Origin of the sequence: Listeria sp. ILCC797 (genome assembly GCF_900186185.1) — a bacterium.
Lineage (GTDB): Bacteria > Bacillota > Bacilli > Lactobacillales > Listeriaceae > Listeria > Listeria goaensis.
This window is the reverse complement of sequence record NZ_FYBS01000011.1, coordinates 1-110,221: the sequence shown is the minus strand read 5'-3', so window position 1 is coordinate 110,221 and position 110,221 is coordinate 1. Positions and strand designations below refer to the sequence as shown.

Sequence of the window (110,221 nt, the reverse complement as noted above, 5' to 3'; positions counted from 1 at the left end):
TTGACTTTGCTAGCTTGTTTCTTACTTTTTTTGGAAACATCTTTTTGTTTCCTGTCCTATGAATTGATTGGTGAAACATCTGTTTCATCGCTTTTTCATCTTCGTTTTGTTCAGTTTTCAAAGGTCATAATTTGCCGCATTTTTGAAAAGCAACTGGCTTTTTGCGACTTTTAAATCATATCATCTAAACGCTTGCCTGTCAACATTTTTTTGAATTAATTTAATTTCAAAAACAATTGATTAGTAGCGCCGAAAACTAATATATCAATTTTAAATGAAGATGTCAACAAGTTTATGCATAAAAATGCGAGAAAATATTTTTTTCACCATTTCTAAGGCAAACTAGGCTTTAAAATCCCCTTTTCCGCATAAAAATTAATCATTTTATGCAAAACAAAAATCACCTATTTTTAAAATAGGTGATTTTATTTTTTATTTTTCGCTTTACATTCAGGACATAACCCATAAACTTCTAAACGATGTTTGTTAATTTCATACCCTGTAACATGGGAGGCAAAATGCTCGACTTCATCTAGACCTGGATAATGGAAATCAACAATCTTTCCACATTCATCGCATATAGCATGATAATGGTTAGAAGTAGAAAAATCAAATCGGCTTGAAGCGTCGCCATATGATAATTCCTTAATTAATCCTGCATCTCTAAATACGCGTAAGTTATTGTAGACTGTTGCAACACTCATATTTGGAAAATCACCTTCAAGTGCCTTGTATATTTCGTCGGCAGTTGGATGAATATGTGAATTAATTAAGAACTCAAGTATAGCATGACGTTGAGGAGTAATTCGTACTCCTGACTGTTTTAGAATATCTATTGACTCTTTTAAATGAGTGTTAGACACCGTCATGCACTCCTTCCTTTAAATGATAACTTTCTTATATTTTAACGGAAATGTTCATAAGCTGTCAATACAACGATTTAATATCCTCTATTTAAGTTGATTTCATTCTGCACGGTTTTGCCTGCTTTAAACTTCTCTAGACTATCAAGCCAGATTTCCATGCTGCGATTAATATATTGATCGGTATGTCCAGATACGTGTGGGGTCATTGTGACATTTGTAGCTGTCCAAATCGGGCTTTCAGTCGCCAGCGGTTCCTCGGGGTAGACGTCGAGATAGAAATGGCGAATGGTTTTTTCAGCGATGACTTTTTCTAAAATGGCGCTTTCTATAGCGTTTCCACGACCGATGTTGATGAATACGGCGCTCTTCGGCAAAATATGGAAGAAGTCTTCATCATAGACGCCTGTCGTTTCTTTTGTTTTTGGTAGCACAGAAACGAAATAGTCAGCGGCGCGAATTACTTGTTTTAAGTCACGCATGGCGAAAGTTTTGTCAAAACCTTCTACTGGGTGGCCGGTTGTATTTAGTCCTACCGTTTGCATGCCAAACATTTTGGCGAATTTTGCGATTTGTGAGCCGATTGCTCCTGCGCCAGCAACGACGATTTTCTTATTGCCGAGCTCAACGACAGGGTGGGAAAACGCCCACTCTTTCTTTTTTTGAGCTTCATAAAAGTGTTGTAATTGCTTCACGTCATGCAACAAATAGCTCAGCACAAATTCTGCCATCGGGACAGCGTGAATGCCGCGAACATTTGACACTAAAATATTTTTTTCTAGAATAGCTTGCTTAGGTAAGCCGTCAACGCCCGCAGAAAAGACCATAATCCACTTTAGTGCGCTAGCTGCTTCAATAATTTCTGCTGTGATGTCACCGCCATATGTCACGATGCAGTCCACTTCATTAAGTTCCTTAAAGTTCTTTATTTCTTTTTCGTAATAAAATATATCGTTTGGATATGCTTCTTGCTGTTTTACTTGCCAATCTTCCGGTATCGTTAGCGTATATAAGATTTTCAAACAGCCCAGCCCCCTTTCTACTCTTTTAGTTTATGCTTTTTTTGAAAAAACGGCAATTAAGTTGTTCTTTCATGTTGCTGTTTTAAATTATTTCGCATAAAATGGACTAGATAAGCGGGATTCCGCGAAATTCAAAGGAGATGTCTAGATGGATCATTCAAAATCAGATGCTATACATAAGGAAGCAAAAAAACATATTGTTGGCGGCGTTAATAGTCCAAGTCGTTCGTACAAGGGCGTTGGTGGCGGTGTGCCGATTACGATGGAGCGAGCAGAAGGGGCTTATTTTTATGATGTGGACGGGAATAAATATATTGATTACTTAGCGGCTTTTGGCCCCATTATTACCGGCCATGCACACCCACACATTACAAAGGCGATTACAAAGGCTGCAGAAACTGGGGTTTTATATGGTACGCCAACTGTGCATGAAATTACATTTGCGAAAATGTTAAAAGAAGCGATTCCTTCTATGGAAAAGGTGCGCTTTACCAATTCTGGTACGGAAGCTGTCATGACAACGGTTCGTGTTGCTCGCGCCTATACTGGCCGAGATAAGATTATTAAATTCGGCGGGTCTTATCACGGACACTTCGATCTCGTTTTGGTGGAAGCGGGTTCTGGACCTTCAACACTAGGCACGCCTGATTCTGCTGGTGTGACAGAAGCGACAGCCAAAGAAGTCATTACCGTTCCTTTTAACAACGTCGAAGCTTTTAAAGAAGCTCTTGATGTTTGGGGCGATCAGGTGGCAGCGGTGCTTGTGGAGCCGATTGTCGGGAATTTCGGGATTGTCGGGCCAGAACCAGGATTTTTGAAAAAAGTAAATGAGCTGACTCATGCGGCGGGTGCGCTCGTGATTTATGATGAAGTGATTACGGCATTTCGCTTTATGTACGGCGGGGCGCAAGATTTGCTCCAAGTGAAACCGGATTTGACAGCGCTTGGAAAAATTATTGGCGGCGGCTTGCCGATTGGGGCGTATGGCGGGCGCTTGGATATTATGGAAACTGTAGCACCGCTTGGTCCGGCTTATCAAGCTGGCACACACGCTGGAAATCCCGCTTCCATTCTATCTGGCATTGCCTGCCTAGAAGTTTTACAAGAAGAAGGACTTTATGATCGTTTTGAAAAATACGGATCTAAATTGAAAAATGGTATTTTAAATGCTGCTGCAAAACACGGCATTACAATTACGATTAACCAAATTGTTGGGGCGCTGACGGTATTTTTCACCGATAAAACTGTGCGGAACTATGCAGATGCTGAACAAACTGACGGCGAACAATTTAGTCGTTTCTTTAAACTTATGCGTGAGGAAGGTATCTTACTGGCGGCATCGAAATACGAGGCTTGGTTTATTACAACGGCCCATACTGAAGCAGATATCGACGACACAATTGCGGCAACAGAGCGTGTATTTGCCATTATGGCCTCCGAAAAATGATTTTTATGTTACAAAATGAAAAATATGGTTATAATAAAGGTATTAAAAGATAAAAATCGCCCATTAGAAAGGAATCACCTACCATGAAATTTGGAGCTAGAATATTAAAAACTGGTATTGCTATAAGTTTAGCTTTATTTATTGCCGAACTTTTCCAGTCCCCCTCTCCTTCGCTGGCAGGAATTTCCGCCATATTTGCGATTCAACCGTCCATTTACCGCTCGTACCGAACTATTTTAGAGCGCGCGCAAGGAAATGTGATTGGTGCCATCATTGCCATTGTTTTTGGTCTATACATTGGAAATGACTTCATTTTGATTGGCGTAGCTTCCGTTATTTGTGTGGCGCTACTTCTGCAATTAAAACTAGAAAATACGATTGGCCTTGCTCTTGTAACACTTGTTATTGTCATGGATTCACCCGGAAATGACTTCCTTGAAATCGCCTTAATTCGTTTTGGTACAATCATGCTAGGGCTTGTTGCAGCATTTATCGTCAACTTAATTTTCATTCCACCAAAATATGAAGTGGCTTTGTATCAGCAAATTTACAATACGAACAATGAGATTATTAAATGGATCCGCTTAAATTTACGCCATGCCGCTGATTTTCCTTTACTAAAAAAAGATATGAACTGGATGCAGAAACAAATTGGGCAAATTCGTAATCAATATGAGCTTTATAAAGAAGAAAGAACTTTTTTAAAGCGAAATTCTGTTTCTAAAGGGCGTAAAATTGCTATCTACCGGCAAATGATTCTCTGCTCACAAAAAGGCTATGAACTTTTAAAAATTCAAAATCGCTACGAAAATGATTATTTACAACTTAATCCTGAAAAACAAGAGGTCATCAGACAGCAAATTGACTTTTTAGTAGATAAACATGAACAACTTCTACTCACATACATTGACCGCGTTGCCGTTGATACAGACTACTTGGAAGACCATTTGGCGCAAGATCCGAAAGAATTAATGGATTTATTTTTAAATGAAATGAAATCGGATGACCCAGAAAACAACACAGATGAGTATCACTTAATGCGCATTATCGCTTGCGTTTTTGCCTATCAGGAAGCAATCGACTATTTAGAAAAACTCATTCATAGTTTTAAAATCCGCCATACGGATGAGAATAAAATTGATATTAGTGTGACGGAAGAGTAATGGATAAAAAGCATAAATCTAGTAACACTACCATTTAGGTAATGGACTTTACTAGATTTATGCTTATTTTTATCCGCTTTATTTTACTTGAAATCACATACTTATTAGCCATGTAAAGCGAACAAAAAGACGCCAAAAAAAAGACGTTGCCCAAACCTTATTAACAAACAGGTTTAGGCAAATGCGTCTTTTTTTCAACGGTATTCTTTGTACTTTTCATACCAAATATCAATATAGTCCTTCGAAAAAGGTCCTTTTTTATCCAAAATCCAGTGACTCAAAATATCTACGTTATTGCGTAAAATTCGGTCGATGGCATCAGGATATTTCATTTGGCGACGATGCTGCTCGTATTCACCTTCATCAAGTAAATGGAAACGTCCGTCAGGAAAAACTTTAATATCTAAGTCATAATCAATATACTTTAACGCTTCCTCATCGACCGCAAAAGGCGTTCCTAGATTACAATAATGGTACAGGCCATCTTCCCGTATCATTGAAATCACATTAAACCAATAATCGCTATGAAAATAGCAAATTGATGGCTCTCTCGTTACCCATTTTCGTCCGTCAGATTCCACGACAAGTGTATGATCATTTCCCCCGATAATAACATTTTCCGTTGCTTTTAGCACAACTGTTTTTTTCCAAGTACGATGAAGTTTACCGTTGTGTTTGTAGCTCTTAATCTGGATAATTTCTTTCTCTTTTGGCAAGTACATACACACTTTCCTACTTTCTTCATGTACTAGAAGCTGTTATTCACAAATCATTATAACATAACAAAACAACGCAAAAAACAATAAACTACGGAAAATCATCTTTTTTGATTAAAAAAGTAAAATCCGTGCAGAAAGTTCCATTTAAAGTGGGAAAATCATTTTTATTTGAGCTTATACGAGTAATGTCCGTCCACCATCAACCACAATCGTCTGCCCGCGAATCATATCTGCATGGCTGCTCGCAAGAAACATGACTGCGCTGACTAAATCTTGAAGCTCTACCATGCGCCCCGCCGGAGTCCTACTAATCGCATCTTCGATTAACTCCGCTTTATTCGGAAAATGTTCCAGCGCGTCCGTTTCAATCAAGCCGCCTGAAACCGTGTTAACTGCTATTCCGTAAGGCGCAAGCTCAACCGCCAAGTAACGCGTGAGCGATTCAACCGCCGCCTTAGAAACGCCAACAGTCGTATAATTATCCAAATAACGAATCGAACCAATTGAGCTTAACCCAATGATTTTCCCGCCGCCAGTTTCCTGCATCATCTTAGCCGCTTCTTGACTAGCGAACAAAAAGGCACGCGCATTAATATTCATCGTCCAGTCCCAGTGCGTTTGTTCAAGCTCCATCAGCGGTTTCAAGACGCCGCTAGCCGCATTGCTCACAAAAAGATCAAGTCGTCCAAACGTCGCTTTAATTTCAGCAAACATCGCGCGCGTTTTTTCAACATCGCCAATATTCGCACGGAAAAGCTCACATTTTCTGCCAAGTTTTTCAATTTCCGCCTGCACCTCTTCGGCTTTTTTACGACTCCGCGCAAAATTTACCGCCACATCATATCCTTCTTTTGCAAGCTGAATCGCGATTTCACGACCAAGCCCGCGACTACTTCCAGTCACTAAAGCTACTTTATTCATTCCAAATCCCCTTTTCTCTCAATAAAACTTTGCCACATTTTTTGGTATGGCACGGGAAACGCAAGCCGCTGCATCTCCTCTTCTGAAACAAATTTCACCTTGTCTTCTGGCTTACCGCCAGTAAGTTTAGCCGTCAAAACGTCCACTTCCCACACCAAATGCGAAAAAATATGCTTCACATGCGGTAGCGATTCTTGAAGTTCAACTTCTAAACCATATTTTTTTAGGAAAGCAAGTTTTACCATTTCACTATTGGCATTTGCTTTTACTTCCACAGTTGGAAACTGCCATAAATTGGCTAGCAGTCCTTCTGACGGGCGCTGTTCAACTAAAATGCGGTCATTTTGCCGGACAACAATTGCCAGCAGATGAATTTTTTTCGACTTCACTTTTTTTATTTTAACTGGATAGTCCAGTTCCTTCCCATTTTTGTGCGCTGAACAAAACGGTTGCAGTGGGCAAAGTAGGCACATTGGCTTTTTCGGTGTGCAAACTAACGCGCCAATTTCCATTAAGCCTTGGTTGAAAGACGCAGGATCAATTGGGTCAATTAAATCATACAGCACCGTTTCAAAAATCTTTCGCGTACTTGGTTTCATAATGTCCGCATCAATTTCGCATACGCGCGACATGACACGCATAACATTCCCATCAATTGCGGGTTCCGCTTTCTGATAGGCGATACTTAAAATTGCGCCGGCAGTATATGGGCCAACCCCTTTTAGACTTAAAATGTCCTTTAACGTGTCTGGCACTATTCCCTCATGTTCTTCAACAACTTGACGCATCGCCGCCTGCAAATTGCGGACACGTGAATAATAACCGAGCCCCTCCCAAATTTTAAGAATCGCATTTTCATCCGCATAAGCAAAGTCTTCCATCGTTTCAAATTGCGTCATAAATCGCGTGAAATAAGGGATAACCGTGTCCACCCGCGTTTGTTGTAGCATGATTTCTGACACCCAAATCCGGTACGGGTCAGTGTTCTCACGCCAGGGAAGTATCCGTTTATTGGCTAAGTACCAATCGATTAGAGCTTGTCTGAAAGCTTCAGTTTGTTTTTTATCAAAGTATGTATTTGTCATTCGTTCACCTAAATTTCTCATAAAATTCTAATGCTCCGCACTTTCGATGTGTAGTATAATGAAAACATGGGGATAGATTAATGGTTAAGCTTTTTCTATTATACAGAAGCTAGCTTTTTTTGAACAGCACTCTGCTTGTAAAGGCTTAGCTGACAGAGTAGTAATTACTCACCCACACACTTTAGTCGCAGGAAGATGCCGCTTGGTTTGTTAAGTGACTCTTTCTAACTTCTTGGAGGAGGAAAGCATTTGGACACAGGCACACATGTTGTTATGGGGATTGCACTTGGGGCTCTCGCAACAATTGACCCTGTAGTTGCAAGTAGTACTCATGCTACAATGGGTATCATGGCAGCAACAATTATTGGTTCTCAAATTCCTGATATTGACACTGTATTAAAACTTAAAAACAATGCGGATTATATTCGTAATCACCGGGGGATTACACATTCCCTTCCGATGCTCGCGATTTGGCCGCTCTTAATTTCAACTGTACTTTACTTTATTTTTCCGGCAGCAACATTTTTACACTTGCTCTTATGGAGCTTTATAGCAGTCGGGTTACACATTTTCGTCGATATTTTTAATGCATACGGGACGCAAGCGGTTCGACCATTTAAAGACACTTGGGTCGCATTTGGTTTCATCAACACATTTGATTGGTTTATTTTTGGATCACATGTCGTTGCGATTATCATCTGGCTACTCGGTGCTCCTGCTGGTCCAACATTCTTTACGCTTTACGGAATCCTCGCGCTTTATTATGTCGCACGCGCAGTTACACAGCACATGATTAAACATGCCGTCAAGAATTTAATTCCTGATGCCGAAGAAATCATCATCGCTTCAACGATTCATTTCTTCCAGTGGCGTGTCGCTGTGACAACGAAAGAACATTATTATGTGGGACGTGCTTTCAAACGAAACATTTCAGTTTATGAAAAGTTTGATCGCTTACCCGTTCCAAATAATGAAATCATTCGTTCTGCGAAACAAGATAAAAACTTGGCCGCTTTTGTCTCCTTTTCAAAAGTGTATAACTGGAGAATTGAAGAAAAGTTAGATGCCACGTATGTCACGTTTACGGATTTGAGATACCGTAGCAACGGGCACTATCCGTTTGTTGCTGTTGTTCGTCTAGACGATGATATGAATATCTTATCATCTTACACGGGCTGGATTTTCTCTGATGAAAAACTTCAGAAGAAACTCACCCCAGTAGCTGTGTAACTTTAACCTCATAAACAAACCCCAGCTGTTACAATAACAGCTGGGATTTTTATTTAAAATTTATTTACCAGTACTCCCAACACCACCAGCGCGTGACTCATTTGTCACATCGTCCACGTCAGCAACGAGATATTTTGTGAAAATACCTTGGGCAATTCGCTCACCTTGTTCAATTTTAACACTAGCTTCGCCAATGTTTCGCATCGCAATTCCAATGTTTCCGTCATTCGAAGGATTCCCGTAATAAGATGCATCAATGATTCCTGTGTTATTTGATAAATTAAGTCCGCGTTTAATTCCAATCGAGGAACGCACGTAAACACTTAACACCTCATCAGCTTGCATGTAGGTCTTCACGTCTGTCCAGAAAACGTGCTGGCTCCCCGGGTGTAGTGTCACTTCTTCATTGGAGAAAAAGTCATACCCAGCTGACCCTTTATCTGAGCGAACGGGCAGTGTAATCGTTTGATTCAAAAATACTCGATTAGCATCCTTTACAACTTCAAAACCTCTTATTTTCATTTAAACTCTCCTTTATTTTCTCGAACTCACATGATGAAGCACAGCTCCGTGGCGTTCAATTTGTTGTTTGACATATTCATAAGCATATTCAGGTCCGCGGTACGGATAACCTGCTTTCGCATAAGAACTTTCAAAATCCGACCAAAGCATTTCCACCCAAAAGAGCGCTTTTTCTTTGTCTAAACTCGGATTTTTCGCTTGAAGCAATTGTACGAGTTCTTCTACATATTCATTCAATCTTGCTCCACCTCTTCAAAATCAATTTCATTTTCGGCTAGATAAGTTTGTATTGTATCATATTGAAAGCCTTTTTGCATGAGTGACTGAATGGTTTTTTGTTTCGCCTTCTTCGGACCAAGTCGTTTATTTTTCCGCATCAGCTTTTCAAGCTCTGCACCGAGAATTGCTTCGTCACTATTTTCATCTAAATCCGCTGTTGCGACGGCTGCCGCTTCTTTTGCAAGCTCGACGGTATAGCCTTTTTGCATTAAATCGGTCACAATTTTTTGTGTTAAAATTTTACGTGATGTCCGCTTGCCGCGGCGCGCAATTTTTGCTGCTTCTTTATTCGCGTTTTCTAATTGCATATCACTTGTATAAAACGGAAGTGTTTCGGCAATGAGTTCGCGCGTGATGCCTTTTTCAATGAGTTCGCGTTCAATTTTACCTTTTCCTTTTGTTGTCGTTTTCATTTGCGTTCTAATATACAGTTTCGCGAACTCGGCGTCATCTAAATAGTTCATTTCCACCAATTTTTGAATGACACTCGAAATATGTGCTTCTGAAATTTCCTGTTTTTTCAAATAGTCACGCACTTCTTTTTCTGACCGAACGCGGTGCGCTAAAAATTGAATGGCTTTATTTAAGCCTTTACGGACTTCGTCTTCCTCGACGATTTTATCTATTAATTCATTGGTTAGCGGCATTTCTTTTTTTAGTTGAAATTTCACTAATACGGCTTCGTCTACACTGAATAAATAGTTTTCATCTACAAAAATGTTGTAACGTTCTTTGTTTTTTTGTTGGGCTTGAATCGCAGTTATTTTCATCAAAAAACCTCCTCTTCCATTGTATCACAGTTTTTATTTGAAGAAAGTGGGAATAGAACTAAGTAAAGAGGTGAGCCGATTATGAAAATTTTAATTGCCGGCGGAACTGGTTTCGTCGGGCGCCATTTAACGCATGACTTTGAAAAGACGATGGATGATATTTATATTTTGACGCGCGGCAACCAAGCCGATTATGCGAATGTCCATTTTATTAACTGGCTAACAGATGAAACCCCGCTTCCTGATTTAAAAGAACACGTTTTTGATGCGGTTATCAATTTAGCTGGTGTTAGTTTAGCCGACGGGCGCTACACGGAAGAACGAAAACGCGCCATTGTTTCGAGTCGCGTGGAAGCAACAGCCGCACTCCTAGCAATTGTTCGCAAAATGAATGTCCGACCAAAAGTATGGATTAATGCGAGCGCAATTGGCGTCTATCCTTCTTCTAAAACTGCCATTTATAGCGATTCCGAAGAAACACCTATGAGCCGTACCTTTTTAGCACGCACTGTTCACGAGTGGGAAGAAACGGCGATAAAAGCCGAACAATACGGCATTCGTGTTGCATTCGCCCGCTTTGGCCTCATTTTAGGAACAGACGGCGGTGCGTTTCCGATTTTCGAAAAAGCCTTCCGAAATTTCTTCGGTGGACGCTTCGGCAGCGGAAAACAATGGTATTCTTGGATCCACATTGACGACGTTATCTCTGCTATCCGCTTCATCATTCAAAAGGAAGAACTAGATGGCGCCATCAATTTGGTCGCTCCGCACCCCGTCCAAGAGAAAAAATTCGCCGAGCTACTTGGGAAGAAATTACATCGTCCGTACAAAACTCCCGTTCCTAAAAGAGCCATTAGACTCGCACTTGCGGATAAAGCTGCGATGATTTTAGATAGTCAACGCGTGTATCCAGATAAACTACTCGCCCATCATTTCGAGTTCACATTTAACACGCTAGAAGAAGCTTTGGACGATTTAATAAATGAAGAGGCGTAGCGCTTTGCTACGCCTCTTTATTATTCTTCGAACTCAGAAAGCGGGACTTCTAAAATTATTTGATTGTGGGATAATTGGCGTTTTTTCCCTACTAGAAGCATGAGTTGTAACATTGTAAAGGCAATGGAACTCCGTTTTCGGTAGGCGACAAATTTTTGCACCCAGACGTTGACGTATTTTGCCTTGTAGTTTCTAAGCCCTTTAAATCCGTAGAAACCTTGACTGTAGCGGTAAACAAGTCCCGCCATACGTTCGCCGAGAAACGCGTATTTGGATTCGCCGACATTGGCGAGTGGCGCCATCCCCATATTGAAAACTTGATAGCCATTTTCTTTCGCATCTTCAAACAAATTGATGAAGAGGAAATCCATAATACCTGATGGTGCCTCTTTGCCGTAGCGCATTAAATCAATCGAGGAAAGTTCATCGTTATAAGCAGGCATCATGGACGCAAAGGCGATGATTTTTCCAGCTTCATTTCTAGCAACCGCAACCCCCGCTTGTTCTAAATAATAGGTGTCGAAAAAGCCTAGAGAAAAACCTTTTTCCGTACGACCGTCTAGCCATTCATTGGATATTTTACGCAGCGTATTCCAAACATCAGAGCTAAACGGCGCTTCGAGAATCTCAAATTGATAGCCTTCGCGTTCAAATTTGTTCATTAAAGCGCGCTCCCCCTTTTTCTTTTTCCCAGAAAGAGAGAAGTTGGTGACATCAACGTAACCTTCCTCGCCTAGTTTAATAAAGTCAAAACCAATTTCGTGTAAGTATGGCAACATGTCCCCGCGGACTTCATAAAATACGGGGCGATAGCCGAACAAATCCGCTTTCTCAAGCAGTTCTAAAATGGCCGCATCACGCCGATTTGGATCCCCCGTAGGTTCGCCCATAATCACCATTTTATCGGCGATAATTCGGAAGCCAAAAAGGACGTCGCCATCTTGTGCCCAAAATAGCAATTTGTCGCGCAGAAACATGGTGTGGCTTACTTCATTGCCGCCCCACTTCTCTAAATGGGCGCGCACTTTTTCGGCTTCAAAAGGGCTGCCAAATTTTTCCTCGGATTGCGAGAAATAAATGTAGATGGCTACTAGGCAGATGACCGCGATGAGCATGCCGATGAAGCCGGTTACCCACACGTGTTCAGACGCAATTTCCAAGTATTCCGGAATTTGCTTTTTATGTTGGATGTTCGGCGAATTGTAAATACCGATGATAACATATCCGGCTAGGCAGGCAATAAAGATGACCGCATCCATGATGATTTTACTCCACGTGTACACAAATTTTTCACGGTAAAATTCTTTTCTCGCTAAATACACGCACAGCAAAATGATGCCAAGGAAAATCGCTTGTTTGATGGAAAATACACGCGCCAAGGTGTTGAAAATCGCGCAGCCTAGTATGATAATCGTTGTGATGTAGGCTTTTTTCGTTTTGCTTTCAATAGCTCGACCTAGGCCAAGCAGCAGAAAACCAAACGCGACGTTTGTAACCTGGGAGATGAACAGAAAACCAAAGGGCATGAGTTTATACAAAAATGGGACGTGGTAGATCGCAAATGGTGCAACAGAAGAAATAACGAGCAGTAAACCGCTGAAATAAACGAAAATAATAAGGAAACGATGCGCTAGTTTTTGTAAAAATAGAAAGGGTAAATTTTCTAAATAATCGTTAAATCGTTTGCCGGCTTTTTGTACGAAGAAAAATAAGCCTGCGATAAATGGGACAATGTAGTAAAAGATTCGGTAAAACAACAACCACACGAGTGCCAGTTCTTCTGAAACGCCTAGCTGCCCGAGGCCGTAAAGCATGACTAAATCAAATGTGCCGACACCGCCTGGAACCATTGAAATAATCCCAATAACAGAAGCGATGACGAAAAGTGGAAATACTTTCATCAAATCGACTGGTTCATTCATTAAAAAGCCAATGATGACAAAACAACCAAATGCAAAGCCCCATTCTAAAAGCGATGCAGAAATTAATGTCAACTCACGTTTTAGCGGCAAGTCTTCAAACAGCGACTTGCTTTTCCATTTGGTGACTGTAAATAAAATCGGAAAATAAAGTCCGCCGCCAAGAAGCCACGGCCAGTAGCTGATAAAATGATTCGCAAAATTTGGAATGGCCAGTGTTGTAAGGCCAATTAAACAGTAAATGGATAGTCCAGAAACTAAAAATAATGCTATTTTTGAAATCGCAAGTAAAATTTCTTTGTGTGATGCATTTTTCCCGTAAAAACTAGCGCGTAAAGAAGCGCCCAAAACGCCGCCAAAACCACCAATATTGGTGAATGTATTTGTAATCCAGCCTGAGGAGACAACGTGCATCGCTGAAAATTTCCCCGGTAAAAGTTTGACGATGACAAAATCATAAATAAGCATCGGCGTTACGGCAACTAGCCCGACAATGACCATAATAAAAATACTCTCCGGGCTTTGTGAAGTTAAATTTTGCTTGAGTGAGCTATAATCGACGGTCGTTAAAATGTTGATGACCTCGTAAATGACGAATAACATAATAAGAGAAACAAAGACGATTTTGACAATCTTACTATTTCTCTGGAAAAAATCATAGGCTTGTAGTAATTTTTCTTTCATTTCCATTCTCCTTCGCTTGTCAAAGAATTAACGCTTTCTTTTCCCAATTCGTTTTCGAAGCGTTGGTACGCTATACATCACAATAACGCCCAAACAACCACTTAAGGTGTTTAAAATCACATCGTCTATATCCGTTGAACGACCAGTTGGTAGCATAATACCATCAAAACCGGTAATCAGTGTTGTTTGTGCAAATTGAACGAGCTCAACCGTACAAGATGTAAGAAATACAACTAAAATGGCCATGCTTGCCCTTTTACAAATTTTAAAATAAAGTAAAAAGAAAGAAAGTGGTGCAAGAAGCAAAGCATTTCCTACAATTTGAATGATTGTCGGCATTGTCGGTAAAGTTTGTCTAACCGTATTTTCGATTGTTGTAAAAGGCTTGAGGTTAATCATATCCGTTTGAATGTAAAAATTCCCTGTGTAAGTACTGCTAACAAAATCCCCCAAAGCAATGTACATAACAAGATGGTGTAATACAAACACGTATAAAATAAAAACAATAAACCAAACAAAATCAATACTCGTCTTTAAAACAGCTTTTTTTGTTAAAATAAAAGTAATGATAAGTAAAAACAATCCATTTGCGGCTGAATTAATGAGCTCGGGTCTGCTCCCAAATTGGAGCGCTAGTGTAATCCCGTACCCGAGATATAAAATCGGAAGGCAAAGGACAAGATATTTTAAATTTCGTGCTTGCATTAAAAAGGTTCACGCCTTCCAAATTTTTTCTATACGTCTAGTGTAGCAGATAGGTCCCTTCTTGAAAAGCGTTCCCACGTATATTCTAGCTTACATTTTTGCAAGCCTAAAATTAATTAAAAAATCTAGTTGACCTTGACGTAACGTTAAGGTTTACAATATGAATACGGAGGTGGTTGGAATTGGAATACACAATTCAAAAGGTGGCGAAACTAGCTGGTGTAAGTGCACGTACACTACGCTATTATGACGAGATTGGGCTTTTAAAACCGGCAAGGCTCTCGACAAGTGGCTACCGAATATACGGGCAACGGGAGCTTGATTTGCTACAACAAATTTTGTTCTATCGTGAGATGGATCTGGCTCTTCCTGAAATTAAAGCGCTCGTCACGGACCCTACTTTTCAGCCAAAAGAGGCTCTAAAAAGTCACCGGCAGGAGCTCCTTCGTAAAAAAGAACGACTTGATGCGTTGATTCGAAATGTCGAGAAAACGCTTGAAAACATGGAAGGAATGGTGAACATGTCTGACAAAGAAAAATTTGAAGGATTTAAGAAAGATTTAATTGAAAAAAATGAAGCAAAGTACGGCGATGAAATTCGTGAAAAATACGGCGACGAAACGGTCGATGCGAGCAATGCGAAAATGATGAACCTTTCGGAAGATGATTTCGCGAAGATGGAGGCGTTAAATGACAAGCTATTTGACTTGTTGGAACGCGCAAAAACGGATGCGACCTTGCAGGAAGACATCTATTTGGCTCATAAAGAATGGCTCTCCTTCTCTTGGCCAGATTATTCGGAAGAAGCACACATTGGTCTTGTAAACATGTATGTGGACGACGATCGCTTTAAAGCTTACTATGACAACCGCGGTGGAGCTGGAACTGCCGAACGACTTCGCGATGCTGTCATGGCTTCACTTTAGGAAAAAATCCCACTTTCAGTTTGAAAGTGGGATTTTTGGTGTCTTAACGCTTTTTATGGTATCTTTTGTATAGTAAACTTTATGGAGGATTTTATATGGCAAAAAAATCAACGGATAAAAAACTGCTCATTAAAATTTCAGTGGCAGTTGTGCTCGGACTTTTAGCTTTTGATGCGATTATTATTTGGGCATTAATGCAGTAAATTTTAGGAGGAAAAATATGAAAAAGTGGTTGCTTATTATCCCCTTTTTATTTATTTTAGGTGGGATTCCATTTGCAAATCGAATTTACCCACTTATCTTTGGAATTCCATTTGTTTTAGCTTATATTGCGGCGGGTGTTATTCTGTCCTCTATCATTTTGTTTCTTTTGTATAAATGGGAACAAAACGGGGAGGATAATTTATCATGACGGCGCTTTTTATTATTTCGGCCTTTTTTATTTTAACGATTATTTTAGCAATTCGCGCGAAGCAAAAACAAAAAATGACACTTGAAAATTGGGCGGTCGGGAACCGAAGCTTTAATACTGTATTTGTCTTTCTTTTAACGGCGGGTGAAGTGTATACGACGTTCTCGTTTTTAGGTGGGAGCGGCTGGACGTATTCGAAGGGGATTTCAGCGGTTTATGTGATGGTTTACATTGCGCTTTCTTATGTTTCGTCTTATTTCTTACTTCCGCTTATTTGGTCTTATGCGCATGAGCATCGCCTTGTTTCACAGTCTGACTTTTTTGCTAAAAAATATGATAGCAAATGGCTTGGCGTTATCGTGGCTATCGTGGGCGTTATCGCGATTATTCCCATTATCGTCATTCAGCTAAAAGGGCTTGGCATCATAGTTTCGCTCACATCATATGGAAAAATCCCAATGAATGCTGCGATAATAATTGGAACGCTCGGCATCATTTTATATTCCGTTCTTTCAGGAATTCGCGGCGTTGCTTGGATTTCCGTTTTAAAAGATTTTATGATTTTATTTGTCATTGTGTTTATGGGAATTTATTTGCCACTTCACTATTTTGGCAGTTACGGCGAACTTTTCACACAAGTAGCTGCAATTAAGCCAGAACTGCTAACATTTCCAGAAACCACTTACACGGTAACTTGGTTTATTAGTACTGTTCTCTTTTATGTGCTCGGTTTTTATATGTGGCCGCAAGTTTTCGCGTCTACGTTTACCGCAAAAAACGCAAATACTTTCCGTAAAAATGCGATAATCAGCCCAATTTACACGCTCATGCTATTATTTGTCATTTTCATCGGATTTACAGCCGTCATTAAAGTGCCCGGCTTGCAAGGTGACGAAAGCGATCTTGCACTCATTCAGCTCGCCATTCAAAGCTTTAACCCGTTTTTCGTGGGTATCATTGGGGCGGCGGGCATGCTCACCGCACTTGTGCCGGGTTCGATGCTCTTAATGACAGCGAGTACCTTATTTTCTAAAAACATTGTCTTTGGGTTAAAAGGAAGCTACAACGAGGCGCGTGTCGCAAGGTTGTCCAAACTTTTCGTGCCGCTTCTTGGCGCCCTTTCTTGCGTGTTCGTTTTCCAAGGTGGCAATGCGCTTGCAGCGATTCTTCAAGTGGGCTACAGTCTCATTGTGCAGCTTTGTCCGGCGCTCTTTGCAAGTTTGATGAAGCGCAATCCAGTGACAACGGCCGGCGCCATTTCAGGAATTGCAACGGGGATTTTAATTACCATTTTTGTCAGCAATTACAGCATGACGCTTGCGACGATTTTCCCTGACTTGCCGCGCACAATTAGCGATATTAACATTGGCTTCCTGCCACTACTGACAAATATTCTCGTCACTTTTATAGTTAGCGCATTCACGAAAAAGGAGAATTTTCGGCATTAAAAAAAACTTGGCATGATTACCAAATTTTGACTACTTTTCCAAAAATATTTCTACGTTTGACCCAACCATTTACAAAGCCATGGTTATTCGAAATTTGAAATTCCATTTCATTATTGCGCGAACGCACGGCAGAAATCAGGTGCGTGTAGTAGTTCCCTTTTACTTTACAAAAAACGATTGTTTTCGGTTCTAATAAAGTGTGTTCATTCACGGGTTCTAAACTAACTGGCTGATTTGACTTAATGATGGGCAACATAGAATTACCCGCTTCTTTGTACTTCTCGATGAACTGGCCATTTTGAAGTAAGGAAGCGATGTAGCTTGCCTTGGACATAAATTCTCCCTCCTTTTCATGTCTAAATGCAACACATAGCCTACAGTTTGTAAACAAAAAAAGCTGATTCCGCGGGGGATCAGCTTTTTACTTTTTTCTTTTGATTTGATTTTAGCGACAGCTTCACGACACACTCCACGTGGCTTGTCATCGGGAACATGTCGACCGGCTGCAAATACCGAATGCGATAGCGTTTTTCGAATAAAGCTAAGTCGCGGGCTAACGTAGAAGGATTGCATGACACATAGACAAGTTGCTTCGGACGAGCGCTTAAAATGGCTTGCGTTAAACTTGCATCAAGTCCAGTTCGCGGCGGGTCAACAATGATTGCGTCAGGCGCGTAGCCTTCACTTCGCCAATTTTGGAAGACTTCTTCTGCCGTTCCAGTCACATAATGTGCGTTTGTAATTCCGTTTTTCACTGCATTGTTTTGCGCATCTAAAACGGCTTCACGGACCACGTCCATGCCGCGTACTTCTTGTACTTTTTTAGCGAGCGAAAGCCCAATTGTGCCCACACCGCAATACGCATCGACAATTTTTTCATCGCCAGTTAGCGTAAGCGCTTCTGAAACTTCCTCGTATAAACGATTCGTTTGCTTCGGATTGAGCTGGAAAAAGGCACGTGCCGATAAATCAAAATGAAGCTCTTTAAGCGCCTCTTCAATGCTTGCCTTTCCATCTAAAAGAAGCGTCTTATCTCCAAAAATTAGAGACGTCTTATCAGAATTGATGTTTTGCATGATTGATACAATTTCTGGGTGGCGCGCCTTAATTTCTGTTAGGATTTCTTGTTTTTTCGCAAATTTTTCGCTTGTCGTCACAAAAACAAGTTGCACCTCATCCGTTTCAACGCCCACGCGGACAACAATTGTGCGGATGAATCCTCGGCCGGTTGCTTCATCATACGCGGATATCCCGTATTTCGTAAGTAAATCGCGCACCGAATTCGTGATTTCAACCGTCCGCTCATCTTGTACGAGACAATCACTTGTTGGCACAAGTTCGTGTGAATCCGCACCAAAAAGACCTGTCACGATAGCGCCGTCTTGATTAGTTCGCGCTTGAAATTGGCTTTTATTGCGGTACCGGAACGGGTCTTCCATACCAATTGTATCGCGAATTTTCATTTTGTCGGTATTGAACGTTGTATGTTTCTTCAGCGCTTGAATTAAAATATCTTTTTTAAACTGTAGTTGCGCCGAATAGGATACGTGTTGCAACTGACAGCCCCCACATGCTTCGTATACGGGACAAGGCGCGACAACCCGATTGGGTGATGGTTTTCTGATTTTACGCACCACGGCTTCACTGTATTTTGGCGCTGTTTTAGTCACTTTTACGACGACCTCTTCATCCGTCAGTGCGCCTTTAACAAAAATAATAGTTCTTTTAAAATATCCGATTCCTTCGCCGTTAATTCCCATTTTTTTGATGGTGAGTGGGAATTCTTGTCCGACCTTGATTTGCGCTTCGCTCAACATGCTCTCCTCCATTCATTCTTTCTTATACTACCAAAAATTGCGAGTTTTGTCATGGCTGTTTTTAGCTAAAATTTGGTACAATAGCCATATCAGCCTTGGTTTTACTGAACGAAGGAGGCTTTTTGAAAGGATGGAAAAAAACGTGATTGTACTTGCTGGAATGATTGGCGCTGGTAAAAGCAGCTATACGGAGCTGATTGCAAAGGAACTTGGTTCAAAGGCATTTTATGAGAGTATTCAAGATAATCGCATTCTTGAAATGTTTTATAGCGACCCGAAACGCTGGGCTTTTGCGCTACAAATTTATTTTTTAAATACGCGTTTTCGTAGCATTAAACGCGCCCTTTTAGATCAAAATAATGTTTTAGATCGCAGCATTTATGAGGATGCGCTTTTCACGAAAATTAATTTTGAGGACGGGAATATTTCGGAGCCGGAAATGGATACGTATTTGGATTTACTGGACAACATGATGGAAGAGATTAGTACGCTTCCGAAAAAGTCGCCTGATCTGCTCATTTATTTGCGCGGAAGTTTAGAAACGGTTTTAAAACGCATTAAACTGCGCGGACGTCCTTATGAGCAAATTGAGCTTAATCCCGCCTTGCTGGACTATTACACCACCTTGAATGCGCGTTATGATGACTGGTTTGACGCTTACGATCATAGTGACACGCTTGTTGTCAACATTGACGAAATTGATATCCACAATGAAGCGGATGCGGTTTATTTTATGGACTTAATTCGCGCTAAGCTAAATGAAATTCGATCATAAAAAAAGGACTGGCGATAAAATCGCCAGTCCTTTTTAATTTATTTCGCCGACTGCTCTTCTCTGTTTTAAAATGAGAAGTGTCGCATTGATTTCGCCGCCAATCATTAAAATAATGCCTGTCAGATAAAACCATAACATTAAAATAATGATGACACCGATACTGCCGTATGTCGCTGAATAGTTGCCAAAATTATTGACGTAAAATGCAAAACCCATTGATGTAAGCGACCATCCGACTGTTGAAAAAAGCGCACCTGGTAAGATTTTAAACAAATGATTGCGCTTCGCTGGTGCAACCCAATATAAAAATGTAAAAACAACAAAAATAACAATGACTGTTACTAACCAGCGAATATTATTCCAGAAATCTATGACCTCAGGTGAAACATGCAGATGGTCAAAAACGAACAAGCCAATTTGTTGACCGAATACAAGTAAAATTAACGTGATTGCAACCGTTGCTAACATCGCGAGTGTAAAAACCATCGATACAAAACGCTTGATGAAATAATTACGTCTGTCGCTTACACTGTATGCTTTGTTAAGTGCTTTTGTGACAGCATTCATACCATTTGAAGCTGACCAAAGTGTCCCAATAATCCCAATCGATAGCAACCCACCATTTCGGTTTGAGAGCAACGAATCTAAATTGCTTTCTAAAAAGTTAATAATTTCTTTTGGAGCGAACTCTTGAATTAAATTAAAAACAGCATCTTTATCTATATTTAAATAGGCGAGTAATGTCGCCGCAATTAAAAGCATCGGAAAGATTGAAAAAAGCATATAATAGGCTAGCTGTGCGGCACTTCCAGAAACATCATTCTTTCCAAAACGCTCGATAATAATGCGGATAAAACGATATAGCGGGTGCCTCGTTAGCATTTTTAGCATAAAAAATTCCTCCTTCCAACCATTTTTTCTAGTCCTTTAAAATTCGCGCACCATGTTATTTTATGATAAAATGCTTTTTATTACGAATAAAAAGGGGCCAAACCGTATGAATTTAGAAAATCCCTCTCAAGAAAATGTGGATTTTATGTTAAAAGAGATTACTTCCAAACTAAAAATGGTAAACAGCGGTGTATTTGAAAATTTAAAACTCGAAAACATTCATTATGATAGATTGCTCGATTTATATACGTTAATTCACCGCAAAAAATTGATTAGCCCTAGGGAAATGCAATTATTTGCTGAAGAATTAAGCTTCATTCGTATTTAAGTAGTTTTCCGCAAAATCAACAAATTCTTTTAAATCGAATATTTTAGACGGGGCGAGCGCAATTTCTTTTTTGTGGCTCCCCTTTTCTTTTTCAAAAACTTCGCCGATTTTTAAGAACGCTTCGCTGTTGTAATTCTTTTCTTCAAACATTTGGATAACCCGCGCATTGTTTTTAAGCAGTGTCGCTCTATTCATTTTATTTGCGACTTTGTTTGAGCGTTCTTCTGCCAAATGAAGCGATGTGTTTGAATCATTATCAACACCGAACAAAACGATTTTACTACCTGTTATTTGATACAGCTTCCCTAAAGGAGAATTTTCCCCAAAACCATGTTCTAAAGAGTGATTTTCGAGGATTTCTGCCGCGTGTTTCCCCCAAGCTGTGAAGGAATAAAAGGGGTGATTGCTCCTTGACACTTCTGGAAGTGCTCGGAAAGTTTCTGCGATAACACCCATTTTATAGCTCGGTGTTCGGTTTGGATCAAAGACTGGCATTGTTTCTCTGATTTCTTCCCACCATTCTTTTGGTACTGGAGGGTTTTCCCAATTTTCCGGGTCGGACAAGCCTCCTGTTTGAGCAGGCATGACAATCGTTCCACTTTTCGTTATAACCGTTTGCAGTGCATCAATAAGTGTAATAGCACCGCCACAAATCCAGCCAGCTTGTGACATGGAGGCGTGAAAAATAATCGTGTCCCCTTCTTTTAAGCCGGCTTCTCTAAATTCAGTGAGCAAACGTTCTTTAGTGAATGGGACTTTTGTTCTTTGTATTGTAAGCTTCTCCCCCATTTTATCCCTTCTTTCTTAAAAAACTGCAACATGTGTATGTTGCAGTTTTGTCTTTAGTCGTTTTCACCTTGATAAGTCAAAATTTCTGGACCATTTTTTGTAATCGCAATCGTATGTTCATATTGCGCAGAAAGTGAGCCATCAACAGTTCGAGCTGTCCAGCCATTATCGTCCATTTTAGCACGCCAATCACCAATATTTACCATTGGTTCAATTGTAATTACCATGCCTTCTTTTAAGCGAGGTCCTTTACCGGGTTGTCCGTAATGTGGGACTTCTGGTTTTTCATGTAATGTTGGGCCAACACCGTGACCGATGAAATCACGTACGACACTTAACTTTTCGTTTTCGACATACGTTTGAATGGCATGACCGATGTCGCCAATTCGATTTCCGACTTGAGCTTGTTCAATTCCAAGATAAAGTGATTTGCGCGTTACTTCCATTAAATGCTTCACTTCGTCGCTCACTTCACCGACAGCATAAGTCCAAGCTGAATCTGCAAGCGCTCCGTGATAATTCACGACCATATCAACCGTCACTATATCGCCTTCTTTTAAAGGGGTTTTGCGCGGAAAACCATGGCAAATTTCATCATTAATGCTTGCACATGTCGCATACTCATATCCTTCAAAGCCTTTTTGTTCCGGAGTAGCTCCTTGGCTTTTTAAAAACTTTTCTGTAAACACTTCAATATCCCAAGTTGTAATGCCTGGTTGAATTAATTTTGCGATTTCTTGGTGTGTTGCAACTAAAATATCGCCAGCACGTTTCATTTCGTCAATTTCGCGGCGTGATTTAAGTGTGATCATTTCGTTTTTCATCCTCCCTAAAAAATTCCACTATTCTTTATTATAACCTTCTACTAGCATAAAATAAAGTATTCTATAAAAAAGGTTGCACAATTTTTTCGAACATTTATAATAGAGTTATTGGTGAAGACTTTATCAAGCTATCCATTTTTTTACATTATGAATAGCTGTTCACAAAATTCTTAGAAAATGGTGGTTAGAAGATGGCAAAAGTGATGATTGTTTATGCAAGTATGACTGGAAACACTCAAGAAATTGCGGACATCTTAGGTGAAGAATTAGAGAAATACGATATTGAAGTTGAAATCGAAGAGTGTATCAATGTTGAACCGGAAGATTTACTTGACTACGACGGAGCGCTTATCGGTGGTTACACGTATGACGACGGTCAACTTCCAGATGAATTTGTTGATTTTTATGAGGATATGGCTGATGTAGACTTTTCTGGAAAAGTTTGTGCATCGTTCGGGTCGGGCGATACATTTTATGATGAGTTCTGCTTAACAGTAGACCTTGTTGAAACCCGCTTAAAAGAACAAGGTGCGACAGTCCCTGTTGCTGGGCTAAAAGTAGATTTAGACCCTGACGAAGAGGACGTTGAGCGTGCAGAAGCTTATGCTAAAACATATGTGGACGTGCTTTTAGGCTAAGAAAATTATAGTTTTCTACAAAATAAAAGAACTAAGCCAGTGACTGGCTTAGTTCTTTTATTTAATCTTGATTTTGATTTTTAAATGATGGAATGAATACGAATAATGCTAAAATGATGCATAGCGCGCATGTAATGGGACGGATAAATAAAATCGACTGATAACCTGGTTCAATAAAAAAACCAACTAATGCAAGCATTCCCCAAGTAGCCACAGCGGTTAAGCTTAAATAACGGTTATTTTTCCCCACTAAGTATAAAATACTTGCCGTAACCATTAGGCTTGAACATATGTAACCAAATCGTCCCATTTCTTCTGCAGAAACACTAAAAATATTGACCAACACAACGTTTTGAGTATTTATCTGAAAAATAAAACCCGTAACAGCAACTGTAAATGACAATAACGCAATAAAAATTCTCATAAATTCCCCATCTTCTTTTTTTTAAATACATTATATCAATTTTTATGCAAAAAAAAATACGTTTTATAAAAAGTTCGAAATATTGTCAAATTTATTCTTATCGTTTGTTTTTTCTCCGATTATTCCTTATGATAATTGAAAAGGAGGAATCGAGATGGCCAATGATCAAGCAACACCTAAAAAAAACAGTACGAAGAAACCAGTTCCTGTTAAACTAATCGTTAGTGCAATTTTAGTTGTTTTTATTATTATTTTTGCAGCTGTGAATGCCGAAAAGGTTCGTGTAAACTTCATTTTCATGCATGTTGAAATGCCTTTAGTTCTCGTGATTTTATTTTCCACATTAATTGGTGCTTTAATCATGTTTGGTTTTAGTTATTTTAGAAAAAAATAATGAATTGACCTGTACAATATAAAAATGTGCAGGTTTTTTCTTGCTCAATCGTTGCTTTCCCAGTAATTTTAAGCTACTATTATCTTATCGAAAAAGATAGGTGTGATATATTGTGACAAAATTTAATGAAAAGTTAAACAAATACGCTGAACTAATCGTTAAAGTTGGTGTGAATGTTCAGCCAAATCAAAAAGTTGTGATTGCTTCTAGCATCGAATCGGCGCCTCTTACGCGTTTAATTACCAAGTATGCATTTGAAGCAGGTGCTTTAGATGTGATTGTAAATTGGAATGATGAAGCGGTAACACTTGAGCGCTATCACAGCGCCCCGCTGTCCGTTTTTGAAACAGCTCCTGAACATCGCGTGAAAGAACGAACTGAACTCGCTAAAGAAGGTGCTTGTTTTATTTCCATCGTATCAGAAAATCCTGATTTACTTAAAGACGTAGCAAGTGAAAAAATTTCTGCTAACCAAAAAACAATGGGAGAAGCACTTAGTGAATTCCGTGAACTCTCAATGGCGAATGTTGTAAGCTGGACTGTTGTGGCAGCTGCTTCTGCTGGCTGGGCAGAGAAAGTATTTCCTGACTTACCACTCGAAAAACAAGTTCCAACACTTTGGGAAACCATTTTTGAAACAACGCGCGTCAATACGGATAATCCCGTTGAAACTTGGAAAAACCACGATACTACTTTAAATGCTAAAGCAAATGAATTAAACGAAAAACAATTTAAAACATTACATTACACAGCTCCGGGAACTGACCTTTATATTGGTTTACCGGAAGACCACGTTTGGGTGGGTGCTGGTAGTTATAATGCAAAAGGGCATGAATTTATGGCAAATATGCCGACGGAAGAAGTTTTCTGTTGCGCGGAAAAAACGAGCGTGAAAGGTTACGTTTCTAGTACAAAACCGTTAAGTTACTCTGGAAACGTTATCGATAACTTTAAACTTACTTTTGAAGATGGTCGTATTGTAGGCGTTGAAGCTGAAAAAGGACAGGATATTTTACAAGATTTAGTGAATACAGATGAAGGCTCTCACTATTTAGGCGAAGTGGCGCTCGTTCCAGATCCGTCCCCGATTTCACAAAGCGGTATTTTATTCTACAACACGCTATTTGATGAAAATGCTTCAAACCATTTAGCAATCGGAAGCGCTTATGCGTTTAACATTAAAAACGGTGAAAACATGAGTCGTGAGGAACTTGACGCGCGCGGTGTTAACACGAGTTTAACGCATGTTGACTTTATGATTGGTTCAGATAAGATGAACATTGATGGCATCACGAAATCAGGTGAAACGATTCCTGTATTTCGTAATGGCGACTGGGCATTTTAAAATCCTTTGCGTATAACATATACCGCGTGAAAGCTCCCTCCTGCTTGCAATTTCGGGAGGGGCTTCTTTTATTTTAAACAGAGAAAGAAGGTATATGATGAGATTTTCTACATGGGATATTAATTTAAAAGTGCGCCTTTTTGGGGAGGCACTGCTTGATATTTCTTTTTGGACGGTGTTCCCTTTTTTGACTTTATATTTTTCAGAAGCGATTGGGCGGCAAACAACGAGCTTGCTCCTGATTGTTTCGCAACTTTTGGCCGTTATTACTGCGTTACTCGGTGGCTATTTCGCTGATGTTTACGGACGAAAACGGATGATGAGCATTTCCGTTGTTGGTGAAGGAATTGGTTTTTTAATCTTTGCCATTGGGGCACTTTCGTTTGTTGACTCACCGTACCTGAGCTTTTTTGGATTCACGATTGCGAGTATTTTTATGGCGTTTTATCAGCCGGCGAGCCAGGCGATGATTGCTGACGTTGTGAAGCCAGAACATCGTAGCCATGTTTATTCGGTTTTCTACATGATGATTAACATCGCCGTTGTGATTGGCCCAATTATTGGGGCGGTCGTCTTTAACAGCTTCACCGTTCAGACGCTACTCGCGATTACATTTTTTGATATTGTTCTTCTTTTTCTTTTGCAAAAATTTGGTCATGAAACGGCGCCGCTCGCGCTAAACCCAGTCTTAAGAAAGGAACAAGCGAGCAAAAATATTTTAACCGTTTTAATGGAGCAAATTAAAAATTACCAATTAATTTTCAAAGATAAAATATTTTTCCTCTACATTTTAGCTGGCGTCATTATTTCGCAATCTTTCATGCAACTTGACCTTCTATTCCCGCTTTATATTAAAGAAGTCATTGGCGCATCAAGCTTGTTTGGTATCCCGCTTAGCGGCGAAAAACTATTTGGCGTCGTCGTTTCCATCAACGGCTTTTGTGTTGCGTTACTCACTGTGTTTATGACACGCTGGATGACACGTTACAAGGAAAAATTTGTCTTTATGAATTCCTCGTTCTTATACGGCATCGCTATTATGTGTTTTGCCATTTCAACAGGCGCACTTGGTGCCATTTTCGCTATCATTTTATTTAGTTTTGCTGAACTGATGACTGTAGGTATACAGCAAAATTTCGTTTCCAAACTAGCACCGGAAGATAAGCGGGCGATGTATTTCTCGGCGGCGGGCCTTCGGTATACGCTCGGGAAAGTCATTGCTCCACTTGCCATTACGCTTGCGACATTCATTGGGTATTTTTATACTTTTGCGATTATTGCCAGTTTGGCGGTCATTAGTGGACTGATTTATTACGTTATGTACATTCAATATGAAAAAGCACATCATTAAACGTGTCGCGGCAATCGCATTTTAAACGATGGTCGCGACATGTTTTTTTATTACAGAGATTACGGTGAATTTACTTTCTTCAAAAAAAGAAAAGGTTCTGATTAACATTTCTTATCATGAAGCTAAATCTGGTGCTTAACGCGCGAAAAAGCTTTATACTGTTCCATAAGGCCTTTTGTGCCGAGTATTTTATTGTTAAAGAAAGTTAGGTGTTAAAATGTTTGGGAGTTCAACAATTGGGATTGATTTAGGTACGGCGAACATCCTCGTCTACAGCAAATCAAAAGGTATCATTTTAAACGAACCTTCTGTAGTAGCTTTAGACACACACACGAAACAAGTTTTAGCGATTGGAACAGAAGCTAAAAATATGATTGGAAAAACACCTGCGTCTATCGTGGCGATACGGCCAATGCGAGATGGAGTTATTGCAGATTTTGATATTACTAGCGGCCTTCTTCAGGAAATTATGCGACGGATTAACGCAGCAGGCGGAGGCTTTAAGAAACCAAAAGTAATCGTTTGTACGCCTACGGGAGCAACTTCCGTTGAACGTCGCGCGATTACCGATGCGGTTAGCAGCATGGGGGCGCGCTCTGTCGTTCTAATTGAGGAACCTGTAGCCGCCGCAATTGGAGCCGATCTTCCGGTTGACGAGCCACTGGCGAACACCATTGTCGACATTGGTGGTGGAACGACTGAAATTGCGATTATTTCTTATGGAGGGGTTGTATCTAGTACCTCGATTCGAACTGGCGGCGATCATATCGATGAAGAAATCATCGCGTACATTCGGAAAAATTATAACGTTTTAATTGGCGAATCCACAGCTGAACGCGTCAAAATGGAACTCGGCTACGCGCCTATCCCGCATGCGGAAAAAACAATGGAAGTTCGCGGACGCGATTTACTCACTGGTCTTCCGAAAGTGGTAGAAATTTCCTCGAATGAAATCCAACATGCGATTTCTGAACTATTAAATCGTGTTTTGGAAGCAATCCGCCTGACGCTTGAAAAATGCCCTGCGGAATTAAGTGGCGATATTGTTGACCGCGGCATTGTTTTAACTGGTGGCGGTGCCCTCATTCAAGGCTTACAAGAATGGCTTGTAAAACAAATTGATGTGCCAGTACATATGGCGCCAAGTCCGATGGAATCGGTTGCGATTGGCACAGGAAAATCACTGGAGTATATCGAAAAATTAGATAAGCTAGCTGGAAAATAAAAAAAGCGTGTGAACCTTGTTAAAATAAGGATCACGCGCTTTTTATTTCCTTGAAAAGTCGCTCTTAGTTTGATAAAATTAATTCGTTAGGCTTTTGTCCTGGTAGCTCAGTAGGATAGAGCGACAGCCTCCTAAGCTGTAGGTCGTGGGTTCGATTCCCTCTCAGGACATCTATAAAAAGAAACATAGGTAAGCAAAAATCCAGTAATAATTCCATCTTTCGAAATGGATTTCACTGGATTTTTGTTTATTTATATCCTAAACTCTTTTATTTTAAACAATTAAAGTTGTATAAATCATTCTACTAAAAAATGGTCGCTTCCGCGACCACTTTTTCTTAATCTTATTTCTCCACCAATCTAAAATGTTGCCACGGAAGAATATTTTCAAGCAAATAGCGTTCTTCTGGAACGACACGGGCCACGATATTTGTGTTGCCAGAGTTTTCCATATCGCGGAGAGCAATTTGCATTTCGCCTTTGTACCGCTCGTAGCCGTTGTTATCGATTGTCACATCACCTAAAGCAAGTTTTTCCGTATCATGAGCTGGGAAATCATGCGTTTTAAAGTTTACGCGCGTCATCGTTGAACGGATAACATAAGCGGAAACGTCGCCACGGTTGAAGTGTTTTTGCGTCAACACGATTTCTTTTTCAACAGCAGTTGTTCCTGGTAAAAATTCAACTGCGATTTGTAATTCGTTGCGGTTCAGTTCACCGAGTGCCTTTAGCTCCGCCTCAGATGCGAACATGTTCCCCACAATGACATCGTCAATTAAACCGGTATTCCACAAATCTTTCGCTTGAACAGTAATATCCACGCCGCGATGTTCCTCAAGCGTTGGAAGTCCCCCGTCTACAACGAACCACGGACCATATTCGCCGCTGTTTGAAGAAACAAAAGCAGCCGTTCTTAAGTTTAAATCTTTAAATTGCTTGCTCGTACGTAAGAAGTGCTCGCGTGAAAGCGCCGTGTAGCGTCTAGGATAAAAGTTATGGCAACCGATAATGTTTGCCACATTTGCTTTATAAGATAAAATATTTTCAACATAACGTGTACCGTTACTAATGTTTAATTCAATCATTAAATCGTTGTCATCAAAGCTCATTGCCGCTTCTTCCGCGCCCGAAAAACCTAAATCAAGGCGTAAACCAGATAAGCCGATTTCTTTAAAACGGTCAAGTTCTTGATAAGTAACATTAAGCGATTCAAAAACAGTCGGATCAACGTCGGCAATCACTTCATAACCGAGCTCATTCGCGCGTTTACAAATCGTTTCGAGTTTCGCGAATTCTTCTTTATCGTTTGCCGAAATTAAACATGTAAAAATACGACTGAAGCCATATTTTGCAGCAGTTTCAATATATTGTAGTGATTCTTCTAAGGCAACATGTTGCGGGAAAACCGAAATACCTAATTTTCTCATAGTCAAAAACCCTCTCTTCTCTTATTTCGTGCGATATAGTTCAACAATTTCTTTCGCTAAATCTTTAAACGTGATGGCATTCATCAAGTGGTCTTGTGCATGCACAAGTAAAAGCGACACTTCTGTTTTTTCACCACGAGCTTCTCCTTGGATTAAAGCCGTTTGCGAATGATGTGCTTCGAGTAAAGCTTCCTCCGCTAATTTGATTTGTTCGTCGGCTTTTTCAAAATCACCTTTTTTTGCTGCATCAATAGCGAGCATAGCATCGCTTTTTGCGTTGCCTCCAAAAACGATAAGTCCCATAATAGTTTGTTCTAATTCCATTTTATACACGTCCTTTTCTTTAATTATCCGCTTGCATCATTCGAAATGCTTGATCTAATACTTTGTTTCCATCCATGGTGCCAAAGTCTATGCTGTCAATAATCTCAACCGGTATTCCAAGTGGATCTAATTTTTTCTTTAAATTTTTAGCTAAAAAACGAACTTGCGGTGCGAGTAAAACGGCGTCCGTATTCTGGATATGTTTATGAACATCAGCCTCAGCAACAGCGAGTACTTCCGTTTCAATCCCGCGTTCAGAGCTTACCTCAGTCATTCTTTTTACAAGTAGGCTACTTGACATTCCTGCCGAACAAATGAGCATAATTTTTTTCATTTTGACCCTCCGAAATCGAAATTTAGCAACAAACTATTAGAATGCAAGTTTCATGCCAACTTCGTTATTTTCAAATGCCTACTGTATCCTCTTTTTCTTTTACACAAAATCAGTAGAAGTGTGTAGCTTTCTACACACTTCTGCATATTTTAGTCTGCCGCACCAATTCGATTCGCGAGCATCATTTGCGTGAGATAAGCAATTTCGGATTGCGGCACTGTAATATTATACTCGCGCTCCACATTTTCCATCATTTGCTGGGTGACTTGCATCTCAACTAAATGATTTTTCGCAAACTCATTAAAATCTGGGAACTCACGGTCAACAGCACCCAGGCGCATGCGTTCAATTAGGAATGCTAAATGTAAAATCATGCCGATGTCAACACCCGGTTCTAAAATTAAGTTAAGTTGAATTTGCAACTCGGAAATGATTTTCCGCAAGAAATAAACAAGCTCTTCCGCTGACTCGACAGCTGTTAAATTTCCGTTTAAAGAAGCAATTAATTTTTCATAAGGTACTTCGTCATTTAAAATTCGTTTGATAATGTCGATGCCGCCATCTGAAAAGACTTCAAGCGCACTGAAAAATGGAATATCACGATACTGGAATTCAACAGAACCCATAATTGCTAAAATATTGTATTCCTCCATCAACTGATCAATGCGCTCACGAAACGCCTCTTTGTGCAGAAATTGCAGAACAATAATTTCCACTTTCGTTTGGTCAATAAGCGGTTCCACACGAGCCCGAAGCTGTTCGGCAACGCCTTCTCCAGTGAAGCAAGTAAAAATAACAACATTTTTAGCAGGTTTCGCCCGTAAAATTTGTGCTTTATATTTGTTTTCAAACAATTGCTGACAACTTTGGTAGATGTCTTCAAGTCCCCTGCCAAGCGAAGCCTTTCGAATTGCCTCAAGCACAACCGGCGTGCTAGCCATAGTCACCGTTTTCGTCCGAATGCCGAGCTCTTCTGTCAGCATGTTCCCAAACGAAGCGAGCGAGCCCATATCTGAAAGAATTAGCACACCTTTTTGTGGATCTAACTTGACGACCAGTTTTTTAACTTTTTCATACATCGTCTTCACTTCCATCGAAAGCGGCATGTCGATTGCCGTACCACTTTCAATGCTTAAAAGTTCCTGCACCGTTTCCACCATGCTCGTTGCAGTCGAGCGGCCATGCATGAGGACTAAAACTTCCACTTGCGCTTCACTCACAAACATCGATTCAACCACTTCTGCTGTTAAAAACATCGTTAAGAAGCCAATTTCATCAAATGGGATTTCAATGCCTAGTTCCTGCTCAATTAAAGAAGAAATATCAATGGCAACTTGGAACTCCTTCGGATATTTTTTGCGAACATTGTTTAAATCGGGGTGAATAATATGTTTTTGTTCGCGAATCCGTTCAATTGTGCTTTGTAAATGAAGTGCAAAAGCAAAGCGCATCTTGTCATTATACTGCCGTTCTAGGCGGTTTGTCGCCACTTCATATACGCGCTCCGTAAGCCGCCAAATTTCTGGGACAATGATTTCCTTCGCCGTTTGTTGCGTCGGAAGTTGCACCATATAATCGTGGAAATATTGGTCCACGTCCACATAAAGTGCAGCCTCGAGCTCTGTCTGATTTTTCCCCTCTTTAATCAATTCGTCAGCACGATCTTGAATGGCCTGGTAGACATCATTTACGTTCGTATATTTGGCCGCACTTTCCTCGCTCGAATCGGCAAATTTAAAAATCGTTTTATTCACGTCAATAAGGCGATTAAGCTTTTCAGGCTCGTCTTTCATGTGCAGTAGACCTTTTTGAACATGGATGGGCAAATCGTCCTGTTCGATTAAAATGTAGTTTGTCGCCTTCGTTTTATAATGTAAGAACGCTTTCGCACACGCCAATTTTAAGTCACGTTGCAATTGTCCCACATTGGCGCTTGCATGATAAAGTAAAAAGGCGATTAGAGCTTGGCGATGTACGCGAATCGGCTGGTTTAACCGGCGCGCTTCCTGCTTCAAGAAAAATTCAATCAATTGATAGCGCTCTTCCAAATTGCGTTCTGAAAGTGCCGGTAGCGTAATCGTCATCGGAATCCGTCTAGTAAACGTTTCAAGGAGAAAATTATCTGGCGATTCCGTTGTCGCTCCAATAATTTGCACCTGTGCGGTATGCACTTTTGAACTTTCACCAAGCGGACGATACTCCCCCTTATCGATAAAAGTAAAGAGCATTTCCTGACCTTCTGGCGGCAAGCGATGAATTTCATCTAGGAAGAGAACACCTCCATCTGCTTTTGCTAACAAGCCCGAACGTGTTTCTTCTGCGCCTGTATATGCGCCTTTTATAACGCCAAAAATTTGACCAAATAAAAGCTGCGGATTTTGTGCGTAGTCGGCGCAGTTAAACGATACAAATGGAGCGGTTTTCGAAATCATGGTAGACTCTTTCGCAAAATGATACATACATTCCGCAAAAAGCGATTTCCCAGTACCCGTTTTCCCTAAAATAAGCGTATGAAGACCGTGCGGTGGATATAGAATCGCTGCTTTAGCTTGTTGAATACTAACCTTTAAACTGTCACTAGAACCAATTAAACGATCAAAAGCGCTTGTTTCATTCGAGGTAGCATCAACTTCACTTTCTATCTTTAAAGCTTGATAAAAAACTGGTTTCCCAGGTAGTTTTTCAATTTTGTTTTCTTTAAATAGGTCATTCAAGTACCTGCTGGCGTTAGCCCGGTCCATACCTAGCGCATTTGCTACATCTCCAGCTGAAACTTTTTGATTCATCGCATTTAAGTGTTGTAATACTTCATCTTTTCTACTCGACATGCCCTTCGCTCCTTTAAAAACTCATTCATCTTTATTATACTCGTTTTTGTAAGCGCCTTTCAAGTTGTTAAAAAAGACGTTTACTTTTTCTTCGGTGCTGCACCAGACATAAGTTTTCCTTTATAGAAACGAACAAGCTCTCCCGTTTGATTTATGCCTGTTAAATATTGCTTGAGCGTTCTTGTTTCTCTTTCATTGACGAAACTAATAACCGTTCCGGCTTTTCCCATTCGACCTGTTCGTCCCGAACGATGCACATATTCTTTTTCTGTTTTCGGAAGATCATAATGAATGACGTACGGGAGGTCTGGGATGTCTAGGCCGCGGGCTGCGACGTCGGTCACGATAAGGAAATTTAATTCCGCTTTTTTGAAGGCTTGCAATGTTTTTTTACGCACATCGCGGCGTATGTCGCCATGAATTCCAGCTGCCTTCACCCCGTCATACGCGAGTTTTTCTAACAGAATATCCATTCTCGGTTTATCGCGAACAAATACAAGCGCGCGCATGCCCGGAACGTGTTCGAGTCTACGTATGAGCGTGGCCTTATCGCGATTTTCGACTTCCATGTAAAGGTGGGTCACATTCTCATTCGCACGCTCAACTGGTGTCGCTTCAATGAACAGTGGTTTTTTTTCGGTTTGTCTAAAAAATTGTTCGGAATCATCTAGTTTCGTTGCCGAAACGAGGACCAGTTGTCTGTCGCGCATACTACTAGCTAAAATCTCCATGGTCGCTTTAAAATTTTCTGCCAGCAGCAATTGGTCGGCCTCATCAAGCGTAATCGTCTTGACTTCATGCATCTTAATTTTCTTTAGCTTGATGAGTTCGAGTGCGCGCCCAGGCGATGCCACAATGATTTGCGGTTTCTTTTTTAGTTTTTCAATTTGACGTTTGACGTTCGCCCCGCCGATAATCGGGAGCACAGTGATACCGTCTTTCACCCACGTTTTAATGGTATCTGAAATTTGCATGACAAGTTCATGGCTTGGGGCCAAAACGAGCCACTGCGTATGTGGTTTTGCTTCTATTTTTTCGAGAATTGGTAGCGTGTAGGCAACCGTTTTTCCGGTCCCGGTCGGAGAAATCGCAATCACATCGTCCCCGTTTTGAAGCGGCTCATAAATTGCGTTTTGAATATCTGTCGGTTCACCGTATGCATGTTCCAACCATTTTTCCTGCCAAATTTTTTGCATATTAAATCTCCTCTTTTTTCATTCATTAAGTAAGCTCATCATATCATAAAAAAAAAGGTAAAACCATATGGCTTTACCCTAGAGTGATGACAAATTGCAATCTGATTTCGTGCTGTACGTTTTGCTTGTCACCTTAATTTACCCGACTGAGCCGCCTCGAATGAGCGACGTGTAAATGATTTCGTTTTCAGTTTCTTCTTGTTGCAGCAATTTCACGAGCTTTTCAGCGGCGACAGCGCCCCATTTGTACTTGGAATAGTCGATGGTCGCTAGGCGCGGGTTTAGATAGGCGCCGACATCGCGGTTATCGAAGCCGATAATGCGAACATCGCGGCCAATGACAAAATTTTGTTTCGCGAAATAGCGGTACATTCCTATCGCCATGTTGTCGTTAAGCGAAAGCACCGAAACGGGATGCTTCCATTCGCGAACAATTTGGGCGGCGGCAAGCTCACCAGAAGCTTCTTCAAAATCGCCTTCGATGACGTGGACTTTTTCGCTATCAAAACGCGCCAGTTCCGTGAGAGCGGTGTCAAAACGGACGTTGCCGTCAAACGAATCTTTTGGTCCTTTGATGACATAAAAGTCGCCGCTAAACCCTTCTTTTAGGAAATCGACAGCGAGAGTGGCGCCTCCTTTGTTATCTAGCAAGACTTGGCGGATGTTAGGGTGCGTCAGTTCGCGGTCAAGCACAACCATTTTGTGGCCGCGATCAGCGTATTTTAAAATATCTTCCGTTTTAAACGTAGCATCCAATATGATGGCACCGTCAATCATTTTTTCCGGTAAAAAACGCTGCGATTTTTCCCCGCTGAGGGCAATAAGTTCATAATCTAATTTGCGCAGCGTTTCCGTGAGTCCATCAAGAAGTGGTCCGTAAAAAGCGCCGCCGTAGTTCGCCAAATAGGCGCCGATAATTTTTGTTTCGCGTGTTTTCAAAGTGCGTGCGGCCATGTTTGGAACATAGTTTAGCTCATTCGCAATGGCTAGAATGCGTTTCCGTGTCTTCTCCGTCACCTTCGAACTTCCGTTAAGCGCATAGGAAACGGTGGATATGGAAACGCCAGCTTGTTTTGCAATATCTTTAATTCCTACCAAATAAATCGCTTCCTTTTCGCTATTTTATTATATTATACACATTTTCTTAAATGCTGGTAAACAAAATTTCAAGCGCATGCTCCCCTTTTTCAAGTTCCGCTTTTGGGATAAAAAGAGCGCCCTCTCTGTATGGATTACGCAAAAGCTCACGCCGCGTTTCCCCTGCGAAAGTAATCCCTTTTTCCGTGCTCAACTTGAAAGTTAGATTTAGCGTGCGTCCAGAAAGTTCCATCGTCACTTTAAGGCCGTCTAAATCCCGCGGTAAAACAGGATCAAACTCAAAATGATTTGCCGTTTCGCGAATTCCTAAAACGGAGCGAATCAATTGGTTTAAGTAAATGCCAGGTCCGCTTGAATAAATGCGCCAGCCGCCTTTCACGGGAATACTTCCTTTTTCGACAGCAGCGAAATCATCTTGCGCGGCGTAGCGGTCAAGGAAAGCCGCATCTGAACTACTAAAGTACGTATTGCTTTGACGCGTAGCTGCGTTTGGTACAACTTCACTAATTTGAATTGGGTTAATCACATCTAGCATGTGCACTGCGCGACCGTCCCCAATTTTCGCAAGCGATTCAATATAGCGAATGTGTGCGTGAACGTATTGCAAACCGACCTCACGACCAAAGTTTGCTGCTTGCTCCGCCCGTTTAAAGTGCTTGCTCACACCACCCGCGTAATGCGCCGGTGCGCTCATCAGACGGACGCCATCAGGGTGGAGCAAATGCTCTTCGATAATATCAAAATTTTTCTTGCGCTGCTCATCGCTCACAAGTTCGGCGATGACGCTTCTTGTTAACGGAATTAGACGGTAATCAATTTTCGTTTCTCTATCTTGCGGATGAATCATAAATTCCGCTGTTTGTTCATCTTTCATATACACAAACCCAGGAATGACATCTGTAGTGCCAAGCATATAGTTGTTAAAATCACGCTTAATTGCATCCGCAAGCTCCGCATAATGTTTGCCCTCTGGCATTTCGTCCCCCAAATGCTGCATCACTTGGTACGTCAGCGCGACCGTCCAACTGGAAACCATCCGTTTTTTAAGTTCACTGTTTGCCGGCTGCAAAGTGTCGTCCCAGTCGCCGTCACCATAATTGGAAAGCGAAGTCCCTTTCATAAAGCGACTTTCAATTGTCGCAACAGCTTTTTCGATGTGTGCCTTTAAAGTTTCTTTCGAGTCGGTGTATCCTTTTGTTCTCGCCGAAATAAACGGAATGCTTTCTTCCAAAATCGTTTTATCCCCTGAAAGCGCCAGATAATCGCCGACCATTTTGAGCGGCCAAACGATGACGTCTCCGTGGCTTTCTTCTTGCTGAATGTCGACGTATTCATCGAACATAAACCACTGCGGCCAGTCACCCGTTTCGGCGTATTGATGCGAAAACACTTTCAAAATAAGTTTGCGAAGCACTTCTTTTTGTCCCGTTGCAAGGAAAAATTCAAATGGCCCTTGCGACACATCACGCGTCCCCCAAGCGGCGCCACTACCTTGTTCAAGACCGTGCGGCGAAGCATAGTGAATCAACATTTGGTGCGCATACCAGTAAGCCGTCAAATTGTACTTTTCAGCAAAAGTGGAGTCATGCGAAAGCTTGAACTGTCCAAGTAGCTTATCATAAAACTGCTCAAAATCCGCTTCTTTTTCGGCAAAAAAACGACCGTCTAACGTAGCTTGAACTTCAAAATGCGCGCTTTCCTTCTTCGAGTAGATAAAGCAATCTAAATCAGCCGTGTTAATCGCTGCATGCGCAATAAAACGCTCATCTGTTATTTCGTCAAAATTGCCGGAAATATGGTACGCCAAATTGGGATAGCGCACGTTGTTTTTTGGCTTGTAAATAAGCGTGCCGTCCGTTTCCGTCCGTGAAAACTCATTTTCGTATTCATTTGGCCCCATACTAACTTGATTCGTCATGATAAAATCATACGTTTTGTTTTGCTCAGAACGAATCGTAACAAGCACTTTTTTGCTCCCACTGGAAAGCTTTGTTTCCACTGTAAGTGTGTCATCAGCCAACAGATAAATCCATTTCGCGCGGTTCGTCTGCATCTCGAATACACTCGGCATCGTGAGCAGATGAAGCCCGTCAGTTTTGCGCAAATAAATTCGGAGTCCACTCGTTTGAAGCAAATTAAGCGCGTTTCGCTGATGCGAACTAAATTTATTCATGTTCGTGTTCCCAAGCGTCACATGCGTTTGGAATACGCCCGCCATATAAACCGTTGTCGCCAGTGTGTTTTCCGGCGAGAGCAAGTCAACTTGATCAAGCAAAATCGTGCCGTGCGCACGCTCCACCAGGCGTTCTTTTTCCTTTAAAACAACATGCGCTTTTTCTGGGGTAAAAAAACTTAGCGTCTTGTTTGCCGACTGCTCTTCAAACAGGCGTGCTGGATAGTGCGCCTGAAGCCATTTTGCAGATGCCGTTTCGCCTCTAATTTCTGCCGCATGCCCGTGTTGTCGCACCATTTTTTCGCCCAATTGAAAATCGCTTTCTTCCAAACTATCAAAAAGCGCGTTTAGTTTCGCGGTAGAAGTTACAGATGTAGTCGCTTCCATTTGATTTCGCGTGAGCAGCCCATAAAAACACGTTTTTTCCTTCCCTTGCAAAAGTTCCGTTTGTAAACCGACCAGCGCCATTTCATATTGCCATTTGCGATTTTTAAGTCCGTCGCCTAGAAGTCCTTCCGGCGCTTCACCAAGTTTAACGCCCGTCCCGTAAAAATCGAATCCGTCCGTCACAAACCGTGTAATTTTACTTAAAGCACCAAATTCAGCGCCCGGAAATTGATTCCCCGCTTGCGGCTGGTTTTGCCGCGTCAAAATAACCTTCCCACGCTCCGTATCAAGCACATTATAATCAAGGTACTGCGCCATATACGCCTCGTTCGTTCTAACAGCCGAAACATCAGCAAGCCCTAAATCCTGAATATAAATTAAATCATAACTTCCTTGAATATCCGCTGCCACCTCATAAAACCAACCATCTGCATGGATATGAAAAGTTACCAAATAGCTTCCAACAGGTAAAGTACCCGCATAGCTAACCGCACTCGCATGATAGGAAAACGTCGCGTCTTCATTTAATAGCGGATAACTTTTCCCGTCCGCCCGTAAGAAAATTTGTCCTAACCGCGTTTCAAGCGGGTTTTGCAATACTTGATTCACAAGCACCCCGTCATACAAAAGCGCATGCAAGTGCCCCGTTTCAAAAAATTTCGCCTCAAATTGACCTTTTCCAATTGTAATCATCTAACCACCCTAACCTCAAAACTTTTCACATCCACACTACTCGTTCCAATAAACACCCGGTGAAGCCCAGCTTCCTGCACCACAGTCAAATCCGGTAAATAAAACGAAAAATCTTCTTTTGTTAAAGCGAAAGAAAGTGTCGTTTTCTCACCCGGTTCTAGGCGCACTTTTTGAAACGCCTTAAGCTCTTTTAGCGGCCTGGAAACACTCGCTGTAATATCTTGCAGATATACTTGAATGACTTCGCTGCCGGCGCATTCGCCCGTATTTTGAACCGTCACTTTTACATGAAGCGTATCCGCTAGCGCGATTTCGTCCGCCACTTCCATTTCACTAAGCACAAAATTCGTATAGCTTAACCCAAAACCAAACGGAAACAGCGGTTCATTTGGAATATCCAAATACTGCGACAAATATTTCTCACCCGCGTTTTGCGCCGTTTTTGGGCGACCCGTGCGCAGCTCATTATAGAAAATTGGAATTTGTCCAGTTGTTTGCGGAATGGTCATCGATAGCTTCCCAGAAGGATTTACTTCTCCCGTCAGCAAATCAAAAATGGCATTTCCAGCTTCTGTTCCTGGAAAAAAGACATCTAAAACCGCTTCAGAATGGTCAACTAAATCGTGGATATCAAGCGGGCGACCGTTGAATAGAACCGTCACGACTGCCGAATTTGCCTTTGCAACACGTTTAGCGAGCTCATATTGCGCCTCCGGTAAGCGAATTGTCGCAAGACTTGCCGCCTCACCACTCCACTCGCTTTTTTCGCCAACACATAAAACGACGACGTCCGCATTTTTGGCTGCCGTTTCCGCTTCCTGCAACACGTTTTCCGAGATTTGCTCGTAGTCAGTGGACACAATTTCTGTGGCGCTGAATTTGCCCGAGAAGGCGTCCGCCATCGACACCGCATCTTTCTGTTCGCCGTACACAACCCAACCGCCCAAAACATCTTGACTATCCGCAAGCGGTCCAATCAACGCGATTTTTTGGTTGAAAGCAAGGGGTAAAATGTTTGCATTGTTTTTCAACAGCACGGCTGATTCATGCGCGACATTTCTTGCTACTTGGCGGTTCTCATCAGACAAAATATCTCCGCTACGCGAATCCCGTTTTAATCCCCGATAAGGATCTTTAAAGAGCCCTAGTTCCTCTTTTAATACGAGCATACGCATCACCGCTTCGTCTAATAACCCCTCCGAGACCTCGCCCGTTTCAACGAGCTCTTTTAGATTTGTAATAAAGCATTCCGTCATCATTTCAAGGTCAACACCCGCTAGGAGCGCGCCTTTTGCGGCTTCTTTCGTATCAGCTGCCGTCCCGTGATTAATAACTTCTTTCACTGCGCCCCAATCTGAAATCAGCACGCCTGAGAAACCAAGTTCTTGCCGTAAAACGTCTCGATTTAGCCATTTATTCATAGTCGCCGGAACGCCTTCTAGTATATTGAAAGACGTCATCACCATTTTCGCACCCGCTTCAAGCGCCGCCTGATAAGCTGGTAAATAATTTTGATAAAACTCGCGTTTACTCATATCAACTGTATGATATTCACGTCCTCCTTGCGGGGCTCCGTATGCCGCGAAATGTTTCACGCAAGCAGCTAAGCGCGTGTAATCTTCCTGCAAATTTCCGCCTTGGTATCCGCGAACCATCGCCGCACCTAAGCGACTATTCAAATGTGGATCTTCGCCTGTAGATTCCATGACACGTCCCCAGCGCGGGTCCCGAACTAAATCCACCATCGGAGAAAATGTCACATGATGCCCACTTGCTGTCGCTTCAAGTGCCGAAACTCGAGCCATTTCACTTGCCACCTCTTCACTAAAAGATGCGCCTAGTGCTAGCGGAATAGGAAAAATCGTTTTATGCCCATGAATGATGTCCGCCATAAAAACAAGCGGAATTCCTAAGCGATTTGTTTTCATATGTTCTTCCTGAATTTGTAACATATCTTTTTTCGAGCTCGACCCTAAAACCGAACCCGCATTTTGAATAATGCTTTCCGTCAAATTGAGCTCTTCCATCGGTCCAGTAATTTCGCCCTGCATTTCGGTTCCTTTGAAGAATATCGGTGAAAGTTGCATCATCTGACTAATTTTTTCATCAAGTGTCATTTTTCCAAGTAAATCTTCCAACTGATTCTTATCCATAACGGCCTCCTAAATTTCTTTTGAAATCGAAACGTTTCTATCTAAATATAACAACAGTATAAGCGCTTTCTTTTTTATAGTCAATCATTTTTATTGTTTCACAAGATTTTATCGTCGATTATCACTTTTCTTACTATTAAATGGGCGAAAACCGAATTTGATTAGCATGGCAAACGCAATATCAAAAAAACGTTATATAGAGCCATTTAAATACCTTTTTTGATTTTTTTAGAAAAAAATAGTTGAAACCGATTACATTTCATATTATAATAACCCTATCGAAACGTTTCTATAAAATTTCAAGTTTGTGAAAATGCGTCATAAAAAACGGAGGTAAAAATAATGAAGAAGAAAATGAGTATTGTTTTGTCTGTTTTAGTTTTATCCTTAAGTTTAGTGTTAGCAGCTTGTGGTTCAGGAAGTGGGAGTGAGTCTAGCGATAAAGATACTTTAACAGTATGGGCAATGGGTGATGAAGCAAAATCCCTGAAAGACTTAGCCAAAGACTTTACGAAAGAAAGTGGCATTGATGTCAAAGTACAAGTTATTCCTTGGGCAAATGCACATGACAAATTACTAACTGCTGTCGCATCAAAAGAAGGTCCAGATGTTCTGCAAATGGGAACGACTTGGATGCCTGAATTTGTAGAAGCTGGCGCTATTCAAGATATTTCGAAGGAAGTTAAAGCGAGTGAAAACATGAATCCCGACAAATTTTTCCCGGGTTCAGTAAAAACAACCGAATTTGACGGCAAATACTACGGTGTTCCGTGGTACGCAGAAACGCGCGTCTTATTCTACCGTACCGACTTACTTAAAAAAGTAGGCTACAACGAAGCCCCTAAAACATGGGATGAGCTTTCCGACGCTGCTTTAAAACTTTCTAAACGTGGCAAAGACATGTATGGCCTTAACGTTGACGCGAACGAACAAACACTAGGCTTTATGTTCGGTCGTCAAAACGGCTCTGAGCTTCTTACAGATGACAATACAAAACCCGTTTTTAATCAAAAAGAATTTGTAGATGCAGTGAAATATTTAGATTCCTTCGTAAAAAATGGTTCTGCTCCTGACACTGATTTAGGCATGGATGCTGCCCAAACATTTGGTGGAGACGGAATTGTACCGATGTTCATCAGTGGACCGTGGATGGTTAACACCATTAAAACAACGATTCCTGATATCGAAGGAAAATGGGCAACTGCTGTTCTTCCTAAAAAGGAAAATAACATCTCCAGCCTAGGTGGCGCGAACTTGACTGTCTTCAAATATTCTAAGAAACAAAAAGAAGCACTTAAATTTATGGAATTTATGAGCCAACCAGATATTCAGTTGAAATGGCTCAAAGACACAAACTCAATGCCAGCAAGTAAAGCAGCATGGGAAGATAAAACACTAAAAGAAGACCAATTCTATCAAGTGTTTGGTGAGCAAATGAAAGACGCTGAACCAATGCCACTTATTCCAGAATTTGAAGAAATTGCACAAACGTACCTCAAAAACTGGGAACAAATTTATCGCGGCGGTGCTGATCCACAAGAACAAATGGACTCATATAATCAGCAAGTCATCGATATACTCAAGAAATAAAATACCGCGGGGCGCACTTTGCCCCGTTTTTTCATAAGAAAGGAGCGCCATGAAACAGTTTTTAAATCGTCATACACCCTATTTCTTTATTTCGCCAGCGCTAATTTTACTTATTCTTTTTTCCCTTATACCGATTGTCGTCGCTTTTGTTATTAGCTTCACCGACATCAACTTAACGGGACTGGCGGACTTTTCGAAAATTAATTTTATCGGATTTGAAAACTATATCAATATTTTACAGGATCCGGTTTTCTTGAAATCCATTGGAAACACACTATTTTATGTTATTGTCGGTGTTCCACTTGTCATCGTTTGTTCGCTTGCTATTGCGATTATGATTAACTTTTCGCAAGCGAAGATTTTCCAATTTTTCCGCTTAATCTTTTACACACCTTCCATCACAAACGTTGTCGCGGTGGCCATTGTTTGGAGCTATTTATACAACCCGCAATTTGGGCTTTTTAACTACTTGCTGTCGCTCATTGACTTGCCGCCAGTTCCGTGGTTACAAGATCCTACGATTGCTAAAATCTCTTTAATTATTCTTGCTGTATGGCGGGCCATTGGTGTCAATATGATCATTTTTTTAGCGGCCCTGCAAGGTATTCCAAAAGAATACTACGAAGCAGCGCAACTAGATGGTGCCGGCAATTTCCAACAGCTCTTTAAAATTACCGTACCGCTTCTTAGTTTTGCGATTTTCTTTGTCAGTGTAACAACATTAATTGGCTGGTTGCAATTCTTCGAAGAGCCGTTTGTTATGACAAAAGGCGGGCCGCTAGACAGTACAAATTCAGTTGCCCTTTTCATCTACCAAAACGGTTTCCAATTTAGTAAATTCGGTTACGCGGCGGCTGGGTCATTTATTCTGTTTATCGCGATTATTATCGTGACTCTGATTCAATTCCGTTTACAAAGAAAAAATAATACGATGTAATTTGAGAGGAGAAAAAAATGAATCCATATACAGAGAAATCTCGCATGTCAAAACTAATTGTTATTCTTATTTTAACGATTGGCGGATTTTTTATGATTTTGCCGTTCATTTGGATGGTTCTCTCCTCCTTTAAAACGGATGCAGAAATTTTAAAAATTCCTCCAACCATTTGGCCTGAAACATTCACTTGGGAAAATTTCAAAATGTTGTTTGTTGAAATGAACTTCAGTGTGTATTTAAAAAATACACTTATTATCGTGCTATTCTCTTTCATTGGCCTATTTTTCAACGCAATGGCCGGCTATGGTTTTGCTAAATTTAAATTTAAAGGGAAAAACAAACTATTTTATTTAGTGTTAGCTACAATGATGATTCCCGGACAAGTAACTATGATTCCGGTCTACTTAATTTTAAATGCGATGGGACTCACCAATACAATGACAGGTATTATCCTCCCCGGCCTAGTTGGCGCCTTTGGGATTTTCCTATTCCGGCAATTTATGTCCACCATTTCCGATGACTTGCTTGAAGCGGCACGACTAGACGGAGCAAGTGAATTTTATATCTTTTGGCGAATTATCATCCCGATCTCGCGTCCAGTATTAGCTGTTCAAGGGATTTTGACATTTATCGCAGGCTGGAACTCATTCCTATGGCCACTCATTATTGCCAACGACGAGAAGTACTATACACTTTCCGTTGGCTTGCAACTACTAAAAGGGCAATATAGCAGTAATTACGCTTTGCAAATGGCAGGTTCTACCTTCATGGTTATCCCCGTTATCTTGATTTTCATGATGTTCCAGAAATATATTTTAAAAGGCTTCAATGTTTCAGGAATGAAATGATGAATTAAAAAGACAAAAAACGGTGCTACAATCCAAAAGTTAGAGCACATTTAATTAAATTTTTTGGCTGGTCTGAAGACAGTATTCTATCTGACTTCGGCCAGCCAATTTTAATTTGATATATTGATGATGATACAATCTTATTACTATAGAAACTTATTATGTTTTGGGATTAGCTTTCGTAAAATATAAATGTTGCAACCTCTAAAAAGATTTTCTACCCATTTTTTTGATTAAGTTAGAATTTACACCTTACATCGGCCTATAAAAAAAGCCGAGAGATAAGTTGTCTCTTCAGCTTTCCGTCCGTTTAGAACTCAAACAATTGCTAGGGATGGTCTTATAAATACTGCCACCCCTACTTCAGTTATATTATTTTTATCTTCGTAGCAAATGTTCACTACACAAAACTTTCCAATGAGCGCTTCAGGCTTCTTTTAATTTTTAGGAATGTATTTAAATAGCTGATAACTTTCTCTAGCTGTCAAAGCGAGATTCTTAGCTGCCACTTCTTTTTTCAAGGCCGAGTCTAAAGAAATCGGCTCTTGTTGAATTGAAAAAACGCCCAGAAGGAGTGCTTCCAAATCACCTAAGTTTGCGCTTCTCCTACCAGCAAGCCCAATCACTGGAATTGCATATTTCCGAGCAATTTCAGCAATTTTCATTGGTAATTTTCCTTGTGCGGATTGTTGATCTATACTGCCTTCTCCCGTATAGATTAAATCTGCTGTTTTTAGAGCAGCTTCTAAGTTGGTCATTGCTGCAATTAGATCAAATCCAGATTCGATTTTCCCACCAATACAGACCAGACTTCCTGCTATCCCCCCAGCCGCTCCTGTTCCTGCTAGCTCATTTAAATCTGTTCCTACTTGTTCAAAAATAAAGTTTGCCCAGTCTTTTGCCCGTGCATCTAGTCGCTTCACTTGCTCCAAACTTGCTCCTTTTTGTGGTGCAAACACATGTGCAAAACCAAGCTCACCTGAGAAAGGATTACTCACATCACTTCCAATGAAGATTTCAAGTTCTGCGAAGGTTTCTTTTAGCGCGTGTAAATCAATATCAAATTTCGCCTCTTGCAAAAGTAAGTTTCCTTCATGTTTATTTCCTTTTGTAAGAGCAGTAAGCAAGCCTAATCCGCCGTCTGATGTTGCTGTTCCGCCTAAAAAGATAACGATTTGCTTACAATTCCGTGCTTTGGCATCTAGAATCATTTCGCCAACACCAAAACTACTCCCTTGTTTTGTCGTTTCTTCGCTTGGTTTGATGGCTTCAATTCCGATAATCGATGCACTTTCGATGATAGCTGTTTTTTTATTTTTCCAAGTTGTGATGAGGTAGCTGACTTCTCTTGCCCGGTTCAGTGTATCTGTCGCTATCATCGTCACACTTTCCACGTGCTCTAGGCCATGTTTTAAGGCACTCATGCTCCCTTCACCGCCGTCTGAAACTTCATAAACTTGGATGTCTGTTGAAGCATCGATTTGATGAATTCCTTTTTGAATGGCTTCTCCAGCTTCTAAACTTGTTAGACTTCCTTTAAAGGAATCCACTGCGATTGCGATTTTCATTTTTCTTCAACCTCAATCCATGCAAATCCGTAAGCGTTAAGAGAGAGAGTATTTGTAACGAGAGCTTCGTTAATAATGTCAAATCCACTTACGCCTTCGATTGATACAGTTTCATTACTTACGTTTGTAAAAGCCAGAATACTCTTTTGTCCATCTCCAAGATTTCGTTTTAACGCAAAGATTTTTGCTCCATAATCTAACACACTTTGGCTCGCATAAGGGCTAAATTGCTCGTAGTTTTTTCGAGTTTTGATTAACTTAGAAATGCCGTTAAAAATCGTCTTGCGATAATGATTCGTTTCTAACTCGTTAAGCAAAACTTCTTTATCCAATTTTTCACGGTTGATACGCCGATTAATACCAGATTCATTCACACCTTTAAAATCATTTTTAGAACCAAAAAGAGAATGGTAGTAAATGGCTGGAACACCGACCATCGAGAGTAAAATATGATGTGCCGCTATCATTTTCTGAGTTGTCTGTTCATCATCTTCTCCCTCATTCCGTAATGCTTCTGAGTAATTAATGTTTAGCTCATAAACTGTCTCACTACCATCTAGATTCGATTTATAAGATACCTTTCCGCCATTTGCCAGCACTTTTTCGACTAAAAATCCACGTTCTTCTTCAGGTAAAATGCCTTCTGTTGGGCGCATTCCAATTCCGTCATGAGAGGCTAGAAAATTAAAATAGGTCGATGTACTTGAAACACGATCAATATTTTTAGCCCAACCGCTTAGAATTTCGCTGCTGTTTTTTGTAAAAGCATGTAAGACAAGCGGCGGAAGCGGAAACTGGTAAACCATCTGTGCTTCATTCCGTTTGTTGCCAAAGTAGCTGATATTTTCTTCATGCGGTACATTCGTTTCAGTGATGATTTGGGTGTTGGGTGCGAAATATTCCAACAAAATTCGCCAAAGCTGAATTAATTCGTGCGTTTCCGTTAAATGAATCGAGCTTGTTCCCGATTTTTTCCACAAAAAACCAATTGCATCCAGTCGAATGGAAGAAGCCCCTTCTCGTGCATAGGTTAAAATAACATCTGTCAGCCGCGCGAGCATTTTTCCGTCTTGAATGTTCACATCGACTTGGTCTTCGCTAAAGGTTGACCATGCTGAAACAGAACCATTTTTCCCTTCATAGGTATGGAAGAGTGGTGATGTCCGAGGCCTTACAACGTTTGAAACATCAAAATTAGGATTTTCTTTTATAAAGGCTTCTCGAAATTCTGGATCTTCTACTAAAAATCTTTTGAACCAGTCGCTTGATTTTGACATGTGATTTGCAACAAAATCAAACATTAACCGATAATCTTGTCCGAGATGATGAATATCCGACCAGTCTCCAAGTGAAGGATTGATTTGATAATAGTCGGTCACGGAAAATCCATCATCTGACGTATAAGGAAACATGGGGAGTAAATGTACATCCGAAATAGTTTCTCGCGCCACTTCATCAAGCGTTTCTTTAAGCGCAAGTAAAGGTGCCTTGCCTGCAGACTGAATACTATCACCGTAAGTAATCAAATAGACATTGTTTTCCCCGATAACTTCATGTTTAGGAAAGGAAAGTTGTTCAAATTTTTGAATGACGGGTTCAAGCTCCGCCATCACTGCATCTGCTTTTTCACGATATATTTGGTTTATTTTTTCTGAAATTGCTTGTTTGATTTCCAATTTATTCACCTACTTGATTCAAGACTAGACTTGCAAAATCTTTTCCGCCAATTTCTATTACGCTTTTATCCGCTTTTTCATCTAATGTGCAACTCTTGCGAAGTGTTTCTGGTAATATAATTGGTTTTTCTTGTGGATTAAATACCCGCAAAATGATTTGGTTGCTTTTTTCTGCTTTTTTCATACTACTTACAAAAATATCATTCGGCACGGTAAGCATGGTTTTTTCTACTGGTAAACCTTGTAAGTTTTCAGGTTGCGGTAATTCAAAACGATCTAGACGCTCTTCAAAGCTATTCAAATTTTGTAATTGATAGCTCAGTACATTACGAGAAACTTCTTCTGCGCTCCCATATAAATGAACGGGTTCTGGCTCTCCTGCCGTAAAACGGCAACTCAGTTCAAATATCCATTCACCTTGCATCTGAGCATCAGGCGTTTCCACCACTTTATTATTAATTCCAGACGCTCGCCCCGGCCGCCAAGCAAGGTCATCGCGTCCAAGTAGGCCAACACTTCTAAATAGAGTGATAAAAAGGTGTTGATTCGTTGCCTCATATTCTTTTAATCCTTTTGGATAAACCGCCAAGTGTCCTGCCTCATCTGGCGTTACAACCAAACGTTCAAGCGGATAAATTGCTTGCGGGGATTCCGCAAACCCAAGTTCTTTCCAATTTGATAAATAAGGGTTATTATTTTGACGTTCTAGCAAACTATAGCCTTGATCTGCGAAACTCATACCCGCTTTATTTTCACTGGCAAACCGCATTCGAATTCGGTGATCTTTAGTTTGATTATCAAGCTTGTGCGCTAAATGAATTAAATCAGAGTTCTTCGTGAGACGAATCGTTGTCTGGATTTTCATCTGTTCGGTTAATGCATTCGCCTGCTCAAGATTTTTTGCCACTGCCACTTCCGTTTCTACAACCATCTGACTTTCTTCTGCTGACTCTTTCACTTCGAGAATATGAAATCCGTTTGAAAAATTGGCTTCGTTTCCTTCGATAGGTGAAAAATCATAAGAATCCCCACCATCCGCGCAATTTTCAAAATCAAAAAAGTTTTTTCGAACCGTTCCATCTGCTCTTCTTAATTCAATTTGTCCGCCAGCAACACAAATCTCATAAAATTCATTACGGATACTTGTTGCTTCCGTTAACGCTAACACTTCAGCAGAGGTTTCATCAAGCTGCAGCTTACGATAGCCAAATCCTTCAAAATGGACTCTTGCTGTAATTTCCGTACGGTAATACCCCGGAAGTTCAACTTGCACTTCGCCGTCCGCCGTCACCTTCACCTGGGTTCCGCCAGAAATATATTCTTGTTTGCGAATCACTTGGTTTAAAATATTTCCTACAATATCTGTTAGTCGAACTTGCTTTGAGTGAGTAAACACAACGAAGTCCACTTGCTTTTCTACACTTTTAGGACTTAAATGAAATGCAAGTACACCCGATTCTTCTCCCAAGACAGCCCTGCTAATTTGCTTTTTCAAAATATTAATCTGATCGTCAATAATTCGTTCTACTTTAAATAAACGATTCATAATTTCCCGATTAGTTTCATCTGAGTTACACCCGCCAATCGAATCATGCGCATGCACGTCAAAAAGAAGTTTTAGACAATGATTAATCCAGTTTTGCGGATAATTTCCACCAAGATCCTTGCTAAGCACTGCCAAAGGTTCCAACTGTTGATACAGTTTTTCTTCTACTTTTGCGTTTAAAATTTTAATATCCACTCTTTGCGAACGTATTGTATTATGAATACGTGATTTTTGACAAGCAATTAGTTCCCCAGAAATTTCAGTAGCGTGCGGGCGCTCCCATGCTTTTTCCATAAAACTTTCATAATCTGACAAAATAAATTCATAATGCCAATCCCGTTTATTGAGTTCTTCAACCACTTGTGGGAAGTGTTTTCGAACAAAAACCTGATCTCCCCCAGCTGGTAGTAACAAAGGCACGTGCGCTGGATTCTTAGCTTCTAGCGCCTCTAAAATCGGAAGCAATGTTTTTTCTACATAGTCCTCTTCATTTGATAAGAATTTTCCCGGACCATATCCAAAAAAGAGATTATTGGTTTTAATCCCCTCTCCATTTGGTGCAATCCAGTTGAAATTTAAATCTTCGCTAACTTGTTCGTTATACACACCTCTTTGTAGCACGCTATAGGACAGGCCAAATCGTCTAAATATGCTTGGTAAATAAGCATTTTGCCCAAAAACATCTGGCAAATAACCAATATCCATCGAATGTCCCAGCGCTTCAGCTCCTAATTTTCCAATTAATAAATTACGAATGGTCGATTCGGTTTGAACAAGTAAAGTATCCCCTTGTGTGTACCAAGGGCCTACATGTAGCCTATTTTCTTGAACAAGTTTTTTGATACGCTGGCCATCTTCAGGCGTATATTTAAGATAATCCTCAACAACAGACATCTGTCCATCAAAGGTATATGTTTTAAATTCAGGTTGCCTCTCCAAAAAGTGCAACAACTGGGAAAGATTTTCACTTAATAATGTATTGGAATCTTCTATTGAAAAGTACCACTCACGATCCCAATGACTATGTGGTACAACAAAAACTTGCCTTTTCACGGATCAATCACCTATTCTAAATTTTTTATTTCTAAAGAGAATGGGACAAACAAATATTTGCCCCATTTCTGATTTTTACATATCAACTTTCTTACCTTTAGCTTCTTTGCGTTTAATAATCGCGTATCTTACAAAGATGTTTCCAAACGCTATTACAAGAACCCCTGCAAGCAAGCCAATTAAATAAGCTGGTAAATGCTCAACAAGTGGCCAGCCCCAAACTGCTGGGAGTGGTAGCCACTGCACTGCGCCTAAGGCAACTGCTGTACAGGAACCTACGATAGCCCCAATCACATTGATAGGAATCGTAATCAGCGGATTTCTTAGCATAAACGGAATTGCACCTTCTGAAATGGCTAGAAATCCTAGTAGGAATGAAGTGCCTCCAACAACACGTAGCTCTTGTGAATACACACGTCGTCCAACAACAAATCGATCGATCATCGTAGATAAGCCAAGTCCAAGTGGCGGAATGACAATTGCAAGTACACGGGCAGTTAGTGGAAAAATGCCATCTGCTGCTAAACCGATTGCAATTGCACCGGCTGCTTTATTGACTGGTCCACCTAAGTCGAATGCTGTTGCAGCTGCAATAACTGCTGATAGACCAATCTCTCCTGCCCCACTCATATTTGTAATCACATCGGCAATCCATTTATTTAAAGCTCCAAATACTGGATCCACGAAATACATATTGAGTACAAAGATGAAAAGTACCGATAAGCCTGGAACCAAGAACATTGGCTTCATAGCGCTTAAATTTTTACTTAATTTAATCTTGTTGTTTAAGAAACGAGAAAAGTAACCTGCCGCAATACCTAAGACTAATGCTCCTAAGAACCCACTTGGAATTCCGCCATCAATTCCCCAGAATGTGTAATGTAACCCGCCTGCAAAAAGTCCACCTGCAAAACCTGCTACTAAACCAAGGCGGTCTGCAATGGAATAAGCCGCAAACATTGCAAATACTGGATAAATAAATTTGAAGAGTAAGTTTCCGAATGCATCTAGATAATGCAAGAAGGTGACTAGACCACCCGTATCACGGTAAGCGGCTTCACCAATAACGGCTGGATCCATTCCAAGCGCTAAGCTCCAAACAAGTTTCGCAATTCCTAGCATTAACCCTGCGGCAACGAGAAGTGGAATCATGTATGAAATCCCTGTCATTACAGCCGTAATGATTTCATTTTTAATTCCTTTCTTTTCCGTGCCAGAATTAGTTGATATTTCTTCAACTGTCCCCTCTACAATTCCTTGGGGAGAATTCAAGGCTTGATTAATAATTTCTTCACTTCGTTTTAAAGGTTCCGCTACTTTCACTTGTACATAAGGCAGACCTGCAAAGCGTTCACGTTCTTTAACTTTTGTATCGACTGCAAAAATAATGCCTGAAGCTTTTTTCACCATTTCAGGCGTAATTTTATCTTCTAGACCGTTAGCACCTTGTTTTTCAACATGGATTTTAATGCCCATTTCAGTTGCTTTCTTCTCTAAAGTTTCAGCTGCCATATACGTATGCGCGATTCCTGTTGCACAAGAAGTAATGGCTAAAAGAAACTTATCCGAATTCACCTTTTCGGAAGTCTTTTCTTCTTTTTCTTCAGATAATAAAGCTACAATTTCTTCTGACGAGTTTGCTGCCTTGATTGCATTTAGATAATTTTCATCTACTAATCGACTGCTTAGCTCAGCCAACAATTTTAAATGTGTCGTTCCTGCTTCGCTCTCTGGAATGGCTAAAAGAAAGATTACATCTACTTTATTTTCAGGATTTAAAGATGGCCAAGCTCCCTTTTTCATTGGTTCATCAAGAGTCATGACTGCAAATCCAGCTTTGTTAACAGCTTTACTTTTTCCATGTGGAATAGCTAAACCATTTTCCATTCCAGTTTCGGAATGTTCTTCTCGTTTATATACATCGGCTAAAAATTCGTCAATGCTTGCGATGTATTCGTTTTCAAAAAGTAGCCGAGCGAGTTTCGACAACGCTTCTTCTCTTGTGGAAACGTGTTGCTTCGCAAGAACTAAATTCGGTGCTATTAGCGCTCCAATATTCATTTAACTTTCTCCTTTGCTCTTTTGATAAAAATAATATATCACTAAAATGCAAACATTTTCATTCAGAATTTGGATAATTATCCAGAATAGGTTACAATAGGGCTGTGAAACGAATCAGGAAGGGGAAGACAAATGGGTGTTTTAATGGCTTACTACGGAAATCATCTCGATGAATTGAGTGAATCTGAAAAGTCGGTTTTTTTTAACCTTGATAACCATCCAGAGCTTGTGAATCAGATGAATTTGACGGATTTAGCAAAACGAATTGCTTCTTCTAATTCTACAGTTATTCGATTAGCTCAGCGACTTGGCTTTCAAGGATATTCGCAGTTTAAATACGAAATTAATCAGCTGCTTGCGCAAATGGTACAAATTCAAGAGAAGGATTTAGTGGCGCAATATCATCGCTTTTTTGAGCAATCTTTGCAAACTTTAACTTTAGAATCGATTGACTATTTTGCAAAGCACATTTATGAAGCAGAAAGTCTGTTTATAGTCGGAGTAGGCTTAACCAAACCTCTTGCTGAATATATGAGTAAATACTTGTACCAACTGAATCGTCCTTCCATGTATATATATGAATCGCATATGCTTGATTTACTTCCACAACTTTGTAAGCGAAACGATTTGGTTATTTTTATCAGTATGAGCGGTGAAACGAGTAGTTTACTTGCCTCGGCTAAAAAAGTAAAACAAACTGGCTGTCCGATTCTTTCAATGACAAATGCAAAGAATAATTCACTAAATAATTTGGTGCTTAGTAGTATTAGTGCGGGAATTCCAACAAATGCTTTTCATAACTATGATATTACTTCACGCTCGTTTTTAATGATTCAAATCGATTTGATTCTTGAACTGTTTTTGAAAAAGTATGCAGATAATTAATCGACTATTCCATTCCCCCACTTTCCTATGTTCTTGCTCATCTTTATTCAATTATTGCTTATATTAAATTTTGAAATACACCTTGGCTTTCGGTGGATTTTTGGACTTTAGGAGTAATTTATCGTTTAAAAAGAATTTGTTTTTTTGAAAGTGTGTGGTATACTCGAAATAAGAAAAGGGATATGCGCTAACATATCCCCGCACAGAGCCATTAAAGATGGTGGCTGATTAGATGATATAAATAACCATCCTTTCGTCCAAAGAATTAGATGGTTATTTTTTTTGCTTATCGTTCGAGTCACGAACAGCTAATACTAACATTGCAAAAGCAATCATCAGCACTAGCGTTTCATACACCGACACAGTTAATCCTTTCCAGGAAGAAACCTCGAATAAACATCGGCCTCACCCCCTTGCTAGGGAATTTCAGCCACCATCTTTACTTCTCTGCTCATTTATCTTAACACGAATTGAGTCTCTTTTCTATCCCCTTTTATCTAGTAGAATATTGATTTTTGTGAGGTATCCATGTTTTTCAAAAGTTATAACTCTTCCAAAAAACTCTCATTGAGTTCATTTTCACTAGTATGCTATTAAAATATTATTTTCCCACGTAAAAAAGCGAAGGAGTCAAATCCTTCGCTTTTCTTATGGTAAGAATGTTTCGTCCATTAAATAAAAGTCAACCTCACGCGCAGCTTCTCTGCCTTCTGCAATGGCTGTCACAACGAGGCTTTGGCCGTATCTTGCGTCCCCACAAGCGAATACTGCTTCCTCACTCGTTCTGTAAAACCCTTTTGCGGCATCAATTGTGTGGCGCTTTGTTTGGCCCACATTAAAATTCGTGAAAATATCATCTGTAGCGCCAGCGAATCCAGCGGCAATTAGAACCATGTCGGCTTCAAAGAAACGTTCAGTACCTGGTATTTGTGTGTACTTATGATTCTCTACATCATGGTCCACTTGAACAGTGTGAAGACCAATTAGGTTTCCAGCGTCGTCTTTTTCAAACGCGACTGTGCTAATTAAATACTCGCGTGGATCAGCACCATAAACGGCTTCCGCTTCAGCGTGAGCGTAATCCATCTGGAAAATATGTGGGTATTCAGGCCACGGGTTTTTCCCGGTCCGCTGTTCCGGAAGCTTACCGCGGTGTCCGAATTGGTGGATGGAGGTTGCACCTTGCCGAAGGGCTGTCGCAACACAATCCGCACCGGTGTCACCACCGCCAATGATAATCACCTTTTTCCCCTGTGCAGAGAGGGTTTGAACGCCCTTGTTATCGAGATTGTCGCGAATGCTTTCGGTCAAGTACGGGACGGCCATGTGAATGCCTGCTGCTTCTCGTCCAGGGATTTCAACATCACGCGGCTTGCTTGCACCCGTTGCTAGGACGACGGCATCGAATTCAGCTTTTAAGTCCGTCATTGTGATGTCAACGCCGGCGTTGACGTTTGTCACAAATTCGACGCCTTCAGCGGCCATCAAATTGACACGGCGCATGACGGATTCTTTCTCGAGTTTCATCGTTGGGATGCCGTACATGAGCAAGCCGCCGATACGATCGCTTTTTTCATAAACCGTGACGAAGTGCCCCGCCTTGTTTAACTGATCAGCGCAAGCAAGACCAGCGGGACCAGAGCCGATGATGGCAATCCGTTTACCCGTCCTATTTTGCGGTGGCTCTGGCTGAATCCACCCTTCGGCAAATCCGCGGTCAATGATTTCCTTTTCAATCGATTTAATGCCGACCGCCGGTTCCGAAATCGCGACCGTACACGCCCCTTCGCACGGGGCTGGACAGACACGCCCAGTAAACTCTGGGAAATTGTTCGTCTTCATAAGCAACATGAGCGCTTCTTTCCAGTCGCCGCGGTAAACCGCATCGTTCCACTCAGGAATCAAATTGTTCAGCGGGCAACCCGATACGCCGTTTTTAATTTCCATGCCAACGCTACAAAACGGGACACCGCAGTCCATGCAACGCGCCGCTTGAATCGTTAAATCCTGTTCCGGCATCGGTAGATTATATTCATTCCAGTCGCGCGTCCGCGTTTTCGGATCGCGAACGGGCGCTTTAATCCGTTTATAGTCCATAAAACCAGTTGATTTTCCCAAATTCATCGCCTCCTTTACTGCGCCGTAACTTCCTCTTTATTTCCCGTCAGCTCATAAAATGCTGCCAGTTCAGCCGCCGCATGCGTTTCACCGCTCGCTTCAAGCTCTTCCATTCGCGTCAAAATCGCCTCATATTCATGCGGAATGACGTACACGAAATGCTCAAGTTCATTTTCAAATTGGTCTAAAATGGATTTCGCGAACTTGCTCCCTGTGTAGGCGACATGGCGAATCAGCATATCCTTCAAACGATTCGCCTCCCGCGCAGAAGACACGCTCCGCACCGAAACAAGTTCGTGGTTCGTCTTCAAATGAAAGGCTTCCTTGTCACGCGTATAAACGTACGCCACACCGCCTGACATTCCCGCTGCGAAATTGTCTCCCACTTCGCCTAGAATGGCTACGGCACCACCTGTCATATATTCACAGCCATTATCGCCGATGCCTTCTACAACGGCGGTCGCACCGCTATTTCGTACGGCAAATCTGGCGCCCGCTTTTCCTAACATATAAGCTTCTCCGCCTGTTGCGCCGTAAAGTGTGACGTTGCCGACGATGGCCGATTCGTGCGGATTTACGGGTGTCTTGTCATTTGGTGCGACGATGAGTTTCCCGCCTGACAGCCCTTTTCCGAAGTAATCGTTCGCATCGCCTATGATTCGAAGTGTCATACCATTTGGCGTAAAGGCACCAAAACTTTGACCTGCAGCACCGATAAACGTCAAATCAACGGTATCTTCCGGTAAGCCTTCTGCGCCAAATTTTTCGCTAATCATTGAACCCGAGATGGTGCCAATTGCGCGGTCAATGTTGCGCACAGGGAATGTCCCCGTCACTTTTTGCCCCGCTTCAAGTGCTGGCTGAATTTGCTGTACAATTTGACGGGCATCAAGCGTTTCTTCTAACTTATGATTTTGCGCCTTCGTGCAAATTTGCGTCTGTGTTTTGTAGAAGTCATCTGTATAAAGCAACTTGCTGAAGTCCAAATATTTCGCTTTCCAGTGCGCGTCTTTTCGTTCGTGGAGTGTGATATATTGTTTTTGGCCAATTAGTTCGTCCAGCGTGCGGAAACCTAGTTCCGCCATCATTTCACGCATTTCTTGAACGATAAACTGGAAGAAATTCACAACATAGTCGGCGGAACCGGCAAATTTTTTGCGCAGCTCTGGATTTTGTGTTGCGACGCCAACCGGGCAAGTATCCATGTGACAAACGCGCATCATGACGCAGCCGAGTGTCACGAGCGGTGCTGTCGCAAAACCATATTCTTCTGCGCCTAGTAATGCCGCGATGAGAACGTCTTTACCAGTCATCATTTTGCCGTCTGTTTCCAAGGTGACTTGATTTCTAAGGCCATTCAATAGGAGCGTTTGCTGTGTTTCCGCGAGACCAATTTCCCACGGTAAACCAGTGTGGCGAATGCTACTTCTGGCAGCAGCACCTGTTCCGCCTTCATAGCCGCTAACTAAAATGACATCGGCGTTTCCTTTTGCCACACCAGACGCGATTGTGCCCACGCCGGTTTTCGAAACGAGTTTCACATTAATACGCGCCTTTTGATTCGCATTTTTTAAGTCAAAAATAAGTTGGGATAAATCTTCAATTGAATAAATATCATGATGTGGTGGCGGGGAAATGAGGCCGACTCCAGTTGTTGAACCACGTGTTTTGGAAATCCACGGATACACTTTCTTCCCAGGCAAGTGTCCTCCTTCGCCTGGTTTCGCCCCCTGTGCCATTTTAATTTGCAACTCTTCCGCATTGACCAGGTAATGGCTTGTTACGCCAAACCGACCAGACGCCACTTGTTTAATCGCGCTTCGGCGCAAATCGCCGTTTGCATCGCGCACAAAACGCGCTGGATTTTCACCGCCCTCACCGCTATTGCTTTTGCCACCAAGGCGATTCATTGCTACAGCGAGCGCTTCGTGGGCTTCTTGGCTAATCGAACCGTAAGACATCGCACCCGTTTTAAACCGTTTAAAAATCGCTTCGGCTGGTTCAACTTCCTCGATAGGAACGGGCTTACGATCACTTTTTATATCAAACAAGCCACGTAGAAAAGCTTGATTTTGATTTTGCATTAAATCGGCGTATAGTTCGTAAGCTTCGCGGTCATTTTCGCGTGTCGCGCGTTGCAAGGAGTGAATCGCAAGCGGATTATAGACGTGATATTCGCCGTTTGAACGCCACTGGTATTCACCGCCTGAATCTAGCGTAAACGCCTGATAGCCAATATCGTGAAACGCTTGTCTATGGCGGAGCCACGCTTCTTTCGCAATAATATCAAGCGGGATGCCAGATAATACGCTTGCCGTCCCAGGGAAATATTTCTCTGTTACGTCAGTGCCAATGCCAATCGCTTCAAAAATTTGTGCCCCGCGGTAACTTTGCACAGTGGAAATCCCCATTTTCGACATCACTTTTAAAATTCCGTCTGTGAGCGCCTCCATGTATCTCGTTTCCGCTTCATCAAGCGTAAAACCTTTCATGCGACCTTGCTCAATTAAATCATGGAAAGCGTGCAGCGCAAGATACGGGAAAATCGCATCCGCACCATAGCCAATAAGTGTTGCGCATTGATGAACGTCACGCGCCTCGGCTGTTTTCACGATGAGGCTCGCTTTCGTCCGCAAACCTTTTTGAATCAAATGTTGATGCAAACCACTTACCGCAAGGAGTGACGGAATACCAATCCAATCGGCGTTCGTCCCTTCGTCCGTTAAAACAATGAGCTTGCTACCTGCTTGAATGGCTTCTTCTACTTGGGTAAAAAGAATGTTTAAGCGCGCATCTAGCGACTCGCATTCTTCTTGTTTGAACAGCATCGGTAAAATCGTCGTGGCTTCGCTAAATTTAGTTTGGTTTTTTAGGGCCGCATATTCCTTACGCGTCAAAATTGGCGTTTTCAAGCGGATTCGATTAGCGTTTTGTGCGCCAGGAGCTAAAATATTTCCTTCGTCGCCTAGAAGCGTCATCGTCGACACAACCGTTTCCTCGCGAAGTCCGTCGATCGGCGGATTCGTCACCTGCGCAAATAGTTGCTTGAAGTAATTAAACAAAAGTTGTGGTCGTTTCGAAAGCACTGCAAGCGGCGCGTCGTACCCCATTGCGCCCATCGGATCTTTTTTCTCCGTCACCATCGGAATTAAAATTTTGTTCAACTCGTCCTGCGTGTAGCCAAAAGCCTGCTCGAGTTTAAAACAAGCCGATTTTGTGAGCGGCACGAAATCCTCTTTTACATCTTTCGTGAGCTCGGAAATATCGGTTAGATTTTCAAGCCAGTCCGCATATGGTTCCGCCGATTCTAATGCCCCTTTAAGCTCGGCGTCCGGAATGATACGCCCTTGCTCCAAATCAATGAGCAGCATTTGGCCAGCGCCAACGGTTTCTTTTTTCACAACGTCCGCTTCATCAACTGGCACAACACCTGTTTCCGACGAATAAATGATTGTCCCGTCTTTCGTCAAATAATAACGAGCCGGACGCAAGCCGTTGCGATCTAAAATTGTCCCAATGACGCGGCCGTCCGTGAAGGAAATCGAAGTCGGTCCGTCCCACGGTTCCATGAGTGTCGCGTGATACTCATAAAACGCACGTTTTTCCTCCGACATATTTTTGTTTTTATCCCACGGCTCCGGAATGAGCATCATTGCCGCGTGCGGGAGCGCCCGCCCTGTTTGCACGAGGAATTCAAGCGCATTATCAAGCGTGGCCGAGTCGCTACCTGCTTCATCAATGATTGGCAAAACCTGACCGAGCTTTTTGCCAAAAAGTGGACTTTCTGCGCGTTTCTCACGAGCCTTCATCCAGTTCACATTGCCGCGTTGTGTGTTGATTTCACCGTTATGAATCAAGTAGCGGTAAGGATGCGCCCGCTCCCAGCTTGGAAATGTGTTCGTCGAAAAGCGCGAATGAACGAGCGCAAAAGCCGACGTGTATTCTTGGCTTGCGAGGTCCAAATAATACGCGCTAATCTGCTCTGGCAGTAACATCCCTTTATAAATCACTGTCCGAGTTGATAAACTCGGCACGTAAAAAGTCCCTTCTAAGTCAAGTGTCTTTGCAAAATTTTCAATTTGTTTCCGTATCAAATAAAGCGCGCGTTCAAATTCCTTTTCAGAACGTGCTTCTTCCTGTTCAATAAAAATCTGGTAAATTGCCGGCTCCGTCTGTTTCGCGCCCGCGCCAATTTTCGTTGCATCGGTTGGCACTTTTCGGTAGCCAAGAAACGTTTGCCCTTCTTCCGAAACAATTGCCGCAAACCGTTCCATCAGCTTTGTGCGTTCAAATTCATCTTGCGGAAAATTAATCATGCCCACCGCATATTTAAATTTTTCTGGAAGTGAAATGCCCTCTTCAGAACAAACTTTTCTAAAAAAAGCATCTGAAATTTCAAGTAAAATGCCAGCGCCATCACCCGTATCTCCGCCAACTTCACCACCGCGGTGTTTAAGCTGGCATAACATGTGAATCCCTTGCTCCACAATTTTATGCGAACTTTTATTTTGTACATTCGCCACAAAACCGATTCCACAAGCATCATGCTCATTTTCTGGATTATATAAACCATGTTTTTTTGGCAATCCTACATTTCTCATTCAAATTCCTCCTCCAGCATCCGCCTCTCTTTATTGACGGAATAAACTAAATTGATAGAAAATTCTCTCCCATCAAGTGACGTTTTGTGTAAGTTCTATTTTATCCCTTTTCATTTATCGAAACAATATATATAATAGAATAAAACAATCTCATTTTGAGAACGAAAGAAGTGTTTAACGTGGAACTACGCCAATTAAAATATTTTATGGAAGTCGCAAGAGTCGAACATATGACGCAAGCATCCGAAAATTTACACGTCGCCCAATCTGCCGTCAGTAGGCAGATTATTAAACTCGAAGATGAACTCGGCGTGGCGCTGTTTGAACGCGTCGGCCGAAATATGCGCCTTACAAATGTTGGGAGAGATTTTCTTGAACAAGCCAAGCGCGCCTTCAATGAACTCCAAAAAGCAGAATCCATTGTTACCGAGTATACCAACCCAACACTTGGAACCGTGCGCGTCGGGCTCCCTAACTCGCTCGCCACAAAAGTTTTACCCGCCGTCATTTCCAAGTTTCGGGAAAAATATCCCGACATTTCCTATCAATTTCTGGAAGGCTCAAACGCAGAACTCACAAACATGCTACACTCTGGCGACCTCGACTTCACGTTTTTGTCACCCGTCCCAGCTGAATCCGAATTTTTTCACACAACCCGCTTTTTTGATGAAAAATTAAAAGTAATCGTCCCAAAAACGCATCCGCTAAGCAGCGAGCAGACGTTAACGCTTCAAGACCTCGTCCAAGAAAAATTTATCCTTTATCCGAGCGACTTCGATTTATTCCAAATCGTCCAAAAGTCCGCCGAAAAAAAAGGTATTATGCTTGATATCGCCTTTCAAAGCACCGATTTCTACACAATTCAAGGCCTAGTCGGCGCTGGACTCGGCATTTCCATTCTCCCAGAAATGATTTTAGACGGTGCCATCTTCAAAGAAACCATCAGCATCCCTTTGCGCGACAAGGACTTACGCCGTTCAGTCGGCCTCATCACCACCAAAAAACGCAATTTATCTCCATCCGAACGACTATTTCACGATTTTATTTTAGAATTTTTCCAAAGCAAATAGATTTTTCGCATCAAAATAAAGAAGCATACATCCAAGTAACCATTCCATTTCAAACATGGTTGTTACTGAATTTATGCCTCTTTTTTTCGCACTCCTTTACACTTGGTTAAACGCATCGGGATAGCTAACTTCTCCGCTAAAATCAGTTAAGCCGCCCGGATACAATTCAAGCGCTAAAAAGTTTTCTTCCGGGACATCAAACGGTGCAGAAATCCCAAAATCAGCAGCTTTCTTAAAACCAAATTTAGGATAGTAAGACGCATGGCCGAGCACGATAATTCCCGGATATGCTTTGGCACGCGAAAGCCGAATGCCCTCCTCAATGAGCGCACTCCCGACCCCTTCGCCTTGAAATTCTGGCAACACCGAAACCGGTGCAAGACCAAGTAAAACGCGTGTTTCCCCTTCTCTTTCAAGAAAAATTTCACTAAGCAAGGCGTGACCGACAAGTTGTCCGTCTAACGTTTCAGCGACAAGTGAAAGGTCACAGACATACTGCTCCGTTTCACGAATTAAATCCACTAACTTAGCTTCATCTTCGCGACCAAAAGCGCGTTTATGAATCTCAAAAATTTCCCGATTTTCCTCCTGCGTTTCTATCCGTATGTTCATTTTATCTAACCTGCTTTTCCATTCGATATTTTTCAAGCCCAAGTATCGCTTGCTCGACTTTATCCGCAGTTATTTCACCCGGCATCATATGAATTGTTTCGCCCGCCTCTGTCGCACGAGTTGAAACAGCGCGTATATCGCTTTCAGAAAGCGACTCCGTCAACATATCGGCAAGTGAAGTCGGCAAACCAAGCGCCGTATAAAATGGCAGTAACCGTTCCAATTCATCAAAACGATTTTCAAGAACGAGTTGAACGAACACGCCGTACGCAACTTTATTCCCATGTAAGATAGAATGTGTTTCTGGAATCATTGTGAGTGCATCGTGAATTGAATGTGCGCCAGCCGTTCGGCCATAGCGGTCACCAAAGCCACCCACCATTCCAGCAACTAAAATATTCGTTTCAACCGTTTTAATAAACGCATCATTTAATTCGCCCGCTTCCATTGCAGCAATTGCCGAAACGCTAAGCTCTAACAGATTTTCCCGACATTTATTCGCTGCAAAGTAAGCAATTTCAACTTCAACCGGCAGATTTTCCAGCTGGGAAATGATGACATCCGCCTCGTACCATTTCGCAAGCGTATCACCAATTCCAGCAATCATTAGCGAGATTGGAGAATGCAAAATGATTTCCGGCTCAATTAAAACAAGCGCGTTGCTTTCAGGGAACACATCGTAGCAAATCATAGCGCCGTTTTGATCATACATGACGCTAAGTGGTGTCGCTGCCGCACAAGTCGAAGCAAGTGTTGGTAAAATAAGTACTGGCATGCGTAACACATGCGCAGCCGCTTTCGCTAAGTCCGTTATTTTCCCACCGCCAACTGCAATAATCGCTTCAAATTGTTTTTCTTGAACGAGGCGAACAATTCGGTCGCGCTCTTCGTAGGTGCAGTCGCCATTATATTGTTCAAATGAAACGGTCACCTCTGGCAAATCAGGAAATTTCTCCTCAGCCACTTCCCATGACTTGTCGCCATGCAAAACGAGGACTTTTTCCAAACGACGTCTTTTTAAATGTTCCGGTAGCGTTTTCCATGCGCCCGTTGTACAAACATATTCTTGCGGTGCTCCGCGTACAATCAATTCTTCAACCATGATGAATCCTCCTCCAAATCTTTTGCCACTAATAAATAGTCTGCTTTTCTTGCAAAGTGAAGAATGAGCTCCGTGAACTCTCCTTCACTCGATTTAATTTCCACGCTGTGGCCGAGCTTTTTCGCCATTTGTTTCGCCAAATAAAGCCCAATGCCCGTCGCTTTCTTTTCTTTCCGACCAATCATGCCCGTGAAGCCTTGCTCAAACACGCGCGGCAAATCTTCTTCACTAATGCCACGACCGTTATCCCAAATATGCAAATCGATGCGCTCTTTTTCCTCCTCACACCAAATCTTCACTTCGCCACCCTCAGGCGTATACTTCAAAGCATTTGAAATAATCTGGTCCAAAATAAACCCAAGCCACTTGCTGTCCGTCCGCACATCAACGTTCACATCATCCATCGAAAGCTTTTTCTTCCCGGAAATAAACAGCCGAGAATGGCGCTTAATCGACTCCCTAACAACACTTCCAAGATTTTGTTCTTGGATAAAATAGTCTTTTGCAAATGTGTCAAGCCGGGAGAAGTACAGGGCTTGCATCACTAATTGATCCACCCGGTCAAGCTCCTCATCGACTTTCGAAAAAATCGTTGCAGTATCATTCAAATCCGGATTTTTAATCAGCATTTTACTAGCCACAAGTGGTGTCTTAACTTCATGCACCCAGTATAAAATAAAATCATGATATTCTTCTTGCTTATCTTGAAGCGCCGTCACCGTTTTTTGTTCTTCTCGATGCTTTTTGCGCATCAGTTCATTGAAGAAAGCTTGCTCGCTCGTACGCGGTTTCGGTAAGAGTTCGATAATATTTTCATCGATTTCCCCATCAACAAGCTCTTTCATTTCTTGCCAGTACCGATATTTAAAAATATAGCCGAGAATCAGATAGGCGACTAAAAACATGAACACGAAAAAGTATAAATAAATAATATTGCCGAGTGTTAGTTTACTGTTTGGATCAATGTAAATTAAAAGACCAACAAAAAACATGACGATGAAAAAGAAAAATAAGAAAAAGCGTTTATCGCGTACATAGCGCCACCAAGTCATTTAGCTCACCCTTTCTCGTCAATTTCAAGTGGAACAAAATCAAATTTTTGGAAATCAAACAGCCCTTGATCGGTAAGTTTATATTCTGGAATGACAGGCAAAGTAAGAAACGATAGCGTAAGAAACGGATCAAATCCGCGCGCCTGACTAATCGTCTGGAACACACTTAAAAGCGTTTCTAAATCGGCTTGCACTTTTTCAAACGGGGCATGTGTAAGTAGGCCCGCAATTTCGAGGCGCAACTCGCCAAGCAATTTGCCATTTGCAACAACGACAACGCCGCCGCCAATTTCCGTTAAACGACGAATCGCAAAATCAATGTCCGCATCATTCATACCAACCGCCACAATATTATGAGAATCATGGGCTACAGTGGTCGCAATGGCGCCGTTTTGCATACCGAAACCTTTCACAATGCCTAGGCCAACATTTTCCGTTCCTTTATGCCGCTCCACAACGACCATTTTAGCTAAATCGCGGGAAGCGTCGGGAACAAATTCGCCGTTTTTGAGGTCCACAGTGGCGGTTAAACGCTCGGTGAATAAACTGTTTGGCAACATGCCCATCACGCGTACGTTTTCCGATTTCAAAGTGAGTCGCAAATCTTTTTTCGTTAAGCGATGTGTGATTTTTGGCGATACAAAATTGGTAGCCGCTTTTCCGAATTTTTCTTCCAAGCGAATGCCGTCCTGAACGAGTAGCTCTCCTTTTTTGAAAACTTTTGTAATCGCAACATCCTCCAAGCGTTCGAGGAAAACAAGATCCGCTTGGTAGCCGGCTGCAACCGCCCCCAAATAAGGTAAATTATGACAGTTTGCAGCATTAATTGTTGCCATTTGAATCGCTGTAATCGGCGCAATCCCGTGCGCAATCGCAAGCCGAATATTGTAATTAATCGACCCCTCCCGAACTAAATCCGGAATTAATTTATCATCTGTACAAAAACAAAAACGGTGACTGTTTTCAATTCGCACAGCCTGAATCGCTTTTTCTAAATCGCGTCCAACTGTTCCTTCACGAAGCATGACAAACATGCCCGCCTGAACGCGGTCTAGCGCCTCATCGCGCGTCGTACTTTCATGGTCCGTCCGAATCCCAGCCGCCAAATAATTATTCAAGTTATCGCGCGTTAAGCCGGCCCCGTGCCCATCAATGCGCCCGCCATTCGCTTTCGCATCAATGATTTTCTGTAAAATATCAGCCGAGCCTGATGCGACCGACGGAAAATCCATCACTTCCGCAAGCCCAATGACTTTCTCATGTGTATAAAGCGGCTTTAAATCTTCCGCAAGAAGTGTGGCCCCGTTGTTTTCTTGGGGCGTTGCTGGGACAGAAGATGGTGACATGACAAACATATCGATTGGCGCGTCTTCTGCATCTGCTAGCATAAATTCGATTCCCGGAACGCCTGCCACATTGGCGATTTCATGTGGATCCGTCACAATCGTTGTGACACCATTTGGCAAAAGTACACGGGCAAACTCGCTCGGTGTAATCATGGCGCTCTCCACATGGACGTGGGCATCTATAAAGCCAGGCGCGATATATTGCCCTTTCGCATCAATAATTTTAGCAGCCTCTTCAAACGAGCCAATGCCGGCGATATAACCGTTTTTAATGGCAATGTCGCCCTCCATAATTTCTCCTGTAAAGACGTTGATAATTCGACCATTTTTAATAATACAATCCGCCTTCGCCCGATGATCACTGACGGCAATGCGCTCACGTAAACTTTGAACTGTTTCCAACTCGAAATCCTCCTCTTATTTTTGTTCAAAAAAACCTTCGTCGTTTAAATAGCTTTCCGCGGCTTCAATCGTTGGGAATATCGCTTCCACATTTTCGAAAGCGTAAACAATCCACATTTTATTTTCATAAATTAAGGACAGTTTTTCATTAAATTCATCAACATACGTTATTTCTTGCCCTTCTTGGAATATATCCCCGTCGCTATCCATATATGCGATTGCAGCTTCGATGAGCCCGACTAATTCGGATTCGCTTGCTTCAAAAACGTTGAAATAACCTTGTTTATCAAGCGTATCCGCATCTAAATACGGCGCATACACATAGCCATTTCCGTTAGGATGTAAATGTTTAATTAAGATGGACTTATCACGTTTACTTTCTGGATAATGATAATTCACACGCCCAAGCGAAATCGCTTTTTCCTCTAATTGGGTATACCGGGAAATAATTTGTTTTTTCTCTTCAAAAGTTAGCATCGTCTTCTCTTCTTTCTTATTTAAAATCTTTCGCTAGCATTTGTTCTTTGGCAACAACTGGTAGCCAGTCATGGACATCTTGAAAGATGAAGCCAAGATTTTTAGCTTTTGTATTGTCTAAATAATACGATTTCGGAATATCAAACGGCGATTCGTTTTCATCATCAGTTTCCGAAACATCAGCAACATGCGCTTTTTTCTGCGTAATTGTTTCTAATGTTTCGATTAATTCGCTAAGCTTGTAAACACCATTTGACGCCGCGTTTATCGGGCCAGTAAAGTCTGACTTCGTGCCGATAAACGCAAGAAACCGCGCAGCTTCGTCTGAGGTAATAAACCCGATTTCCGCCTCCTCGTTTTGGAGCCCGATTTCTGTACCATTCATGATTCTTGATGTATGAAATTGCAGACGCTTCGTGTAATCATCGGCGCCAAGCACGATTGGAAAACGTACAGCGACCACGTCGAAATCCGCTTTCTGGCAATATACCGCTTCGCCGAGACGCTTCCCTTCGCCGTAATCAAAGTCCATGCGGTCGCCAAGAATAATTTCGTAGTGCTTGCTATCAAAATCTTCTTCCAAAAGCGCCCGTCCTTTTATCCCGTAAACCGAAAGAGAGGACGTATAAATCAGCCGCGTTTTCTTGCCTTTAAAGGCTTGAATTAAATAAAGCGCATCTTGCGGTGAAAAACAAATATTGTCATAAATTACATCAAATTGTTCATTTGCCAGTTGAAATAAATCTTCGCGCCGCTCGCGATTTAATTTTAAATGCCTCACACCAGCTGGAATAGTCACATCCGCCTTGCCGCGCGTCACAATCGTCACACGGTGCCCCTCCGCTTGCAAAATATCCACAAGACGCTTACCAAAAAAACGCGTACCACCTAAAACTAAAACCTTCATCCAAACCCCTCCTTTTTTTATGTAAAAACAGGAAGTAAAAGTTTCTCGTAGCAAAAGAAACCTACTTCCTCCAATTTATTCAATCATATAGCCCTGCCCTTTTTTCGTCTTGATGAAATCATCTAAGCCAATTTCGGCAAGTTTTTTACGAATGCGCACAACATTAACGGTAAGCGTATTGTCGTCCACAAAACTTTCATCTTCCCAAAGTGCACGCATGATTTCGTCACGGCTAACAATACTGCCTTTTTGTTTCATTAATTCATATAAAATTAAAAACTCATTTTTAGTCAGCTCAATCTTTTCATCAAGAAAAGTAAGCGTGTTTGTGTCGATATGCAAAAAGACATTATTATGTTCCATGACATTGGGCTCTTCAAGTTCAGCATACGAATAAGTACGCCGCAGAAGCGCATTAATTCGCGCCATTAAAACGTCCAAATCGACAGGTTTTTCAATATAATAATCTGCCCCCATATTCATGCCCATAATTTGATCCATACGCGAATTTCTAGAAGACAAGAAAATAATAGGTACGTTCGAAACTTCGCGAATTTGATTGCACCAGTAAAAACCATCAAAGTATGGCAAATTCACATCTAAAATAACCAATTGTGGTTCGAATTCTAAAAACTCATTTAAAATGTTATTAAAATCCTCTACGGTGTGAATATCAAAGCCCCACTTCATCAAATGTTTTTGAATCGTATCGCGAATGACTAAATCATCTTCTACAATATAAACTTTAACCATCGTTTTGCCTCCAATTTCAAACTAACACCACACGACCAGTTCTATTTGTATTTCATTTCGCAGCGCATATCTGTCTCCATCACCGGATAATGAAATCACCTGCTTTAAAGTAAAATTTCGCTCTTCTCTATTTTAGCTGATTATCGTTATTTTTACCAATTAATGGCGGAAACGCGTGACAATATTCATGTAGCTGTTCACACAAATCCAGTAATAAAAACCATAAAAAATGCAGTACACACTTGTGACGATAATGACAGGCCACTGCAAACTATAATCGATATTTCTTGATAGCCCAATCATGGCAATCATGCTGTGTGAAAGGCCAAGTAAGAGCGGGATAATAAACATTGGCGCAATTTGTCTAGAAACAACACGCCTTAATTCTTTTCGCGTTAAGCCCAGTTTAAAGAGTGTCGTAAATTGATTTTGCTCTAAATAGGCGTCCGTCACTTGTTTAAAGTAAATGATACTGCCTGTTGCCATGAAGAAAACCAGTCCAATAAAGACGCCAATATAAAGAATCGTTCCCATTAAAATCGACACCATGTGATAGTTGGAATAATAGCTTGAAAAGTTTTCCGACCATAGATTTATTTTTCCTTCTGTGGCCATTTGAATTTTATTTCCTAAAGCTTCGGAATGATCGACTTCTGTCACATCATAGATGGAAACTTTTTGCGTGCGTAACTCTCCTGTAAGTTGATTATAAAACGCATCACTAACAACAAGCATCGCATCTGCAAAACCAGCATTAAAAATCGGATAATAGCGAAAATCGGTAATCGTGACATCGCCTAGTTTTTTTGTTTTATCGGTTGAAACAATTTTAAATTCTTCGCCTAGCAATTGTTGCACACGCTTATCACGTACATTGCTCATTGATTTTCCAACAAAAACAGCTTCACCCGTTTTTAAATTGTGAATGGGTTTATTATTCCTGTTTTCTACTAAATTAAGACGATTAAATTCTGATTCTGTAATGAAAGAAAACGTAGCTTTATTTTGATAGTAATCATACGGCATTTGGTCGAGTTCTTGCTCAACGTAAGCATCAATATAAGCACTTCTTGTCATGTAATTTAAATTATGATTCTTATCGCGCTTAATAATCCGCTCCACTTCAGCTTCTTTATTTGGTGTTAAATTTAAAAGTTGATAACTACTTGGATTTTCTTTTTGCACTTGATCGATGGTGATGTAATAGAAGCTACTAATAGCGCCGATGATAGTTAAAGTTGTGGCACTTAAAACGGCAATCATGGCTAATGTATTGGCATTTTTTTTCATGCGGTAGCGAAGGGATGTGACGGTGATTAAATTTGTTCCGCGATAATAGGCCTTTTTAAAGTTATAAAAATAACGTAACCCTAGTGGCATGGAGTAGCGAATAAAAATCCATGTTCCCAGTATAACTGACCCAAGGATCAATAAAATGCAGTTGCCAAATCCTACTTTTTCCCAAAAAGAAGAATTTACAACGATTTGAAGTGCTAAACAATAGCCAAAGACGATGAAAAGGAGTCCGGCAATGGTCAACATGAGCGAGCCTTTTACACGTTTCTCGCGTGTTTCGGATTTAAAGAGTTCGAGCAAACTGTAGCGAAAAATGATGTACACCGCATAGACTGACGTGACGCCCATGATGAGGAGGAAAGTATAGATGGTGTCTGTAATCGCCTTAGTAGACACAATTAGCTGTGTATCTACGCGTAAGTTGACAATCCAAAAGAGGAGCATAATGAACAGTTTGGAAAAGAAAATACCTGTCAAAATCCCCGCCACAAGCGCGAGCAAATAAGTTAACAAATTTTCAAAAATAATAATAATACTAATTTGCCCTCTTCTTAAACCGAGCAAAGCGTACAAGCCAAATTCCCTTTTTCTTTTTTTTAAAAAGTAGCTATTCGAATAAAAAATGAAAAAGCCGACAAATAAAATAAGAATGACGCCCGCTGATGAAAATAAAGAGTTCCCAACAACTTCCCAGTTTTTGAAAATTTTATTTATAAGCGGATTTTGCGAAAGCGACATAAAGGTAAAATAAATTAATACGCTAATCGCAATACTAATGAAGTAAATCAAATATTGGTTGAAATTTTTTCGCATGTTGGTGACAGCAATTTTAAAAAGCGTCATCAGCTTCACCGCCAAGCATCGCCAGCACATCTAATATTTTTTGAAAAAATTGTTTGCGCGTCGTTTTACCGCGGTGAATTTCTGTATAGATTTCACCATCTTTAATAAATAAGACGCGGTCTGAATAGCTTGACGCAAAAGCATCGTGCGTGACCATTAAAATCGTAGCACTTCCTTGTTCTTTCGCTTGCTTTAAACCTTCCAATAAGTTCGTTGCCGCCTTTGAATCAAGTGCACCGGTTGGTTCATCCGCAAAAATAAGCGCTGGCTTTGTAATCATCGCGCGGCAAACTGCTGTGCGTTGTTTTTGGCCGCCTGAAACTTCACTTGGAAATTTATCACGCAAATCATAAATGCCAAATTGCCTTGCAATCTCTTCAAAACGCACTTCAATTTCAATAGGTGGCACACGATTTAAAGAAAGCGGCAACACGATATTATCTTTTAGCGACATCGTTTCTAATAAATTATAATCTTGAAAAATAAAGCCTAATTGGTCCCGCCTAAACATCGCCAATTCCTTTTGGCGCATATCGGAAAGTGACTTCCCGTTAATTTCAATTTCACCAGAAGTGGGGCCATCAATTGATGATAGCACGTTTAAAAGTGTCGACTTTCCCGCACCAGACGGTCCCATGACACTAACAAACTCCCCCTTTCTCACCTCTAAAGAAATACTATTTAAAGCAGGAAAAAGACTTCCTTTTGACCCGTAAACTTTACGCACTTTATGGGCTTTTAAAATTAAATCTTCCATCGTTTTCCTCCTGATATTCAGTCATCTCGTGTTATTTTACAGTATACCGAAAGATTTGAACAAGGTCTATAGTTGTAGAAAGCTATTTTTTTCAAAAAAAAAAAGCAGATATTCTGCTTTTTAGAAAGATAATGCTGGTTCTTCCGACGTTTTACGATTTTCCTCGCCAAATTCCGCCATGCATTCCTGAATAAGCATTTCTAGCTCAGAAAGTGAGATTTCACTATCATACGCGGTAATATCCCACACAAGTTCTCTCTCTTCTTTAATAAACGTATAAATTTCAAGGCGTCCGTGTTGAAAAATTGTTACACGTGGCATTTTTAACTCGAGCTCACAAACGGCAGGCCAAGTTTGAAAATCGCCGCGATACGAAATTCCTTCTTTGGAAAGTTCAATAGTCGGCTGCACGTTTAAAAGCCGAAAAAACGGACGCAAAGTCGCCGCCGCTAGAAAAATGAGGAGAATGACTTCCTCCGTTCCCGTAACCCCTTTCAAATGACTAAAACTCAAATATATCAAGACGCAAACAGCCAAAGTCATCAGCACACTTGAAAAAACAAGCCGCCGATTTACCATCAACTTCATCGTCTCACCCGACTTCAATTTAGCTAAATTTCCCATCTTTTCGATCCTTCCTTTATCCACATAACTTCATTCTACACTAAATCCTACTGGATAAAAAGGGGCAACCTCCAAAATCAACATACTGACAAACGATGATTTTCGTTAGTTAGCATCACTTCGAACCATTGACCTTTAATTCTTAGAAGTGTTAAAATACTTGTAAATTGGGGGAGATAAATATGGTAAGACAACTTATTTTAACTGGCTTTATGGGAGCTGGCAAAACGACCATTGGAAAGCTCTTAGCAAACAAAATGGAACTTCCATTTATTGATATTGATAAGGAAATCGAAATCGAACAAGAAAAGTCAATTCGTGAGATTTTTGATACATATGGCGAAGAAGCCTTTCGCAAAATGGAGCGCGGAAAACTTGCCGAATTACGCGACACTTCTGCCGTGCTTTCAACCGGAGGAGGTATTGTGCTAGACGACAACAATCAAGCCTTCCTAATCCGCCACCCCGCGCCGGTTTTTTACTTAAGGACGAGCCCGAAAATCTTTCTACATCGCCTCAGAAACGACACGACAAGACCTCTCCTTCAGGCTAAAACGAGCGAGGAGATAACCGCCATTTTCGAAAGTCGCACACCACTATACGAGCAAACTGCTAATTATGTCATCATAACCGACAATAAAGATCCTTACGAAATTGCCGATGAAATTTTGGCGAAACTAAAATAACCCCTCGCTGCTGCGAGGGGTTATTTTAGACTGAATATGGTGTGAAGCTGTTTTATATTTGATTTTAGTTTACTGTATGCAGCGTTTACACCAAAGTTCTGGTAAAATTGCCGTGTAATCTTTCGTGAATGTCAATAAATCATAAAACATTTGGTCATAATATCCCGACTCGTCCACTTCAATTTCTTTTAAAACATGCAAAGCGTCGAGTGCCTTATCGCGCAAGGCAGGTAAAATATAACCGGTAATTTTAATTTGACCGAGTGCGGCACTAACAGCTATTTTCATGGATAAAAAGGTGTTTTCATCCTGGCTTTCGCGCATTTTTTGAAGCGTCGCAGCATCATAGTCTTTCGGCTCCACAAATGAAATCCCTTTTTCTTCCGCAAAATATTTCGGAAATGCAGATAAATTTAGCCCCTCATCTGATTTATCTTTAAAATAAGACGTTAGGCGATCTAAAACTTCTTGTCCTATAGCGCTACTAAACGGCGCCTCTTTTTGCTCCAAATCATAGTAAATATCCAAGTGAAAGTGTTCTGTAAAGTGCGGATGGCTCGTTTCCTTCTGAATCCCGTTCTCATTATCAAAATACATCGTCATACTCAAAGTCAACTACTCCTTCCATGTGAAGTTCTTCTCATAACGATTGTATCAAATTTTTTTGGAAAAAGCACGAGTATTTTTGTTTCATAGACTTGCCACTTCGATTCCCGCTCCCAACCAGTCTTTCTTAAAAGCGAACGCTGTGTCCACTTGTTGCATGACTAATAAACCGCTCAAAATACGGTCTACCTTCGCTGATATATCTGTCCTATCCTCTGAACTTTCAATCCTAGCGAGCTCACATAATCTAAATTCACATTTAAAAATCATAAGTCCATCTTCACGTGCAATCGCTCGTTTCAAAGTACATTCTAATAAATCTTTTGTTTCACAAAAGCGACCATTTAAACGAAGCCTTTCACAAAAACAGAACCACGTCGCTATTTGCAGCCGCTCAACATTTTGATAACCTTTGTACCGCTCTAACGATTTAAACACCCTGCTCGCTATCACATCAATTTGCGTAATATCAATCATATATAAAACATGACACATTACAATAAGCTCATAATACGTCCACTGCTCTTGTTCAGCTAACGTAACCCATATAGGAAGAATGAGCTTTTGGATAGCTTCATCAGTTTGCTGAGGCATGTATGCCCTTGTTATCGTTTCTAAATAAGCACAAAGTTTACGCTCTTTTTTTATTTCTTTCACTTGGGATAAAAGCTGGTTCATGTTTGTTCCAATGAAATCGCTACCCACCTTCAAAAATTGGTCCATAATTTCATCTAATGCCCTTTTCTGGTATCCCCGGCAAATAAAAATAAGCTCTTCAAAAGAAACTCCGTTATCTCGCAATACTTTTTCAAGTTTTTCCTGTCCAATATTTTGATGCCCACCCTCAATTCGGTACGCATACTTCTCTGACATGCGCTTGCCATAAAAATCCGTAATCGTTTCATTTTTATTTTTACGAACCACACGAAGCGCATTCCCAATTAATTTCGCTATTTCCATCTCGATGTCATCTCCCTTATTCTACTTATCAGTTGAATTTTCGTCGCATATAAATAAAGTATGTTATTCTAAAAAGTAGGGGCAAAACAATGTCTATATTTCATTCAGTGTAACATAAATACACAGAATAATGAACATTAATTTCTATTTACATAGTTCTAACAAGAAAGAATAGGTGAAAAAATGATACAAGTTCAAAACTTAGATATCGTTACACGGGAAACTTTACTAAAAGATAGCAACTTTACTTTTAAAGATGCTTTAATTTATGGAATATCAGCACCAAATGGCTCTGGAAAAACAACACTTTTACGTGTCTTAGCAGGTTTAAAGCCTGCCAATCGTGGACAAATTATTTTTAAAGAAAATCAGCTCTTTTTAAAATCAAAAGACGTCCGTCAAAAGCTTTTTTACTATGAAACTTCCGAATGGTTTAATCCAAACTTATCTGCATGGGACTACTTGCAATTTGTGCAAAAAATGTGGACTAGTACATCTGCTGATTTAGCAGAGATTATTCAATTTTGGGAACTAGAAGAATTTCTAAAAATACCTATCCGCAAATATTCTTTAGGTATGAAACAAAAAACATTGCTTGCGATGTATGCCGTTAGTCAAACAACTTACTGGCTTTTAGATGAGCCCACCAATGGATTAGATTACAAGAATCAAGAACGCTTTGTAACATTCATAGAGCAAGCAAAAGCCAGTGGTAAAACGATTATTTTCACCTCTCATCAGGACGATAAAATGTACGCTATTTCAGATGAGATTGTTCAAATTCACGACCGAAAACTACAAACAACGATAGAAATTTAAGGGGGGCAACCTATGCAACAGCAAACTTTTTATTTTAAGAAGTTTTTCAAAACAAAGGGAAACTGGATACCACTTTTTGTATTAGTAGCCACCATCTTATTTGTTCTAATTATGAATACAATAACAGAAAAAGAACACGATATGGCTGCTATCGCTGATTTGAACATGTCAATCAATGAGCAAGGTTTTAAAAACAACCAAAAAAAAAGAAATAATGGTGAGTTATCAAAAGAGGATGAACAATTACTTGATGAAAATCAAGTAAGCACTCAACAACTTTTGACTACCTATCAGAAAATTCGCGATTACTATAATTCGGGACAATACAAACAAGCATACGCTTTGAAAATTAAAGAAATCGAAAAATCTATTGCTTTTGAAAAAGAAACCTTTACGGATAATGGAATGGAATCCCTCAATATCCGTGACTTAACCAAATATAAGAAATTACAAGAATTAAATATTAACGAGCAAGTGGAAGATATGGAAACACAAGGATTCACCTATCTTTACCGTATGCTAGTAAATTTCTTCCCTCTACTCATTATTATTGTCAGTTGTTTCGCTCTAACTTCCGTTTTAACAGAACGATTTCATAATGGCTTAGATCGAATGAAATTGATGCCCCTTAGTAGCTTTAGAAATACAACAAAACGCTTAGTTTTTAGTACGTGTGTGGCACTTATCATTTATTTTTTAAGTATTCTTTTTGCGTTTCTTCCAGCAACAGTTTTATCTGGTCTAGGAAGCTTAAATTATCCAATTCTTTCAGAGATGAGTGGTGGATATGTAACCCTTCCTGTTGGAAAATTGTTGCTGGAAACCATCATTCTTCAAATGCTCAGTTTGTTAATTGTCATTTTAGTCATTGATTTAATTAGTAAAATAGTTAAGAAATCCATGCCCACTTTATTCTTAAGCCTAATTCTCTTAATTGCACCAACGTTTCTTATCGGCAAAGTGGTTTTTCTTGATAAAATAGCTGCTTTTCTACCAATGACTTATTTTAATTCCGGGCAAGTGACAAATTATTTTTTAGCGGAAGCATGTAACAATCCTACTATTACATTTGTTACTGGTGTAATCGTATTACTAATTAGTTTATGTCTTCTACTGGTGATTAATTATTATATAGATTGGAAAGGAGGTGAAAATAGCTCTCACTTTAAGCAAAAAAAATAAACACTTAGTGCTACTATAAACTTACACAAGGGAGTTGTTTACCAACATGAAAAAGGCTATGTACAAGATTGCGCTTGCGCTTATATTAATAACTGGAATTTTAATTACTATCACCCCAGATGCTATGTCAAAATCCGTGTTAAGCTGGCAAAAATATGATATCAATAAATATACTAAAAAACGTACAGTTGTATCAGAGCAATGGAAAAGTGTTCCAAATAACGTATACTGGCATAGTAGTAATGTAAACCGTGCTGGCAGTGGCTGGAATTATAATCGTTATGTTATTACATTAAAATATTTTGATGCGAAAACAAAAAGATATTATTAGAACTATAAGAAATTTTATAAAATACTTATCTACATAATATATTTAGATATTCCATAAGTTCATTTTTCGGAAAATAACACAAAACAAGTAATTTTATATTGAAAACACTTAGCCCGATGATTCTTTTGTATCATCGGGCTTTTTTATAGCATAAAACTCACTAAAAAATATATTTATTCCTCGACTGGTAAAGAGAAACAAATGTTGTCAGCTCTTGCGCAGTGCCTGAATACGTCCTCTTTGCTTGCAATTTTATCCAACTTGAGACTCCTGTTATAATTCCAAAGATACGACATTTTCAATATGCGTCGTCATCGGAAACATGTCCACAGGTTGGACGGCTGAAACTTTATACCCGCCTTCGTTTAAGATGCGTAAGTCGCGGGCAAGGGTTGCTGGGTCACAGGATACGTAGACGACTTTTTTCGGTTTCATTTTTAAGATAGTGGCAAGCAATTTTTCGTCGCAGCCTTTTCTTGGGGGATCGACGACTAGGACGTCTGCGGTAATCCCATTTTTATACCAGTTGGGGATAACGTCTTCTGCTTTTCCGGTTTCAAACGTGACATTCTCGATTTGGTTTAGCTTGGCATTTGCTCGCGCGTCAAGGATGGCTTGGTTTACGATTTCGACGCCGTAAACATGTCTTGCTTTTTTGGCGAGGCAAAGCGAGATGGAGCCAATGCCACAATAGGCATCAATGACGGTTTCATTTCCGGTTAAATTCGCTGCATCAAGCGCTTTTTGATAAAGGACTTCCGTTTGCTCCGGATTGACTTGGTAGAAGCTCCGTGCTGAAATTGCAAATTGAATCCCGTGAATGGTGTCTGTAATCGTATTTGGGCCATAAAGCGTGACCGTTTTATCGCCCAAAATGACGTTCGTTTTATTCGCATTGATGTTTTGGACGATGGAGGTGACACTTTGAACGCGTTTTTTAAGTTGTTCAAGGATAGCTGGTTTGTTTGGGAAATCAAGCGTGCGCGTGATTAAAACGAGCATGAGCTCACCTGATGTTTTGCCGACGCGCGTCATAATGTGGCGCAAATCGCCTTGGTGGGTTACTTCATTGTATGGCTCCGTGTAAAATTCCGCGAAAACCGCACGTGCTTCTTGAATGGCCGCATCGCTTTTCTCATCTTGAATGAGGCACGTATCCATATCAATGATGTCATGACTTCTCTTTTGATAAAAACCTGCGCCGAGTTTCCCGTTCACATAACCGACTGGCACTTGCGATTTGTTTCGGTAGCGGAACGGTTTTGCCATTCCAATTGTTGGCAGGACTTCGGTTTCGAGTTTACCGACGCGCTTCATAAGCTGTTCGACTTGCCTTCTTTTAAACAAAAGTTGCCCTTCATAAGAGAGGTGTTGGAGCTGGCAGCCGCCGCATTTTTGGTATACGGGGCAAGGTGGTGTGACGCGTTCTGGGCTTTCTTTTTCGAAGCTTTCGATTCTTCCGAAACCATACTTTTTGTTCACCTTGACCACTTTTACACGGACTTCTTCGCCTGGAAGCGCCGCAGGTATAAATAGCGGATAGCCGTCGATTTTGGCGATTCCGCTTCCGTCATGAGTTAAATCCTCGATGGTTACAGACAGTATTTGGTTTTTCTTTAACATTTCGTTTGGCATCTGGCGTTCTCCCCATTCAAAAAGCAGAGCGAGTGACTGCCCTGCTGTTATTTGATAATATATTCAATCCCAATTGGAACAGAAACATTTACTTGTTTCGTTTCTGAAAAAATGAGCCATGAGTTTCGAGTAACGTTGAAATCATAAAAGAATGTTTTAGGATAGGCTGTGACCGTTTTAGCTTTCGCCTCAAACGAATCATCTAGCGCTAAACTTTCTGTTGTGATGTTCATTTGCAAAGCTTTTATGCTTTTTGTCGCCAGTTCATTTGAAAACTCGACGGGCACTAAAGATTTGGCAGTCACTTGATTTTTTTTGCGTGTTAAATTGATGGTTTCATTGCTCGTTTGGATTTCACGCGTGCCACTTTCAATTTGATAATTAGAGAATCCATCGTAAGCATAATCCATAGGATATTTGAATTTCGAGTTATTGATATACTCCGCCACATTTGACGCAGCAATAACTAAGCGATATTCTTTAATCCCTTCGTACTTAGAATCTTCTTCTGAAAGTTGATTTAAAATTTCATGATTGGTGACATCGACAACTAAATTTCCGTTAGCTAATATATGAACCTCTGTATCTTTTTCGGCTGGTAAAAATGAAATGTCATCCGTTAATGGAATTGCTGTTTTCGTTGCAATCCACGATTTATTGCTTGCAATAAGCTCCGCTTCGCTTACTCTAGGTGTAATTTCCTCTGCTTGAACCTTCCAAACTACAAAAAGTGCGATAACAACTGAAAGGATGAATAGAGCACTTAGAAATAATGCTTTTTTGGGTCGGGCTACTTTTTCCAAGTTTGCTTCACCCACTTTCTATTTTTTGACTCTACCATTATACTGGCAAAACCAAAATAATACAATACCATGACAAAAAAGACATATTTTCGACTAATTTAAAGGGCTATTTCTTATATTTTACGGACTCTACTTTTTCTTCGTTATGACGGTCAACAAAATAGAGCGGACGTTGTTTCGTCTCGTTGAAGATTCGCCCTAAATATTCGCCAATAATTCCGAGTGAGAGCAATTGAATGCCGCCAAGGAATAATATTACGACCATAAGGGATGGGTAGCCACTTACACTTTCCCCAAAAAGAAGGGTTTTAATAAAGGTCCAAATCATGAAAATGAACGCAATAATTGAAATCAAAACGCCGCTAAGCGCTGAGAGTCTTAAAGGAGCCGTGGTAAATGATGTTATCCCTTCCATCGCTAAATTCATGAGTTGGAAATAATTCCATTTTGTTTGGCCGGCGCCGCGTTTGTCACGGTCAAATAAAATTTCTTTTTTGTGGAAACCTATCCAGCTAAACATTCCTTTTGTATAGCGTTGTGCCTCGCGAAACTCGCGCAGCGCATTCACTGCTCGGCGATCAAGCAATCTGAAATCTCCCGTATCTTCTTGGATAGGTACTTTCGTCAGCTTTTTAAGCAGTTTATAAAACTGTCTTGACGTCAGCTTCTTCATAGCACTTTCGCCGTCGCGCGATCTTCGTTTTGCGTAAACATCGTCGTAACCTTCTTCCCAGTATTGAATCATTTCTGGGATCAGTTCAGGCGGGTCTTGCAAATCTGCGTCCATAATAATTACTGCATCGCTGTCCGCATAGTCGAGTCCTGCAATCATCGCAATTTCTTTACCAAAATTTCGACTTAAGTTAATATAGCTTACTCTTTTATCCTGTTCACGGAGCTTTTTTAAGATTTCAAGTGTATTGTCTTTACTTCCGTCATTTACAAACAAAATTTCGAATGAATAGTTTTGAATCGTATCTAAAGTGAGTAAGACTTGATCGTAAAACATGTTTAGAACCTGCTCCTCATTGTAAGCTGGGACTAGAATCGTTATTTTTTTCATTTCCGCTCTTTCTCCTATCATTTACCCTTTTTAAATTTGAGAATCCGCTTGTTTTTTGCTGTCTAAATCAGTTGCTGGAATGGCATGCACATCGGCAAAAAATTCGATATGTTGGTTTAAATTTTCAAATGTCATTGGTGTTTCTCCGCCAAGTTCTCCGTCAAGATTAATAAGCATTTTTTCTTCGGATGTCACAATGACTTTTTTCGATTTCACGTAGATGATATTCGGTTCCTTAATGTGGTCGCCGCGAAGGGCGAGCGTCACTAATCGAATAAATTCTGCTAAGTTCACTTTTTTCAAGATGATGAGGGAAAACTTGCCGTCGTCTAGTTTTGCGTCAGGTGCAATTTTTTCGAAGCCTCCGATAGAGTTCGTCAAGCCAAGTAAAAAGAACATCGCTTTTCCTTCAAAGACACCATCATCATATTCGACACGCACGTCCGTCGCTTTTAAAGAAGGGAGCATTTCAATCCCTTTCAAATAATACGCGAGTTGCCCAAGCATCGTTTTTAGCTTGCTTGGCACATCATAGGTTAGCTCCGTAATCCGGCCGCCACCGCCAATATTAATGAAGTACGTTTCATTCGCCTTCCCAATATCCATCGCCACACTATCACCACGAGCAATGATTTCCGTTGCCTTCATAACGTCGCGCGGCACGTGTAGCGCCCTCGCAAAATCATTCGTTGTCCCAGTTGGAATGATGCCAACCTTTGGACGGTATTCTTGTTCAGCAATCCCATTGATGACTTCATTTATCGTTCCATCGCCACCTGCTGCGACGACTAAATCGTATTTTTCTTGCACGGCACGTCTAGCTTCACGTTCGGCATCACCTGGTTCTGGTGTTGTCGCATGGGCTGACGTTACATAACCGGCATTTTCTAAAACCATGAGCACATCTGCTAAATTCTTTTTTATGATTTCTCGTCCTGAAGTTGGATTATAGATGACACGGGCGCGCTTCGCCATGGAATTCATCCTCTCTCGCATAAAACTCATTACGTTTTATCTACAAATTTTCACTAACATTTTTATTATAGCAAAATGCGCCTTTTTTTAAAATAAAAAGAAGGGACTTTTTGTTGCCCCTCCTTCCAGTTTACTTAGCGCTTATTCATTTCGTCGATAAGTAATTTATTTACCATTGGCGGATTAGCTTGCCCTTTTGTTGCTTTCATCACTTGCCCAACTAGGAAGCCAACAGCACGATCCTTACCATTTTTGTAATCCTCAATCGATTGCGCGTTTCCGTCTAAAATGCCAGAAATGATGGCGCGTAATTCGCCTTCATCGGAAATTTGTACGAGCCCTTTCGCTTTGACAACTTCTTCCGCGTCCCCACCATTTTCGGCTAACTCACGGAAAACTTTTTTAGCGATTTTAGAAGAAATCGTGCCTTTTTCAATCAACTGAATCATCCCAGCTAAGTTTGCTGGCGTCAGCCCTGTTTCATGCAACTCTTTTTGCTCGGCGTTCAGGTAAGCGGACACTTCGCCCATAAGCCAGTTGGAGACCTGTTTTGCGTCTGCGCCTTCTTGTAAAGTAGCTTCAAAGAAATCAGACATTTCCTTTGTAAGTGTGAGCACCATCGCGTCATAGGTTGGCAAGCCTAGCTCGCTCACGTAGCGCGCTTGACGTTTGTCTGGAAGCTCTGGAATTTCAGCACGAATTCGTTCCATCCATGCGTCATCGATATAAAGATCGACTAAATCTGGTTCTGGGAAGTAACGATAATCATCAGAGCCTTCTTTCACGCGCATAAGTGATGTTTTACCTGTTGCCTCATCAAAACGGCGCGTTTCTTGTTCGATGATGCCGCCTGCCATGAGCACTTCTGCTTGGCGTTTTTCTTCATATTCAATTCCTTTACGCACATTATTAAAGGAGTTTAAATTTTTAAGCTCTGTTTTAACCCCAAATTCTTCTTGCCCAACTGGACGAATGGAAATATTCGCATCACACCGCATTGAGCCTTCTTCCATCTTCACATCGGATACACCCGTGTATTGAATGATTGATTTTAATTTTTCAAGATACGCGTATGCCTCGTCAGCAGAACGAATATCTGGCTCTGATACGATTTCAATAAGCGGCGTCCCTTGACGATTAATATCAACAAGCGAGTAACCTTTATTCGTATGCGTATTTTTCCCAGCATCTTCTTCTAAGTGAAGACGCGTGATGCCGATTTTCTTTTTGCGTCCGTCTACTTCAATTTCGATGTGCCCATGTTCCCCGATTGGCTTATCGAATTGCGAAATTTGGTACGCTTTCGGATTATCTGGATAAAAGTAGTTTTTGCGGTCAAACTTCGTATGTTTCGCGATATCACAATTGATTGCCATCGCGGCTTTCATACCAAACTCAACTGCCCGTTTATTTAAAACAGGTAAAACGCCTGGCATCCCTAAATCGACCACCGTAGTATTTGTATTCGGTTCTGCACCAAAATGCGCCGGAGCAGAAGAGAAAATTTTGGATTCTGTTTTTAATTCAACATGGACTTCAAGCCCGATAATAGTTTCAAAATTCATGACTGCACCGCCTTTTTATAATGATGGTTTTGCTTTATGAAAATCTGTTGCTTGCTCAAACGCATGCGCAACTTGATAAATTTGACCTTCTTTAAAATGATTGCCAATAATTTGTAAGCCTACAGGTAGACCGTCGCTTAGACCACACGGAACCGAAATCGCCGGAAGTCCTGCCAAGTTAATTGGAATCGTTAATAAGTCATTTTGATACATCGTAATTGGATCATGAATCATGCCATCAATATCAAAAGCAGTCGTCGGCGTACTTGGTCCAATAATGACATCGTAGTCCGCAAAAACTTTTTCAAAATCTTGCTTAATAAGCGTTCTCGCTTGCTGCGCTTTTTTGTAATACGCATCGTAATAACCCGAGCTTAGTGAATAAGTTCCGAGCATAATCCGGCGTTTCACTTCGTCGCCAAAGCCTTCTGAACGCGTTTTTTTGTAAAGCTCTTCAAGCGAATTCGCATTTTCCGTACGATAACCGTAACGCACACCATCAAAACGCGCTAAGTTCGAAGACGCTTCACTCGAGGCTAAAATATAGTAACTCGCTACCCCGTATTCAGAATGCGGCAAGGAAACTTCTTCCCAAGTTGCGCCAAGTTTTTCAAGTGTTTTTAAAGCTTCCATAACAGCGGTTTTCACACCAGGCTGTACACCATCGCCTAGGTACTCTTTTGGAACACCAATTTTAAGACCTTTTACATCACCCGTTAAGTATTCTGAGAAGTTTTCAACAGGCGCGTCAATCGACGTTGAGTCATTTTCATCTACGCCAGAAATTGCTTGCAGCAAGTAAGCATTATCCTCAACCGTCCGAGTAATAGGACCGATTTGATCAAGCGACGAGGCAAAAGCAATGAGCCCAAACCGAGAGATGCGGCCATATGTAGGTTTCATTCCGACTACGCCACAAAAAGCGGCAGGCTGGCGGATGGAACCACCTGTATCTGAACCGAGTGAGAAGAGTACTTCAGACGCGGCTACAGCAGCAGCACTCCCGCCTGATGACCCACCAGGTACTTTCGATAAGTCCCACGGGTTGTATGTTTTGTGGAAATGAGACGTTTCGGTCGATGAACCCATCGCAAACTCGTCCATATTTAATTTCCCGATGTTGATAACTTGGGCTTGTTTTAGTTTCCAGACGACAGTCGCATCATAAATTGGGTCAAAGTTGTATAAAATCTTACTTGCCGCTGTTGTTCGTAAGTTTTTCGTAACAATATTATCTTTAAGTCCGATTGGCAAGCCAGCGAGCATGTTTGCTGGATCAATGCCAGAATCGCCTAATTCTTCTGCGACGTCGAGCGCTGTTTCTTTGTTTAATGTTATAAATGATTGTACTTTATCTTCTACTGCCTCAATGCGGTCAAAAGATTCTTTCACCAAATCAAAAGGGGAAATTTCTTTTTTGACGAGCATGTCATGCAAGTTTTTTACTGAGTGTTCGAATAATCCCAAAATGAATTCCCTCCTTAATCCTCTAAAATCGTTGGTACTTTAAACATGCCGTCCTGTGTGTCAGGCGCGTTACGGAGTACTTTTTCACGTTTTAATCCCGGGTGAGAAACATCTTCCCGTAAAACATTTGAAACCTCAATTGCATGAGAAGTTGGCTCAACATTGGCTGTATTTAGCTGGTCCAGTTTTTCCACCATTTCAATAATATTGCCTAGTTGGCCTGCAAAAACATCTGCCTCTGCGCCAGAAACATCAAGCTTAGCTAAATTGGCCACTTTTAAAACGGTCTCTTTTGATATGTTCGTCAAGACGCCATCCTCCTTTTCGTTTTTTCCACTAATGGTAAAATTATATCATAGAAGCGACTATTCGGATATAAAAAATACCGGAAAACGTGAAAAGTTCCTAGCGAATGCTAGGAACTTTTTTAATTAATTATAAATGTGCGCGTTCGCTGCGCTGTCGCTTGGTTTGCGCGTAATTAATGCGGCAGGACCATCAGAAGTTGAAATGCTAACTTGGATATTCGCTTCTTTTGGTAAATGCTTGCCAATTAAATCGGTAACATATTGCGTGAAACCGATAATTTCCGCTTCCCCGTAAAATTGAAGGGGGATATCGACGTTTAAGTCTGCCATTTGGCCATCTTCATAACGTGCGCGTCCCACAACCCCAGTGAAGTTCGGATAGTATTTTTCAATATCGGCCTGGAAGTTTAAGAATGAATCATTGTCTGCCTTGTGGTCAGATTGTGCCTCTGCACTTGGCAAAACATAATTTTTTTCTTTGATTGTTTTAAAGTTGCCAATGTCATTGCCGTTTGTTGTTGCATAAGCGATATAATTCCCCGGGGCAACGGCATCACGTCGGCCTTGTTTATAAATGGCAATCGTGACGGGGACATTTTCTAGCCCTTTCGTTTGGCGAATTCGCGTTAAAATCGTTTGAGCCATTGCTTTTCCTTCTGATAACAATTTATCATCGCTAATCTCTTGCTCAAATGTGTCACCGTATTGTTCCTTTTGGTAATAATCAACGGAATTCATCGCGAGCGCAATGGATACACCACCGAGTGCGACCGTGTCTTTATCCGTTTTCTTCAAATAGTTTTGTTCTAAAATATGCGCTAAATAAATAGGATTACGGTTAGCACCGAAACCGTTATCTACTGGATTCAAACCGTCTTTATTTTTATCGCTTTTACGACTAAGCCAAGACGTTAACAATTCTTTATCCAAATATTGTCCTTCTTGGAAAAGGTAATCGTCCGGTGAATATTCATTTTGCGAAACACGCATTAAACCAGACTCTAATTCGTTAATGTCATAACGCGAATAAATATTCGATACAACGAGTCCTCTTGATTTACTCGCTTTATAGGGCAGAACCGTCTTATAGTAATTCTCAGAAATTTGATTTTTCGTCATAATTCCGGTTTCGCTTTTCTTTTCTTCGTCTTTTGTGACCACTTTCTCATCTGATGACAGTTTTGGGGCACAACCTGTGAGTACAAGTAGCGAAGCCAAAACGAGTATTAAATATTTTTTCATTATTTATAATTCACCCTCATCTGGTAAGTATTCCATAAGCTCTTCTTCCGACCAGACAGGTATGCCGAGTTCATTTGCCTTTTCAAGCTTAGAACCTGCATCGCTGCCCGCAACAACAACATCCGTCTTTTTGCTGACGCTACCGGAAACATCGCCGCCAAGTTTCTCAATTAGGGCTTTCGCTTCGTTTCGCGTAAGCTGTTCCAATTTCCCAGTTAAAACTACCTTTTTCCCGGAAAAAACTAAGTCTTCCTCATCTTGCTCTTCGATGCGTGGACCTGTGTAGGTCATGTTCACGCCAGCCGCTTCGAGTTCAGCGAGCAGTTCGTGGACTTCTTCATTTTCGAAATAAGTGACGATGCTATCCGCCATTTTTTCGCCAATGTCGGCCGTATTTTGAAGGGTTTCCTTATCTGCTTTTCTGAGGGCGTCCATCGTGTCAAAGCGGAGTGCGAGCGTGCGCGCCGCCTTTTCACCTACGTGACGAATGCCAAGACCAAATAGCAATCGTTCGAGCGAATTTTGCTTGCTTGCTTCAATGCTCGAAAGCAAATTGGAAACAGATTTTTCTCCCATTCTTTCTAATTCTAACAGTTTTTCTTTTGAAAGGGAAAACAAATCTGCAACATCGGCAATGAGGTTGTGTGAAAAGAGCTGAATAATCACTTTTTCGCCAAGTCCATCAATATTCATTGCATTGCGCGATACAAAATGAATGAGTCCTTCCTTAATTTGCGCTGGGCATTTTGGATTGATACAGCGCAGTGCGACCTCTTCTTCGAGGCGAACAAGTTCGCTTCCGCAGTCTGGGCAAACTTTTGGCATGTGAAACGGCTCTTCTGCACCAGTTCGTTTTTCTGGGATGCTGCGAATCACTTCGGGAATAATATCGCCTGCTTTTTTGATGACAACGGTATCGCCAACACGTATATCTTTTTCATGGATTAAATCTTCGTTATGAAGGGACGCACGGCCAACTGTTGTACCCGCTACTTGAACGGGTTCTAAAATAGCAGTTGGTGTGACAACGCCTGTTCGACCAACGCGAAGTTCAATATCAAGTAATGTCGTTTCGACTTCTTCAGCCGGGAATTTGTAAGCAATTGCCCAGCGTGGTGTTTTAACACGTGCGCCAAGCTCATTTTGTTGCGCCAAATCATTGACTTTAATGACAATCCCATCGATATCGTAATCGAGCGATGTTCGTTTTTCTGTCCACTTTTTAATATAAGCAAACACTTCATCCATTGTGCCGCAAACAGCGCGTTCTTTGTTCGTTCTAAGACCGAGTTCGCCGAGCATGTCCAAGCCATCGCTATGTTTTTTGACGCCCATTTCACCAAAATCAGCCACCGCATAAAGGAAAATATCCAAATTCCGCGATGCCGCAATTTTTGTATCGAGCTGTCTAAGCGAACCAGCCGCCGCATTACGCGGATTTGCGAACAGCATGAGGCCTTCTTGTTCGCGTGTTTCATTTAAGTTTTTAAATGATTTTTTAGGCATGAAAGCTTCGCCGCGGACTTCAATTGAAAAGTCGCGTTTTAGTTTCATGGGGATGGACCGAATTGTCCGCAGATTTGCGGTAATGTCTTCACCGGTTGTGCCGTCGCCACGAGTCGCGCCGCGCTTATAGCGACCAGCTTCGTATTCGAGTGAAACGGCAAGGCCATCAATTTTAAGTTCGCACATATATTCGCGGTCGTCGCCGACTTTTTCGCGTACACGGCGGTCAAAATCGAGCAGATCCTGTTCGTTAAATGCATTGGCCAAGCTTAACATTGGCGTTTTATGTGCCACTTTATCGAAGCCTTCTAAAACTTCACCGCCGATTCGTTGTGACGGTGAGTCACTTGTTATCCAATTAGGGTGCTTTTCTTCTAAAGCGATTAGTTCGTGGAGCAATTTATCATAGACAGCATCTTCTACGGTTGGCTTGTCTAGGGCATAATACTCGTAACTATACTGATTAAGTTCAGCGATAATTTCGTCGTATCTAGTTCTTTCACTCATGCTCTCTACCTACCTTTACACTTTTTCAATTGGCGCGAATTCGGCCAGTAATCGTTTAATTCCAGTTGGACTTGGGAAAGCGATATCGAGTTCCATATTGCTACCTTCCCCTTTTACGCTCACAACAGTTCCAGTTCCCCATTTTTTATGGGTCGCTTTGTCGCCAACAGACCAACCAACTTTTTCAGCACCGCTCGTTTGGTAATTCGCCACTTGTTTCGTGTTGATTGTGGAACGTTTGAACGGCACTTCTTTTAATTTATTTTCGTTGCCTGTTTCAAGCAAATCTTGTGGGATTTCGCCGATAAATCGGGATTCAACGTTGGCTGCTGAACGCCCAAAAATCATGCGCGAATAGGCGCTCGTTAAGAACAATTCTTCTTCTGCCCGCGTAATCCCTACGTAAGCTAAACGACGTTCTTCTTCCATTTCATCTTCTTCAAAAAGAGCGCGCGAATGTGGGAAAATGCCTTCTTCAAGGCCGACTAAAAAGACAACTGGAAACTCGAGCCCTTTTGCTGAGTGAAGCGTCATCAATGTGACCGCGCCAGTTTGCTCTAAGTCGTCTTCTAATTGATCCACATCGGCAACAAGAGCCAAGTCCGTTAGAAACGCGATAAGCGACTTATCTTCACTTTCTTTTTCGAAGTTTTGCGTAACAGAAAGGAGCTCGTCAATATTTTCGAGCCTCGTCTGCGCTTCAATCGTTCTTTCATTTTTCAGCATGTCACGATATCCCGTTTTATCCAAAACTTGCTCTACAAGCTCGGTTACAGAGAGAAATTCTTGCATTTGACTAAAGCCGCGAATTAAATCGTGGAATTCGACCAACTGTTTACTCGTTTTCGCGGGAATGCCGGCGAGTTCGATGCGATTTAACACTTCAAATAAAGTTAAGTCATACGCGTTCGCTGTACTTGCTATTTTGTCGAGCGATCCAGCCCCCACCCCGCGCTTCGGCACGTTAATGATGCGCGACAAACTAATGTCATCTTCATTGTTTGAAATGAGGCGCAAATAAGCTAAAATGTCTTTAATTTCTTTACGGTCATAGAATTTTGTGCCGCCGACCATCGTGTAGGCCATGTTCGATTTCATGAAGAATTCCTCCATGACACGCGACTGGGCGTTTGTTCGGTACAGAATTGCAAAATCAGATAATGGTCGATTTTTGTTTGCCACTTCTTCTTGAATTTTACTTACTACATAGGAAGCCTCTTCTTTTTCAGTGAGCGCTTTATGATAGAAAATTTTGGCGCCTTCGTCATTGCTCGTCCACAAATTTTTCGCTTTGCGGTTACGGTTATTTTCAATCACACGGTTTGCCGCTTCTAAAATCCGTTTTGTCGACCGGTAGTTCTCTTCAAGCAAAATCATTTGCGCCTTTGGATAATCCTTTTCAAACGACAAAATGTTGGAAATATCAGCACCGCGCCAGCCATAAATCGACTGATCCGAGTCCCCGACGACGCACAAATTCTGAAGTCTTGCCGCGAGAAGTTTCACGAGCAAATACTGCGCGTGGTTCGTATCTTGATATTCATCTACGTGAATGTATTGAAATTTTCGCTGATAGTACTCTAAAACATCTGGTACGCGCTCAAATAAGCGAATCGTCACCATGATTAAATCGTCGAAATCGAGCGCCTGATTCTTTTTCAATTTCTTCTCATACGCTTCGTAAACTTCTGCAACCATATTATCATAGTAGCCACTCGCCTCGCGCTTATACTCCGCCGCGTCCATCAATTCATTTTTCGCGTTGCTAATGGAAGCAAGTATCCCGCGTGGCTCATATTTTTTTGAATCAATATTTTTGTCTTTTAAAATACCTTTAATAACGGAAAGTTGATCGCTACTATCTAAAATTGTAAAATTGCGCTCGTAGCCAATTCGCTCGATGTCGCGCCTTAAAATGCGGACACACATGGAGTGAAATGTAGAAATCCAAATTGATTCCGCTACACCACCAAGAAGCCCGACAACTCGCGCTTTCATTTCGCGCGCCGCTTTGTTTGTAAACGTAATCGCCAAAATGTTATACGGATTCACTTCGCGCTCTTTGATTAAATACGCAATTCGGTGCGTTAAAACACGCGTCTTCCCACTACCAGCTCCTGCCATAATTAAAAGCGGTCCTTCCGTTGTTTCTACCGCCCTTTTTTGCTCCTTATTAAGTCCTTTTACAAGTTCTTCACTGTTTAATTGCATTTTTTATCCACCACCACACAAACATTTGTTCTTATTTTATCATATCTTCCTCGCACCTGCTAGCACGAGCTGAAACTTGCGCCGTAACAAGCGCTTCTTCTAAATCTTCATAAATTAAATTACCCACGATGATGACATCAGCCACTTCCGCCATTTCTTTTGCATCTGTAAGCGAGCGAATGCCCCCACCATACCATAATTTCGTTTCCTTAAGCACAGCTTTGACTGCCCGCAAAATTGTCACGTCACCAAACATGCCACTATATTCCACATAAAAAATCGGTAGGTGGAAAAAATGTTCTGCTAATTCAGCGTACGCCGCAACAGTTTCTGCTTCCAAATTGGTCAGCGCTCCGGTTTTAATCGCCGCTTTTGCCTCCGGATTTAAAATGACGTAACCAACTGGCGAAATACGCCTAAATGGGACGTGCGGTGCATATTCACGCAATAAGTCAACGTGTAAACCATGCGACCAAGTTGTATCAAGCGTATTTAAAACCATCGGAATTAAAAATTGGTCAGCCAGAGGTAAAATCATATCTGGCGTACTTATTTCCAAATAAAGTGGCAAGTCGGTTTCCATAAAACGTTCGTACGTTTCTGTGACATTTTCTAAAGTAATTCCATCTGTCCCGCCAATAATAAAACCATCTGTCTCACTTTGTAAGAGCATTTGAACCGCTTCATCAGACAATGGTTTGGCTGGATCAATCTTAAATAAATGACGCACACGCATAGACTCCCTTACTAAAATTCCAATTTTAATCGCTAGACTAATCTATTATAGCATTTGTTTGTTTTTCATTCATCTGTTCAAACGAGAATTTAACTTTTTTTGAACTTTTTCTAAAAACTTGCTCCAAATAAAAGACTTTTTTGATATGATTAACGTTACATCACTTTGAAAGGGGAATTTTATGCATCAAAAAGAAAAATGGGGTTCTAAAATAGGCTTTATATTGGCATCGGCTGGATCAGCTATCGGGATTGGTGCCATTTGGAAATTGCCATATGTAGCGGCAACAGCAGGCGGAGGAGCATTTTTTCTACTTTTCCTCGCCATCACGCTCCTTGTTGTTATGCCTATCTTAATGGCCGAATTTATTATCGGTCGCAGTTCAGGCGGTGACGCCATTTTAGCTTATAAAACACTCGCTCCAAAATCAAAATGGAACTTACTTGGAAAACTAGGCGTTGTTGGCGCAAGTATTCTGTTTTCTTTCTACAGCGTTGTAGGTGGCTGGATTATTACTTACCTCTTTAAAGCCTTATCAATGAGCTTAGCGGGTGCCACGCAAACTGAATTACTACAGGAATTTAGTCGCACAACAGCCAACCCGTACCTTTCACTTATCGCTACCTTCATTTTTATCCTACTAAATGTTTTCGTTATTAACCGCGGAGTCGTATCTGGAATCGAGAAAATGAGCAAATTTATGATGCCGGCACTTTTTCTATTATTTCTTGTCTTGATTATTCGCTCATTAACGCTTGACGGTGCGATGAGCGGCGTACAATTTTTCTTGAAACCTGACTTCACACATATGACAGCCAACACGATTTTAATCACGCTCGGGCAAGCCTTCTTCTCACTAAGCGTTGGTATCTCGGTTATGGTCACCTACAGTTCTTACTTAGATAAATCTGTCAGCTTGCCGCAATCTGCCATTTCTATCGCTCTTTTGAATGTCTGTGTTTCGCTTCTTGCAGGGCTCGCTATCTTTCCAGCAGCCTTTGCATTCGGAATCACGCCTGACGCAGGCCCCGGCTTATTATTCGTCATCCTGCCATCGATTTTCAACCAACTGCCATTTGGAACATTCTTCTTTGTCATTTTCCTTATTCTGTTCCTTTTTGCAGCCCTTACGTCAAGCTTTTCCATGCTCGAAGCAACGGTAGCACCGATTATGTCCAGCGGCGTTTCTCGAAAAAAAGCAAGTACGTGGATGGGAGTGCTTATCATGATTATGGCCGTTCCGTCGGCGCTTAGTTTCGGCGTGTGGAATGATATTCACCTCTTCGGCCTTACCTTCTTTGAATTCGCAGACTATCTCGTTTCCAATATCATCCTTCCAGTCGGCGCCTTATTCATTTCCATTTTCGTCGGTTACCGACTGCCTAGACAGCTTTTACAAGATGAATTTACGGCAAGTAGCCATTTTGGCAAAAAAACCTTCATTGTCTGGCTTTTTATCATCAAATACATTGCTCCTATCGCGATTATCTTTGTCTTTCTAAGCGCGACTGGGATTTTAAAATTATTTTAAAACTAAAAAACCTGAAGGTAACGTATTTCAAGTACGTTACCTTCAGGTTTTTATTTCTGACTGATTAAATAGCGATTATTAAATTATGCTGTAATTCTTACTGTGTTAGTAGCCACAACAGCGCCACTAGCATTATATCCCTTCATAATAACCTCATCCGTAACGCTTGTTACATCGCGTTTAATATAGTAGCTATACGTACCCGTGTTATCCACAGGAATCTTAGAAAGTTGTGTCCCATTCACGGTTGCAGAAATGTATTTCACATCTCCTGAATAGGTTCCAATAACTGACTTGTCCCCAATTCGATAGCTATTCGATGTAATGTCACTTGTTAATCGAACACGAACTGGCGCTTCTGCAACTTGTACTTTTTCCTGATTGTAAGCCACAATGGATACTGTATCTGTAAGAGATGTAATATTAGGACGAGCATAGTAGGTATACGTGCCGTCTGATGGAACTGGAATCCTACTCAATAATGTTCCATTCACTTTCAACGCAATATATTTTACGCTTCCTTCATACGTCCCTGATATATATTTATCTTGATGTAAGAAAAAGTCATTTGCTGCAATTGCATTATTTTGTGGTGGACTTAGAACCACATTGACTGGTTTTTGATCGACAACATTTCCAGCAGCATTGTACCCTTTCACAGAAACTGTGTCGCCCGTTGCAATTTTATCTTTAGCATAGTATCTCCATGTTGTCGTATTTATCACGGATGTTCTCGAATACTCTGTTCCATTCACAACCAAGGATACATATTTCACATTGCCTGCATACGTTCCTTCTACATATGAGTCTGAAATAGCATAGTAATTCGGATTAACCGTAATTGTCCCACCTAAACTCCCTGGTCGATATAAGTCTACTTTCTTCCGTGAAACTTCGGTATTTTCCGAATTGTAACCGATGACAAACACTTCATCTGTATCTGCATTTGTAATGTTTGAACGTGCATAATAGCGGAATTTACCGTCTGCTTCAACTGGAACTTTAGAAAGCGTTGTTCCATTCACAGAAAGTCCTACTTTTCTTACCGAACCCGTATACGTTCCTTCCACATAAGCATCAGTCCCCACTACAAAGTTATTCGGGGAAACCGCTCCAATTTTTAGTTGCCCATCTTTTAAATTTACTCGTGCGCGGTCTAGTTCTCTATTTGCTGAATCAAGTCCAACTAAATAGACTGTTTGATTTATACTTGTAATATTATTTTTAGCATAGTAAGTGAAGCTTCCTGTAACAGGAACCTTAGATTGTTGAACGCCGTTCACTTCTAGGCAAACTCTCTCCACATCACCTGTTACTTCTGCTTGAATGCGACTATCATAGCCTACATAAAAGTCTTGTTTCACGGTAACCGTACCACTTTTTGCTGCTTGTGTAACTGTTGTATGGGCATTAGACGTTTTATCACCTGCTGTTACAGTGGCAGTTACGACTGTTCCGGCTACTTGCGCTGGAATCGTCAAACTGTAAGCGCCATCTGAAGCAATTCGACCACTCGCAAGTTGATTATTATGCTGGTCTTTCAGCACAATTGTTGCATTCGGTTCACCTGTTCCTGTCGCTACTCTCGAGTCTACATTTAATGGATTAATAGTAGTTTGAGCAATATGCTCATTCGTTACAGTCGTAAAAGCACTAGACGTTTTACCACCTTGTGTCACTGTCGCCGTCACAACTGTCCCAACCATTTGTTTTTGAATCGTCAAGCTATAACGACCATCTGAGCCTACTCGCCCTGTTGCAAGTTGATTATTATTTTGATCTTTTAACACAATCGTCGCATTCGGTTCTGCGGTTCCTACGGCGATTACCGAATCTGTGTTTAATGGCTCAATGGTTGTTTGAGCAAGGTTACCTTGTGCAACGGTTGTATTCACACTCGATGTCTTACCATCTGCTGTTGCCGTTGCTGTCACAATTGTTCCTGAAACTTGTTTCGGAATTGTTACACTATAACGACCATCTGAACCGACTCGACCCGTTGCAAGTGTTGTCGAACCTGCTTTAATTACAATCGTCGCATTTGGTTCTGCGGTTCCCTCTGCTTTGACAGAATCCGCATCTAATGCATTAATGGTTGTTTGTGCGATGTTTCCTTGTGCAACAATTGTATCTGCACTTGATGTTTTCCCGTTCAATGTTGCCGTTGCTGTCACAGACGTCTCTGCCTCTTGCCTTGGAATCGTTATACTGTAACGACCATCTGAACTTGCTGTACCCGTTCCAAGCGTTGTCGAACCTGCTTTAATTACAATCGTCGCATTCGGTTCTGCAGTTCCCTCCGCTTTGACAGAATCTGTATTTAACGCACTAATGGTTGTTTGTGCGATATTTCCTTGTGCAACAGTTGTATTTACACTTGACGTTTTCCCGTATGCCGTTGCAGTTGCCGTCACAACGGTTCCTACTGCTTGTTTTGGAATCGTCAAACTATATTGCCCATCTGCAGCTACTCTCCCTGTACCAAGCGTTGTCGAACCAGCTTTGATTTCAATCGTTGCATTTGGTTCTGCAGTTCCCTCCGCTTTGACAGAATCCGTGTCTAACTCATTAATAGTTGTTTGATCAAGAGCTGCATCCAAATCCATCAATGATACATTTCCAATATTTATTGTACCTTCCGTACCAATTGCATCTTTAAAACCAAGTACTTTTAATTCAATCCGCATCGTGATGTCTGCAGGAGCAGTGACAGTTGTCGTATAATTTCTTGCTGTAGGACTCGTGACAGGTAACCAATCACTGTTTGATATCTCAACATCATTATTATTGAAGTCTGATGTCCGTACTTGGATATGTTCTAAATCCGATCCAGAAACATACTTATAATCCACAGACAAACGATATCTGTGTCCCTCTATAACCTCTACATTTTGTCCTAAAAAAGCAATATGTCCATTATTTATAGCCCTTTTATGTGTAACGTTAATACTTCCATCACTTTGAGGAGCCATATAATTATCCAAGTATTCTCCAGAACCGCCGTATATCCTATAATTTTCCATATAATAAGCTCGGCCCGCTGAATACCTACCTTGTACATCCCAATTTGTAATCAAATTTCCGTCCCCTACAAATCCAGGATTTTGCAGTAAGTTACTTGTGACTGAAGTTAATGAACTATTTAGCCCAGCCTCCTGTGCATGGCCTTCAGTTGCTTTTGCATTATATGGCAATGAAGTAGCAATTGTTGATGCAAACAGGGTCGCTACTAAAGTACTAATCACCGTTTTCCTTAATCTAGATTTCTTAATTTTCAATATTCAATTCTCCTTTCGAGCGTTTTAGACATGGCAAAAAATAGGGGGGTCGCATCAGGACACCTCTAATCCTAATCGTTTCCTATTAGTCCCCTCGTCTATTATACTGTCTAATTTTTTAACACAATCCTCCTTTTTTAATCCTCTAATCACTGTAAGCTTTTTTCATAGTAACATTTAAAATTTACCGAAAAAAGCCAGAAAAATGGATTTTCAAAAAAAAAATATATAAATTTTGTGACAGATTTTCTTCATTTTCACTTCGATTCTCAAGCCCAAACGGACCGATAATCATTGCTACAAGAAGAAGTACACAATTGGCACGATGAGATTCCACTCTGGTCTAGCTCAACCGCTCACTCATTGTACTTATTCACTTCCATTCGACCTTTTCGATAACTTTTCCCCTGTAACTTTAAATCGCGCCAAATTATGCTTTTCAGATTTTGAAGGGTGACGAGAAGCGTATTACGATGATTCACTTGCCCAGATTGCACCTTTAAAAGCGAAAGTTTTGGCGACACCAGTTTATTATTTTCTTGTATAGCTACACCAATTGCATACGCCAAGCTAGGAGGATTTTCTTCTTCCAAAATTGAACAAACTGGTATTTTATGTATAAATTGTAACAATTTCCATCTAAATACCTCTAATAAACTTAAATATTGACTTAAAAACCTCCTTTTTTCCAAAAATGCTTTATGTTATAATGAAATCTGATTTTAGTGAGGTTTCGACCTATATGGAGGAGATGAACAGAGAAAACTTGCCGAAATGAAGATGAAAAAGAACACCTAAGAACGATTATTTTAGTCAAATAAGGAGATTAGTTTTATGATAACAAAGCAACAGACGACTCTTTTAAAAGGGATAGCTATTTTTATAGTAATCGTGTCACATATATGCTATAAAAACTTTGATAATTACCATTATATTGGTCCGATTTCTGTGTGGATATTTTTAATTCTTTCAGGATATGGACTAACGGCCTCTGCTGATAAAAACGGTTTATCCAAATACTATAAGCGTTATGTCAAAATCATTATCCCATACTGGATTTTTAGTATTTTTAAACTGATTTTTGTAGCCATTATTTTCCAGCAAACTTTTTCGATGAAACAATTATTTTCAATCATGTTTTTCTTTGACATCGGGCGTGACTTAGATCCGACGATGTGGTTTGTACTATTTATACTATTTTGGTACACGTTATTCTTAATCGCGCGCTTACTTGTAAAAAATCGTGTATTACAACTGATTATATTATTACTCGGTTCAGTCAGCATCGTGTTTATTGACGAATACTGGTTATTTTATTCCATCGCCTTTCCGGTTGGGGTCTTCCTGAAAAGAGAAGAACACTGGTTAGCACCTATGAAAGATAAATTATTAGCAAAAGCCTCAATAAAGTGGGGCAGCCTAATTGCATTAACGGTTGTGTGCGTATTTTTATACTTCACTTCTAACATTCCAATGGCATCCTTTATGTGCTTTATCGGAGCGCTCCTTGTCATTATGGTAGTCCAGTCTTTCCATGTGAAAAGTAAATTCTTACTATTTTTGGGTACTTGGTCCTTCTTCCTTTATCTAATCGAAGGCTTCCCGAGTTATTCTTTCGATTTAGTAGGCTACTTCAATCCAATGATAGTCGGCTTACTTGTTTACCTTGCCTTTACTTTTATCATAGGTATTTTGCTTGGTAAATTCAGTAATAAGATTTTGAAAATGTTACGTTAATTGCTAATCATTAACCGCCTATTCTTAGGCGGTTTTTTTGCACAAAAAAGAACTTGCGTTAGCAAGCTCTCATTTTTTTATTTTGTTTTAGACTAAATCGCCATCAAAATAAGACTCAATACACAAATCCACATACCAGAAAGTCCGATGGAAATTCCGATGTAATTTTTTGCGCGCACATTGAAAAGTGTTGTGAAACTAAAACAAATAATGAATATCCAGTGCCATAACATGCTGAAATTCAGTCCGACATTTTGGATAATCATATCGATTGAAATATACATAACGGCGAGAACCAAAATGGCGATAATCGCAGTTTGGAACCCTTTACTTGGTTTCTTCTTCATTTATATCCTTCTTACTTCGTTTCCATTCGGTTGAACACAACTTCATACATGTCGTTACCGTAGTTTAGCGAACGTTTTACACGTGAAATCGTTGCGGTGCTTGCACCTGTTTCTGCTTCAATAACATTATATGTTTTTCCTTCTGAAAGCATTTTAGCAACTTGGAAGCGTTGTGACATCGACTGAATTTCATTCACAGTGCAGACATCATCAAAGAAAGCATAACATTCTTCAAGCGTTTCGAGCTTTAAAATACCATTAAAAAAAGCATCCAAACCTTCCCCACGAATCTTTTCTATTTGCATATTTAGATAACCTCCGTTCCTCTACTTGTACTTTCATATTTTAACGTACCAACGCATGAAAAAGCAACTACTTTATTTCTGTAAAAGGGAAAAGCGGATTTGCCAAATCGCTCATCCGCTTGTTTTATCTTATTCAGCTTTCGCACCTATGTCAATTCGGTAGAAGAAATTTGGATTGTCTAGTTTCTTCATTTCCGCATATAAAATTTGACGTGCTTCTTTCATTGTATTTGCAAAAGTTTGAAGAAGGAGTACTCGGCCACCATTTGAAATGAGATTGCCGGCAGTGTCCAATTTTGTTCCAGCATGATAGATTGCGATTTCTGGGCTGACTTGGTCAAGGCCGGTTAGCAATTGGCCGGTTTCGTATTGTTCGGGGTAGCCCTTGCTTGCAAGGACGATGCCGAGGTGAATACCTGCTTTTTTAAAGCGTACGTCGGGAGTCTCATTTTTTAGAAGTGCGAAGATGAGCTCGGCGAAGTCGCTTTCTAGGCGCGGGAGGACGACTTGCGTTTCTGGGTCTCCGAAGCGCGCATTAAATTCGATGACTTTCGGACCTTCATTTGTGGCAATCAAGCCGGCGTAAAGGATACCTCGGAACTCACGCCCTTCTTCGACCATTCCTTTTGCTGCGGGAAAAAGAATCGTTTGAATGGCTTCTTCGACCAATTTTTCTGGTATATGTGGAACGGGTGAATAGGCGCCCATTCCGCCTGTGTTTGGGCCTTTGTCGCCGTCATAGGCGCGTTTGTGATCCTGGGCGATGGGCATCGGATAGACTTCTTCGCCGTTTACAAAGGCCATGAGGGAAAATTCTTCGCCTTCTAAAAATTCTTCGATGACGACTTTTTGTGAGGCTTCACCGAATCGTTCTTCTAGCATCATTTCCTTTAATGCGAGTACGGCTTCTGGCATCGTCATTGCGACAGCAACGCCTTTTCCGGCGGCAAGTCCGTCCGCCTTAATCACAATGGGGACTCCTTTTTCCTCCAAATAGGCTTTCGCTTCTTTGTACTTGGTGAAGGTCTTCGAGTTTGCGGTTGGAATCGCGTATTTTTGCATGAACTGTTTGGCGAAATCTTTGCTTCCTTCGATGAGAGCGGCGGCTTTTGTTGGACCGAACGCGAGCAAACCAGCTTCTGTGAAAGCATCCACTACGCCTGATAAAAGCGGGATTTCTGGGCCGACGACCGTAAATGCGACGGCTTCTTCTTGCGCGAAGTGAATTAGTGCTTTAGCGTTTTTTTCTTGAATGTCCACGCAGTGCACGCCGCTGTTTTTCATGCCGTCATTTCCTGGGGCACAAAAAACGGTGTCAACGTCACGCGAGGAAAGAAGTTTTTGACAGATGGCATGTTCTCGGCCACCACTACCAATTACGAGTACTTTCATCTTTTCACTTCCTTTTTAATGTTTAAAGTGACGAACTTGTGTTGTAACCATTGCAATACCGTGTTTATTTGCCATTTCAATGGAATCCGCATCTTTAATCGAGCCGCCTGGTTGAATGATTGCGGTAATGCCGGCTTCTGCTGCAGCAAGAACCGTGTCATTCATTGGGAAGAAAGCATCGCTCGCTAGTACTGCCCTCTGTGCGTTCACGCCAGCTTGACTTAGCGCAATTTTTGCCGCGCCGATGCGATTCATCTGTCCAGCGCCGACACCGAGCGTCTGGCTAGCGTTTCCGACAACAATCGCGTTTGACTTCACATGTTTCACAATTTTCCACTGCACAAGAAGCGCGCGCATCTCCTCGTCAGTCGGTGCTTTTTCCGTCACAACCGTAAACGTCTCGGGATCAGCCACAAAAGTATCACTATCTTGGACAAGCAAGCCGCCGTTCACAGACGTTTTTTCCAAGCTCGGCGCAAAACTCGACATGTCGACCGAAAGCAAACGGATATTTTTCTTTTTGGTTAAAATAGCTAACGCGGCGTCAGAAAAACTTGGCGCAACAATGATTTCCAGAAAGATTTCACTTAGCTTTTGCGCAGTTTCCACGTCAACCTCACGATTTAGCGCGACAATGCCACCAAAAATCGAGGTTTCATCCGCCTCGTACGCCTTTTCATACGCCTCAAAAATCGTCGTACCGACACCAACGCCGCATGGGTTCATATGTTTCACGGCCACTGCTACAGGTTCTGTGAATTCGGCTGCAATTTTAAGCGCAGCGTCTGTATCGCGAATGTTGTTGTAGGATAGCTCTTTGCCGTGGAGCTGTGAAGCGTGTGCCACACTATGAACGTCCGCCAGTGGTTCTTCGTAAAAAGCCGCCTTTTGGTGCGGGTTCTCACCGTAGCGTAAACTTTCTTTTAGGTCATATGTTAGCGTGAGCTTTTCAGGGAATTCCTCTTCCGTCAAGAAGCCCGCGATTAGCGCATCATAGGAAGCCGTATGGCGGAACACTTTTGCGGCAAGTTTCGCACGAGTTTCGGGTGTCACGCTGCCGTTTTCAAGTTCAGCTAAAACAGGCGCGTAGTCGGCCGCATCAACTAAAACCGTCACCGCCTGATAGTTTTTGGCCGCCGAACGGAGCATCGAAGGGCCACCGATGTCGATATTTTCAATGGCTTCGCTAAGTGCCACATCAGGTTTCGCAATCGTTTCTTGGAAGGGATATAAATTGACGCAAACTAAATCGATCGGCTGGATACCGTGTCGTTTAGCCTCATTCACATGCGTTTCTAGGTCACGCCGAAATAAAAGGCCACCGTGAATCATCGGGTGGAGGGTTTTCACGCGTCCGTCTAGCATTTCTGGAAACTCCGTCACCGCTTCAATTCCGGTGGTTAAAACGCCGTTTTCCTCCAAAATTTTCTTCGTTCCGCCAGTTGAAATAATCTCAAAGTCAAGTTGTACGAGTGCCTTCGCGAAGGCTACCACGCCTTCTTTGTCCGACACACTAATGAGCGCTCTTTTCATTTATTTAAACTTCCCCTCTACTAAATTTTTCACCACTTTGGGGTAAAAGATATGTTCGATTTCGTGAATTTTCGCCGTGAGTGACGCCTCCGTATCTGTTGCAAGGATTGGAATGCTTTCGCGTGCAATCACTTCGCCCGTATCCATGCCCGCATCTACAAAATGTGCGGTGACGCCCGTCTCGTCTGCCCCGTCTGAAAGCGCCTGTAAAATCGCATCTTTGCCCGGATATTTCGGCAAAAGTGACGGGTGCAAATTGACAATTTTATTCGGATACTGGTCGAGTAGCGTTTCGCCGATGAGGCGCATGTAGCCAGCCAAGACGATAAAGTCTACCTGTTTCGCTTCTAGCTCGGCTAAAATGGCGGTTTCAAATTCCGCTTTATTCGCGTAAGCTTTCGGCTCAAACAGAAATGTCGGCACGCCAAATTGCTTGGCCCTCTCGAGCACCCCGGCGCCCGCTTTATCACAGACGAGCAGGACGATTTTATCCCCGACATCGCTTTTCATGAGCGCTTCGAAATTCGTTCCCGAACCTGTTGCAAAGACGGCGATATTCATTTCGTTTCGCCCCCAATAAATGTGACGGCTACCGTTTGTTTCTCCGTGACGCGCCCAATTTTATAAGCCGGCTCGCCTAGCTCCTGCAATACATGTAAAACGTTCGCCGCTTCATTTTCTGGAACTGCTAGCACCATGCCAATTCCCATGTTGAAGATGTTATACATTTCCATTTCATCTAACTGGCCGCGCATTTTAAGGCTACTGAAAATCGGCAGTTCAGGCCAAGAGCCACATTTAATTTCCGCCGCCAAATTTTCGTTTAGCATTCTCGGCAAGTTTTCAATAAAGCCGCCGCCCGTGATGTGCGCAATGCCATTCACCTTGCTTTGCTTTAAGACTTCTAAAACAGGCTTTACGTATATTTTTGTCGGTTCTAACAAGTAGTCCACAAGTTCCCCGTCTGGGAGTTCTGGAAGCTTGGCATTCAATTTTAGAGCGCCATCTTTGAAGTAGATTTTTCGAACGAGCGAGTAGCCATTGCTATGAATGCCGCTTGAAGGAAGCCCAATTAAAACGTCACCCGCCTGAACGGCATCAGCCTGAATCAATTTGCTTTTTTCAACAGCGCCAACAGTAAAGCCAGCTAAATCGTAATCGTCCGCCGCATACATATCGGGCATTTCAGCGGTTTCCCCGCCGATAAGCGCGCACCCTGAAAGCTCGCAGCCAGTCGCCACACCTTTCACAATTTGTTCCATTTTGGACGGCGTGTTTTTCCCTGTCGCAATATAATCTAAAAAGAAAAGTGGCTCGGCGCCTTGTGCGAGTATATCGTTTACACACATAGCAACGCAGTCAATCCCAATTGTATCGTGTTTTCCAGCAGAGATCGCCACAGCGAGTTTTGTTCCAACACCATCTGTGCCTGATACTAAAACAGGTTCTTTTAATGCGAGCTCACTTAAATCAAACATACCACCAAAAGAGCCAAGTGCGCCCATAACGCCTAATCGCTCTGTCCGCGCAACATGTTTTTGAATGCGTTCCACGACTTCGTAGCCTGCATGGACATCAACGCCTGCCTTACTGTATGCATTTTCCACTTTTTAACACTTCCTCGTTTTATTTTTTTTGATCTTCTAGGCTTTTCAAATACTCCGCTTCATAATCATATAAATCAGTTGGATAGTCGCCGTTAAAATACGCCATACATAAACCGCCGTACGGCTCATTCGGATAAGGTTTGCCGACTGCTTCCACAAGCCCCTCTTCACTTAAATAAGTGAGCGAATCAGCGCCGATAATTCGGCAAATTTCATCGACACTATGGTTTGCCGCAATGAGTTCGTTGCGTGTTTGAATATCAATGCCGTAAAAACACGGGAACGCAAGGGGCGGGGAAGCAATTCGGACGTGCACTTCTCTGGCGCCAGCTTCGCGCAGTAGTTGAACAATACGCTTACTCGTTGTTCCGCGCACAATGGAATCGTCAATCATGACGACACGTTTACCTTCAACGACACCGCGAACCGCCGACAATTTCATGCGCACCCCTTGTTCCCTTAGCTCCTGTGAAGGCTCAATGAACGTTCTGGCCACGTACCTATTTTTAATCAAACCGAGCTCGTAAGGTAACCCAGATTCCTCCGCGTAACCGATTGCCGCTGAAATGCTCGAATCAGGTACACCTGTCACGACATCAGCGTCCACGAAAGCTTCCTGTGCGAGCCGTTTGCCACTACGCTTTCTCGCCGAGTGCACGTTAATCCCCGCAATATTTGAGTCGGGGCGTGCAAAATAAATGTACTCCATGCTACAAATCGAGTGCTTGACTTCTTTGGTGAAAACGTCAATGTGAAGTCCGTCATCATCAATCACAATGAGTTCGCCTGGTTCAACGTCACGGACAAATTCTGCACCTACCGTTTCAAACGCGCATGTTTCCGATGCAACGACGTAACTGTCGCCAATCCGGCCAATCGAAAGCGGACGGAAGCCGTTCGGATCTAGTGCGGCAATCATCGCATGTTCCGTAAGAAGCATATAGGCAAAGCCGCCTTTCACACGGTTTAGCGCCACTTTCAAATCTTGAATGAAGTCCCCCGTCTGACTGCGCTTAATCAGATGCGCCAGCACTTCCGTATCCGAACTCGTTTGGAAAATCGCCCCTTCTTTTTCCAGTTCCGCACGTAGCGATGAAGCGTTAATTAAATTGCCGTTATGCGCAAGCGCCAATGAAGAGTTTTGAAAGTGGAACAAAAACGGCTGCACATTGCCTAAACTTTTGCCTCCTGCCGTCGCATATCGCACATGCCCAATTGCCCCCGTTCCTTTTAACCCATCAAGCTCTCCGTGTTTAAAAACGTCCGCAAGCAACCCTAAATTCCGGTGCCCCTTAAGCGTCAGACCGTCCGTTGACACAATCCCAGCGCCTTCTTGCCCGCGGTGTTGCAAACTGTGCAAGCCGTAATACGTAATTTCCGCAGCAGCCGGGTGATTCCAAACGCCAAAAATTCCACATTCCTCGTTCAAACCTTTTATTTCAGCAAGCATGGCAAAGCCCCTTCCCAAATTTCGCGCAAACTTTCCGTAGATACAACCACTTCTTCTTTTTTGGAAGAAATCATTAGCACAGCGTCTTCCGTCACCACTCCAACTTCATGCACATTTTTGTTCGCGAAAATTTCCTCAAATTTCGCTTTGTCCGCTTGTTTCACCGACACAATAAAACGAGATTGTGACTCACTGAAAATCATTTCAAGTTCAAATGGCACAGCCACTTTCGCCCCGTAATTGCCTTTAAATGCCGCCTCCGCGAGTGCCACTGCAAAACCGCCTTCTGAAATATCATGCGCACTTTGAACAAGTCCAGCTTGAATCGCTTGAAGTACCCCCGCCTGGTTCGCCTGTTCCACATCTAAATCAAGCCGCGGAGCACGCCCAGAAATCTTACCTTGCAAGAGCTTTTGCAGTTCCGAGCCATTATATTCAGCGAAAGTGTCACCGACCAAATAAATCGCATCACCTGCCGCCTTAAAATCTTGCGTCGTAATATCTTTTATATTTTCAACCAAACCAACCATACCAATTACTGGTGTCGGGTAAATCCCCGTGCCGTCCGTTTCATTATACATCGACACATTCCCCGAAATAACTGGTGTATCAAGCGCAAGACACGCCTTACTAATGCCGTCTGCCGCTTTCTCAATCTCCCAGAAAATTTCCGGTTTGTCCGGATTTCCAAAATTAAGGCCGTCCGTAATCGCAAGCGGTTTTGCACCACTCGCCACAATATTACGCGCCGCCTCGCTTACTGCAATCGCACCACCAAGCTCCGGGTCAAGATACAAATACCTTGAATTGCAATCCGTCGTCATCGCAATCGCCTTCTCCGTTCCACGCACACGTACAACCGCCGCATCACTACCCGGCACAACCGCCGTACTCGTGCGCACTTGGTAATCATATTGCTCATAAATATACCGCTTACTCGCAATTGTCGGTTGAGCCAAAAGCTTTTCCCAAGTTTCTTTTAGGTTTAAAAGATTAGGCCGAAATGGCGTTTCATTTTGAAACTCTTGGTAACGTTTTGGTTCACTTGACGGTTTGTGATAAACCGGTGCATCTTCCGCAAGAGCATCAACCGGCACACTCGCCACAACTTCCCCGTGATGAATAATCGTGTACATTTTATCATCCGTCACTTCGCCAATTGTCACCGCATGCAAGCCGTAACGCTCAAACAATGCTACAATTTCCGCCTCATGACCGCGCTTCACACATAAAAGCATCCGCTCCTGCGACTCCGAAAGCAGCATTTCATACGCGGACATATGCGTTTCCCGTTGCGGCACATCGTCCATCACAAGACGCAGACCAGTTCCCGCCTTCGATGCCATCTCCGAACTCGAACTCACAAGTCCCGCTGCCCCCATATCTTGAATCCCAACTAAAATATCCGCATGCTTCTGAATGACTTCCAAACAAGCCTCTAAAAGCAGTTTTTCCATAAACGGATCGCCAACTTGAACCGCTGAACGCTGCTGTTCGCCTTCCTCACTAAATTCCACCGAAGCAAACGTCGCCCCGTGAATTCCGTCACGCCCCGTTTTGGCGCCAACGTACATGACCGGATTGCCAACACCAACTGCTTGCCCTTTTTGAATATCTTCTTTTTTGATTAAACCCACACACATGGCGTTGACCAGCGGGTTCTTCGAGTAGCACGTTTCAAATTGTACCTCGCCCCCAACCGTCGGAATCCCAATTGAGTTTCCGTAACCTGCAATGCCTGCCACAACTTCATTTACCAAGTATTTCGTATGCGGATTATTTAGTTCGCCGAAACGAAGTGAGTTCAGCATCGCAATTGGACGAGCGCCCATCGAAAACACATCGCGAATGATTCCGCCGACTCCAGTTGCCGCACCTTGATATGGCTCCACGTATGACGGGTGGTTATGACTCTCCACTTTAAAAGCCACGCCTAGTCCGTCCCCAATGTCAACAATTCCAGCTCCCTCACCCGGGCCTTGTAAGACTTGCTGCCCTTCTGTTGGGAATTTTTTCAAAACCGGTTTGGAAGTTTTATAACTACAGTGCTCCGACCACATGACCGAGAAGAGGCCTGTTTCGGTGTAGTTCGGCTTGCGCCCGAGAATGGAAACGATTAAATCGAATTCGCTATCCGTTAAACCCATTTCCTGATATATTTTTTGCTGTGCGATTTGGTCCATCGTTGGTTCATTTGCTAGCACTTTCGCTCGCCTCCTTCATAGAACTGACAATCGATTGAAATAATTTCAAGCCGTCCACACCGCCGACAATTTCTTCGACAGCTCGCTCTGGATGTGGCATCATGCCAAGCACGTTGCCGCGTTTATTCACAATACCAGCGATATTCGCCGCGCTACCATTTGGATTTTCAGCCGCATACGTAAAGACAATTTGCTTGTTCGCCTGAAGTTCCGCAAGCGTTTCTGCATCGCAATAATAATTGCCTTCCCCGTGTGCCACGGGAATTTGGATTTCTTCACCAGCTTGATAGCTAGACGTAAAAAGCGTATCCGCATTCTCAACTTGAAGCGGCAACGTTTTACAAACAAAATGCAAATTGCGATTCCGAATGAGCGCGCCTGGCAACAAGCCGCATTCCGTTAAAATTTGAAATCCGTTACAAACGCCTAGAACGGGACGCCCCTCTTCCGCAAAACGCATCACTTCTTTCATAATATTCGCAAATTTAGCGATGGCGCCCGTGCGTAAATAGTCCCCGTATGAAAAGCCACCCGGAAGAAGTACCGCATCAAATCCAGCAAGCGACTTTTCAGCGTGCCACACGTATTCGGCTTCCTCACCTAGCACATCTCGGATAGCATGAAGCATATCTAAATCGCAATTTGACCCCGGAAACTGAATCACAGCAAATTTCATTCTTATGCCTCCTCAATTTCGTAACGATAATCTTCCATCACTGGATTCGTTAACAATTTATCACAAAGTTCATCCAACATAACGCGTACATCACGGTCCGTTTTTTCAACTTGAAGCTCCATATATTTTCCAATCCGAACGTCCTGAACACTCGCATACCCCATACTAATAGCCGCCTCGTTCACCGCGTCCCCTTGCGGATCAAGCACACTTTTCTTTAACGTCACATAAATTTTCACATTATACATTACTTCATGACCTCCTCAAGTCGCGATAAAACTTCATCATAAACTGTAATTAAATTCCCAATATTCCGACGAAAGACATCCTTATCGAGCCTCTCCCGCGTCTCTTTATCCCAAAGTCGGCACGTATCCGGCGAAATCTCATCCGCAAGCAAAATCTGACCTGCCGCATCGCGTCCAAATTCAAGTTTAAAATCAACAAGCGTAATCCCCATTTTTTCAAAAAGTTCCTGTAATTTACCGTTCACTTGAAGCGCGAGAGCCTTAAGCGTTTCAATTTCCTTCCTATCGCAAGCACCGAGAAAAACAACGTGGTCATCATTGATGAAAGGATCGTCTAGTGCATCATTTTTAAAATAAAATTCCACAATCGGCGTATCAATAAGTTCCCCCTCGTCCCTGCCAAGCCTTTTCGCAAGACTACCCGCAAGCACATTTCGCACCACCACTTCCAGTGGAATGATGTCCACCTTTCGAATCAATTGTTCCGTTTCAGAAATTTGTTCAATAAAGTGACTCGGAATTCCCTCGTTTTTCAAATAACGAAAAATAAGCGAAGTAATGTTGTTATTGCGTATTCCTTTTCCCGCAAAAACTTCTTTCCTTCCGCCGTTTAATGCCGTTGCATCATCTTTATATTTCGCACGGAGCACATCCGCTTTTTCTGTCGTAAAAAGTTCCTTCGCTTTGCCTTCGTAAATGAGTTCGTCTGTCACTTAAAATCTCTCCTTTTGAAAAAAGTAGCCTCACTCGCCTAATAAAAGACGAGCAAGTCGTATTTTAAAGCCCTAAACGGTTAAAAATTAAATCTACATTTTTAAGATGATAGTGATAATCAAAGCAGTCATCAATCTCTTTTTCCGAAAGTAATGCGGTAATTTTCGGCTCATTTTCCACAAGCGTTCTGAAAGACGTTTTCGTTTCCCACGCTTCCATCGCTTTTGGTTGAACCGTATCATATGCCTCTTCCCTCGCCATTCCTTTATCAATTAAAGAAAGTAAGACGCGCTGTGAATAAATTAGACCTAGCGTCGCATCCATATTTCGCTTCATATTGTCAGGAAATACCGACAAATTTTTCACAATGTTTCCAAAGCGACTTAAAATATAATCAAGTAAAATGGTCGCATCCGGTAAAATAATTCGCTCCGCCGAGCTATGTGAAATATCGCGTTCATGCCATAGCGGCACATTTTCATACGCCGTCATCATATGTCCGCGAATTACGCGTGCAAGCCCCGTCACGTTTTCCGAGCCAATCGGATTACGCTTATGCGGCATCGCCGAACTCCCTTTTTGGCCTTTCGCAAAAGCTTCCTCCACTTCACGAACTTCACTTTTCTGAAGGCCACGCACCTCAACCGCAAATTTTTCAACAGACGTTGCAATTAAAGCAAGTGTTGCGACATATTCCGCATGTCTGTCGCGCTGCAGTGTCTGCGTGGAAATTGGTGCCGGCGTAGTGCCTAAGTGCTTACAAACATATTCTTCGACAAAAGGGTCAATATTCGCGTACGTGCCAACCGCACCAGAAATCTTACCAAATTCAACGCCCTTCGCCGCATAATCAAATCGCTCTAAATTACGCTTCATTTCCTCATGCCAAAGTGCAAGTTTCAACCCGAATGTCGTCGGCTCCGCATGAACGCCGTGTGTTCTACCCATCATGACCGTGTTTTTATGTTCCCGAGCTTTGTCAGCCAAAATTTGAATGAAGTTTTCCAAATCTTTACGTAAAATTTCATTCGCTTGTTTTAATAAGTAAGAGTTTGCTGTATCCACCACATCCGTTGACGTTAAGCCGTAGTGCACCCATTTACGTTCAGCACCAAGCGTTTCAGAAACCGCACGTGTAAAAGCCACCACATCATGACGCGTTTCAAGCTCAATCTCTTTAATCCGTTCAACATCGAATGTCGCATGCTCGCGAATTTTAGCTACATCCGCTTTTGGAATATCGCCAAGCTCTGCCCATGCCTCACAAGCTAAAATTTCAACTTCAAGCCAAGCCTTAAAGCGATTTTCCTCCGTCCAAATTTTGCCCATTTCCTCTCTCGTATAACGTTCAATCATGCGCCTTTAGTCCTCCATCTATTTCCAAATTTTCGTTTCTTCTAAATCAATTAATACAGCGCTTGGATCATTCGCTAAAATCGTAATATGCCCCATTTTGCGGTCGCGCTTCGCTTCTTTTTTCCCGTAATAGTGCACATACCAACGCGAATAATCACCCATCTGTTCATTTACGCCTTCCACATGCTGCCCTAAAATGTTAATCATGACTGCTGGCTTAATCAATTCCGGCTTTAAAAGCGGCAAGCCAACAATTGCCCGAATATGCTGCGTAAACTGCGAAATATTACATGCTTCAATCGTATAGTGCCCCGAATTATGCGGTCTAGGCGCGAGCTCATTCACATATAGCGCACCAGACGCTGTCACAAACATTTCAACCGCCAAAACGCCTTCTAAGCTTAAAAACTCGGCCAATTTCACAGCAATGGCTTGCGCCTCCTCGTGGACATCGGCTTCTAGTTTTGCCGGCACAACGGATGTATGCAAAATATTATTGCGATGCACATTTTCACTTACTGGAAAGGTTTCAATTTGCCCCGCAGCATTTCGAGCTACAACAACAGAAACTTCTTTTTCAAACGGAATAAAAGCTTCGAGCACACACGAACCATATTTTAACACTGGAAGGGTTTTATCCACATCTGCCTCACTACGGAGAATAACTTGACCTTTTCCATCATATCCGCCCCGCGCCGTTTTCACAACAGCTGGATAGCCAATACTTTTAATCTGTTCCAAAATATCCTCTTTATCAACAACAACCGCATAAGGAGCAATGTTCACATTCACAGACTCCAAATATGCTTTCTCTAAAATCCTATCTTGCGTAATCGACAAAAGCTCAGAGCCTTGCGGAACTTTCACCATATCTTCCACTTTTGCAAGTGCTCCGTAATCTACATTTTCAAACTCATACGTCACGACATCTGACTTCGCCGCGAGCTCGCGTAACGCCTTAATATCATCATATTCCGCCACAATCTGTTCATCACAAACCTGGCCACAAGGCGAATCAAAAGTTGGGTCTAAAACAATCACCCGATACCCCATCGCTTTCGCACTAAGTGTCATCATTCTGCCTAGTTGTCCACCGCCAATTATGCCAATTGTGCTATTCGGTAATAAAAATGTGTTATTCAAGTTTATCACTACTTTCTAGTACAGTTTCCTCTAGTGTAGCACGTCTTTTCGCTAATCGGCTAGCAATTAAATCATTAGAAATTGATAAGATTTGTGCAGCCAGTAAACCAGCATTCACAGCACCGCTCTCACCAATTGCAACCGTAGCAACTGGCACACCAGCTGGCATTTGTACAATTGAAAGAAGTGAATCCATTCCATTCAGCGCCTTCGATTTAACCGGCACACCAATAACAGGTAACGTCGTCTTCGCCGCAACCATTCCTGGTAAATGCGCCGCTCCGCCAGCACCTGCAATAATCACTTTTATTCCATTTTCTCGCGCCGCCTCCGCATAACGAAACATTAAATCAGGCGTACGATGCGCCGAAACAACCTTCTTCTCATAAGAAATCTCCAGCTCATCCAGTATCTCACAAGCCTTTCGCATCGTTTCAAAATCCGAGATACTCCCCATGATGACACCAACATCCGCAGACATTTACGGCTCAACTCCTTCTATAAAAGTGAATTTCCGTTTCAACACCTTAATTCTAACAATACAAACCTTAATTGTCAATTAAAAATCGAACGTTTTTATACTTCTAAAACCGAACGTTCGGTTTTTGCTTAATTATAAAAAAGTCCCGCCAACCAGCAGGACTTCACTTCATTCGTTTTCGCACACTCTTAACCCAAAATCCACCATGAATTTGTTTCGGCTCTGAAGAAACAATAAATGCCTTTTCATCAATCGCCACAATTTCCTTATAAAGCTTCCGTTCATTTTTCCGTGGTGTCAAAATCTCGAGCATCATCCGCTCACCATCTCGACCATTCGCAAGCCAACTTGTCACCCCGTAACCCAAATCCCGAATCTGGTTCGGCAAATCCAAATTGTACTCCTGCGTAATCACGTTCACCGTAATATAACCTAACGCCAAACGTTCCTCGATTTTCATACCGATAAACAATCCCACGCCAAATCCGACTGCATATGCAATCACATTCGCGATATTATTTAAGTTATCAAGCACCAAACTAAGCGCCACCACGTACACAACCATTTCAATAACGCTCACAAAAGCCGCCAAATAACGATATCCCTTCATTGTTAGCAACAATCGCACCGTTGAAATCGCGACATATAAAATGTTCACAATAAAAATTGTAAGCACAATACCAATTGCCCCATGAACCATCCTAATCCCCACTTCCTTTAAAACCAAACAGACTTACCTACTTATCCATTCTACACTATCCCTATTCCATTTTAAATACCACCTTAAACACTTTCTAAAAAAAAGTATTAAAAAAAGGCTCAGAAAATTTCTGAGCCTTCCAATTGCCCGGCAGCGACCTACTCTCACAGGGGGAAGCCCCCAACTACCATCGGCGCAGAGAAGCTTAACTACCGTGTTCGGGATGGGAACGGGTGTGACCTTCTCGCCATAACTACCAGACAATGAAA

General features: G+C 41.6%; 96 protein-coding genes, 1 tRNA gene and 1 rRNA gene. 26 read left to right on the top strand and 72 right to left on the bottom strand.

The genetic code is table 11. From position 1 onward, the window contains the following. Positions 1 to 425: 425 nt before the first annotated feature. On the bottom strand, positions 426 to 869 hold the full coding sequence (perR, locus tag BN1609_RS11610; protein ID WP_088810928.1) for a peroxide-responsive transcriptional repressor PerR: 444 nt from the start codon (positions 867 to 869) through the stop codon (positions 426 to 428). Between the two features lie 71 nt (positions 870 to 940). Next, a complete protein-coding gene (locus BN1609_RS11605; protein WP_088810927.1) occupies positions 941 to 1,885 on the bottom strand; it encodes an NAD(P)-dependent oxidoreductase in 945 nt (314 codons plus the stop codon). Positions 1,886 to 2,033: 148 nt separating this feature from the next. On the opposite strand from BN1609_RS11605, the gene BN1609_RS11600 reads away from it, so the two are divergent. Both BN1609_RS11600 and BN1609_RS11595 read left to right on the top strand, forming a co-directional pair. Beyond that, positions 2,034 to 3,332 carry a glutamate-1-semialdehyde 2,1-aminomutase gene (locus BN1609_RS11600; protein ID WP_088810926.1) on the top strand — a complete coding sequence of 433 codons (1,299 nt, stop codon included), beginning with the start codon at positions 2,034 to 2,036 and terminating at the stop codon, positions 3,330 to 3,332. A gap of 83 nt (positions 3,333 to 3,415) precedes the next feature. Then, a complete protein-coding gene (locus BN1609_RS11595; protein ID WP_088810925.1) occupies positions 3,416 to 4,495 on the top strand; it encodes an aromatic acid exporter family protein in 1,080 nt (359 codons plus the stop codon). A gap of 194 nt (positions 4,496 to 4,689) precedes the next feature. Here BN1609_RS11595 and BN1609_RS11590 read toward each other — a convergent pair whose 3' ends face one another. The 3 genes from BN1609_RS11590 to mutY form a co-directional block, all read right to left on the bottom strand. Continuing rightward, positions 4,690 to 5,217, bottom strand: a complete 528-nt coding sequence (locus tag BN1609_RS11590; RefSeq protein ID WP_088810924.1) for a DUF402 domain-containing protein — start codon at positions 5,215 to 5,217, stop codon at positions 4,690 to 4,692. Between the two features lie 171 nt (positions 5,218 to 5,388). Further along, positions 5,389 to 6,135, bottom strand: coding sequence for an enoyl-[acyl-carrier-protein] reductase FabL (gene fabL, locus BN1609_RS11585; protein ID WP_088816231.1), 747 nt, complete (start codon positions 6,133 to 6,135; stop codon positions 5,389 to 5,391). Further along, on the bottom strand, positions 6,132 to 7,220 hold the full coding sequence (gene mutY, locus BN1609_RS11580) for an A/G-specific adenine glycosylase (RefSeq protein ID WP_088810937.1): 1,089 nt from the start codon (positions 7,218 to 7,220) through the stop codon (positions 6,132 to 6,134). Before mutY ends, fabL begins: the two co-directional genes overlap by 4 nt. Positions 7,221 to 7,469: 249 nt before the next feature. Here mutY and BN1609_RS11575 point away from each other — a divergent pair, with 249 nt between their 5' ends. Next, positions 7,470 to 8,450, top strand: coding sequence for a metal-dependent hydrolase (locus tag BN1609_RS11575; RefSeq protein WP_088810922.1), 981 nt, complete (start codon positions 7,470 to 7,472; stop codon positions 8,448 to 8,450). A gap of 60 nt (positions 8,451 to 8,510) precedes the next feature. Here the strand turns inward: BN1609_RS11575 and BN1609_RS11570 are convergent, their stop codons facing one another. Genes BN1609_RS11570 through recX form a run of 3 tightly spaced genes read right to left on the bottom strand, consistent with a single transcriptional unit; the run spans position 8,511 to position 10,021 of the window. Next, complete coding sequence (locus tag BN1609_RS11570) at positions 8,511 to 8,972, bottom strand: dUTPase (protein ID WP_088810921.1); 462 nt, start codon at positions 8,970 to 8,972, stop codon at positions 8,511 to 8,513. 12 nt (positions 8,973 to 8,984) lie between these two features. Continuing rightward, a complete protein-coding gene (locus BN1609_RS11565) occupies positions 8,985 to 9,209 on the bottom strand; it encodes a YfhJ family protein (RefSeq protein WP_088810920.1) in 225 nt (74 codons plus the stop codon). Next, positions 9,206 to 10,021, bottom strand: coding sequence for a recombination regulator RecX (recX, locus tag BN1609_RS11560; protein WP_088816229.1), 816 nt, complete (start codon positions 10,019 to 10,021; stop codon positions 9,206 to 9,208). The genes BN1609_RS11565 and recX overlap by 4 nt, the downstream gene beginning before the upstream one ends. Positions 10,022 to 10,102: 81 nt before the next feature. On the opposite strand from recX, the gene BN1609_RS11555 reads away from it, so the two are divergent. Then, positions 10,103 to 11,017 (top strand): TIGR01777 family oxidoreductase, encoded by a 915-nt coding sequence (locus BN1609_RS11555; RefSeq protein WP_088810918.1) that lies wholly within the window; start codon positions 10,103 to 10,105, stop codon positions 11,015 to 11,017. Between the two features lie 20 nt (positions 11,018 to 11,037). On the opposite strand, the gene mprF is transcribed toward BN1609_RS11555, so the two are convergent. Both mprF and BN1609_RS11545 read right to left on the bottom strand, forming a co-directional pair. Next, positions 11,038 to 13,620, bottom strand: coding sequence for a bifunctional lysylphosphatidylglycerol flippase/synthetase MprF (mprF, locus tag BN1609_RS11550; RefSeq protein ID WP_088810917.1), 2,583 nt, complete (start codon positions 13,618 to 13,620; stop codon positions 11,038 to 11,040). A gap of 27 nt (positions 13,621 to 13,647) precedes the next feature. Beyond that, a complete protein-coding gene (locus tag BN1609_RS11545; RefSeq protein WP_088825874.1) occupies positions 13,648 to 14,325 on the bottom strand; it encodes a VanZ family protein in 678 nt (225 codons plus the stop codon). A 182-nt stretch (positions 14,326 to 14,507) separates the two neighbouring features. Here BN1609_RS11545 and BN1609_RS11540 point away from each other — a divergent pair, with 182 nt between their 5' ends. From BN1609_RS11540 to BN1609_RS11530, 3 genes are all read left to right on the top strand, one after another. Further along, a complete protein-coding gene (locus BN1609_RS11540) occupies positions 14,508 to 15,251 on the top strand; it encodes a MerR family transcriptional regulator (protein ID WP_088816227.1) in 744 nt (247 codons plus the stop codon). A 220-nt stretch (positions 15,252 to 15,471) separates the two neighbouring features. Then, positions 15,472 to 15,663, top strand: coding sequence for a DUF3311 domain-containing protein (locus tag BN1609_RS11535; protein WP_088810914.1), 192 nt, complete (start codon positions 15,472 to 15,474; stop codon positions 15,661 to 15,663). After that, on the top strand, positions 15,660 to 17,111 hold the full coding sequence (locus BN1609_RS11530; RefSeq protein WP_088840872.1) for a sodium:solute symporter: 1,452 nt from the start codon (positions 15,660 to 15,662) through the stop codon (positions 17,109 to 17,111). Before BN1609_RS11535 ends, BN1609_RS11530 begins: the two co-directional genes overlap by 4 nt. Positions 17,112 to 17,127: 16 nt before the next feature. Here the strand turns inward: BN1609_RS11530 and BN1609_RS11525 are convergent, their stop codons facing one another. Next, positions 17,128 to 17,445 (bottom strand): phage repressor protein, encoded by a 318-nt coding sequence (locus tag BN1609_RS11525; RefSeq protein ID WP_088810912.1) that lies wholly within the window; start codon positions 17,443 to 17,445, stop codon positions 17,128 to 17,130. 79 nt (positions 17,446 to 17,524) lie between these two features. Next, on the bottom strand, positions 17,525 to 18,925 hold the full coding sequence (gene rlmD, locus BN1609_RS11520; RefSeq protein WP_088840876.1) for a 23S rRNA (uracil(1939)-C(5))-methyltransferase RlmD: 1,401 nt from the start codon (positions 18,923 to 18,925) through the stop codon (positions 17,525 to 17,527). 133 nt (positions 18,926 to 19,058) lie between these two features. Between rlmD (BN1609_RS11520) and BN1609_RS11515 the strand changes: the two genes are divergently transcribed. After that, positions 19,059 to 19,703: a deoxynucleoside kinase gene (locus BN1609_RS11515; RefSeq protein WP_088825873.1), complete on the top strand. Its 645-nt coding sequence runs from the start codon at positions 19,059 to 19,061 to the stop codon at positions 19,701 to 19,703. 33 nt (positions 19,704 to 19,736) lie between these two features. On the opposite strand, the gene BN1609_RS11510 is transcribed toward BN1609_RS11515, so the two are convergent. Then, entirely contained in the window at positions 19,737 to 20,594 is an 858-nt protein-coding gene (locus BN1609_RS11510; protein WP_088810910.1) for a YihY/virulence factor BrkB family protein, read from the bottom strand. A gap of 106 nt (positions 20,595 to 20,700) precedes the next feature. Here BN1609_RS11510 and BN1609_RS11505 point away from each other — a divergent pair, with 106 nt between their 5' ends. Continuing rightward, entirely contained in the window at positions 20,701 to 20,922 is a 222-nt protein-coding gene (locus BN1609_RS11505; RefSeq protein WP_088810909.1) for a DUF1128 family protein, read from the top strand. Here BN1609_RS11505 and BN1609_RS11500 read toward each other — a convergent pair. Next, positions 20,902 to 21,711: an aminoglycoside N(3)-acetyltransferase gene (locus tag BN1609_RS11500; protein WP_088839245.1), complete on the bottom strand. Its 810-nt coding sequence runs from the start codon at positions 21,709 to 21,711 to the stop codon at positions 20,902 to 20,904. The genes BN1609_RS11505 and BN1609_RS11500 overlap by 21 nt on opposite strands. Positions 21,712 to 21,764: 53 nt before the next feature. Further along, complete coding sequence (gene map, locus BN1609_RS11495; RefSeq protein WP_088810935.1) at positions 21,765 to 22,523, bottom strand: type I methionyl aminopeptidase; 759 nt, start codon at positions 22,521 to 22,523, stop codon at positions 21,765 to 21,767. 203 nt (positions 22,524 to 22,726) lie between these two features. Between map and BN1609_RS11490 the strand changes: the two genes are divergently transcribed. Further along, entirely contained in the window at positions 22,727 to 23,173 is a 447-nt protein-coding gene (locus tag BN1609_RS11490) for a flavodoxin (protein ID WP_088810907.1), read from the top strand. Between the two features lie 61 nt (positions 23,174 to 23,234). Here the strand turns inward: BN1609_RS11490 and BN1609_RS11485 are convergent, their stop codons facing one another. Then, positions 23,235 to 23,597: a hypothetical protein gene (locus BN1609_RS11485; protein ID WP_088816225.1), complete on the bottom strand. Its 363-nt coding sequence runs from the start codon at positions 23,595 to 23,597 to the stop codon at positions 23,235 to 23,237. Positions 23,598 to 23,751: 154 nt separating this feature from the next. Here BN1609_RS11485 and BN1609_RS11480 point away from each other — a divergent pair, with 154 nt between their 5' ends. The 5 genes from BN1609_RS11480 to BN1609_RS11460 all read left to right on the top strand — a co-directional run bounded on the left by BN1609_RS11480 (position 23,752) and on the right by BN1609_RS11460 (position 28,082). Beyond that, positions 23,752 to 23,991: a lipopolysaccharide assembly LapA domain-containing protein gene (locus BN1609_RS11480; RefSeq protein WP_088810905.1), complete on the top strand. Its 240-nt coding sequence runs from the start codon at positions 23,752 to 23,754 to the stop codon at positions 23,989 to 23,991. Between the two features lie 112 nt (positions 23,992 to 24,103). Further along, entirely contained in the window at positions 24,104 to 25,336 is a 1,233-nt protein-coding gene (locus tag BN1609_RS11475) for an aminopeptidase (protein ID WP_088810904.1), read from the top strand. 97 nt (positions 25,337 to 25,433) lie between these two features. After that, positions 25,434 to 26,687: an MFS transporter gene (locus BN1609_RS11470; RefSeq protein WP_088810903.1), complete on the top strand. Its 1,254-nt coding sequence runs from the start codon at positions 25,434 to 25,436 to the stop codon at positions 26,685 to 26,687. 217 nt (positions 26,688 to 26,904) lie between these two features. Then, positions 26,905 to 27,912, top strand: a complete 1,008-nt coding sequence (gene mreBH, locus BN1609_RS11465) for a rod-share determining protein MreBH (RefSeq protein ID WP_088810902.1) — start codon at positions 26,905 to 26,907, stop codon at positions 27,910 to 27,912. Between the two features lie 96 nt (positions 27,913 to 28,008). Continuing rightward, positions 28,009 to 28,082: transfer RNA gene (locus BN1609_RS11460), tRNA-Arg, on the top strand. 173 nt (positions 28,083 to 28,255) lie between these two features. On the opposite strand, the gene BN1609_RS11455 is transcribed toward BN1609_RS11460, so the two are convergent. The 8 genes from BN1609_RS11455 to BN1609_RS11420 all read right to left on the bottom strand — a co-directional run bounded on the left by BN1609_RS11455 (position 28,256) and on the right by BN1609_RS11420 (position 40,524). Beyond that, entirely contained in the window at positions 28,256 to 29,338 is a 1,083-nt protein-coding gene (locus BN1609_RS11455) for a DUF871 domain-containing protein (RefSeq protein WP_088816224.1), read from the bottom strand. Between the two features lie 21 nt (positions 29,339 to 29,359). After that, on the bottom strand, positions 29,360 to 29,662 hold the full coding sequence (locus BN1609_RS11450; RefSeq protein WP_088810898.1) for a PTS lactose/cellobiose transporter subunit IIA: 303 nt from the start codon (positions 29,660 to 29,662) through the stop codon (positions 29,360 to 29,362). Between the two features lie 19 nt (positions 29,663 to 29,681). Next, positions 29,682 to 29,996 (bottom strand): PTS sugar transporter subunit IIB, encoded by a 315-nt coding sequence (locus BN1609_RS11445; protein ID WP_088816223.1) that lies wholly within the window; start codon positions 29,994 to 29,996, stop codon positions 29,682 to 29,684. A gap of 149 nt (positions 29,997 to 30,145) precedes the next feature. Beyond that, the gene (locus tag BN1609_RS11440) at positions 30,146 to 32,824 is read right to left on the bottom strand and encodes a sigma 54-interacting transcriptional regulator (protein WP_088810896.1); all 2,679 of its coding nucleotides are present in this window, start codon (positions 32,822 to 32,824) and stop codon (positions 30,146 to 30,148) included. Positions 32,825 to 32,904: 80 nt separating this feature from the next. Beyond that, positions 32,905 to 34,020 carry a DEAD/DEAH box helicase gene (locus BN1609_RS11435; protein WP_088810895.1) on the bottom strand — a complete coding sequence of 372 codons (1,116 nt, stop codon included), beginning with the start codon at positions 34,018 to 34,020 and terminating at the stop codon, positions 32,905 to 32,907. Positions 34,021 to 34,158: 138 nt separating this feature from the next. Then, positions 34,159 to 35,118 carry a LacI family DNA-binding transcriptional regulator gene (locus BN1609_RS11430; RefSeq protein WP_088810894.1) on the bottom strand — a complete coding sequence of 320 codons (960 nt, stop codon included), beginning with the start codon at positions 35,116 to 35,118 and terminating at the stop codon, positions 34,159 to 34,161. A 46-nt stretch (positions 35,119 to 35,164) separates the two neighbouring features. Further along, complete coding sequence (locus BN1609_RS11425; RefSeq protein ID WP_179946627.1) at positions 35,165 to 38,371, bottom strand: GH36-type glycosyl hydrolase domain-containing protein; 3,207 nt, start codon at positions 38,369 to 38,371, stop codon at positions 35,165 to 35,167. After that, a complete protein-coding gene (locus BN1609_RS11420; protein ID WP_088840871.1) occupies positions 38,368 to 40,524 on the bottom strand; it encodes a glycoside hydrolase family 3 N-terminal domain-containing protein in 2,157 nt (718 codons plus the stop codon). The genes BN1609_RS11425 and BN1609_RS11420 overlap by 4 nt, the downstream gene beginning before the upstream one ends. 342 nt (positions 40,525 to 40,866) lie before the next feature. On the opposite strand from BN1609_RS11420, the gene BN1609_RS11415 reads away from it, so the two are divergent. From BN1609_RS11415 to BN1609_RS11405, 3 genes are read left to right on the top strand one after another with little or no spacing between them, the layout of a single operon-like run. After that, positions 40,867 to 42,114, top strand: coding sequence for a sugar ABC transporter substrate-binding protein (locus BN1609_RS11415; RefSeq protein ID WP_088810892.1), 1,248 nt, complete (start codon positions 40,867 to 40,869; stop codon positions 42,112 to 42,114). A gap of 49 nt (positions 42,115 to 42,163) precedes the next feature. Beyond that, positions 42,164 to 43,051 carry a carbohydrate ABC transporter permease gene (locus tag BN1609_RS11410; protein ID WP_088840870.1) on the top strand — a complete coding sequence of 296 codons (888 nt, stop codon included), beginning with the start codon at positions 42,164 to 42,166 and terminating at the stop codon, positions 43,049 to 43,051. A 17-nt stretch (positions 43,052 to 43,068) separates the two neighbouring features. Next, entirely contained in the window at positions 43,069 to 43,899 is an 831-nt protein-coding gene (locus tag BN1609_RS11405) for a carbohydrate ABC transporter permease (protein ID WP_088810890.1), read from the top strand. 437 nt (positions 43,900 to 44,336) lie between these two features. On the opposite strand, the gene BN1609_RS11400 is transcribed toward BN1609_RS11405, so the two are convergent. The 4 genes from BN1609_RS11400 to BN1609_RS11385 all read right to left on the bottom strand — a co-directional run bounded on the left by BN1609_RS11400 (position 44,337) and on the right by BN1609_RS11385 (position 51,803). Then, a complete protein-coding gene (locus tag BN1609_RS11400) occupies positions 44,337 to 45,467 on the bottom strand; it encodes a glycerate kinase (protein WP_088825870.1) in 1,131 nt (376 codons plus the stop codon). Continuing rightward, positions 45,464 to 47,152, bottom strand: a complete 1,689-nt coding sequence (locus tag BN1609_RS11395; RefSeq protein WP_369821893.1) for a sugar phosphorylase — start codon at positions 47,150 to 47,152, stop codon at positions 45,464 to 45,466. The genes BN1609_RS11400 and BN1609_RS11395 overlap by 4 nt, the downstream gene beginning before the upstream one ends. After that, positions 47,145 to 49,742: a glycoside hydrolase family 38 C-terminal domain-containing protein gene (locus BN1609_RS11390; RefSeq protein WP_088810888.1), complete on the bottom strand. Its 2,598-nt coding sequence runs from the start codon at positions 49,740 to 49,742 to the stop codon at positions 47,145 to 47,147. Before BN1609_RS11390 ends, BN1609_RS11395 begins: the two co-directional genes overlap by 8 nt. 75 nt (positions 49,743 to 49,817) lie before the next feature. Next, positions 49,818 to 51,803 (bottom strand): fructose-specific PTS transporter subunit EIIC, encoded by a 1,986-nt coding sequence (locus BN1609_RS11385; RefSeq protein WP_088810887.1) that lies wholly within the window; start codon positions 51,801 to 51,803, stop codon positions 49,818 to 49,820. Between the two features lie 132 nt (positions 51,804 to 51,935). On the opposite strand from BN1609_RS11385, the gene BN1609_RS11380 reads away from it, so the two are divergent. Then, positions 51,936 to 52,688 (top strand): MurR/RpiR family transcriptional regulator, encoded by a 753-nt coding sequence (locus tag BN1609_RS11380; RefSeq protein WP_088810886.1) that lies wholly within the window; start codon positions 51,936 to 51,938, stop codon positions 52,686 to 52,688. A 273-nt stretch (positions 52,689 to 52,961) separates the two neighbouring features. Here BN1609_RS11380 and BN1609_RS14190 read toward each other — a convergent pair whose 3' ends face one another. From BN1609_RS14190 to gltB, 3 genes are all read right to left on the bottom strand, one after another. Further along, the gene (locus BN1609_RS14190) at positions 52,962 to 53,051 is read right to left on the bottom strand and encodes a putative holin-like toxin (RefSeq protein WP_220387118.1); all 90 of its coding nucleotides are present in this window, start codon (positions 53,049 to 53,051) and stop codon (positions 52,962 to 52,964) included. Positions 53,052 to 53,336: 285 nt separating this feature from the next. Beyond that, complete coding sequence (locus BN1609_RS11375; protein WP_088839241.1) at positions 53,337 to 54,806, bottom strand: glutamate synthase subunit beta; 1,470 nt, start codon at positions 54,804 to 54,806, stop codon at positions 53,337 to 53,339. A gap of 14 nt (positions 54,807 to 54,820) precedes the next feature. Beyond that, positions 54,821 to 59,407: a glutamate synthase large subunit gene (gltB, locus tag BN1609_RS11370; protein ID WP_088840869.1), complete on the bottom strand. Its 4,587-nt coding sequence runs from the start codon at positions 59,405 to 59,407 to the stop codon at positions 54,821 to 54,823. Between the two features lie 179 nt (positions 59,408 to 59,586). Between gltB and BN1609_RS11365 the strand changes: the two genes are divergently transcribed. Beyond that, positions 59,587 to 60,477 carry a LysR family transcriptional regulator gene (locus BN1609_RS11365; RefSeq protein WP_088810883.1) on the top strand — a complete coding sequence of 297 codons (891 nt, stop codon included), beginning with the start codon at positions 59,587 to 59,589 and terminating at the stop codon, positions 60,475 to 60,477. A gap of 96 nt (positions 60,478 to 60,573) precedes the next feature. On the opposite strand, the gene BN1609_RS11360 is transcribed toward BN1609_RS11365, so the two are convergent. From BN1609_RS11360 to BN1609_RS11315, 10 genes are all read right to left on the bottom strand, one after another. Then, positions 60,574 to 61,089: a GNAT family N-acetyltransferase gene (locus BN1609_RS11360; RefSeq protein WP_088816218.1), complete on the bottom strand. Its 516-nt coding sequence runs from the start codon at positions 61,087 to 61,089 to the stop codon at positions 60,574 to 60,576. Position 61,090: 1 nt separating this feature from the next. After that, a complete protein-coding gene (locus BN1609_RS11355; protein WP_088810881.1) occupies positions 61,091 to 62,191 on the bottom strand; it encodes an iron-containing alcohol dehydrogenase family protein in 1,101 nt (366 codons plus the stop codon). After that, positions 62,176 to 63,243 (bottom strand): sensor histidine kinase, encoded by a 1,068-nt coding sequence (locus tag BN1609_RS11350; protein ID WP_088810880.1) that lies wholly within the window; start codon positions 63,241 to 63,243, stop codon positions 62,176 to 62,178. Before BN1609_RS11350 ends, BN1609_RS11355 begins: the two co-directional genes overlap by 16 nt. A gap of 5 nt (positions 63,244 to 63,248) precedes the next feature. Further along, positions 63,249 to 64,991 (bottom strand): adenine deaminase, encoded by a 1,743-nt coding sequence (gene ade, locus BN1609_RS11345; protein ID WP_088839238.1) that lies wholly within the window; start codon positions 64,989 to 64,991, stop codon positions 63,249 to 63,251. 15 nt (positions 64,992 to 65,006) lie between these two features. Further along, positions 65,007 to 65,468: a hypothetical protein gene (locus BN1609_RS11340; RefSeq protein ID WP_088816216.1), complete on the bottom strand. Its 462-nt coding sequence runs from the start codon at positions 65,466 to 65,468 to the stop codon at positions 65,007 to 65,009. Between the two features lie 16 nt (positions 65,469 to 65,484). After that, the gene (locus tag BN1609_RS11335; protein WP_088810877.1) at positions 65,485 to 66,375 is read right to left on the bottom strand and encodes an NAD-dependent epimerase/dehydratase family protein; all 891 of its coding nucleotides are present in this window, start codon (positions 66,373 to 66,375) and stop codon (positions 65,485 to 65,487) included. A 75-nt stretch (positions 66,376 to 66,450) separates the two neighbouring features. Beyond that, positions 66,451 to 67,128 carry a response regulator transcription factor gene (locus tag BN1609_RS11330; protein WP_088810876.1) on the bottom strand — a complete coding sequence of 226 codons (678 nt, stop codon included), beginning with the start codon at positions 67,126 to 67,128 and terminating at the stop codon, positions 66,451 to 66,453. Positions 67,129 to 67,287: 159 nt separating this feature from the next. Then, the gene (locus tag BN1609_RS11325; RefSeq protein ID WP_088816215.1) at positions 67,288 to 69,267 is read right to left on the bottom strand and encodes an ABC transporter permease; all 1,980 of its coding nucleotides are present in this window, start codon (positions 69,265 to 69,267) and stop codon (positions 67,288 to 67,290) included. Beyond that, complete coding sequence (locus BN1609_RS11320) at positions 69,254 to 70,024, bottom strand: ABC transporter ATP-binding protein (protein WP_088810874.1); 771 nt, start codon at positions 70,022 to 70,024, stop codon at positions 69,254 to 69,256. Before BN1609_RS11320 ends, BN1609_RS11325 begins: the two co-directional genes overlap by 14 nt. A 120-nt stretch (positions 70,025 to 70,144) precedes the next feature. After that, positions 70,145 to 70,648 carry a hypothetical protein gene (locus BN1609_RS11315; protein ID WP_240310392.1) on the bottom strand — a complete coding sequence of 168 codons (504 nt, stop codon included), beginning with the start codon at positions 70,646 to 70,648 and terminating at the stop codon, positions 70,145 to 70,147. A 182-nt stretch (positions 70,649 to 70,830) separates the two neighbouring features. Here BN1609_RS11315 and BN1609_RS11310 point away from each other — a divergent pair, with 182 nt between their 5' ends. Further along, on the top strand, positions 70,831 to 71,334 hold the full coding sequence (locus BN1609_RS11310) for a shikimate kinase (RefSeq protein WP_088810873.1): 504 nt from the start codon (positions 70,831 to 70,833) through the stop codon (positions 71,332 to 71,334). Positions 71,335 to 71,403: 69 nt separating this feature from the next. Here BN1609_RS11310 and BN1609_RS11305 read toward each other — a convergent pair whose 3' ends face one another. Together BN1609_RS11305 and BN1609_RS11300 are read right to left on the bottom strand one after the other, a co-directional pair. Further along, positions 71,404 to 71,943, bottom strand: a complete 540-nt coding sequence (locus BN1609_RS11305) for a molybdate metabolism regulator (RefSeq protein ID WP_369821473.1) — start codon at positions 71,941 to 71,943, stop codon at positions 71,404 to 71,406. An 81-nt stretch (positions 71,944 to 72,024) separates the two neighbouring features. Then, positions 72,025 to 72,900 (bottom strand): hypothetical protein, encoded by an 876-nt coding sequence (locus tag BN1609_RS11300; RefSeq protein ID WP_088840868.1) that lies wholly within the window; start codon positions 72,898 to 72,900, stop codon positions 72,025 to 72,027. A 183-nt stretch (positions 72,901 to 73,083) separates the two neighbouring features. Between BN1609_RS11300 and BN1609_RS11295 the strand changes: the two genes are divergently transcribed. Genes BN1609_RS11295 through BN1609_RS11285 form a run of 3 tightly spaced genes read left to right on the top strand, consistent with a single transcriptional unit; the run spans position 73,084 to position 75,232 of the window. Then, the gene (locus BN1609_RS11295; RefSeq protein ID WP_088810871.1) at positions 73,084 to 73,719 is read left to right on the top strand and encodes an ABC transporter ATP-binding protein; all 636 of its coding nucleotides are present in this window, start codon (positions 73,084 to 73,086) and stop codon (positions 73,717 to 73,719) included. 12 nt (positions 73,720 to 73,731) lie between these two features. Continuing rightward, positions 73,732 to 74,901 carry an ABC transporter permease gene (locus BN1609_RS11290; RefSeq protein WP_088840867.1) on the top strand — a complete coding sequence of 390 codons (1,170 nt, stop codon included), beginning with the start codon at positions 73,732 to 73,734 and terminating at the stop codon, positions 74,899 to 74,901. A 46-nt stretch (positions 74,902 to 74,947) separates the two neighbouring features. Continuing rightward, positions 74,948 to 75,232 carry a hypothetical protein gene (locus BN1609_RS11285; protein ID WP_088810869.1) on the top strand — a complete coding sequence of 95 codons (285 nt, stop codon included), beginning with the start codon at positions 74,948 to 74,950 and terminating at the stop codon, positions 75,230 to 75,232. Between the two features lie 273 nt (positions 75,233 to 75,505). Here the strand turns inward: BN1609_RS11285 and rlmD (BN1609_RS11280) are convergent, their stop codons facing one another. The 11 genes from rlmD (BN1609_RS11280) to BN1609_RS11230 form a co-directional block, all read right to left on the bottom strand. Further along, positions 75,506 to 76,867, bottom strand: coding sequence for a 23S rRNA (uracil(1939)-C(5))-methyltransferase RlmD (rlmD, locus tag BN1609_RS11280; protein ID WP_088840866.1), 1,362 nt, complete (start codon positions 76,865 to 76,867; stop codon positions 75,506 to 75,508). A 47-nt stretch (positions 76,868 to 76,914) separates the two neighbouring features. After that, positions 76,915 to 77,670 (bottom strand): hypothetical protein, encoded by a 756-nt coding sequence (locus tag BN1609_RS11275; protein WP_088840865.1) that lies wholly within the window; start codon positions 77,668 to 77,670, stop codon positions 76,915 to 76,917. Positions 77,671 to 77,776: 106 nt separating this feature from the next. Beyond that, positions 77,777 to 78,733 (bottom strand): glycosyltransferase family 2 protein, encoded by a 957-nt coding sequence (locus BN1609_RS11270; RefSeq protein ID WP_088810866.1) that lies wholly within the window; start codon positions 78,731 to 78,733, stop codon positions 77,777 to 77,779. A gap of 30 nt (positions 78,734 to 78,763) precedes the next feature. After that, positions 78,764 to 79,708 (bottom strand): diacylglycerol kinase, encoded by a 945-nt coding sequence (locus BN1609_RS11265; protein WP_088810865.1) that lies wholly within the window; start codon positions 79,706 to 79,708, stop codon positions 78,764 to 78,766. Positions 79,709 to 79,842: 134 nt separating this feature from the next. Continuing rightward, entirely contained in the window at positions 79,843 to 81,273 is a 1,431-nt protein-coding gene (gene gatB, locus BN1609_RS11260; protein ID WP_088810864.1) for an Asp-tRNA(Asn)/Glu-tRNA(Gln) amidotransferase subunit GatB, read from the bottom strand. 15 nt (positions 81,274 to 81,288) lie between these two features. Next, positions 81,289 to 82,740 carry an Asp-tRNA(Asn)/Glu-tRNA(Gln) amidotransferase subunit GatA gene (gene gatA, locus BN1609_RS11255; protein ID WP_088840864.1) on the bottom strand — a complete coding sequence of 484 codons (1,452 nt, stop codon included), beginning with the start codon at positions 82,738 to 82,740 and terminating at the stop codon, positions 81,289 to 81,291. A 14-nt stretch (positions 82,741 to 82,754) separates the two neighbouring features. Beyond that, the gene (gatC, locus tag BN1609_RS11250; protein ID WP_088810862.1) at positions 82,755 to 83,048 is read right to left on the bottom strand and encodes an Asp-tRNA(Asn)/Glu-tRNA(Gln) amidotransferase subunit GatC; all 294 of its coding nucleotides are present in this window, start codon (positions 83,046 to 83,048) and stop codon (positions 82,755 to 82,757) included. Positions 83,049 to 83,171: 123 nt separating this feature from the next. After that, positions 83,172 to 84,290: a CamS family sex pheromone protein gene (locus BN1609_RS11245; protein ID WP_088810861.1), complete on the bottom strand. Its 1,119-nt coding sequence runs from the start codon at positions 84,288 to 84,290 to the stop codon at positions 83,172 to 83,174. A gap of 3 nt (positions 84,291 to 84,293) precedes the next feature. Then, a complete protein-coding gene (ligA, locus tag BN1609_RS11240) occupies positions 84,294 to 86,303 on the bottom strand; it encodes an NAD-dependent DNA ligase LigA (protein ID WP_088810860.1) in 2,010 nt (669 codons plus the stop codon). 15 nt (positions 86,304 to 86,318) lie between these two features. Next, on the bottom strand, positions 86,319 to 88,514 hold the full coding sequence (pcrA, locus tag BN1609_RS11235) for a DNA helicase PcrA (RefSeq protein WP_088816210.1): 2,196 nt from the start codon (positions 88,512 to 88,514) through the stop codon (positions 86,319 to 86,321). A 31-nt stretch (positions 88,515 to 88,545) separates the two neighbouring features. Continuing rightward, a complete protein-coding gene (locus tag BN1609_RS11230) occupies positions 88,546 to 89,244 on the bottom strand; it encodes a heptaprenylglyceryl phosphate synthase (protein ID WP_088810930.1) in 699 nt (232 codons plus the stop codon). Positions 89,245 to 89,431: 187 nt separating this feature from the next. Between BN1609_RS11230 and BN1609_RS11225 the strand changes: the two genes are divergently transcribed. Then, positions 89,432 to 90,781: a sodium-dependent transporter gene (locus BN1609_RS11225; RefSeq protein ID WP_088816209.1), complete on the top strand. Its 1,350-nt coding sequence runs from the start codon at positions 89,432 to 89,434 to the stop codon at positions 90,779 to 90,781. Positions 90,782 to 90,864: 83 nt separating this feature from the next. On the opposite strand, the gene BN1609_RS11220 is transcribed toward BN1609_RS11225, so the two are convergent. Together BN1609_RS11220 and BN1609_RS11215 are read right to left on the bottom strand one after the other, a co-directional pair. After that, positions 90,865 to 94,059, bottom strand: a complete 3,195-nt coding sequence (locus tag BN1609_RS11220; RefSeq protein ID WP_088840863.1) for an immunoglobulin-like domain-containing protein — start codon at positions 94,057 to 94,059, stop codon at positions 90,865 to 90,867. Between the two features lie 356 nt (positions 94,060 to 94,415). After that, the gene (locus BN1609_RS11215; RefSeq protein ID WP_159457903.1) at positions 94,416 to 94,691 is read right to left on the bottom strand and encodes a WxL protein host-binding domain-containing protein; all 276 of its coding nucleotides are present in this window, start codon (positions 94,689 to 94,691) and stop codon (positions 94,416 to 94,418) included. Between the two features lie 202 nt (positions 94,692 to 94,893). On the opposite strand from BN1609_RS11215, the gene BN1609_RS11210 reads away from it, so the two are divergent. Next, complete coding sequence (locus BN1609_RS11210) at positions 94,894 to 95,796, top strand: acyltransferase family protein (protein ID WP_088810855.1); 903 nt, start codon at positions 94,894 to 94,896, stop codon at positions 95,794 to 95,796. Between the two features lie 92 nt (positions 95,797 to 95,888). Here BN1609_RS11210 and BN1609_RS11205 read toward each other — a convergent pair whose 3' ends face one another. The 16 genes from BN1609_RS11205 to rrf form a co-directional block, all read right to left on the bottom strand. Continuing rightward, positions 95,889 to 96,143, bottom strand: a complete 255-nt coding sequence (locus tag BN1609_RS11205; RefSeq protein WP_088810854.1) for a hypothetical protein — start codon at positions 96,141 to 96,143, stop codon at positions 95,889 to 95,891. 11 nt (positions 96,144 to 96,154) lie between these two features. Next, positions 96,155 to 96,448: a YerC/YecD family TrpR-related protein gene (locus BN1609_RS11200; protein ID WP_088810853.1), complete on the bottom strand. Its 294-nt coding sequence runs from the start codon at positions 96,446 to 96,448 to the stop codon at positions 96,155 to 96,157. A gap of 129 nt (positions 96,449 to 96,577) precedes the next feature. Continuing rightward, positions 96,578 to 97,840 (bottom strand): phosphoribosylamine--glycine ligase, encoded by a 1,263-nt coding sequence (purD, locus tag BN1609_RS11195; protein WP_088840862.1) that lies wholly within the window; start codon positions 97,838 to 97,840, stop codon positions 96,578 to 96,580. 15 nt (positions 97,841 to 97,855) lie between these two features. Next, positions 97,856 to 99,373: a bifunctional phosphoribosylaminoimidazolecarboxamide formyltransferase/IMP cyclohydrolase gene (gene purH / locus BN1609_RS11190; RefSeq protein WP_088840861.1), complete on the bottom strand. Its 1,518-nt coding sequence runs from the start codon at positions 99,371 to 99,373 to the stop codon at positions 97,856 to 97,858. After that, positions 99,374 to 99,934, bottom strand: coding sequence for a phosphoribosylglycinamide formyltransferase (gene purN / locus BN1609_RS11185; protein ID WP_088810850.1), 561 nt, complete (start codon positions 99,932 to 99,934; stop codon positions 99,374 to 99,376). Next, positions 99,931 to 100,980, bottom strand: coding sequence for a phosphoribosylformylglycinamidine cyclo-ligase (gene purM, locus BN1609_RS11180; RefSeq protein WP_088839228.1), 1,050 nt, complete (start codon positions 100,978 to 100,980; stop codon positions 99,931 to 99,933). The genes purN and purM overlap by 4 nt, the downstream gene beginning before the upstream one ends. 19 nt (positions 100,981 to 100,999) lie before the next feature. Further along, the gene (purF, locus tag BN1609_RS11175; RefSeq protein WP_088810848.1) at positions 101,000 to 102,430 is read right to left on the bottom strand and encodes an amidophosphoribosyltransferase; all 1,431 of its coding nucleotides are present in this window, start codon (positions 102,428 to 102,430) and stop codon (positions 101,000 to 101,002) included. After that, positions 102,415 to 104,613 (bottom strand): phosphoribosylformylglycinamidine synthase subunit PurL, encoded by a 2,199-nt coding sequence (gene purL / locus BN1609_RS11170; RefSeq protein WP_088840873.1) that lies wholly within the window; start codon positions 104,611 to 104,613, stop codon positions 102,415 to 102,417. The genes purF and purL overlap by 16 nt, the downstream gene beginning before the upstream one ends. 7 nt (positions 104,614 to 104,620) lie before the next feature. After that, complete coding sequence (gene purQ / locus BN1609_RS11165) at positions 104,621 to 105,310, bottom strand: phosphoribosylformylglycinamidine synthase subunit PurQ (protein ID WP_088816202.1); 690 nt, start codon at positions 105,308 to 105,310, stop codon at positions 104,621 to 104,623. A gap of 2 nt (positions 105,311 to 105,312) precedes the next feature. Next, positions 105,313 to 105,558, bottom strand: coding sequence for a phosphoribosylformylglycinamidine synthase subunit PurS (gene purS, locus BN1609_RS11160; RefSeq protein WP_088810846.1), 246 nt, complete (start codon positions 105,556 to 105,558; stop codon positions 105,313 to 105,315). Next, positions 105,558 to 106,271 carry a phosphoribosylaminoimidazolesuccinocarboxamide synthase gene (gene purC / locus BN1609_RS11155; protein WP_088839225.1) on the bottom strand — a complete coding sequence of 238 codons (714 nt, stop codon included), beginning with the start codon at positions 106,269 to 106,271 and terminating at the stop codon, positions 105,558 to 105,560. Before purC ends, purS begins: the two co-directional genes overlap by 1 nt. Positions 106,272 to 106,335: 64 nt before the next feature. Further along, a complete protein-coding gene (gene purB / locus BN1609_RS11150) occupies positions 106,336 to 107,628 on the bottom strand; it encodes an adenylosuccinate lyase (protein WP_088810844.1) in 1,293 nt (430 codons plus the stop codon). A gap of 18 nt (positions 107,629 to 107,646) precedes the next feature. Beyond that, positions 107,647 to 108,771: a 5-(carboxyamino)imidazole ribonucleotide synthase gene (gene purK, locus BN1609_RS11145; RefSeq protein WP_088810843.1), complete on the bottom strand. Its 1,125-nt coding sequence runs from the start codon at positions 108,769 to 108,771 to the stop codon at positions 107,647 to 107,649. After that, complete coding sequence (gene purE / locus BN1609_RS11140; protein ID WP_088810842.1) at positions 108,764 to 109,252, bottom strand: 5-(carboxyamino)imidazole ribonucleotide mutase; 489 nt, start codon at positions 109,250 to 109,252, stop codon at positions 108,764 to 108,766. Before purE ends, purK begins: the two co-directional genes overlap by 8 nt. Positions 109,253 to 109,415: 163 nt before the next feature. Further along, positions 109,416 to 109,952 (bottom strand): DUF2179 domain-containing protein, encoded by a 537-nt coding sequence (locus tag BN1609_RS11135; RefSeq protein WP_088810841.1) that lies wholly within the window; start codon positions 109,950 to 109,952, stop codon positions 109,416 to 109,418. A gap of 145 nt (positions 109,953 to 110,097) precedes the next feature. Next, positions 110,098 to 110,213, bottom strand: a 5S ribosomal RNA gene (rrf, locus tag BN1609_RS11130). Between the last annotated feature and the right edge of the window lie 8 nt (positions 110,214 to 110,221).

What these genes read in the sequence shown, in the direction of transcription:
- perR (WP_088810928.1), bottom strand. Translation starts at nt 869, where the DNA reads ATGACGGTGTCTAACACTCATTTAAAAGAGTCAATAGATATTCTAAAA.
- BN1609_RS11600 (WP_088810926.1), top strand. Translation starts at nt 2,034, where the DNA reads ATGGATCATTCAAAATCAGATGCTATACATAAGGAAGCAAAAAAACAT.
- BN1609_RS11595 (WP_088810925.1), top strand. Translation starts at nt 3,416, where the DNA reads ATGAAATTTGGAGCTAGAATATTAAAAACTGGTATTGCTATAAGTTTA.
- BN1609_RS11590 (WP_088810924.1), bottom strand. Translation starts at nt 5,217, where the DNA reads ATGTACTTGCCAAAAGAGAAAGAAATTATCCAGATTAAGAGCTACAAA.
- fabL (WP_088816231.1), bottom strand. Translation starts at nt 6,135, where the DNA reads ATGAATAAAGTAGCTTTAGTGACTGGAAGTAGTCGCGGGCTTGGTCGT.
- mutY (WP_088810937.1), bottom strand. Translation starts at nt 7,220, where the DNA reads ATGACAAATACATACTTTGATAAAAAACAAACTGAAGCTTTCAGACAA.
- BN1609_RS11570 (WP_088810921.1), bottom strand. Translation starts at nt 8,972, where the DNA reads ATGAAAATAAGAGGTTTTGAAGTTGTAAAGGATGCTAATCGAGTATTT.
- recX (WP_088816229.1), bottom strand. Translation starts at nt 10,021, where the DNA reads ATGAAAATAACTGCGATTCAAGCCCAACAAAAAAACAAAGAACGTTAC.
- BN1609_RS11555 (WP_088810918.1), top strand. Translation starts at nt 10,103, where the DNA reads ATGAAAATTTTAATTGCCGGCGGAACTGGTTTCGTCGGGCGCCATTTA.
- mprF (WP_088810917.1), bottom strand. Translation starts at nt 13,620, where the DNA reads ATGAAAGAAAAATTACTACAAGCCTATGATTTTTTCCAGAGAAATAGT.
- BN1609_RS11545 (WP_088825874.1), bottom strand. Translation starts at nt 14,325, where the DNA reads ATGCAAGCACGAAATTTAAAATATCTTGTCCTTTGCCTTCCGATTTTA.
- BN1609_RS11535 (WP_088810914.1), top strand. Translation starts at nt 15,472, where the DNA reads ATGAAAAAGTGGTTGCTTATTATCCCCTTTTTATTTATTTTAGGTGGG.
- BN1609_RS11530 (WP_088840872.1), top strand. Translation starts at nt 15,660, where the DNA reads ATGACGGCGCTTTTTATTATTTCGGCCTTTTTTATTTTAACGATTATT.
- BN1609_RS11525 (WP_088810912.1), bottom strand. Translation starts at nt 17,445, where the DNA reads ATGTCCAAGGCAAGCTACATCGCTTCCTTACTTCAAAATGGCCAGTTC.
- BN1609_RS11515 (WP_088825873.1), top strand. Translation starts at nt 19,059, where the DNA reads ATGGAAAAAAACGTGATTGTACTTGCTGGAATGATTGGCGCTGGTAAA.
- BN1609_RS11510 (WP_088810910.1), bottom strand. Translation starts at nt 20,594, where the DNA reads ATGCTAAAAATGCTAACGAGGCACCCGCTATATCGTTTTATCCGCATT.
- BN1609_RS11505 (WP_088810909.1), top strand. Translation starts at nt 20,701, where the DNA reads ATGAATTTAGAAAATCCCTCTCAAGAAAATGTGGATTTTATGTTAAAA.
- BN1609_RS11500 (WP_088839245.1), bottom strand. Translation starts at nt 21,711, where the DNA reads ATGGGGGAGAAGCTTACAATACAAAGAACAAAAGTCCCATTCACTAAA.
- map (WP_088810935.1), bottom strand. Translation starts at nt 22,523, where the DNA reads ATGATCACACTTAAATCACGCCGCGAAATTGACGAAATGAAACGTGCT.
- BN1609_RS11490 (WP_088810907.1), top strand. Translation starts at nt 22,727, where the DNA reads ATGGCAAAAGTGATGATTGTTTATGCAAGTATGACTGGAAACACTCAA.
- BN1609_RS11485 (WP_088816225.1), bottom strand. Translation starts at nt 23,597, where the DNA reads ATGAGAATTTTTATTGCGTTATTGTCATTTACAGTTGCTGTTACGGGT.
- BN1609_RS11480 (WP_088810905.1), top strand. Translation starts at nt 23,752, where the DNA reads ATGGCCAATGATCAAGCAACACCTAAAAAAAACAGTACGAAGAAACCA.
- BN1609_RS11470 (WP_088810903.1), top strand. Translation starts at nt 25,434, where the DNA reads ATGAGATTTTCTACATGGGATATTAATTTAAAAGTGCGCCTTTTTGGG.
- mreBH (WP_088810902.1), top strand. Translation starts at nt 26,905, where the DNA reads ATGTTTGGGAGTTCAACAATTGGGATTGATTTAGGTACGGCGAACATC.
- BN1609_RS11455 (WP_088816224.1), bottom strand. Translation starts at nt 29,338, where the DNA reads ATGAGAAAATTAGGTATTTCGGTTTTCCCGCAACATGTTGCCTTAGAA.
- BN1609_RS11450 (WP_088810898.1), bottom strand. Translation starts at nt 29,662, where the DNA reads ATGGAATTAGAACAAACTATTATGGGACTTATCGTTTTTGGAGGCAAC.
- BN1609_RS11445 (WP_088816223.1), bottom strand. Translation starts at nt 29,996, where the DNA reads ATGAAAAAAATTATGCTCATTTGTTCGGCAGGAATGTCAAGTAGCCTA.
- BN1609_RS11440 (WP_088810896.1), bottom strand. Translation starts at nt 32,824, where the DNA reads ATGTCGAGTAGAAAAGATGAAGTATTACAACACTTAAATGCGATGAAT.
- BN1609_RS11435 (WP_088810895.1), bottom strand. Translation starts at nt 34,020, where the DNA reads ATGCAAAAAATTTGGCAGGAAAAATGGTTGGAACATGCATACGGTGAA.
- BN1609_RS11425 (WP_179946627.1), bottom strand. Translation starts at nt 38,371, where the DNA reads ATGATTACAATTGGAAAAGGTCAATTTGAGGCGAAATTTTTTGAAACG.
- BN1609_RS11420 (WP_088840871.1), bottom strand. Translation starts at nt 40,524, where the DNA reads ATGGATAAGAATCAGTTGGAAGATTTACTTGGAAAAATGACACTTGAT.
- BN1609_RS11415 (WP_088810892.1), top strand. Translation starts at nt 40,867, where the DNA reads ATGAAGAAGAAAATGAGTATTGTTTTGTCTGTTTTAGTTTTATCCTTA.
- BN1609_RS11410 (WP_088840870.1), top strand. Translation starts at nt 42,164, where the DNA reads ATGAAACAGTTTTTAAATCGTCATACACCCTATTTCTTTATTTCGCCA.
- BN1609_RS11405 (WP_088810890.1), top strand. Translation starts at nt 43,069, where the DNA reads ATGAATCCATATACAGAGAAATCTCGCATGTCAAAACTAATTGTTATT.
- BN1609_RS11400 (WP_088825870.1), bottom strand. Translation starts at nt 45,467, where the DNA reads ATGAAAATCGCAATCGCAGTGGATTCCTTTAAAGGAAGTCTAACAAGT.
- BN1609_RS11385 (WP_088810887.1), bottom strand. Translation starts at nt 51,803, where the DNA reads ATGAATATTGGAGCGCTAATAGCACCGAATTTAGTTCTTGCGAAGCAA.
- BN1609_RS11380 (WP_088810886.1), top strand. Translation starts at nt 51,936, where the DNA reads ATGGGTGTTTTAATGGCTTACTACGGAAATCATCTCGATGAATTGAGT.
- gltB (WP_088840869.1), bottom strand. Translation starts at nt 59,407, where the DNA reads ATGAGAAATGTAGGATTGCCAAAAAAACATGGTTTATATAATCCAGAA.
- BN1609_RS11360 (WP_088816218.1), bottom strand. Translation starts at nt 61,089, where the DNA reads ATGAACATACGGATAGAAACGCAGGAGGAAAATCGGGAAATTTTTGAG.
- BN1609_RS11355 (WP_088810881.1), bottom strand. Translation starts at nt 62,191, where the DNA reads ATGGTTGAAGAATTGATTGTACGCGGAGCACCGCAAGAATATGTTTGT.
- BN1609_RS11350 (WP_088810880.1), bottom strand. Translation starts at nt 63,243, where the DNA reads ATGACTTGGTGGCGCTATGTACGCGATAAACGCTTTTTCTTATTTTTC.
- BN1609_RS11340 (WP_088816216.1), bottom strand. Translation starts at nt 65,468, where the DNA reads ATGCTAACTTTTGAAGAGAAAAAACAAATTATTTCCCGGTATACCCAA.
- BN1609_RS11335 (WP_088810877.1), bottom strand. Translation starts at nt 66,375, where the DNA reads ATGAAGGTTTTAGTTTTAGGTGGTACGCGTTTTTTTGGTAAGCGTCTT.
- BN1609_RS11330 (WP_088810876.1), bottom strand. Translation starts at nt 67,128, where the DNA reads ATGGTTAAAGTTTATATTGTAGAAGATGATTTAGTCATTCGCGATACG.
- BN1609_RS11325 (WP_088816215.1), bottom strand. Translation starts at nt 69,267, where the DNA reads ATGACGCTTTTTAAAATTGCTGTCACCAACATGCGAAAAAATTTCAAC.
- BN1609_RS11320 (WP_088810874.1), bottom strand. Translation starts at nt 70,024, where the DNA reads ATGGAAGATTTAATTTTAAAAGCCCATAAAGTGCGTAAAGTTTACGGG.
- BN1609_RS11315 (WP_240310392.1), bottom strand. Translation starts at nt 70,648, where the DNA reads ATGGGAAATTTAGCTAAATTGAAGTCGGGTGAGACGATGAAGTTGATG.
- BN1609_RS11310 (WP_088810873.1), top strand. Translation starts at nt 70,831, where the DNA reads ATGGTAAGACAACTTATTTTAACTGGCTTTATGGGAGCTGGCAAAACG.
- BN1609_RS11300 (WP_088840868.1), bottom strand. Translation starts at nt 72,900, where the DNA reads ATGGAAATAGCGAAATTAATTGGGAATGCGCTTCGTGTGGTTCGTAAA.
- BN1609_RS11295 (WP_088810871.1), top strand. Translation starts at nt 73,084, where the DNA reads ATGATACAAGTTCAAAACTTAGATATCGTTACACGGGAAACTTTACTA.
- BN1609_RS11290 (WP_088840867.1), top strand. Translation starts at nt 73,732, where the DNA reads ATGCAACAGCAAACTTTTTATTTTAAGAAGTTTTTCAAAACAAAGGGA.
- BN1609_RS11285 (WP_088810869.1), top strand. Translation starts at nt 74,948, where the DNA reads ATGAAAAAGGCTATGTACAAGATTGCGCTTGCGCTTATATTAATAACT.
- rlmD (WP_088840866.1), bottom strand. Translation starts at nt 76,867, where the DNA reads ATGCCAAACGAAATGTTAAAGAAAAACCAAATACTGTCTGTAACCATC.
- BN1609_RS11270 (WP_088810866.1), bottom strand. Translation starts at nt 78,733, where the DNA reads ATGAAAAAAATAACGATTCTAGTCCCAGCTTACAATGAGGAGCAGGTT.
- BN1609_RS11265 (WP_088810865.1), bottom strand. Translation starts at nt 79,708, where the DNA reads ATGGCGAAGCGCGCCCGTGTCATCTATAATCCAACTTCAGGACGAGAA.
- gatB (WP_088810864.1), bottom strand. Translation starts at nt 81,273, where the DNA reads ATGAATTTTGAAACTATTATCGGGCTTGAAGTCCATGTTGAATTAAAA.
- BN1609_RS11245 (WP_088810861.1), bottom strand. Translation starts at nt 84,290, where the DNA reads ATGAAAAAATATTTAATACTCGTTTTGGCTTCGCTACTTGTACTCACA.
- ligA (WP_088810860.1), bottom strand. Translation starts at nt 86,303, where the DNA reads ATGAGTGAAAGAACTAGATACGACGAAATTATCGCTGAACTTAATCAG.
- pcrA (WP_088816210.1), bottom strand. Translation starts at nt 88,514, where the DNA reads ATGCAATTAAACAGTGAAGAACTTGTAAAAGGACTTAATAAGGAGCAA.
- BN1609_RS11225 (WP_088816209.1), top strand. Translation starts at nt 89,432, where the DNA reads ATGCATCAAAAAGAAAAATGGGGTTCTAAAATAGGCTTTATATTGGCA.
- BN1609_RS11210 (WP_088810855.1), top strand. Translation starts at nt 94,894, where the DNA reads ATGATAACAAAGCAACAGACGACTCTTTTAAAAGGGATAGCTATTTTT.
- BN1609_RS11205 (WP_088810854.1), bottom strand. Translation starts at nt 96,143, where the DNA reads ATGAAGAAGAAACCAAGTAAAGGGTTCCAAACTGCGATTATCGCCATT.
- BN1609_RS11200 (WP_088810853.1), bottom strand. Translation starts at nt 96,448, where the DNA reads ATGCAAATAGAAAAGATTCGTGGGGAAGGTTTGGATGCTTTTTTTAAT.
- purD (WP_088840862.1), bottom strand. Translation starts at nt 97,840, where the DNA reads ATGAAAGTACTCGTAATTGGTAGTGGTGGCCGAGAACATGCCATCTGT.
- purH (WP_088840861.1), bottom strand. Translation starts at nt 99,373, where the DNA reads ATGAAAAGAGCGCTCATTAGTGTGTCGGACAAAGAAGGCGTGGTAGCC.
- purN (WP_088810850.1), bottom strand. Translation starts at nt 99,934, where the DNA reads ATGAATATCGCCGTCTTTGCAACAGGTTCGGGAACGAATTTCGAAGCG.
- purF (WP_088810848.1), bottom strand. Translation starts at nt 102,430, where the DNA reads ATGCTTGCTGAAATAAAAGGTTTGAACGAGGAATGTGGAATTTTTGGC.
- purL (WP_088840873.1), bottom strand. Translation starts at nt 104,613, where the DNA reads ATGGACCAAATCGCACAGCAAAAAATATATCAGGAAATGGGTTTAACG.
- purQ (WP_088816202.1), bottom strand. Translation starts at nt 105,310, where the DNA reads ATGAAATTTGCTGTGATTCAGTTTCCGGGGTCAAATTGCGATTTAGAT.
- purS (WP_088810846.1), bottom strand. Translation starts at nt 105,558, where the DNA reads ATGTATAATGTGAAAATTTATGTGACGTTAAAGAAAAGTGTGCTTGAT.
- purB (WP_088810844.1), bottom strand. Translation starts at nt 107,628, where the DNA reads ATGATTGAACGTTATACGAGAGAGGAAATGGGCAAAATTTGGACGGAG.
- purE (WP_088810842.1), bottom strand. Translation starts at nt 109,252, where the DNA reads ATGTCTGCGGATGTTGGTGTCATCATGGGGAGTATCTCGGATTTTGAA.
- BN1609_RS11135 (WP_088810841.1), bottom strand. Translation starts at nt 109,952, where the DNA reads ATGGTTCATGGGGCAATTGGTATTGTGCTTACAATTTTTATTGTGAAC.